The 115,343-nt window shown below is 59.3% G+C and carries 98 protein-coding genes and 2 tRNA genes (2 of these 100 only partly in view); 66 read left to right on the top strand and 34 right to left on the bottom strand.

What is annotated here, in order from left to right; translation table 11 throughout:
* The 5 genes from C1T17_RS01830 to C1T17_RS01850 form a co-directional block, all read left to right on the top strand.
* Window positions 1–7: the final stretch of a tartrate dehydrogenase gene (locus C1T17_RS01830; RefSeq protein WP_104951949.1), read on the top strand. Its footprint begins 1,070 nt before the window's first position; 7 of the gene's 1,077 nt are visible here — the last part of the coding sequence; the start codon falls outside the window, past its left edge; the stop codon is at window positions 5–7.
* A 66-nt stretch (window positions 8–73) separates the two neighbouring features.
* Window positions 74–1,258, top strand: coding sequence for an acyl-CoA dehydrogenase (locus tag C1T17_RS01835; RefSeq protein WP_104951950.1), 1,185 nt, complete (start codon window positions 74–76; stop codon window positions 1,256–1,258).
* Window positions 1,259–1,273: 15 nt separating this feature from the next.
* Window positions 1,274–2,470, top strand: coding sequence for an acetyl-CoA C-acyltransferase (locus tag C1T17_RS01840; protein ID WP_104951951.1), 1,197 nt, complete (start codon window positions 1,274–1,276; stop codon window positions 2,468–2,470).
* Between the two features lie 344 nt (window positions 2,471–2,814).
* Window positions 2,815–5,082: a TonB-dependent receptor gene (locus C1T17_RS01845; RefSeq protein ID WP_104951952.1), complete on the top strand. Its 2,268-nt coding sequence runs from the start codon at window positions 2,815–2,817 to the stop codon at window positions 5,080–5,082.
* 236 nt (window positions 5,083–5,318) lie between these two features.
* The gene (locus tag C1T17_RS01850; protein WP_104951953.1) at window positions 5,319–6,788 is read left to right on the top strand and encodes an MFS transporter; all 1,470 of its coding nucleotides are present in this window, start codon (window positions 5,319–5,321) and stop codon (window positions 6,786–6,788) included.
* Here the strand turns inward: C1T17_RS01850 and C1T17_RS01855 are convergent.
* On the bottom strand, window positions 6,775–7,974 hold the full coding sequence (locus C1T17_RS01855; RefSeq protein WP_104951954.1) for a citrate synthase: 1,200 nt from the start codon (window positions 7,972–7,974) through the stop codon (window positions 6,775–6,777). The genes C1T17_RS01850 and C1T17_RS01855 overlap by 14 nt on opposite strands.
* A gap of 20 nt (window positions 7,975–7,994) precedes the next feature.
* On the opposite strand from C1T17_RS01855, the gene C1T17_RS21140 reads away from it, so the two are divergent.
* The gene (locus C1T17_RS21140; RefSeq protein WP_189338453.1) at window positions 7,995–8,915 is read left to right on the top strand and encodes an alpha/beta fold hydrolase; all 921 of its coding nucleotides are present in this window, start codon (window positions 7,995–7,997) and stop codon (window positions 8,913–8,915) included.
* A gap of 16 nt (window positions 8,916–8,931) precedes the next feature.
* Window positions 8,932–9,597, top strand: coding sequence for a Crp/Fnr family transcriptional regulator (locus tag C1T17_RS01860; RefSeq protein WP_189338454.1), 666 nt, complete (start codon window positions 8,932–8,934; stop codon window positions 9,595–9,597).
* 11 nt (window positions 9,598–9,608) lie between these two features.
* Here C1T17_RS01860 and C1T17_RS01865 read toward each other — a convergent pair whose 3' ends face one another.
* Window positions 9,609–10,280 carry a Crp/Fnr family transcriptional regulator gene (locus C1T17_RS01865; protein WP_104951956.1) on the bottom strand — a complete coding sequence of 224 codons (672 nt, stop codon included), beginning with the start codon at window positions 10,278–10,280 and terminating at the stop codon, window positions 9,609–9,611.
* A gap of 352 nt (window positions 10,281–10,632) precedes the next feature.
* Between C1T17_RS01865 and C1T17_RS01870 the strand changes: the two genes are divergently transcribed.
* Both C1T17_RS01870 and C1T17_RS01875 read left to right on the top strand, forming a co-directional pair.
* A complete protein-coding gene (locus tag C1T17_RS01870; RefSeq protein ID WP_189338455.1) occupies window positions 10,633–11,880 on the top strand; it encodes an MFS transporter in 1,248 nt (415 codons plus the stop codon).
* A 125-nt stretch (window positions 11,881–12,005) separates the two neighbouring features.
* The gene (locus C1T17_RS01875; RefSeq protein ID WP_104951958.1) at window positions 12,006–14,951 is read left to right on the top strand and encodes a TonB-dependent receptor domain-containing protein; all 2,946 of its coding nucleotides are present in this window, start codon (window positions 12,006–12,008) and stop codon (window positions 14,949–14,951) included.
* A 1-nt stretch (window position 14,952) separates the two neighbouring features.
* Here C1T17_RS01875 and C1T17_RS01880 read toward each other — a convergent pair whose 3' ends face one another.
* A complete protein-coding gene (locus tag C1T17_RS01880) occupies window positions 14,953–15,849 on the bottom strand; it encodes a LysR family transcriptional regulator (RefSeq protein WP_104951959.1) in 897 nt (298 codons plus the stop codon).
* Between the two features lie 172 nt (window positions 15,850–16,021).
* Here C1T17_RS01880 and C1T17_RS01885 point away from each other — a divergent pair, with 172 nt between their 5' ends.
* Window positions 16,022–17,662 carry a hydantoinase B/oxoprolinase family protein gene (locus C1T17_RS01885; protein ID WP_104951960.1) on the top strand — a complete coding sequence of 547 codons (1,641 nt, stop codon included), beginning with the start codon at window positions 16,022–16,024 and terminating at the stop codon, window positions 17,660–17,662.
* Window positions 17,659–19,746, top strand: a complete 2,088-nt coding sequence (locus tag C1T17_RS01890) for a hydantoinase/oxoprolinase family protein (protein WP_104951961.1) — start codon at window positions 17,659–17,661, stop codon at window positions 19,744–19,746. Before C1T17_RS01885 ends, C1T17_RS01890 begins: the two co-directional genes overlap by 4 nt.
* A gap of 118 nt (window positions 19,747–19,864) precedes the next feature.
* Here the strand turns inward: C1T17_RS01890 and C1T17_RS01895 are convergent, their stop codons facing one another.
* Both C1T17_RS01895 and C1T17_RS01900 read right to left on the bottom strand, forming a co-directional pair.
* Window positions 19,865–21,301 (bottom strand): MmgE/PrpD family protein, encoded by a 1,437-nt coding sequence (locus C1T17_RS01895; RefSeq protein ID WP_189338456.1) that lies wholly within the window; start codon window positions 21,299–21,301, stop codon window positions 19,865–19,867.
* Window positions 21,302–21,334: 33 nt separating this feature from the next.
* A complete protein-coding gene (locus C1T17_RS01900; RefSeq protein WP_223262745.1) occupies window positions 21,335–22,687 on the bottom strand; it encodes a CitMHS family transporter in 1,353 nt (450 codons plus the stop codon).
* A gap of 56 nt (window positions 22,688–22,743) precedes the next feature.
* Between C1T17_RS01900 and C1T17_RS01905 the strand changes: the two genes are divergently transcribed.
* The 8 genes from C1T17_RS01905 to polA all read left to right on the top strand — a co-directional run bounded on the left by C1T17_RS01905 (window position 22,744) and on the right by polA (window position 35,234).
* Window positions 22,744–23,502, top strand: a complete 759-nt coding sequence (locus C1T17_RS01905; RefSeq protein ID WP_104951963.1) for a GntR family transcriptional regulator — start codon at window positions 22,744–22,746, stop codon at window positions 23,500–23,502.
* 253 nt (window positions 23,503–23,755) lie between these two features.
* Window positions 23,756–25,981, top strand: a complete 2,226-nt coding sequence (locus C1T17_RS01910) for a TonB-dependent receptor (RefSeq protein WP_104954941.1) — start codon at window positions 23,756–23,758, stop codon at window positions 25,979–25,981.
* A 62-nt stretch (window positions 25,982–26,043) separates the two neighbouring features.
* On the top strand, window positions 26,044–27,462 hold the full coding sequence (locus C1T17_RS01915) for an acyclic terpene utilization AtuA family protein (protein ID WP_104951964.1): 1,419 nt from the start codon (window positions 26,044–26,046) through the stop codon (window positions 27,460–27,462).
* Entirely contained in the window at window positions 27,455–27,763 is a 309-nt protein-coding gene (locus C1T17_RS01920) for a DUF4387 domain-containing protein (protein ID WP_104951965.1), read from the top strand. The genes C1T17_RS01915 and C1T17_RS01920 overlap by 8 nt, the downstream gene beginning before the upstream one ends.
* Window positions 27,764–27,794: 31 nt before the next feature.
* Entirely contained in the window at window positions 27,795–29,357 is a 1,563-nt protein-coding gene (locus tag C1T17_RS01925) for a long-chain-fatty-acid--CoA ligase (RefSeq protein WP_223262746.1), read from the top strand.
* 153 nt (window positions 29,358–29,510) lie between these two features.
* Window positions 29,511–30,404 (top strand): SMP-30/gluconolactonase/LRE family protein, encoded by an 894-nt coding sequence (locus C1T17_RS01930; protein WP_104951967.1) that lies wholly within the window; start codon window positions 29,511–29,513, stop codon window positions 30,402–30,404.
* 497 nt (window positions 30,405–30,901) lie between these two features.
* Complete coding sequence (locus C1T17_RS01935; protein ID WP_189338458.1) at window positions 30,902–32,215, top strand: dipeptidase; 1,314 nt, start codon at window positions 30,902–30,904, stop codon at window positions 32,213–32,215.
* Window positions 32,216–32,435: 220 nt separating this feature from the next.
* Window positions 32,436–35,234 carry a DNA polymerase I gene (polA, locus tag C1T17_RS01940; RefSeq protein WP_104951968.1) on the top strand — a complete coding sequence of 933 codons (2,799 nt, stop codon included), beginning with the start codon at window positions 32,436–32,438 and terminating at the stop codon, window positions 35,232–35,234.
* 510 nt (window positions 35,235–35,744) lie between these two features.
* Here the strand turns inward: polA and rmuC are convergent.
* From rmuC to recR, 3 genes are all read right to left on the bottom strand, one after another.
* Window positions 35,745–37,160: a DNA recombination protein RmuC gene (gene rmuC / locus C1T17_RS01945; protein ID WP_104951969.1), complete on the bottom strand. Its 1,416-nt coding sequence runs from the start codon at window positions 37,158–37,160 to the stop codon at window positions 35,745–35,747.
* A gap of 72 nt (window positions 37,161–37,232) precedes the next feature.
* Window positions 37,233–37,769 (bottom strand): peptide deformylase, encoded by a 537-nt coding sequence (def, locus tag C1T17_RS01950; protein ID WP_104951970.1) that lies wholly within the window; start codon window positions 37,767–37,769, stop codon window positions 37,233–37,235.
* A gap of 80 nt (window positions 37,770–37,849) precedes the next feature.
* Window positions 37,850–38,446: a recombination mediator RecR gene (recR, locus tag C1T17_RS01955; protein WP_104954943.1), complete on the bottom strand. Its 597-nt coding sequence runs from the start codon at window positions 38,444–38,446 to the stop codon at window positions 37,850–37,852.
* A gap of 54 nt (window positions 38,447–38,500) precedes the next feature.
* On the opposite strand from recR, the gene fmt reads away from it, so the two are divergent.
* The 5 genes from fmt to purQ all read left to right on the top strand — a co-directional run bounded on the left by fmt (window position 38,501) and on the right by purQ (window position 42,292).
* Entirely contained in the window at window positions 38,501–39,409 is a 909-nt protein-coding gene (fmt, locus tag C1T17_RS01960; RefSeq protein ID WP_104951971.1) for a methionyl-tRNA formyltransferase, read from the top strand.
* 114 nt (window positions 39,410–39,523) lie between these two features.
* Window positions 39,524–40,264 carry a tRNA pseudouridine(38-40) synthase TruA gene (truA, locus tag C1T17_RS01965; RefSeq protein ID WP_104951972.1) on the top strand — a complete coding sequence of 247 codons (741 nt, stop codon included), beginning with the start codon at window positions 39,524–39,526 and terminating at the stop codon, window positions 40,262–40,264.
* A gap of 136 nt (window positions 40,265–40,400) precedes the next feature.
* Complete coding sequence (gene purC / locus C1T17_RS01970; protein ID WP_104951973.1) at window positions 40,401–41,180, top strand: phosphoribosylaminoimidazolesuccinocarboxamide synthase; 780 nt, start codon at window positions 40,401–40,403, stop codon at window positions 41,178–41,180.
* A gap of 202 nt (window positions 41,181–41,382) precedes the next feature.
* On the top strand, window positions 41,383–41,616 hold the full coding sequence (purS, locus tag C1T17_RS01975; protein ID WP_104951974.1) for a phosphoribosylformylglycinamidine synthase subunit PurS: 234 nt from the start codon (window positions 41,383–41,385) through the stop codon (window positions 41,614–41,616).
* A gap of 1 nt (window position 41,617) precedes the next feature.
* Window positions 41,618–42,292: a phosphoribosylformylglycinamidine synthase subunit PurQ gene (gene purQ, locus C1T17_RS01980; protein ID WP_104951975.1), complete on the top strand. Its 675-nt coding sequence runs from the start codon at window positions 41,618–41,620 to the stop codon at window positions 42,290–42,292.
* Between the two features lie 18 nt (window positions 42,293–42,310).
* On the opposite strand, the gene C1T17_RS01985 is transcribed toward purQ, so the two are convergent.
* Window positions 42,311–43,513, bottom strand: a complete 1,203-nt coding sequence (locus C1T17_RS01985; protein WP_223262747.1) for a glycoside hydrolase family 5 protein — start codon at window positions 43,511–43,513, stop codon at window positions 42,311–42,313.
* Window positions 43,514–43,981: 468 nt separating this feature from the next.
* Here C1T17_RS01985 and C1T17_RS01990 point away from each other — a divergent pair, with 468 nt between their 5' ends.
* The 3 genes from C1T17_RS01990 (at window position 43,982) to treF (ending at window position 48,091) form a co-directional block, all read left to right on the top strand.
* Complete coding sequence (locus C1T17_RS01990) at window positions 43,982–46,042, top strand: carbon starvation CstA family protein (protein WP_104954945.1); 2,061 nt, start codon at window positions 43,982–43,984, stop codon at window positions 46,040–46,042.
* Window positions 46,039–46,236: a YbdD/YjiX family protein gene (locus C1T17_RS01995; protein WP_104951976.1), complete on the top strand. Its 198-nt coding sequence runs from the start codon at window positions 46,039–46,041 to the stop codon at window positions 46,234–46,236. The genes C1T17_RS01990 and C1T17_RS01995 overlap by 4 nt, the downstream gene beginning before the upstream one ends.
* 271 nt (window positions 46,237–46,507) lie before the next feature.
* On the top strand, window positions 46,508–48,091 hold the full coding sequence (gene treF, locus C1T17_RS02000; protein ID WP_223262748.1) for an alpha,alpha-trehalase TreF: 1,584 nt from the start codon (window positions 46,508–46,510) through the stop codon (window positions 48,089–48,091).
* Between the two features lie 22 nt (window positions 48,092–48,113).
* On the opposite strand, the gene C1T17_RS02005 is transcribed toward treF, so the two are convergent.
* Window positions 48,114–50,519 carry a TonB-dependent receptor gene (locus tag C1T17_RS02005; RefSeq protein ID WP_104951977.1) on the bottom strand — a complete coding sequence of 802 codons (2,406 nt, stop codon included), beginning with the start codon at window positions 50,517–50,519 and terminating at the stop codon, window positions 48,114–48,116.
* Window positions 50,520–50,789: 270 nt separating this feature from the next.
* Here C1T17_RS02005 and C1T17_RS02010 point away from each other — a divergent pair, with 270 nt between their 5' ends.
* From C1T17_RS02010 to C1T17_RS02065, 13 genes are all read left to right on the top strand, one after another.
* Entirely contained in the window at window positions 50,790–51,614 is an 825-nt protein-coding gene (locus C1T17_RS02010; RefSeq protein ID WP_104954947.1) for an SAM-dependent methyltransferase, read from the top strand.
* A gap of 196 nt (window positions 51,615–51,810) precedes the next feature.
* Window positions 51,811–52,920 (top strand): S-(hydroxymethyl)glutathione dehydrogenase/class III alcohol dehydrogenase, encoded by a 1,110-nt coding sequence (locus tag C1T17_RS02015; RefSeq protein ID WP_104951978.1) that lies wholly within the window; start codon window positions 51,811–51,813, stop codon window positions 52,918–52,920.
* An 8-nt stretch (window positions 52,921–52,928) separates the two neighbouring features.
* Window positions 52,929–53,771, top strand: coding sequence for an S-formylglutathione hydrolase (fghA, locus tag C1T17_RS02020; RefSeq protein WP_104954948.1), 843 nt, complete (start codon window positions 52,929–52,931; stop codon window positions 53,769–53,771).
* Between the two features lie 313 nt (window positions 53,772–54,084).
* Window positions 54,085–55,986 (top strand): PQQ-dependent dehydrogenase, methanol/ethanol family, encoded by a 1,902-nt coding sequence (locus C1T17_RS02025; protein ID WP_104951979.1) that lies wholly within the window; start codon window positions 54,085–54,087, stop codon window positions 55,984–55,986.
* A 7-nt stretch (window positions 55,987–55,993) separates the two neighbouring features.
* Window positions 55,994–56,530 carry a c-type cytochrome gene (locus C1T17_RS02030; protein ID WP_189338459.1) on the top strand — a complete coding sequence of 179 codons (537 nt, stop codon included), beginning with the start codon at window positions 55,994–55,996 and terminating at the stop codon, window positions 56,528–56,530.
* 10 nt (window positions 56,531–56,540) lie between these two features.
* A complete protein-coding gene (locus C1T17_RS02035; RefSeq protein WP_104951981.1) occupies window positions 56,541–57,488 on the top strand; it encodes a c-type cytochrome in 948 nt (315 codons plus the stop codon).
* Complete coding sequence (gene ctaD / locus C1T17_RS02040) at window positions 57,485–59,392, top strand: cytochrome c oxidase subunit I (protein ID WP_104951982.1); 1,908 nt, start codon at window positions 57,485–57,487, stop codon at window positions 59,390–59,392. The genes C1T17_RS02035 and ctaD overlap by 4 nt, the downstream gene beginning before the upstream one ends.
* Window positions 59,389–60,006, top strand: a complete 618-nt coding sequence (locus C1T17_RS02045) for a cytochrome c oxidase subunit 3 (protein ID WP_104951983.1) — start codon at window positions 59,389–59,391, stop codon at window positions 60,004–60,006. Before ctaD ends, C1T17_RS02045 begins: the two co-directional genes overlap by 4 nt.
* Window positions 59,994–60,323: a hypothetical protein gene (locus C1T17_RS21145; RefSeq protein WP_189338460.1), complete on the top strand. Its 330-nt coding sequence runs from the start codon at window positions 59,994–59,996 to the stop codon at window positions 60,321–60,323. Before C1T17_RS02045 ends, C1T17_RS21145 begins: the two co-directional genes overlap by 13 nt.
* Entirely contained in the window at window positions 60,320–61,213 is an 894-nt protein-coding gene (locus C1T17_RS02050) for a cytochrome c oxidase assembly protein (RefSeq protein ID WP_189338461.1), read from the top strand. The genes C1T17_RS21145 and C1T17_RS02050 overlap by 4 nt, the downstream gene beginning before the upstream one ends.
* The gene (locus C1T17_RS02055) at window positions 61,194–61,607 is read left to right on the top strand and encodes a c-type cytochrome (RefSeq protein ID WP_104951985.1); all 414 of its coding nucleotides are present in this window, start codon (window positions 61,194–61,196) and stop codon (window positions 61,605–61,607) included. Before C1T17_RS02050 ends, C1T17_RS02055 begins: the two co-directional genes overlap by 20 nt.
* Before the next feature lie 8 nt (window positions 61,608–61,615).
* On the top strand, window positions 61,616–62,578 hold the full coding sequence (locus C1T17_RS02060; RefSeq protein ID WP_189338462.1) for a PQQ-dependent catabolism-associated beta-propeller protein: 963 nt from the start codon (window positions 61,616–61,618) through the stop codon (window positions 62,576–62,578).
* Entirely contained in the window at window positions 62,575–63,369 is a 795-nt protein-coding gene (locus C1T17_RS02065; RefSeq protein ID WP_104951987.1) for a quinoprotein dehydrogenase-associated putative ABC transporter substrate-binding protein, read from the top strand. The genes C1T17_RS02060 and C1T17_RS02065 overlap by 4 nt, the downstream gene beginning before the upstream one ends.
* Before the next feature lie 65 nt (window positions 63,370–63,434).
* On the opposite strand, the gene mmsB is transcribed toward C1T17_RS02065, so the two are convergent.
* The 5 genes from mmsB to C1T17_RS02090 all read right to left on the bottom strand — a co-directional run bounded on the left by mmsB (window position 63,435) and on the right by C1T17_RS02090 (window position 68,854).
* Window positions 63,435–64,352 (bottom strand): 3-hydroxyisobutyrate dehydrogenase, encoded by a 918-nt coding sequence (mmsB, locus tag C1T17_RS02070; protein WP_223262749.1) that lies wholly within the window; start codon window positions 64,350–64,352, stop codon window positions 63,435–63,437.
* Window positions 64,315–65,094 carry an enoyl-CoA hydratase-related protein gene (locus C1T17_RS02075; protein ID WP_104951989.1) on the bottom strand — a complete coding sequence of 260 codons (780 nt, stop codon included), beginning with the start codon at window positions 65,092–65,094 and terminating at the stop codon, window positions 64,315–64,317. The genes mmsB and C1T17_RS02075 overlap by 38 nt, the downstream gene beginning before the upstream one ends.
* On the bottom strand, window positions 65,084–66,157 hold the full coding sequence (locus C1T17_RS02080; RefSeq protein ID WP_104951990.1) for an enoyl-CoA hydratase/isomerase family protein: 1,074 nt from the start codon (window positions 66,155–66,157) through the stop codon (window positions 65,084–65,086). The genes C1T17_RS02075 and C1T17_RS02080 overlap by 11 nt, the downstream gene beginning before the upstream one ends.
* On the bottom strand, window positions 66,154–67,296 hold the full coding sequence (locus C1T17_RS02085) for an acyl-CoA dehydrogenase family protein (RefSeq protein ID WP_189338463.1): 1,143 nt from the start codon (window positions 67,294–67,296) through the stop codon (window positions 66,154–66,156). Before C1T17_RS02085 ends, C1T17_RS02080 begins: the two co-directional genes overlap by 4 nt.
* 61 nt (window positions 67,297–67,357) lie before the next feature.
* The gene (locus tag C1T17_RS02090) at window positions 67,358–68,854 is read right to left on the bottom strand and encodes a CoA-acylating methylmalonate-semialdehyde dehydrogenase (RefSeq protein WP_104954949.1); all 1,497 of its coding nucleotides are present in this window, start codon (window positions 68,852–68,854) and stop codon (window positions 67,358–67,360) included.
* Between the two features lie 116 nt (window positions 68,855–68,970).
* On the opposite strand from C1T17_RS02090, the gene C1T17_RS02095 reads away from it, so the two are divergent.
* The 5 genes from C1T17_RS02095 (at window position 68,971) to bktB (ending at window position 73,061) form a co-directional block, all read left to right on the top strand.
* The gene (locus C1T17_RS02095; protein ID WP_104951992.1) at window positions 68,971–69,849 is read left to right on the top strand and encodes a LysR family transcriptional regulator; all 879 of its coding nucleotides are present in this window, start codon (window positions 68,971–68,973) and stop codon (window positions 69,847–69,849) included.
* A 73-nt stretch (window positions 69,850–69,922) separates the two neighbouring features.
* Window positions 69,923–70,516 (top strand): DUF2243 domain-containing protein, encoded by a 594-nt coding sequence (locus C1T17_RS02100; RefSeq protein ID WP_145958933.1) that lies wholly within the window; start codon window positions 69,923–69,925, stop codon window positions 70,514–70,516.
* 314 nt (window positions 70,517–70,830) lie between these two features.
* The gene (locus C1T17_RS02105; RefSeq protein ID WP_104951994.1) at window positions 70,831–71,235 is read left to right on the top strand and encodes a hypothetical protein; all 405 of its coding nucleotides are present in this window, start codon (window positions 70,831–70,833) and stop codon (window positions 71,233–71,235) included.
* Between the two features lie 2 nt (window positions 71,236–71,237).
* Window positions 71,238–71,738 (top strand): hypothetical protein, encoded by a 501-nt coding sequence (locus C1T17_RS02110; RefSeq protein ID WP_104951995.1) that lies wholly within the window; start codon window positions 71,238–71,240, stop codon window positions 71,736–71,738.
* 123 nt (window positions 71,739–71,861) lie between these two features.
* Window positions 71,862–73,061, top strand: a complete 1,200-nt coding sequence (bktB, locus tag C1T17_RS02115; RefSeq protein WP_104951996.1) for a beta-ketothiolase BktB — start codon at window positions 71,862–71,864, stop codon at window positions 73,059–73,061.
* Between the two features lie 42 nt (window positions 73,062–73,103).
* On the opposite strand, the gene C1T17_RS02120 is transcribed toward bktB, so the two are convergent.
* From C1T17_RS02120 to C1T17_RS02130, 3 genes are all read right to left on the bottom strand, one after another.
* Window positions 73,104–74,708: a family 43 glycosylhydrolase gene (locus tag C1T17_RS02120; protein ID WP_104951997.1), complete on the bottom strand. Its 1,605-nt coding sequence runs from the start codon at window positions 74,706–74,708 to the stop codon at window positions 73,104–73,106.
* A 14-nt stretch (window positions 74,709–74,722) separates the two neighbouring features.
* Window positions 74,723–75,736: an alpha/beta hydrolase gene (locus C1T17_RS02125; protein WP_104951998.1), complete on the bottom strand. Its 1,014-nt coding sequence runs from the start codon at window positions 75,734–75,736 to the stop codon at window positions 74,723–74,725.
* A gap of 85 nt (window positions 75,737–75,821) precedes the next feature.
* Window positions 75,822–78,782, bottom strand: a complete 2,961-nt coding sequence (locus C1T17_RS02130) for a TonB-dependent receptor (RefSeq protein WP_223262750.1) — start codon at window positions 78,780–78,782, stop codon at window positions 75,822–75,824.
* 208 nt (window positions 78,783–78,990) lie between these two features.
* Here C1T17_RS02130 and C1T17_RS02135 point away from each other — a divergent pair, with 208 nt between their 5' ends.
* Window positions 78,991–80,334 carry a polysaccharide lyase family 1 protein gene (locus tag C1T17_RS02135; protein WP_104954951.1) on the top strand — a complete coding sequence of 448 codons (1,344 nt, stop codon included), beginning with the start codon at window positions 78,991–78,993 and terminating at the stop codon, window positions 80,332–80,334.
* Window positions 80,334–80,723, top strand: a complete 390-nt coding sequence (locus tag C1T17_RS02140) for a cupin domain-containing protein (RefSeq protein WP_104951999.1) — start codon at window positions 80,334–80,336, stop codon at window positions 80,721–80,723. The genes C1T17_RS02135 and C1T17_RS02140 overlap by 1 nt, the downstream gene beginning before the upstream one ends.
* Before the next feature lies 1 nt (window position 80,724).
* Here C1T17_RS02140 and C1T17_RS02145 read toward each other — a convergent pair whose 3' ends face one another.
* Genes C1T17_RS02145 through C1T17_RS02165 form a run of 5 tightly spaced genes read right to left on the bottom strand, consistent with a single transcriptional unit; the run spans window position 80,725 to window position 86,025 of the window.
* Window positions 80,725–82,293: a carboxylesterase/lipase family protein gene (locus C1T17_RS02145; RefSeq protein WP_104952000.1), complete on the bottom strand. Its 1,569-nt coding sequence runs from the start codon at window positions 82,291–82,293 to the stop codon at window positions 80,725–80,727.
* A complete protein-coding gene (locus C1T17_RS02150; protein WP_104952001.1) occupies window positions 82,280–83,311 on the bottom strand; it encodes a sugar kinase in 1,032 nt (343 codons plus the stop codon). Before C1T17_RS02150 ends, C1T17_RS02145 begins: the two co-directional genes overlap by 14 nt.
* A gap of 12 nt (window positions 83,312–83,323) precedes the next feature.
* Window positions 83,324–84,079: a 2-dehydro-3-deoxy-D-gluconate 5-dehydrogenase KduD gene (gene kduD, locus C1T17_RS02155; RefSeq protein WP_104952002.1), complete on the bottom strand. Its 756-nt coding sequence runs from the start codon at window positions 84,077–84,079 to the stop codon at window positions 83,324–83,326.
* A gap of 8 nt (window positions 84,080–84,087) precedes the next feature.
* Window positions 84,088–84,921, bottom strand: a complete 834-nt coding sequence (gene kduI / locus C1T17_RS02160; RefSeq protein ID WP_104952003.1) for a 5-dehydro-4-deoxy-D-glucuronate isomerase — start codon at window positions 84,919–84,921, stop codon at window positions 84,088–84,090.
* A 51-nt stretch (window positions 84,922–84,972) separates the two neighbouring features.
* A complete protein-coding gene (locus C1T17_RS02165; protein WP_104952004.1) occupies window positions 84,973–86,025 on the bottom strand; it encodes a LacI family DNA-binding transcriptional regulator in 1,053 nt (350 codons plus the stop codon).
* A gap of 120 nt (window positions 86,026–86,145) precedes the next feature.
* Here C1T17_RS02165 and C1T17_RS02170 point away from each other — a divergent pair, with 120 nt between their 5' ends.
* Genes C1T17_RS02170 through C1T17_RS02180 form a run of 3 tightly spaced genes read left to right on the top strand, consistent with a single transcriptional unit; the run spans window position 86,146 to window position 89,783 of the window.
* A complete protein-coding gene (locus C1T17_RS02170; protein WP_104952005.1) occupies window positions 86,146–86,964 on the top strand; it encodes a 2-keto-4-pentenoate hydratase in 819 nt (272 codons plus the stop codon).
* 44 nt (window positions 86,965–87,008) lie between these two features.
* A complete protein-coding gene (locus tag C1T17_RS02175; protein WP_104952006.1) occupies window positions 87,009–88,280 on the top strand; it encodes an MFS transporter in 1,272 nt (423 codons plus the stop codon).
* Window positions 88,281–88,295: 15 nt separating this feature from the next.
* Complete coding sequence (locus C1T17_RS02180) at window positions 88,296–89,783, top strand: UxaA family hydrolase (protein WP_104952007.1); 1,488 nt, start codon at window positions 88,296–88,298, stop codon at window positions 89,781–89,783.
* A gap of 2 nt (window positions 89,784–89,785) precedes the next feature.
* On the opposite strand, the gene C1T17_RS02185 is transcribed toward C1T17_RS02180, so the two are convergent.
* The gene (locus C1T17_RS02185) at window positions 89,786–91,273 is read right to left on the bottom strand and encodes a mannitol dehydrogenase family protein (RefSeq protein WP_104952008.1); all 1,488 of its coding nucleotides are present in this window, start codon (window positions 91,271–91,273) and stop codon (window positions 89,786–89,788) included.
* Window positions 91,270–92,685 (bottom strand): glucuronate isomerase, encoded by a 1,416-nt coding sequence (gene uxaC / locus C1T17_RS02190; RefSeq protein ID WP_104952009.1) that lies wholly within the window; start codon window positions 92,683–92,685, stop codon window positions 91,270–91,272. Before uxaC ends, C1T17_RS02185 begins: the two co-directional genes overlap by 4 nt.
* Window positions 92,686–92,823: 138 nt before the next feature.
* Here uxaC and C1T17_RS02195 point away from each other — a divergent pair, with 138 nt between their 5' ends.
* The 8 genes from C1T17_RS02195 (at window position 92,824) to C1T17_RS02230 (ending at window position 98,050) form a co-directional block, all read left to right on the top strand.
* The gene (locus tag C1T17_RS02195; RefSeq protein WP_104952010.1) at window positions 92,824–93,951 is read left to right on the top strand and encodes an 8-amino-7-oxononanoate synthase; all 1,128 of its coding nucleotides are present in this window, start codon (window positions 92,824–92,826) and stop codon (window positions 93,949–93,951) included.
* The gene (gene bioD, locus C1T17_RS02200) at window positions 93,948–94,571 is read left to right on the top strand and encodes a dethiobiotin synthase (protein ID WP_104952011.1); all 624 of its coding nucleotides are present in this window, start codon (window positions 93,948–93,950) and stop codon (window positions 94,569–94,571) included. The genes C1T17_RS02195 and bioD overlap by 4 nt, the downstream gene beginning before the upstream one ends.
* Window positions 94,568–95,815, top strand: a complete 1,248-nt coding sequence (locus C1T17_RS02205; RefSeq protein WP_104952012.1) for an adenosylmethionine--8-amino-7-oxononanoate transaminase — start codon at window positions 94,568–94,570, stop codon at window positions 95,813–95,815. The genes bioD and C1T17_RS02205 overlap by 4 nt, the downstream gene beginning before the upstream one ends.
* Before the next feature lie 91 nt (window positions 95,816–95,906).
* Window positions 95,907–96,125, top strand: coding sequence for a translation initiation factor IF-1 (infA, locus tag C1T17_RS02210; RefSeq protein ID WP_037524582.1), 219 nt, complete (start codon window positions 95,907–95,909; stop codon window positions 96,123–96,125).
* Entirely contained in the window at window positions 96,122–96,748 is a 627-nt protein-coding gene (locus C1T17_RS02215) for a Maf family protein (RefSeq protein WP_104952013.1), read from the top strand. The genes infA and C1T17_RS02215 overlap by 4 nt, the downstream gene beginning before the upstream one ends.
* Window positions 96,741–97,730: a ribonuclease gene (locus C1T17_RS02220; protein WP_104952014.1), complete on the top strand. Its 990-nt coding sequence runs from the start codon at window positions 96,741–96,743 to the stop codon at window positions 97,728–97,730. The genes C1T17_RS02215 and C1T17_RS02220 overlap by 8 nt, the downstream gene beginning before the upstream one ends.
* 2 nt (window positions 97,731–97,732) lie before the next feature.
* Entirely contained in the window at window positions 97,733–97,900 is a 168-nt protein-coding gene (locus C1T17_RS02225; RefSeq protein ID WP_104952015.1) for a DNA gyrase inhibitor YacG, read from the top strand.
* Window positions 97,901–97,974: 74 nt separating this feature from the next.
* A tRNA-Phe gene (locus C1T17_RS02230) sits at window positions 97,975–98,050 on the top strand.
* 314 nt (window positions 98,051–98,364) lie between these two features.
* On the opposite strand, the gene C1T17_RS02235 is transcribed toward C1T17_RS02230, so the two are convergent.
* Window positions 98,365–100,689 (bottom strand): putative bifunctional diguanylate cyclase/phosphodiesterase, encoded by a 2,325-nt coding sequence (locus C1T17_RS02235; RefSeq protein ID WP_104952016.1) that lies wholly within the window; start codon window positions 100,687–100,689, stop codon window positions 98,365–98,367.
* Window positions 100,690–100,760: 71 nt separating this feature from the next.
* On the bottom strand, window positions 100,761–102,422 hold the full coding sequence (locus C1T17_RS02240; RefSeq protein ID WP_104952017.1) for a ShlB/FhaC/HecB family hemolysin secretion/activation protein: 1,662 nt from the start codon (window positions 102,420–102,422) through the stop codon (window positions 100,761–100,763).
* Between the two features lie 181 nt (window positions 102,423–102,603).
* Here C1T17_RS02240 and C1T17_RS02245 point away from each other — a divergent pair, with 181 nt between their 5' ends.
* Window positions 102,604–104,316: a FecR family protein gene (locus C1T17_RS02245; protein ID WP_104952018.1), complete on the top strand. Its 1,713-nt coding sequence runs from the start codon at window positions 102,604–102,606 to the stop codon at window positions 104,314–104,316.
* A 243-nt stretch (window positions 104,317–104,559) separates the two neighbouring features.
* Complete coding sequence (gene dinB, locus C1T17_RS02250; RefSeq protein ID WP_104952019.1) at window positions 104,560–105,648, top strand: DNA polymerase IV; 1,089 nt, start codon at window positions 104,560–104,562, stop codon at window positions 105,646–105,648.
* 10 nt (window positions 105,649–105,658) lie between these two features.
* Here dinB and C1T17_RS02255 read toward each other — a convergent pair whose 3' ends face one another.
* A complete protein-coding gene (locus C1T17_RS02255; RefSeq protein WP_411269228.1) occupies window positions 105,659–106,510 on the bottom strand; it encodes an EipA family protein in 852 nt (283 codons plus the stop codon).
* 216 nt (window positions 106,511–106,726) lie between these two features.
* Here C1T17_RS02255 and C1T17_RS02260 point away from each other — a divergent pair.
* The 3 genes from C1T17_RS02260 (at window position 106,727) to C1T17_RS02270 (ending at window position 109,003) form a co-directional block, all read left to right on the top strand.
* Window positions 106,727–106,819: transfer RNA gene (locus C1T17_RS02260), tRNA-Ser, on the top strand.
* A gap of 292 nt (window positions 106,820–107,111) precedes the next feature.
* Window positions 107,112–108,026: a macro domain-containing protein gene (locus C1T17_RS02265; RefSeq protein ID WP_104952021.1), complete on the top strand. Its 915-nt coding sequence runs from the start codon at window positions 107,112–107,114 to the stop codon at window positions 108,024–108,026.
* Window positions 108,017–109,003: a DarT ssDNA thymidine ADP-ribosyltransferase family protein gene (locus tag C1T17_RS02270; RefSeq protein WP_104952022.1), complete on the top strand. Its 987-nt coding sequence runs from the start codon at window positions 108,017–108,019 to the stop codon at window positions 109,001–109,003. The genes C1T17_RS02265 and C1T17_RS02270 overlap by 10 nt, the downstream gene beginning before the upstream one ends.
* A 154-nt stretch (window positions 109,004–109,157) precedes the next feature.
* Here C1T17_RS02270 and C1T17_RS21510 read toward each other — a convergent pair whose 3' ends face one another.
* The gene (locus C1T17_RS21510; protein ID WP_262982739.1) at window positions 109,158–109,232 is read right to left on the bottom strand and encodes a helix-turn-helix domain-containing protein; all 75 of its coding nucleotides are present in this window, start codon (window positions 109,230–109,232) and stop codon (window positions 109,158–109,160) included.
* A 385-nt stretch (window positions 109,233–109,617) separates the two neighbouring features.
* Here C1T17_RS21510 and C1T17_RS02280 point away from each other — a divergent pair, with 385 nt between their 5' ends.
* Window positions 109,618–110,259 carry a hypothetical protein gene (locus C1T17_RS02280; RefSeq protein ID WP_145958934.1) on the top strand — a complete coding sequence of 214 codons (642 nt, stop codon included), beginning with the start codon at window positions 109,618–109,620 and terminating at the stop codon, window positions 110,257–110,259.
* 33 nt (window positions 110,260–110,292) lie between these two features.
* Here C1T17_RS02280 and C1T17_RS02285 read toward each other — a convergent pair whose 3' ends face one another.
* Window positions 110,293–110,871, bottom strand: a complete 579-nt coding sequence (locus C1T17_RS02285) for a recombinase family protein (RefSeq protein ID WP_104952024.1) — start codon at window positions 110,869–110,871, stop codon at window positions 110,293–110,295.
* A 222-nt stretch (window positions 110,872–111,093) separates the two neighbouring features.
* On the bottom strand, window positions 111,094–111,684 hold the full coding sequence (locus C1T17_RS20920) for a hypothetical protein (RefSeq protein WP_145958935.1): 591 nt from the start codon (window positions 111,682–111,684) through the stop codon (window positions 111,094–111,096).
* A gap of 971 nt (window positions 111,685–112,655) precedes the next feature.
* Between C1T17_RS20920 and C1T17_RS02295 the strand changes: the two genes are divergently transcribed.
* Window positions 112,656–113,141, top strand: a complete 486-nt coding sequence (locus C1T17_RS02295; protein WP_104952026.1) for a MucR family transcriptional regulator — start codon at window positions 112,656–112,658, stop codon at window positions 113,139–113,141.
* 70 nt (window positions 113,142–113,211) lie between these two features.
* Here C1T17_RS02295 and C1T17_RS02300 read toward each other — a convergent pair whose 3' ends face one another.
* Window positions 113,212–113,994: a toll/interleukin-1 receptor domain-containing protein gene (locus C1T17_RS02300; protein WP_104952027.1), complete on the bottom strand. Its 783-nt coding sequence runs from the start codon at window positions 113,992–113,994 to the stop codon at window positions 113,212–113,214.
* Between the two features lie 89 nt (window positions 113,995–114,083).
* A complete protein-coding gene (locus C1T17_RS02305) occupies window positions 114,084–114,275 on the bottom strand; it encodes a DUF6771 family protein (protein ID WP_104952028.1) in 192 nt (63 codons plus the stop codon).
* 311 nt (window positions 114,276–114,586) lie between these two features.
* Between C1T17_RS02305 and C1T17_RS02310 the strand changes: the two genes are divergently transcribed.
* Complete coding sequence (locus C1T17_RS02310; protein ID WP_104952029.1) at window positions 114,587–114,850, top strand: hypothetical protein; 264 nt, start codon at window positions 114,587–114,589, stop codon at window positions 114,848–114,850.
* 216 nt (window positions 114,851–115,066) lie between these two features.
* Here the strand turns inward: C1T17_RS02310 and C1T17_RS02315 are convergent, their stop codons facing one another.
* Window positions 115,067–115,343: the 3' end of a hypothetical protein gene (locus tag C1T17_RS02315; protein ID WP_104952030.1), read on the bottom strand. 1,055 nt of this gene lie beyond the right edge of the window; the window shows 277 of its 1,332 coding nt (coding positions 1,056–1,332); its start codon lies off the right edge, out of view; the stop codon is at window positions 115,067–115,069.

The raw sequence follows: 115,343 nt of genomic DNA on the forward strand, positions 1-115,343 counted from the left end.
CTCCTGAACGTCTCCGCGGTGGCTTTTGATCGGCAGTCGACTACATGTGCCGAAGTGGGGAGTTTCCGCTGCTATGAATGACGTGATTAAATTTGACTGGTCTGACCCATTTTTGCTGGAAGCCCAGCTGACTGAAGAAGAACGACTGGTCCGTGATGTGGCACGCGGTTATTCGCAAGATCATCTGGCTCCGCGGATTATTGAAGCCTTTTCGAAAGAGCATACTGATCCCAAAATTTTTCGCGAAATGGGTAAGCTGGGGCTTTTGGGTCCAACTGTTCCGGAGGAATATGGCGGGGCGGGAGCATCCTACGTCGCTTATGGCCTGATCGCCCGCGAGGTGGAGCGTATCGATTCCGGCTACCGTTCGATGATGTCGGTACAATCGAGCCTCGTCATGTTCCCCATCTACGCTTATGGTTCGGAGACCCAAAAGCGGCAGTATCTGCCGCGACTGGCTGCGGGCGATGCTATCGGTTGTTTCGGTCTGACCGAGCCTGATGCTGGCTCTGATCCTGGCGGCATGAAGACGCGTGCGGTGAAGACCGCAAACGGATATCGATTGATCGGTAGCAAGACCTGGATCTCCAATGCGCCGATCGCTGACGTCTTCGTGATCTGGGCGAAGTCCGAGGCACATGGCGGAGCGATCCGCGGCTTTGTGCTAGACCGGGGCACACCAGGCATCAGCACTCCTAAGATCGAAGGCAAGTTGTCCCTGCGCGCGTCGATCACGGGCATGATCGTGCTGGACGACGTTGAGGTGGGAGAAGACGCACTGCTGCCGGGTGTCGAGGGGCTTAAAGGTCCATTCGGTTGCCTCAACCGCGCTCGTTATGGCATCTCATGGGGTGCATTGGGCGCGGCGGAGTTCTGCTTTCATGCCGCGCGTCAGTACGGACTCGACCGTCATCAGTTCGGCCGACCGCTTGCCGCAACGCAACTCTTCCAAAAGAAGCTTGCGGATATGGAGACGGAGATCGCGCTGGGCCTCCAGGCGAGCCTGCGTGTTGGGCGCTTGATGGATGAAGGGCGGTTTGCGCCGGAAATGGTGTCAATCGTCAAGCGCAACAATGTAGGGAAGGCGCTCGACATCGCACGTGTCTCACGCGACATGCACGGCGGCAATGGCATATCGGGTGAGTTCGGGGTGATGCGTCACCTCATGAACCTAGAAACGGTGAACACCTATGAGGGAGCGCATGATGTACATGCTCTCATCCTTGGCCGTGCCATCACCGGAATTGCCGCATTCTAGCACTGGAGAATAATCATGCGCGAGGCAGCGATTGTTTCAACGGCGCGGACAGGTATTGGCCGCGCCTACCGTGGCGCGTTCAACATGACAGAAGCGCCTGTCCTGGCTGGGCATGTAATGAACGCTGCTATCGAGCGGGCGGGGATAGACCCGGCACGAATTGACGACATATTCTGGGGCGTCGGCAATCAGTGGGGAACGCAAGGCGGCAATGCGGGCAGGATGGCCACGTTCGCTGGCGGTCTGCCACAAAGCGTTCCGGCGTTTACGCTTGATCGAAAGTGCGGCTCGGGCCTGACCGCGCTGGCGCTTGCGGCGCGATCCATCATTGCCGGAGATATCGATATCGCGTTGTCAGGAGGCATGGAGTCAATCAGCCTCACCATAAATAAGGACGCGCCGCGCTACGTTAATCAATCTGTATCGGACCGTGAGCCGCACGCGTACATGGCTATGATCGAGACCGCCGAGATCGTCGCGGAGCGCTACGGCATAAGCCGCGAACGTCAGGACGAGTATGGCGCGATGAGTCAGCAACGCGCCGCCGCCGGTCTGGCGAGTGGTGCGTTTGCCAAAGAAATTGTGCCGATCACGGTTGAGAAAGCGCTCTATGACAAAGAGGGCAATCGCACCGGTAGTGAGAGTGCGACCGTCACGCAGGACGAGGGCATTCGGCCGGATACTACAATAGACGCCCTACGCAATTTGAAGACAGTTTGGAAAGACGGCCAGGTGGTCCAGGAAGGGCGGCATATCACCGCAGGCAATGCCAGCCAGCTCTCCGATGGTGCAGCGGCGCAGATCGTGATGGACCGTGCCACCGCCCAAGCGGAGGGGCGAGAAATCCTGGGGATTTATCGTGGGTTTCAGGCAGCAGGATGCGCGCCGGAAGAGATGGGCATAGGCCCGATTTTCGCCATCCCCAAATTGCTTAACCGGGCCGGGCTTTCCGTTGCCGATATTGGGCTTTGGGAACTGAACGAAGCCTTCGCCAGCCAATGCCTATACTGCCGCGATCACCTTGGCATTGACCCGGAAATCTATAACGTCAATGGAGGCGCCATCGCGGTCGGCCATCCATTCGGCATGACTGGCGCGCGGCTGATCGGCCACGCCCTTATCGAAGGCCGCAGACGGGGCGTCCGCTATATCGTCGTTTCCATGTGTACCGCAGACGGCATGGGCGCTGCAGGGTTGTTCGAGATCGTCTGAACTGTAAACACGGAACATCTGCGTAATTTCTCCAACATAATCTTCAACTGCGATAAGTGCAGGCTCTGGCACTACCTCGAGTGCAGAGTTAAAGCCCATGCGCTGCACGCGCATTGGCATCGCCAGCCGTTCAGCCCGCGCCAAATTACTGTGCAGTCGAGCATCAGCATTCTTCGTTGCCTCATCCGTGTGCAGGCGCGAAAGTCTTGCCAATAAAAAGGCTAAATGGAACAAATGCGTCATGCTAATCAGGGAAGGATCGTTCATTCCATAGATAGCTGAGCATGGGCTTTGAGCACCGGCATGGGGCGGCAAGATACGACCGCTGAAGAAGGGGAGGATTGATGAAATTGAAACCGTTAAATGCTGCACTTTTGGCGACTACTGCCTTGTGGATGGCAACAACCTGTACGGCCTCGGCGCAGGCTACGGCAGATCCCGCAGGTTCCTCGCTCGCTCAACCAAATCAAGCGCAAGAGGCTCAGCCCATAGGTGGTATCAGCGACATCGTGGTTACCGCACGACGCCGCGAGGAATCCTTGCAAAATGCTCCGGTAACTGTGACGGCCTTCTCGGGTGCGGAACTTCAAAGCAAGGGCGTGACTGATGTCACGCGACTCCTACAGATATCTCCTGGCGTGAATTTCGACGCATTCCCTCGGGCCGCGCCTCGCCCATTCTTCCGCGGGATCGGCAGTTCCAATCAGGGTGCCGGTGGCGACCCGTCCTCTGTGGGATTTCTGGACGGCGTGTACCTCGGTCGGGCCGCGATGCTGGGTATCGATTTCTACGATTTGGCTCGTGTCGAGGTACTTAAGGGCCCGCAGGGCACACTGTTTGGGAAGAATGTGGTGGGAGGGGCCATCAACTTCATAACTGCAAAGCCAAAGCTCGATGCGGAAGGCAGCGCTGAACTCACACTGGGTGAATATGGTCAGCGCGACGCGCATATGATGCTGAACGTCCCAGTGACCGACTCCATAGCAAGCCGGATCGTTCTGGGCGCAGTGACCAATGACGGCTACCGGCGCACGCCAACGGGTCGCCCTTTGGATGACGAAAATAAGCTTAGCGCTCGCTTTCAGACTATGTTCGGCCTCGGATCGGGGACGACTTTCTTGTTATCAGGTGACATTGCTACACAAGATCTTGCTCAATCTTCCCGCTTCAATGTCAGGGTTTTACCCGACAACGGGAGTACCAAGCCGCGAGGTTTTGACGATTACGATAAGCCGCGTGTTGCCAATCCCGATCGCTATGGCAAGATCAAGGCACAAACTGGAGGTGTGCGTGGCGAATTCGTCACCGACATGCTGGGTTTTGCAGCGCTAACGGCCACTGCGGCGTGGCGTTATGTCGACTATGATTCATCTGATGATCTTGATGGCGAGTCCGCCTCCGTCAATCTGGCGCGGGGGCTCCAAGTGCCTGCGATTCAAGCGGTTCAGGTGGAGCATGCGGATTCTTACTCCGTCGAAACCCGGTTGAACTCAATAGGGTCTGGCCCGCTCACCTGGGTGGTGGGCCTTTACTATAACAATGATGAGATCGATCGAGATCGCGAAACGCAAACGCAAGTCATTCCCACGACGATCAACCTCTTCCGGGCGCACGCTTCGACGCACAGTTATGCCGCCTACGGCGAGGCGCAGTATAAGTTCGATTTTGGCCTCGGCCTGTTCGGCGGAGCTCGTTACACCGACGAGCGGAAAACCTATGAGTTGATGCGTCTGACTGGAAGCCGCGCAGCACCTACGGTTGGCTTCTCAACATTCGGTACGCCCGGCGAAGCGCATTCGAAACTGGCAACCTGGCGGGTCGGCGCTGATTTCAGAGCGAATAACAACATCTATCTTTTTGGCAGTGTTTCGACCGGGTTCAAGGCTGGCGCCTTCCCTGAACAACCGTCATCGGCGGCGCTGGCACGGCTACCCACTGCCCCGGAAAAAGTGACCAATTATGAGATTGGTTTTAAGACTGACTGGCTAAATCGCCGCCTGCGCTTCAACGTTTCGGCATTCAACGCCGTGTATGACGGCCTTCAAACAATCAACGTTATTCCCGACGCGAGCGCCGGTCCTGGCCAAACGCGCGTGAATGTGAATAGCGCCGACGCGACGATAAAGGGAATTGAGACAGAAGTCATCTTCGCTCCCGTGAAGCTCATCGACCTTACTGTCCGATATAGTTATATCGATGCTACCTTTGATCGATTTGTACAAACGACGGCGATACTTGCAAATGGTTCAGCGGTGCAGGCTGATCTCGCAGGCAATCGGCTGACGCGAACGCCGGAACATGCGGTTACAGCCACCTTGGGCCTCAACACGCCGGAAATGGATTGGGGATGGCTCCGTTTTGAAGGAAGTCTGGATTACCAGTCCGAGATTTTTGACGATGCGGTCAACGACCTTCAGGAATATCGGCGGCCCCGTACATTATTTGACGCCAGTGTGACCTACAATGTCAACGACCGGTTCTATTCGCGCCTTTGGGTAAGAAACTTGACGGATAAGGAATATCGGACTTGGCAAGTCGATCAGGCAGGCGGCCTCTTCGTCCAATATGGTCCACCGCGCCAGTTCGGCGTCACGCTTGGCGCGAAATTCTGATGTCAGGCGGCAGAAAGGCGCCGGAAGTACGATCTGCTCTGTCATCGTGCCCGCAAATGGCTGAGGAGCAACAGCAGGAAAGATTACTGGCATCAGCACGTGCCGTAAATACTCGATGCGCCGCTAATGAAGCCAGCATGTTTGAGTCAGATTTCCGGCGCAGGACGTTAAACATTGTCGACCGCCGGACCTGTGCCTAAGTTTGACGCGCGAAGGATTCTGACGGTGGAGCAACCATGAATAGTTCCAAGGCCCGCCCCGCCGCAGAGCGCCCGCATGTCGGATGGGCCACCTTGCTTTTTTATGGTGTCGGAGCGTGCTCGTCAGGAATAAAAATGCGGGCGCTCAGCAGTTTCTTGCTGATCTTTTATAATCAGGCGGTTGGAATGAGTCCGGCATCCGTTGCCTTGGCCATTACCATTATAACCATATTCGATGCGATCGTTGATCCACTTGTCGGGTACTTGTCAGATAACTTCAAATCGCGGTGGGGCAGGCGACATCCATTCATGTACGTTTCTGCCTTACCACTGGCGCTTTCCTTCTTCTGCCTGTGGAATCCCCCAGCCGGGATTTCGAGCGAGTTGCTCTTTTACTATCTCCTGGCATGCCTCATGGTTCTCAGGCTGTTCGACACCTTTTTTGAGCTGCCCTCGATTGCACTCGCGCCTGAATTGATCCACGATTATCACAGGCGTACGCTTATCGTCAGTATTCGGATATTCTTCCGAACTGTTGCCGGCGTGCTGTTCACAATCGCCGCGTTTCAGATTTTCCTTTCGGACGATCAAGGGGGTGTCACCAACAGATCGGGCTATTTCTCGTTCGCCGTGGCCGGTTCTGTCGTTATGGCTATCTCAATCCTCGCATCGACAATGGCCACACATCGCTTTATCCCTTGGCTACGTAAACCGGAGGCCACTACTTCGGGGCAACGGCAATTCTTCGCTGACATCATCCGATTGCTGAGAGATCCCGCAGCACGGATCATGCTTGTCACAGGTATGCTAGTTGCCATCGTAAGCGGGGCGCGTAACGGCCTGGACCTCTATTTTGGGCTATATTTCTGGCAGCTAACTCAGACGCAACTGGCGCTTGTAGCAACGTTGACCGCAGTCGCGACATTGCTGGGCACCGCGATTTTGCCGCCCCTCGCTGTCAGATTGGGTAAGCGCAGCACGTTGATTGCGGTTTATATCATCGGCTTCTTAAATATGGCTGTTCCTGTCGTTCTCAGGCTCTTTGATGTTTTGCCAGAGAACGGTACAAATACCATCTTCGCAATTATTGCAGTGGAGTCCTTTTTGCAGGGAATGCTCTATGTAATGAGCGCTGCCATGATGAATTCGATGCTATCGGACGTGGTTGAGGAGCTTGAAGTAAAAACCGGAAGACGATCCGAAGGGTTATTGTTTTCCGCCGACGCCTTCTTCAGCAAAGCCGTGTCGGGGGTGGGCATCTTAATTTCCGGCGCGATCCTATCGCTGATCCAATTCCCCACTAAAGCGAAGCCTGGTACGTTGCCAGCAGAAACATTATGGAATCTTGGAGCGGTTTACGTGCCGGCAGTTGCCGTATTTACTATTCTCGTTATCTTCGTAGTGAAGAATTTCCCGATTAATCAGGCACGTCATGAACGTAACCTGGCAATTTTACGGGAGCGGGAAGGTGGAGAGGCGTCGTTACCGACGGTTACCGTGGTCTAGCATCGGCTTCCCCGTTATTATCATGGGGCAGTGGCCCGGTATATAATGCCGGCGGGCGGGATTGCTCGCCGGCGCAATAGCGTTCAATGGCATGGGCGATCCACCCCGCCGAACGCCCCAGCACAAATAATGTGTCGCGTTGATGGGGCATGACACGTTTGCTGATGAAATGCGCGAACAATGCCAGATTGGGTTTGACCCCGAGTTCACTGGTAACGAACGTCACCGCTTCCAACAACGGCCGGAACGCCGGGTCGGCCCGAAAACGCTGGGATATTACCGCCAGCAGAGCAGCTCCGCGAGGGTCGCCCTGCGGATACAGAGTTGAACTGAAACCGGGAATACGGCCGTCATGACGCAGGCGACGAAGTATGACATCTTTGACATTTTGCTTGTCAATATCGTCGATGAACCGTCGAATTTCTTCGCTCCTGGTCGCAGCGCTCTGACGTCCGCCCATGACGATCAATCCGCCCGTTATGCAACGATAAGGTGAGATGCCCAGAGCCGCCATGGATCGGACGGCAAGGGTGCCTGGTTCCAGCCCATTATCGGCTGAGAGGATCAGCAGGCGGCGTATCAGGTCCGCCCAGCCATCGGCCAACCCCATCGATTGTGCCACAATTTCGTGCAGAGGCCCTTTGCCTAAGCTGTCCTGCCGCAAAAGTATTGCGGCGAAGGTTCTTATGGCTTCCGCGCCGCTGGTAGCCATGCCCGACGCGGACAGATCAAACGCTCTGGGATTATCCGCTTCGATCAGAGTAAGCGTTGCTATTGCGCGTTCCAGTCCACTGGAACTGCCCATCGTTCCAATGATGGCCTGAGCCATTGGCGGCAACTTAATCGGGCGGTAGCTTGCAGCATGCCCTACGGGCATTTTGCATAGCAAGTCGATAACGTCTTCGAACGTTGCCTTTTCCGCAAGGTCAACGGCCAGCTCCCCACGATAATAAAGGGCTCCGGCATCGACTAACGAGACGCTGGACTCGGGTAGCTGAAATTCAGTTGATCGTTGCGGTCGCCCTTTCGGTCGCCGAGCGTTCAATACATCGCTCTCCCAATAAAGACGCTGGCGCGTTCCTTCCACAGGAATCGATCTGATCCCGCGACGGCTGACATATGCATAAAGCGTCGCACGTGAGACACCAAGCAGGTTCGCGGCTCGTTCGGCTGTGATGTAAGACATGAGCGGGTATGTAGACTAAAATGATCAATGTTGACAGCCTTCACTTGGGTCGCTTTGTTCATGTGAGTATTAAGTTGCCGGTGGCTCCACACTGGCTTTGCATCACGAGAGAAGGTCAGGGCATGAACATTGTTAAAAGGGGGCGAGCGATGTGGCCCAAAGCGCAGTTCGCATACCGGGGTGATCCACGCTTTTCCTACTGCATGCATTTGCCAGCCTCGGCACACAGCGTCGGAAGCAAGCCCCGCTTGCTGGTTGCGATGCACGGGTCGGGCCGCGGTTGCATGGCATATCGCGATGCCCTTATTCCTTTTGCCGAAGCCAATAATGTAGTCGTGCTGGCGCCTTTGTTTCCAGTCGGCGTGCTTGGCGACGACAATGCTGACGGATACAAGTATATCGCTGAGGGCGAGCTTCGTTACGATCATATCTTGTTGGGAATGGTAGATGAGATCAGCGAAATCGTAGGTTGCCCGTTTGACCTCTTCCATCTGTTCGGGTTCTCAGGGGGGGGGCATTTTGCTCACCGCTTTTATTATCTTCATCCTGATCGCCTGGCGTCAGTGACGGTGGGCGCCCCTGGAGGCGTGACTTTGCTGGACAATACGCGCGACTTTTGGATTGGAACCCGTGATTTCGCAGCTCGCTTCGGCACTTCGCCGAATCTTGATGCGATGCGGCGGGTGCCGTCCCAATTGCTAGTGGGTGCCGAGGATACTCAGGAATTTGTTTATCCTCCGGCGGTGGCTCACCATGCGGCGGATATGGAGTCACTCGGTAAAAATCGCCTTCAGCGTAACGAGACGCTTTTTCGTAACTGGCTGGATCATGGGCTGCCTTCCGAGCGATCGGTGCTGCCCGGTATCGCTCACGAGGGCTTGCGGGTCATCCCTGCCGTCGAGGATTTTCTCGCACGGACGATATCAACCACGGGGTCGTGACATGCTCCAAGGAATATTGAGTGATGAAAACTGGATCGCGGCGCTCCCGTCTGCGCTTCAATCAATCATTGAGACCCGCAGCATCGATCGGTCCTACGCAGTGGGCGAAACAATCGGTAAGGCCGGATCGCCGCCACCGGGAGTGATGCAGGTGCGATCTGGATATGTTCGGCTTCATGGACTGCAGGAAGACGGGAGGCAAACTCTCATTGCCATCTATTCACAAGGCAACTGCTTTGCAGAAACCGCAGTTCTAGGACGCAGGTGCCTGAACCATACGACAACGGCGCTATCGCCTACCGAAATTCGCATTTTGCCGGCGAAGGACTTCTGGGAGTTGTGTAGCGCCTATCCGGAAATTCCGGAAGCTCTATGTAGAAAACTTGCTGCCGCACTTGGCCGTCAAATAGCAAATCGTGAGTTGAAAGCCTCCAAGCGGCTGGGTCAGTGCATTGGAGTAATCTTGCAAAACGCTTCCAATGCCTTCGGTCGGTCCTATGTTGATGGCGTAGAGATTACTTGCCCGATTTCTCAGCAGGATCTCGCCGACCATCTCGATGTCACCCGGCAAAGCGTGCAACGCGAAGTCTCGCAATTGAAGCGGTCGGGTATGATTGCGCGCAGCGGCCGTAGGTGGATGATACGGGATGGAGAACGACTTCGGGATTTTTGCTCGGCCTGATGGGTGAAAGGTTAAGATAGACTGGGCAGTTTGGTTAGATCGACGACCCAACCGCATGATTGTTTGATGATTGATCGATTGGACTTGAAGGAGGATAGTTCGCGCTGAACGCTTTGCCGAGTTACGCCAAAATGGGCAGCCAAGTCGAATTGAGTGAAGGGGATGCTGATGCGGAGTCGGCCATCAGCCTCGACCGAGCCCGTCCGCGTGCCAAGATCGGCAAAGAGCGACGCTATCTTCGCGTTTAATCGTGCTGAAGCGAACTGTTCCCGCTCAGCTACCTGACGCCGCAGTGACTGTGCGAATTTGCGACAGAGCGCGTCAGATACCTCGGGACAATTGCGGTACAACCTCCAAAAGGCCTGGGCGGGAAGGCATTCGACTGTGGCATCCGTCAAGGCGATGGTTGTGTGGTTCAAGGGTTGTCCCACAATAACAGCGGTTTCGGCGAAGCATGCTCCCGCGGCATAGATTGTCAGCAGCGTTCGCTCACCATCTTCCTGAAGGCCCGTTTGTTTGAGATAGCCTGATTTAACACGATAAATGGCTTCCGCAGGATTGCCTACGCGGGCCAATTCCGCACCTGCTGCAATCTGGCGCACTGACATTTGGGCCATGGCTTCCTGGCAGACCAGTTCCGGCAGAGAGCTTATCCAATCTTCCGCCACGACAAAGCCGCTCATACCTTCGTTTCCTGCAAGATTCTATGCGCACAATAATGCAACATTTGTGGCATCCGTGAGACGGCTATGCAGCTTAAATCCTGTCGTCAATAACCGAAGAGTTCGATAGTAATGAGAGGACACTTGTGGTGACACTTTCCAATGAAAACGTGGCGAATGTCGTGTCGCCTGGTTCATCCTTCGAATGCGGCTTGAGGCGTACTGGCTATGCAAGTGCGCGCATCAGGCGTATGTTCGCGTGAATCTACCAGCATCCGTGACTGGCTCGCATAGGCCGGTGGGATCACCCGATCCTGCCCCTGATAGCGTCACGAGAGAACGCGCAGGACGTGATGCTTGGTGGACCGTGATAGTGCTCACCGTCCTCTATGTATTTTCGTATCTTGATCGTTTCATCCTGACGATGCTTGTTCCCAGCGTTAAGGCCAGCCTTAAACTGAGTGACTTCGAAATGGGCATTATACTTGGCCCCGCTTTCGCTATTGTATTTGCTATAGCGGGTGTGCCGCTCGGGTGGGCTGCAGACCGCTATTCACGTCGCTGGGTTATTCTGATCGGTGCGCTGATATTCGGCATCGCGACGGGCGTTTCCGGACTTGCCACATCGTTTGCGGCCCTTTTCTTGATGCGAATTTTCGTCGGAATAGGGGAGGCGTCGCTTACGCCTGCCGCCATGTCGCTGATTGCCGACAAGATGCCGCGTGCACGATTGACGACTGCAATCTCTGTTTTTTCAATGGGGCCTAAAATAGGTTCTTCCGCCGCCTATGCCATCGGCGGGCTTGCTCTAATCGCGGCTGGCGCTATCGAGCGGTCGTTTCCAGCAATGAACCTTAGCGAGCCTTGGCGCTTGACGTTGGGGGTCGCTGCCTTCCCTTCTATTCTGTTTGCTTTCCTCGTCTTCACTTTTTCCGAACCGCGCCGTGCTAAACGCGCTGTTGAGGCATCGGAAAGTGGAGCGGTGGCCTTCATGGTGGCCAAGCGTGGATTGATGATCCCGCTCACGCTTGGTTTTTGCTGCATCATCATTTGTGGACAAAGTTTGATCGCCTGGGTGCCTACTTTCATCGATCGCCAGTTTCATTGGTCGCCTGCTATTTATGGCCCCACCTTGGGGGCCATCAGTTTGGCGGGCGCGGCAACGCTCGTTCCCAAGGGCATGATTATCGACTGGTTGTTCAAGCGCGGCGTTCGGGACGCTCCAATCCGGTTTTATACATGGTTGTTGATGGGCACCTTGCCCTTAGCCATGGTCGTATTCCTGTTACGGAACGGCACCTTGTTTCTGCTGTTCTATTCAATCGTTGCCGTGGTGACGATCCCGCTGATAGCCTATTTCACCACCGCGGTGCAGATGGTAACGCCAAAGAACCTGCGTGGCCGCGTTACGGCACTCACCTCAATACCACTCGCGTTGTTCGGAAGCCTGGGTCCGTTGATCGTAGGAGCCTTAACCGACTTCGTGTTCCGGGATGAAGCACGTCTTGGATGGTCGCTTACGGCAGTAATGTCGACGATGATTCCGGCAGCTCTTATATGCATGCGATACTGCCTTCCTGCCTTGCGTGAAGCAGTGGATGCTAATGAAGATAATAATTAACCTGGACCTCATCTATCTAGCATCAATGATATTAATTTAATGAAGTAATTGTTGGTCATCAACCAATTCATTTTCAGTATATTTTTATTTAATGACAAAAAACAAATTTATTTGGGGATAGGATCATGAGAAGCAAAACTTCGTGCGCAGTTTGCGCGCTGATGATCGGTGCTGCAACTTTGCCTGCGTCAGCGCAGACGGTGGAGGGCCAAGCCACTTCCACCAGTGAAAAGGTAGCCTCGACATCTGACATCATTGTGACCGGGTCGCGTATCGCCAGACGCGATTTCACATCGACTAGTCCGATTACGACGATCGGAAAAGAATTTATCAGTAAAAGCGATTCCCCGACGCTCGAAAGCAGCCTTAACCAGTTACCGCAGATAGCGGCGTCTGCCAGCTCATCGACAAACACCCAGGCGCGGGGCGGCCAGGCAAGCATAAACCTGCGCGGATTGGGGCAACAACGTACGCTCGTGCTTTTAGATGGTCGACGGATTCAACCCTCTTCGCCTGATGGCGCGGTTGATCTCAATATCATTCCGGCGGCATTGGTCGGCAGTGTGGAGGTCATTACCGGGGGCGCCTCGGCAATTTACGGTTCAGATGCCGTTACAGGCGTGGTGAACCTGAAGCTGCGCCGTAATTTGGATGGCTTGGAGGCGAGTGCAAAGTTTGGCATCAGCGACATGGGAGATGCGGCTACACGCGACTTTAACATCATCGGGGGGACGAAATTTGCCGAAGGTCGCGGATCGATCATCGCTTCGATCAACTATTCGCAACGCGACGATGCGCCGTTTACAAACCGGCCGCATCTGCGCGGACAAGTTCTCGCCCCGGCAATACCAAATACTCTGGTCAACGTTGCCGCTTCAAATTTGCCGAGCCAAGCTGCGGTCAACACGATATTTTCTCGTTATGGTGCCGGGCCAGGCGCTGTCTCGCGAACTACACAGCTGTCCTTCAATCTTGATGGCACGCTCTTTTCACCGATCGGCGTAGTCAACTATCGTGGTAGTAGGGAACTGCCCTATCGCATCTTCAATAACAGCCTGAATTATGCCTTGTCGGAAACCTATACGGCGCAAACGCCGCTGGAGCGGGTCAGCGCCTTTGGACATGCGGAATTCGAGCTAGCCGATTCTTTGAGCATATTTGCCGAAGGGCTGTACACGAACTATTCCGTGACGACTGGCGGCGCCTATGCAAATGCCGGCTCGACATCAGGTCGATCCTTGTCCGTTCCCGTAACTAATCCGTTTATCCCCACCGATCTTCGCACTTACCTTGGGTCACGGCCCAATCCCAACGCGCCATTTACAGTCTCACGTTTCACCGTTGAGGCCGGTCAGCGCCAAGAACGAAATGAATATGACGTTTATCAGTTCACGGGTGGAGTGAATGGGAAGCTCGCCAGCGACAGCATAAGTTGGAGCTTGGTTGGAAGTTATGGGAAAACCATTCAGGCCACCACGTATCGCGGCTATCCCAGCGCGGCGGCTATCCAGACGCTGCTGAGTGCACCGGATGGTGGTCGCAGCATTTGCGAAGGGGGCTATAATTTGTTCGGCCCGCAGCCGGTGTCGGCATCCTGCTCAGACTATATTTCGCGCGTGGCTCGGAACCGTACCAAACTCACCCAGATGACAGTGGAGGGCAATCTTTTCGGTGACTTGTTTGATCTGCCTGCCGGCAAGCTCAAGTTCGCCGCTGGCGCTTCTTATCGCAAGAATACTTATGCTTTCGCCGCTGACCCGTTAATTTCCAGTGGCGAACTCGCTAATTTTCTTCCGGTATTTGGTTCCAGCGGTAACACCAAAGCAGTGGAGGGGTACGTTGAATTGCTTATCCCGGTACTTCGTGACGTTACCCTCATCAAGGAATTCAATCTCGCACCCTCCTATCGCTATTCGGATTATAATACAGTCGGGGGTATCTCGACTTACAAAATCGATGCCGATTGGCTCGTCATAGAGGGCATGCGCTTGCGGGGGGGCTATTCCCGAGCCATTCGGGCACCAAGTGCCGGCGAGTTGTTCGCCGCGACCAATTTGGGCCAATCGCCCATCGGTTCTCCGGGCCTTATCGGGCTTGGAGATCCGTGTGACATTCGCGGCGCATACCGCGCTGCAGGATCAGCCACCAGCGCCCAAGTTCGCGGACTCTGTTTGGCTCAAGGTGTTCCGGCAAATCTGATCGACAGTTTTACCAACACCAACCCGCGCATTCCTTTCCAAGGAGGAGGCAATACGGGCCTCGCATCGGAAAAAGCCGACACCTATTCGGTCGGCGTGGTGCTAAACCCCAAATTTGCATCACCTTGGCTGTCTCGCGTCAACCTGTCGGTCGACTACTACAATATTGCGATTACCCAAGCCATCGGGCAAATCACCAACAACGTTGCACTCTCCCAATGCTTTGATCCGGTGGGCAATCCCAATTTCTCGAACAATAATTATTATTGTGGATTGCTGACCCGCGACCTGAACAATGGCCAGATTTCATTAATAGGAAACCCGCTGCTTAATCTCGCCAGTTATTCGTCGTCAGGGATTGATACTCAGATCGACTGGCGCGTTAACTTCGATGATATTGGTCTGGGTGGCAACGGCAGCTTCGCCCTGAATTCAATTGTCAGTTATCTGGGCAGCTTCAGAATACAGAATCTGACGGGCGCGCCAAAGCTGGAATATGCGGGGACAATTGGTAACCAGCAGATCGACCTGTTCGCCACGGCGCATCCAAAATGGAAGGCGACTACGAGTGGAACCCTGACGTTCGGGGACATGTCAGCATCCATTCGCTGGCGTTTCCTCGACAAGATGGAAAATGCGGCAAATGTCGGTACGGGTGGAACGGCAAGAGGGGTAAAGGCCGTAAGCTATTTCGATCTGGACGTCGGCACCAAGGTTGCCGATCGTATCGAACTACGTGCAGGAGCCGTCAACTTCTTGGACAAGAAACCTCCCATCCTGTTTGAAAACCCCACGGGCGTCCTCATGACCGAGCCTTACACTTATGATCTGATCGGACGCCGCTTCTACGTATCGGTAAATACCAAGTTTTAGATCATGTGCCTTGACCCGCCTCTATTTTGAGGAGGCGGGTCCAGAGCGCCTCCGCTGCGGGTGATTGACGTGCTTTGGGGCGCCAAAGCCGGATTTCGATAGGCACTTCATCTTCTGGTGATCCTGCGCGCGCCAGTCGCCCAGAAGAAAGGTCGGCTTCAACCAAGCTAAGCGCTGACCATGCGACACCGCGGCCGTCGCGCGCCATTGCCGTCAAAACGCTGGCGAGATGAGAAGCGAAGCTGGGTTGCGGTGGAGGAGGTAACCCTTTTGCCGACCAGGCTGCCGCTAAAATGCGGCCCATTCCAGAATCGCTGGTAAAGGCAAGTTGCGGAGTTTCCGCCGTCGGACCGGACGCGATCACCTCGGGTGCTGCGACCGGCAATAATATGTCGCTGCCAAGACGAATGGACTTGAAGTCAGATCCCAAACGGACATTGGCGGCTTCATGATGGTGACAGAGGAGGAATTGACCGCGACCTTCGATCATCAGGCGCTCACACGCCACCATATTATCGGCGATCAGCTCAATCGTAGCATTGGTCTGCGCGTCGATCTCAAGTGTACGGAGCCAGTTCGGGAAAAAGGTAAGGGAGAGCACATGCGTAGATGCGAAGCGCAGTGTTTCTGACGCAGCCTTGGCCGTTGCCCGCGCTTCCTCCCGCCCTAGCTGCAAGCGACGTAGCGTTTCCTCGGCAGTATTGCGGAAGCGATCTCCCGCGGCAGTCAGACGGATGGTATGTGTACTGCGGTCGATCAGCGTAGCGCCAACCCACTCTTCCAGGGACTTGATGCGACGACTGAAGCTGGGCTGGCTCACTGCGCGCTTCTCGGCGGCTCGGGAAAAGTTTCCGCAGTCTATCAGGGCAAGGAAATCTTCAAGCCAGTCAGAATCCATCGATTTACTTCCCATATGCCAATGTCGGTCAAGATACCTGCATCTTGCTCCCTAGACGCAAGATGCTCAAGCCGCATGGATGAAATGATGCGGACTGTGAACTGGAACCATAAGGCCTTGCCCGCTAGGAAATCGTCAAGCTCGCCGAAACTGAAGCATAGATGAGGATAGGATGGCGGAACGTTTTGACTCGATTACACTTGAAATTCTGTGGAGCAGGCTTGTGGCCGTGGCCGATGAGGCTGCAACGACATTATTGCGAACCGCTTTCTCCCCGATCATCCGGGAGTCAAACGATTTCGCCACGTGCCTGATGAATGTCGATGGTGAAACGTTGGCAGAATGCAGTGGCGGCATCCCGACTTTCGCAGGCTTGCTAGGCCGCACCGCGCGTGCCTGTCTTGCCAAATTCCCGCTCGAAAGCTGGCGGGAAGGCGACGTCATTCTGACTAACGATCCATGGATCGGTACAGGTCATCTTCCCGACGTGGCCATGATTGTACCGGTATTCTATCGTGGCAAGCTTGTCGCCTTCTCCGGTACTGCGGCGCACACGCCTGATATCGGCGGCAACGTCAGCCCGGAAAATCAAGAGATATTTGGTGAGGGCGTTTTTATCCCGCCTATCCATCTTTATCGTGCGGGCGAGCGTAGCGAAACTATGCTCGAACTTTTCCTTGCCAATGTGCGATATCCCGACTTGCTGCTCGGAGACTTGGAAGCACAGGTTACGGCCAACGAGGTTTGCTGCCGTCGAACCGCTGATTTCCTGTCCGATACTGGATTGGAAGACCTCGTCGATCTTTCGCGCGAGATACAGGCCTTGTCCGAGCGTTCAATGCGGGAAGCAATCGCCGAAATTCCGGATGGCATCTATCGCTCCGCCATCGACTTGGATGGATGGGATGATCACCCCACGCACATCGAATGCAAGATCACCGTTTCCGGTGATGAGATGACCATCGATTACACTGGCAGTTCTCCGCAGAATAATCGCGGTACGAACTGTACGATGAACTATACGCAGGCTTACTCGATATATCCTCTCAAGTGCGTGCTGGATCCGCGGACGAGGCGCAACGAAGGATCTTACCGCCCAATCACTGTTACGGCGCCTTCCGGATCGATTGTGAACGCAGCGTTCCCGGCTGCGGTTTCGGCGCGGCATCTTACCGGGCATGTACTCAGTTGTGCGATCTATCAGGCTTTGGCGACCGTAATGCCCGACCGGATCATGGCCGACAGCGGCGGCGCACCGGCCTTGCGCGCCAGGATTTCCGGTATGCAGGACGATGGTGCCCGGTTTGGCACGATTCTATTCGCCAGCGCCGGAATGGGCGCATCATCGCAAGGCGATGGATTGGCTACCACTGCATTTCCCACCAATTCCGGCGCAGGTAGCCTTGAGGTATTAGAGGCAGTCGCGCCTATTCTCTTCGTCCGTAAGGAGTTTCGATTGGATTCCGGCGGGGTGGGGCGACATCGCGGTGGACTCGGGCAGACCTGTGAAATCGAAAATGTGTCCAAGAAGCCGATGCAGGTTCTTGCTCTAGGTGACCGTGAAAAAAATCCGGCGCAAGGGATCGCGGGTGGCCGTCCCGGTGCGCCTGCGTCGGCAACAATCGGAGACCAGCCTTTGAGACTTAAATCCCGTGGCCAATTGACGCCAGGATCAACGGTGACCTTCAATTTCGCCGGCGGCGGCGGGTTTGGTGACCCCGCAGAACGTGATCCGGCAATGGTCGAGCGAGACGTGAAATTGGGCTTTGTCTCCGCCGAATTAGCGGCGCGCGAATATGGAGCGGGTAAATGACGGAGAAGACGGCACGCATCGGTGTCGACATCGGCGGAACCTTCACTGACTTTGTCTTTCATGACGAGGCGCGTGGCATCACCCGGACCGGCAAGCGCCTGACGACACCCGACGATCCGGGCAGAGCCATAGTCGAAGGCGTCAAGCGCTTGCTTGAGGAAACGAATTCACAGGCCGCCCAGATTCATAGCATCGTTCATGGAACGACCCTGATTACCAACACCGTATTGGAGCGCACGGGAGCCAGAGTCGGACTGATCGCGACCAAGGGTTTCGCGGACACGCTCGAAATGGGGCATGAGACCCGTTACGATGTCGACGATCTATTTCAGCCTGCTGTTCCCGTAATCGTGCCACGCAATCTACGGCGTGGGGTGGCTGGCCGCTTGTACGCTGACGGACGGGAGCGTGAACCGCTTGATGTCTCTGGACTTGAGCGTGAAGTGCGGAGTTTAGTTGAAGACGAGAAGATTGAAGCTCTCGCAATCGCCTTTATGAATTCCTATCGCAATCCCATGCATGAACTTCAGGCGAGGGAGGTCGTGAAGGACCTTTATCCTGATCTGCATCTGACCCTTTCATCGGCGGTAGCGCCCGAGATACGCGAGTATGAGCGGACCAACACGGCATGCGTTAACGCCTACGTGCAGCCGCGTGTTCATGGTTATCTCGATAAGCTGGTTGATGAACTGGCTGATCTCGGTTTCGACGGAGATTTGTCAATCATGCTGTCCAGCGGCGGCCTCACCACCATTGAGGATGCCAAGGCGTTTCCCGTTCGTCTTATAGAATCTGGCCCCGCAGCTGGCGCCATGGCGGCCGCCTACATCGCTCGTCAGATCGGGGAAGATCACCTTATTTCGTTCGACATGGGTGGGACAACCGCCAAGATGTGCCTGATCGAAGAAGGCGAGCCGCACGTAAAGCACGACTTTGAAGCGGGCCGCTTGGAACGCTTCAAGAAGGGATCAGGTCTCCCGCTGAAAGTGACGGTCGTTGATATGATCGAAATCAGCGGCGGTGGCGGATCGATCGCGTCAATCGACAGGTTGGGGCTGATGAAGGTCGGACCGCGCAGCGCATCGTCAGTGCCTGGGCCCGTTGCCTACGGACGTGGCGGCACCGAACCTACGGTGACCGATGCCGACTTGATGTTGGGCTACCTTAACCCCCAGTTCTTCCTCGGCGGAGAAATGGAACTGGCTTTAGGCGCGGTGCAGGAGGCGATCACAACGAAGTTGAGCACTCCGCTCAAGATCGATGACGAAGCTTCCGCACGGGGCATTCAAGAGATCGTCAACGAAAGCATGGCTGCGGCGACACGCATGCATATGGCCGAAAAGGGTAAGGATCCACGTCGATATTCGATGCTAGCGTTTGGCGGTGCCGGGCCTGTTCACGCTTATGGCCTGGCAAAACTGCTAAAGGTGGAAAAGCTGATCGTGCCTATGGGCGCGGGCGTGATTTCCGCTTTCGGCTTCCTTGTCGCGGCGCCCGCCGTTGATGATGCACGCGGTTATCTCGCCCGGATCGATCGGATTGATTGGCAGCAAGTCAACGACCTGTTTGCGGACATGGAAAAGCAGGCGAGGGCGCAACTCGCCGGGGTCGGCGCCGGTACGGGAGAGGTGACGTTCGGATGGCAGGCAGATATGCGCTACTTTGGGCAGGGCTTTGAAGTCACGGTCCCATTGCCCACCGGTCCATTGGGTCCGGAGCATGTCGGGCAGGTTCGCGACGCTTTTGAAGCGACATACCGGGAGATGTTCGATCGCGTTGTCAAGAACCACCCCATCGAGGCAGTCAACTGGAGGCTTACCGCGTCGCTCCCAGCGCAATCGATCAGCTTGGCCCACGTACCGATTGATGCGCCTGCAGAGCGGCCTTCGCGGGATGTAAGCTTCCCCGGATTCGGACGGGTCACAACACGCGTATTCGACCGTTATGCATTGAAGTCCGGTGATGAGATACCCGGTCCTGCCGTTTTCGAGGAGCGCGAAACGTCATTCGCAGTGGGTCCGGATGCCACCGTCCACGTTGACGAGCACGCCAATCTGATTGTGGCAATTAAGTACGCATCGTAGATCGATGCGTACTTAATCTGACTTCTTATCCTGTGGCGCGAGGAAGTTGGGTGGGGTTGGCCGCTCTATTTGACCGGCTGGCCTGCCAGGCGCAACGCGACGGCAGGCCGCGCTTGGATTATTGTGATGCCTGTTCGGAAGAACGGGACATGGCTGCGAAGAGCAGCGCATAATCCTTCTGTTCTTCCAGCTTTGCTGTGAACTGCAATATGCTTCGTTGCGCCCTATCGGAAATATGCGCAGCCGCCATACGCCTGAACTTGCGTTCGAAATCGTTGTCGGTCATCGGGTTTTCAAGCGAACCCGGCCCACTTATCACTTCGTCGATCAGCGACGCTCCTGACGCTAGCTTAACTGTTACCCGGTTCGCCAAGTGCCTCGGGAATAGCGCGGTCAGGGCCGGATCTTCGGACACGGTAGTGACGGCCATAAGCGCAGCGATTTTTGGGTCAGCAATCCTTTCAGGAGTGTATGTATCGAGTGAAACGTCGCCATCGATGAGTGCACAGGCGACATTGTAAGGGAGGCTGTGGTCCGCGGTTTCACGCGTCTTCGGCTTGAACTTGTCTTCATCGGCCAGGACGCGGCGGTTGAACTCGGACGTCTCGATGTGGATGGCGGTGATATCATCGCCTGGTGCAATCTGTGACTTCAGGTTGATCCCAGCCCAGACTGCGGTGTGCAGTTCGCCATTCGTCGGGAAGGTCTTTGTAAGGGAACGCAGGATACTATAATCCCCGTTATCCGGGTTGCCGAAGGCCTCTACATCGAGTTCGAAGGCCCCCGACAATTGTGCGAAGAATCCCATTTTCCCTTCGAAAATGGGGGAGGGACCAGTCATTCCGTGCCCAGCGAGTTGGGCCGCAAAAACGGCATTGCGCGCAGCATTTGCCGCCGAACAGCCTTTCCAATCCGACAAGGTGCCTGACCTCACCTGACGCATCGCGATGTGGCCATTAAGCGCCAGATTGATGGCCTGTTCGGTTTGCCCAACATTTAATTTCAGTAAACGAGAGGCCGCAGCCGCTACGGCGATGTTCACGTAATTCACATGATCCCAGCCGTGTTTGTTGAGGCTTGCCGCATCCTGCAGGCGCATCTGAATTTCATATGCTACTACGATTGCCGCCATCAATTCCCTGCCGGGAATATTGCCCATTTCGGCAAGCGCGAGGCAGGCGAAGATGCTGTCGCTGGGATGCCCTGGTTCACGGCCCATGTATCCGTCATTATAGTCGAGAAACCTTACCATCGCACCATTAGCGAAGGCGGCAAGATCTGGGGTGGTGCGAAGTGCCGTGCCGAATATTCCGGATGCCGAAACTGGCACCGTGCTGGCAAGGGCTATAGCGGCCTTGATCGGTGGAGCGTCATACGCGCCAAGCACACAAGCTAGGCTGTCCAAAAAACGTTGGCGGACACAAGCCAATACCCCCTCAGGCAGGGCCGTAGCATCCAAATTGCAAGCATAACGCGCCAGGCGCGCGGCAAGCGGTTCTTGGGCCGTCATATGTTTCTCCGGAAAAGAGCAGAATGAACAAGAGTGGGCGGTCATCGCCGCTCCGGCATTGCTTCCAGTAGGTCGATCTCAGGCGACGATCGGTATTGCGCCGGTGAGGACTGCCGCGATCAGCAGAATGAGGCAGATCAATATCGCATACTTGAGCGCAAACCGCTGAACCTCGCCTACCTCCACTCCTAACAAGCCGCACGCCAAATAAACTGGCGCGAGTAGCGGGCTAAGCTGATGAACTGCCTGACCCATCAGGGAAGCGCGCGCGATCACTTCCGGTGGAATGCCGTGTACGGCCGCAGCTTGTGCCACCACGGGAACTATGCCGAAATAATAAGCGTCATTCGACATCACGAATGTCAACGGCATGCTGACGATTGCCATGACTGGGGCCAGATAAGGCCCCATCTCGTCTGGAATCCCGGCAAGCAAGGCGCGGGCCATTGCATCAAGCATGCCCGTCCCCTCGAAGATACCGGTGAAAGAGCCTGCCGCGAAGATAAGCGCCACGATCATCACGACGTTGCTGGCATGGGCTTCGATACGTTTGCGCTGGTCGTTCAGACGCGGGTAGTTTATGGTTGCAGCGATAGCGAAGCCGCCCATCATCAAGATCGGAAGCGGTGCGATTCCCAAGGATAAACCCACCATTAGTCCGAGAGTGAGCAACAGATTCGCCACGAACATATGCGGACGGCGTTCCGGCGGACTCGCTATCTCGACCATGGCACCCTGCCGCATGGTATCGTGAGTCCAGCCTAATCTCTTTCTTTCTCTACGGCCAAAAAGCCAAGCCAAACCGAACGTCGCCGCTAGCGTGATGAGGAGGGCGGGCAGGAGCGGCAAGAACACCTGGGAGACGAGATCGACCTTCAGTGCGGCAGCTACTCGAGCGCTTGGGCCTCCCCAGGGGACAAAGTTCAGCAGAGAATTAGTCAGGCTCAGTAGGGTTGCGAGGATTAAGGGATTCATGCCCAACGAACGATATACTGGTAGAAGGGCGGTAATGACGATCAGGGCGGTCGTGGTACCGTCGCCATCTATCGAAACCAAAGCCGACAGAGCGGCCGTGCCGATGGATATCCGCATCGGGTCGTTGCCAACGGAATGGATAATCCGTCGAACCAGTGGATCGAACAGGCCGGCGTCCATCATCAGGCCAAAATAAAGCACCGCAAAGGCAAGCAGCAGGGCAATCGGTGCGACGGCTATGATGCCCTTGATCATCATAGGTCCCAAATTGGACCCCGCACCGGCCAGGAGCCCAAACAGAATCGGGATCGCAATCAGCGCCACCAATGCTGAAAGACGCTTGGTCATGATAAGTGAGATAAAGGTCGCGACAGTGGCGAAACCCAGCAATGCAAGCGGCATGATCAGATTTCCATAAGTGCGTTTGGAGGAAAGGTAGAAAGCGATTGTCGCCACCAAGGCACATTGTGCCATTCGCATAGTTGTTCGGAGATGCTAACGGTTCGTCCATTATGCAAAAAAACAACCCAAGAGATCATTATGGCAGGGATTCTGGCCAGCGTGCCGAACCCGCTACACTTACGGTCCTCACGTCGGTACGTGAGTTGATTGTCACGGGCCGCGTTCCGGCTGGTACGCGGCTTGCGGCGGAAGCCATTGCCAAAGAGCTGGGCGTGTCGCGGACGCCGGTCCGCAGTGCGCTTGCCGTGCTGACAGCGGAAGGCCTCGTTTCCTACCATATCAATCGAGGTTACGCCGTGCGCGATATCACGCTGCGTGATATTCTGGATGCAATTGAAGCCCGCGCTGTGTTGGAGAGCCGTGCTTGTGGATTGTCTATAGATTATGGTTGGACAATCGGAGAACTTGAAAGTCTTCGCAACATGGTCTGGCAGGGGCGCGCGATCGTCGACCGCGGCGAATGGTCTGAAGAAATCGAAGGAGTGTGGTACAAACTTAACCGCGATTTTCACTCGATGGTAGTTCGCGTTTCGCGGAATCTTGCCATTCGCAATGCGATCCGCGTATGTCTGATCTATCCTGTTTTCGGGGACATAGCGCGGCTGTGCCCCGCCGTTGCCCCTTATGTGCCGCAGAGGTATCGAATCGTCCCGACAGCGCCTCCTGAGCACATTTGCAATTCCCAAGCAGATCACGAGGCAATCCTTGCGGCGATTGACGCGGAGGAAGCAGCAGTCGCTGAGCAATCCATGTTAGTCCATGTTATGAAATCAAAAAATAGGCTCGCTACTGTAACAACGCGCCGTTAATACTCCACTGCCCTATGCATCCACAACTGTCAATATTGCATTCAATTGCTGTCAGGTGCACCGCAACAGGGGGCAGTTTTTGCTCAACGCGATAATTCTATATAGATTTTATTACTGCTCTAATGCGGGTGGCCCATATGCATCACTCCTTGCAAATGAAATGATAGGATTGCATCCAGTTATTGACTTTTTGAATCCCTAAACATAAATCCGGCCTCGAAACCTAAAAAGTGGCGGGAATAGAGGGATGAGGATGGCATTGAAATCAAAGGCGGGTTTGTTCGGAGTGGCGGTGATCGCTCTTGCTTGGACCCAGGTCGCTTCGGCGCAAGAGATAAATTCCGGGACGGTAAATCCTCAGGGTCCGAGCAATGGCGCGGAGGGTAGCGTCAGCTCGTCAGCGCCGCAGGACATCATCGTAACTGCGCAACGGCGCAGCCAGAGCCTGCAAGATGTGCCGGTCACCGTTACTGTGTTTGGCGCGGAGCAAATCCAGAGTGCGCGGATACAGCGCGTGGAAGACGTGGTAACGCGTACCGTCGGCCTAAACTTCGATGCCTTTCCGGCCTCGCAACCTCGCTTGGTGGTGCGCGGTATCGGTTCTTCCGATCGGGGTGCTGCAGGCGATCCGAGTTCAGCCGTTTTCTTGGATGACATCTATTTGGGCAGGCCTGCTGCAATTGCTTTCGACGCATTCGACATTGAGCGCATCGAAGTTCTCAAGGGGCCGCAGGGCACACTTTTCGGGCGCAATGTGGTTGGTGGCGCCATCAACGTCATCACGCGCAAGCCGGACGTATCGGCTGTCGATGCGTCTTTTGAAACGACCTACGGCAATTATGATCGCTTCGATGCTGCTGGCTTCGTCAACATGCCGTTCGCGAACAATAGCGGTGCCATTCGGGCTAGCGCCTCTTATCGCAGCCATGATGGATATGTGCGTAATGCATTCCTGAATAGGGATGTAGACGATCAGGAAACGCTCAGTGGCCGGTTCCAATTTTTAGCCGAACCAATCGAGGATCTGAGGGTTCTCTTTACGGTCGATGGCACGCGAGATCGCGCGACTGGACCGGCCAACCACGTTCTGGAGCGTGATACGAGCGATCCGCGTTCGGGGCTTTACAGCGTCTATCAGGATCCCGATTTCACCTACGGATCGGATGTAGGCTATCAGAACCGCGATACGGTCGGTGTCCGTGGTGAGGTCAGTTATGACACGTCCCTTGCAACTGTAACTCTGCTCGGTTCTTACCGCGATCTGTCCTACGGATTGCGTTATGATTTCGACGGCGGGAATGCGGTGTCGACGTCGCCTGGGTTCAACAGGCTCAATATCGGCGGCGGCAATGACGAGCAGGCCGAGCTGAGCAGTCAGGAAATCCGTATATCCTCCCTGCCCACAAGCCCAGTGGAGTGGGTGGCTGGTTTTTACCACTATAATCAGCAGGTAGACCGGTCGGACATATTCATACTTGACTCCCGTGCGGTTGCGCCAATCGCGCTGACTGAAATCTACAACCAGGACTCGTCGCTCGACAGCATCGCGTTCTTTGGCGACGTAACGGTGCCGCTTACCGATCAGTTCTCGGTCATAGGCGGCGCGCGTTATACGAAGGATGACAAGACCTATCGCGTCCGCAACACTGGCAGTCGCGTGCCTTTGCGTGGAAGTGAATTGTTCGATGTGACCACTTCTGCGTCATTTGATGCGGTTACCTGGCGCGCAGGTCTGAACTTCAAGCCTAATGCGGATCATCTGTTTTACGGCATGGTATCACGCGGATTTAAGAGCGGCGGTTTTCAGGAGACGCCGACTTCTGCACTCGATGCAGCGGCCGCCTATAATCCAGAGACGGCAACGCAGTACGAGATCGGCCAGAAAAGCAGCTTTTTCAACGGTCGGCTGATCTGGAACAACACCTTGTTCTATCTTGACTACAAGGATCTTCAGACCCGCCAGGCTGACCCAACGACAGGGGGCATCTTCACAACCAATGCGGGTGCGGCAACGATCAAGGGCTTTGAGACCCAACTGCAAGCGCGATTGTTTACCGGATTCAATTTGTCGGCTGCCTATGCCTATACCGATGGAACGTTCGACGTATATGTCGAGGATGGCGTTGATTTTGCGGGCAATCGCATCTCCCGTACGCCAAGGCACAAAGTATCGTTATCGCCGTCCTACACCTACGAATTGGGAGGTCGGACCAATCTTACGATCGCGGCAGACTATCGTTACGAAAGCAAGATTTTCGACGACAATAGCAACCAGCCGCCCGAAATTCGCCCCGCGACGCACTTTATCGATGCGCGAGTAATATTGAACGGCATCGCAGATCATTTCTCTATGTCCCTCTGGGGTAAGAATTTGACTGATGAGCGCACGCGGACATTTCAGTCAGTGTTCCTGGGCGCCAACTTTGGCGCTTACAATGAGCCACGTACTTACGGGGCAACGCTCCGGTGGGAATACTGAGCAATTTACGGGCATCGCAGGCATGTGCCTGTCGCCTGTGCGCTAACATCTAGGGAGCTGCCATGAATGATCGTTTTGCCGAGGGTATAAAGGTTATTGTACCCTGCGGATCGCTCGGAGCGGGTGTTCGCGAAGAGGAGATTGCTTATGGCCTGGCGCGCGGTGCCCATGCCATTGCGTCCGATGCTGGATCGACTGACAGCGGCGCCGCTTATCTGGCTCTCGGCAAATCGAAGAATAATCGTGGTGCGGTCAAGCGAGATCTAACGATCTTGATGAAGGCCCATGCAAAAACCGGCATTCCGATCCTCATCGGCACTTCTGGCCAAGCCGGCGGCGACCTCAACCTCGAATGGACGCGCGACATTGTGGTTGAAGTTGCCGCTGAATTGGGAATCTCGCCCAAAGTGGCGTTGCTTCACAGCGAACAAGATAAGGAAACGGTCAAGCGTCTGAACGCGGCGGGGCGGATTCGGCCCCTCCCGCCCCTTGGCGCGCTAGACGAAGCCACGATCGATGAATGCGATCACATCGTAGCTGTCATGGGCGTTGAGCCTTTCGTCGCTGCTTTGGAAGCGGGGGCTGATATTGTGTTGGGGGGACGGACCACTGATCCGGCGGTCCTTGCATCGTATCCGATTTGGAAAGGGGCACCTTGGGGTCCAGCCTGGCATGCCGGAAAGACTGGGGAATGCGGTGCGCAATGTGCTGAAGGCCGTGATGGTGCAGGCGTGCTGCTGACCGTCAGGTCTGATGGATTTGAAGTCGAACCGCTGAGCGATCATAATCGTTGCAGCCCGCACAGCGTATCGGCGCATATGCTGTATGAAAACACCGACCCATATCGTCTTACGGAACCAGGCGGCATAGTTAATGTAACGCAGGCGAGTTACGTTCAGTCGGATCAACGCACCGTGAAGGTTACGGGATCGCAGTGGGAGCCGAAGCCCTATACGATGAAGCTTGAAGGAGCCGGTGGCGGGCGGTTTCAGACGCTTATGCTCGTCGGCGTTCAAGATCCCGACGTGTTGGCCGATGTCGATGGTTTTCACGATAAACTGCTTGCCGCGCTTTACGAGCGCACTCGTAGCACGATCCCTGCCGACGAGCTTGGCGACTTCCATATTTCCCTTCGAATGTATGGGTGGAACGCAGTATCAGGGAGGCCCCTGCCGGAAGGAACGCCTCCGCCCCCGGAAATCGGGATGCTGTTCGTCTCTACCGCGGCGACGCAGGAAGTCGCCAACGCAATTGCGCACGCCTGCAATCCGTACTTCTTCCATTATCCCGCGGATATGGAGAAGGAACTACCCAGTTACGGCTTTGCTTTCACGCCCGCCGACGTACCACGCGGACGCATCTACGAATTCAAACTGAACCATGTTGTTGAGGTGGACGATCCACTTGAACTGGTCAGGATCGAATGGGTCGATCTTGGAGAGGCGCGCAAGTCGGAAACTCGGGAGGTGGCCCATGGTTAAAGTTAGGGACGTCTGCCGTCATATAAGGTCCAAGCAGGCTGGACCGTATTGGGTTACTTTCGACATCTTTTTCGACGGGCCTGAAAGTTATCGGAAATATCACGCCAGCACTGCGCTTTCGTCGGATTTGTTCGCCCGCTTATACGGTACGAACGCCGACATGGTGAAGACAATTCCAGTAGAAGACCTTTGCATGGTGAAGATCTCCTACCCGCGCGCGACGCCACAAGGCGGAATGGAGGAACGCGATATGCATTCCGGCCAGCAATATGTGCGTCTACTCGACGTAGAACTGATCTGATATGGAGCGAAATCCGCAAGTTCTCACTGAGTTGCTGGACTATGCGGCGCATGATTATGGGGCCAGCGCCGCGCTTGATTTCATGGGGCGGCGCTGGACATATTCGCAGCTTGAGGATCTTTCGGCTCGCTGCGCATTTGCCCTGCAAGCAATGGGTGTTCGTCCGGGCGATCGCGTTTGCCTTTGCCTGCCGAACACGCCTTATTTTGTAATTGCCTATTTTGCTGTCCTGCGTGTGGGCGGCATCGTCGTTAGTATGAACCCGCTTTACACTGAGCGGGAGATGAATCATCTCGTCACGGATTCAGGCTCGAAACTGGCATTTGTTCCGGATCTGCCCGGGGTCGTCAGTAAAATTGCTGCAATCAATACATTAGAGCATATTATTATTTGCCCCGTCGACCAGATTTTGCCAGCTGCAAAGGGTCTCGCCTACAGAGTATTCAAGCGCTCGCTTCGGATGCCGAAGCCTTATTCAGCCCCGCGTATGACGGCGTTCGCAAAACTGGCCTCCAATCCACGAGATTTTGCGCCACACGACAATCGCCAGGAGGATGTGGCGGTACTTCAGTATACAGGCGGAACGACTGGGCTGCCAAAGGGCGCCATGCTGACTCATGGCAGCCTTATCGCTAACTGCCTACAGATGGCAGAACATGATCGCGGTCGGCCAGCCACGCAGGAAACGGTAATGGCCGTTTTACCGATGTTCCACGTGTTCTCTCTTACCAGCGTCCTTAATTACGCAATTCACACCGCCGCCTGCATCATATTAATGCCCCGTTTTGAAATGAAGCCGTTCCTCCAGGCGATGCGTCGCACGCGGCCCGAAAGGTTCTTTGCGGTCCCCACTATCCTCACGGCGTTGAACGAATTGCCAGCGGAGTCGCTTCCACAGATGAGTCAACTTCGTTTGTGCGTGTCGGGGGGAGCGCCGCTACCGTCGGAAGTGCGTCTTCGTTTCGAGCAGCGCACAGGCTGCAGGGTCGTTGAGGGATATGGCTTATCGGAAGCATCGCCGACGATTGCGTGCAACCCCATCGTCGGCGTGGTGAAGGATGGAAGCGCAGGCGTTGCATTCCCCCGCACATCAATAGAAATTCGTTCATTGGAAACCGGCGAAGTCGTGGGGACAGGAGTGAATGGAGAAGTTTGCATTCGCGGTCCCCAAGTGATGAAAGGATATTGGAACCGCCCTGAAGAAACGGCTGAGGTGCTTTCCGATGGCCTATTGCGGACCGGCGATGTTGGCCATCTGGACGACGAGGGTTATTTATTCCTTGTCGATCGTATCAAAGATCTTATCCTTTGCGGCGGATATAATGTTTATCCCCGAGTTATCGAAGACGCACTGTATGAACATCCCGATGTGGTGGAAGCCGTGGTGATTGGCGTCCCCGATGCGTATCGCGGTGAAGCGCCCAAAGCTTTCGTAAAGCTGCGTCCGGGAGCGGCCATCGACTCTGCTGCGCTGTCCAATTTTCTCAAGGACAAGATCAGCAAGATCGAAATGCCAAAAGAGATTGAGTTACGGGATGAGCTTCCGAAAACGCTGATAGGAAAGCTTTCGAAAAAGGAACTCCGCGCTGGCTAGGCGCGGTCGTCTCAATATCTGACATTCAGATCGTACGAAGTTGCGTCGCTCACTCGCGCCAAGATCTAATTCATCCCTCTATCAGACAGTCCGTCACTCTAGAGTGGATGCTGCGTATCGGGCAATGCAGCAATAATAAAGGTCATTGATCCAATGTTAACAGAAGATCCACATTGGAAATTGGTGACCTTTACGAATGCCGTCGTAAGTGAAGTGCCGATTTGGTCTCCTTCAGATCGATCTGTGTATTGGGCAGATCTTTATTCGCCAGCATTGCAACGAACGAATATCGACACGGGAACGACTTCGACTTTCCCCGTGCCTGACCGGCTCGGCTCCTTCGGGTTACGTGAAGGCGGCGCTCTGCTCGCGATGAAGAGCGGGATTTATGACCTCGACTTCGCCTCGGGCAGTATCATCAAGCGACTGGAGCCGCCCTATGACAAGAATGAAATGCATTTCAACGATGGGCGGACCGACTCCGCGGGGCGCTTCATAGTCGGCGCAAATCAGGACCCAACAGATACTGTGCGCGGGCGCGGCCATTATTACCGTATAGACGGCACGGGTTTAACGCCCATCATCTCCGGAATTACGACTGCCAATGGTACGGCATTTAGCCCCGATGGCCGGACTATGTACACGGCCGAGACCCGCGATTTCGTGATTTACGCCTATGACTATGATCCTGAGACGGGTACGCCCACCCGCCAACGGGTATTCGCACGCCTTCCCGCTGGACATTTTCCTGACGGCGCAGCGGTGGACAGCGAAGGAGGCTACTGGATTGCTCTGATCGGCGCCGGGGTCATCTGGCGGTTCGCGCCGGACGGCGTACTCGACCGGGTAGTCAACACGCCCACTCTTTTTCCAGCCATGGTTTCCTTTGGCGGAGACGATCTCTCTACAATGTTCCTGACCACCTCCCGCAAATATGTGGCGCAATTAGGAGAGCAAGAACAGGCAAAGGAACTTGGCGTCGCCGGCGGCATCTTTAGCTGGCAGTCGGACGTTCGCGGCTTTGCCGAACCGACATTGAGTTTCTGAAAGTTCCCTAACGGCTACATTCGCGCGGCGTCGACAGCCGCTTAACCATAGTAATGGATCGTTCTACCCCCTTCTTCAGTCGCCAAGCTTAGCCGGCTAATGCATCAATGTGCACCGCTTCGACGGCGCTGCCATAAGGCACGGTCCATCTTGTATAACGTCACACGCGAATTCGCCTACTCTGCGTGATCGATAAAGTTTTCCATATGCAGAGCCTCGACGCATATTCGCGGGCACGAGGCTCTATAGTTCATTCAGTGTTCAAGATACCTGCGCGGGTCTGTGATCATCATCGAGCGCGCGAGGCGACCATGAGCGCACGAACGGGATGGCGGGTTGATCCTGCTCCACCGTTCGTTGAGACTGATGTGGACGAGCCTTGAGCAACAACATCGTGGGGCAGATCAAAGTGTGCGATCCACTCGCATGATTTGGAGGACAATGGGTATAGGCTTGCGGATGCAGGTGTGGACGCGGATGATGAAGAGGAAATGCGAATGGAAGCGCTTTTGACCTTACGCGGGACGCAGGCATTGAGACGTACCGCCCTGCTGTTTGCCGCAGCATCCTCGCTCATGGCGCCTCCCGCACCTTCCGCTACTCCCGATTACGCGACCCGTTTAGCCAAGGTGCTGCGAACCACCCCGTTGATCGATGGTCACAACGACTGGCCTGAAGCCTTGCGGGAGCGGGAAGGCGATGCGCGCTGGACGATGGACCTCACTGATCTGTCGCAACGGCCGCAACGTTATAACACCGATATTCAGCGACTCCGCAAGGGCCAGGTAGGTGCGCAATTCTGGTCGGTGTGGGTATCGGCGGATTTGCCGGGCAAGGACCAGGTTGAGCAGACGCTGGAACAGATCGATCTCGTGAAATCGATCGCCGCGCGTTATCCGCAGGCATTCGCCATGGTGCGCACGGCGGAGGATGTCGAGCGCGCATACGCATCCGGTCGAATCGGCTGTTTGATTGGAGTCGAGGGCGGAGGACAGATTGACGGTAATCTGTCGGTGTTGCGCACTTACGCGGCGCTGGGTGCGGGTTATCTCACCCTTACGCATTCGCGCACGATCGAGTGGGCGGACTCAGCGACCGACAATCCAAAGCATCAGGGGCTTACTGACTTTGGGCGAGAAGTGGTGCTTGAACTCAACCGGCTGGGTATGCTCGTCGACCTTAGTCATGTGAGTGAAGCGACCATGCGCGATGCACTCGCTGTTTCGAAAGCGCCGGTGATCTTTTCGCATTCCAGCGCGCGGGCGCTCGTCGATCATCCCCGCAATGTTTCGGATATCGTCTTGAAACTGGTTCATGAAAACGGCGGCGTGGTTATGGTGAACTATGCGCCCGCCTATGTTTCGAACGCCTATCGCTTGTGGTCGGCGGATTTGTCGGCGGAGAAAACCCGCCTCAATGCCCCGCCCTTTGGCGGTATCGATATCGGACAGCCGGAAAAGGCCGCTGCCGATTTGGCGTTATGGCTAAAGGCGCATCCAGCGCCGCGCGTGACATTGTCCGAAGTTGCGGATCATATCGAGCATATCGCCAAGGTTGCGGGCGTGGATCATGTCGGCCTGGGTTCCGATTTCGACGGCGTTGGCGAAACGCTCCCTAGCGGCCTTAAGGACGTGGCGACCTATCCCGCGCTGCTGACTGAGTTGATGCGGCGGGGATGGAGCGATGCCGATATCGCGAAACTGGCGGGAGGAAACGTTCTGCGAGTGATGAAAGCGGCCGAACAAGCGAAAGCGCGCCTAACCCTATCGAACCCGGCATTTTCTCCGATGAACAAGAGCATCAAGCGGTAGCCGATTAGTAGCTAGGTAGATCCAGCTCTCTGATTGAAGTCGCGATCAGATCAGCAGTTCTAGCGTCGACCGGCCGCGCTTTGCCGCGTCATACCCGCGCGCCTAAATCCGTCTCCGCGCCGCCCGCAGTAGGCAAGATGCTCATGCTGCCTTAGACCGAGCTTCTTGCGCGATCAGGGAGGAGGTTTGCAGGGTGCGCGCCTTCCGCTATCCCCCCTGCATGACCGAACAACCGACCCAGAATCACCTCTACCTCGTCGACGGCAGCGGCTACATCTTCCGCGCCTATCATCAGCTTCCTCCGCTCACGAACCGGCACGGGCAGCCGGTGGGGGCGGTGTATGGCTATACGGCGATGCTATGGAAGCTGGCGGCGGAGCTGGGTGCGGCGGAAGGGCCGACGCACATGGCGGTGATCCTGGACAAGGGATCGCACACGTTCCGCAACGACATGTACGATCAGTATAAGGCGCACCGCCCGCCGCCGCCTGAAGATCTGGTGCCGCAATTCCCGCTGATCCGTGACGCCACTCGCGCCTTTTCGCTCCCTTGTATCGAGGAAGCGGGGTTCGAGGCGGATGACATCATCGCGACCTATACGAAGCAGGCCGTCGCGGCGGGCTGGCACGTCACTATCGTGTCGTCGGACAAGGACTTGATGCAGCTTATCCAGCCCGGCGTCGACATGTACGACACGATGAAGAACGAGCGGCGCGGACCGGAATATGTGATGGGGAAGTTCGGCGTTAGACCTGAGCAGTTGGGGGACGTCCTCGCATTGATGGGTGACAGCGTCGACAATGTACCGGGGGTGCCGGGCATCGGGCCGAAGACCGCGTCGAAGCTGATTACCGAGTTTGGCAACCTGGAGAGCGTGCTTGCCGCCGCGCCGTCGATGAAGCCGTCAAAGATGCGAGACAATCTGGTCGAGCATAGCGAGATGGCGCGGCTGTCGCGGCGGCTGGTCGAGTTGCACAGCACGATGGACTTGCCCGAGCCGCTCGAAGACCTGACGCTGAAAGGTATTCCCGAAGACCCTTTGCGCGACTTCCTGGAACATCATGGCTTCAAGGCGCTGCTCAATCGTCTGACCCCCGCGGCAGCGGCAGTGGCGGTAGCGTCCGTGTCGGCCGCCGTGAGCGCGACCACTGCTCCGGCGCCACCGGTGGTGGAAGCGCCGCCGCCGATCGATTGCTCGTTGTACGAGACAGTCGTGACGGAGGAGGCACTGGACCGCTGGATCGCCGATGCTCATGCGGAAGGCGTCATCGCCATCGATACCGAAACGGACAGCCTCAACAGCATCAGCGCGCGCTTGGTCGGTGTCAGCCTCGCAACCGGCCCCAATCGCGCCTGCTACATCCCTCTCGGCCATGGCGGCACCGACATGTTCGCGGAAAAGCCCGAGCAACTGCCGCTCGATCTCGCTCTAGCCAAGCTAAAGTCGCTGCTGGAAGACGACAGCGTGCTGAAGGTCGGGCAGAACCTGAAATACGATATGACCGTCCTCGCGCGGCACGGGATCGCCATCACGCCGTTCGACGACACCATCGTCATGAGCTTCGACCTCGACGCCGGGCAGAGCCTTGCCGGGCACGGCATGGATGAAGGCGCGAAGACGCATCTTGGCCATACGTGCATCACGTTCAAGGATGTGGTCGGCAGCGGGAAGTCGCAGATCAGCTTCGCCGAAGCGCCGCTGGACAAGGCCACCGCCTATGCCGGCGAGGACGCTGATGTCACGCTGCGCCTCTGGAATGTGTTCAAGCCGCGCCTGCATCAGGAAGGCGCGACGCGTGTCTATGAATTGGTCGATCGCCCGCTGGTGCCGGTGATCGCGGGCATGGAGCGCGCCGGGATCAAGGTGGATCGCGAGCATCTCTCGCGCCTGTCCTCTGAATTTTCAGACAGCATCTCGATCCTGGAGACCGAGATCCATGGTCTCGCCGGACAACCCTTCGCCATCGGGAGTACGCAGCAACTTGGCGCGATCCTGTTCGACAAGCTTGGCCTGAAGGGCGGCAAAAAGGGCAAGTCCGGGGCCTATTCGACCGACGTCACGATCCTTGAAAAGCTGAAAGCCGAAGGGTCGGAGATTTGCGGCAAGGTGCTCGACTGGCGGCAATTGTCGAAGCTCAAATCCACTTACACCGACGCGTTACAGGCGCAGATCAACCCGGAGACGGGCCGCGTCCACACCAGCTACAGCCTCACCGGCGCGCAGACGGGGCGTCTGTCCTCGACCGATCCTAACCTGCAGAATATCCCGATCCGTACTGAGACCGGGCGGCAGATCCGCCATGCCTTTATCGCGGAACCGGGCAATGTCATCCTCGCCGCCGACTACAGCCAGATCGAGTTGCGTCTGGCCGCGCACATGGCCGACGTGCCCGCATTGAAAGAAGCGTTTGCGGGGGAGGAGGACATCCACAATCGCACGGCGCAGGAACTGTTCGGCGAAGTTAATCGCGACACGCGCGGGCGGGCGAAGACCATCAACTTCGCCATCCTTTACGGCATCAGCCGCTGGGGCCTCGCCGGGCGGCTGGAAATCACCGCCGACGAAGCGCAGGACATGATCAGTCGCTATTATGAGCGCTTCCCCGGCATCAGCGTCTATATCAACGAGACGCTGGAGAAGGTGCGGGCAACGGGTTACACCGAAACGCTGTTCGGGCGGAAAACATGGTTTCCCCGCATCAAGGCGCCAATCCAGCACGAACGGCAGGGCGCCGAACGCGCCGCGATCAACGCGCCAATTCAGGGTACCAGCGCCGACATCATCAAGCGCGCCATGGTCCGCATGGGACCGGCTCTGACGGCAGCGGGTCTCGACCAGGTCCGCATGCTGCTACAGGTCCACGACGAACTGGTCTTCGAACTTCCGCAAGGCGATGTGGCCGCCGCCAGCGCTGTGATCCGCCAAGTGATGGCAGGTGCGGCAGAACCAATGATGAAGCTATCCGTGCCGCTGGGCGTCGAGATCGGCACCGGCCCAAGCTGGGGCGCGGCGCATTAGGGCGAGGGCTATGACTGGGACCGGTGAGTCGCGGAATGGTTGCTTACGCGAAGGCTTAGGCCGACACCGGACATTTGATGGTGACGAAAAGCCTGGCTCCGAGAAGTTGTCGCACTTTAGCAACTCGATAGTGTTTTTTCGAACAGTCGAGTAAGCACGATGGCTGCCTAAACGCCGGGAGCAAGGCGATTATTAGGGATCTACGCGACTTCCGCACGCCTGTCATTTGAAAGCCCTTTGCAGAGCAGTGGTGATTTTCTCTTCAGTTTTGAAATGGATGCTGCCAGCAGAAATCGCTAACGCGATCGCGATTATAGCGACGGGAGCCACCAAAGTGACGAGCATGATCTTGAGCGGGGTCTTACAGTCGCCCTTTTAGATGATTTCCCTACGAACAGGAAACAGGTGTTTTCCCGCCACTGTCAGCTTTAGCGTATGAAGCAAGATCGGATGATGGTTAAGATGGGCGTTAGCGGACGAATTGCTCTGAATGCTCTCACAGGCTGAGCATCACGCCTGCACCGCACCCCCCACCGGCTCCGGCAGGAGGCGCAGGCTCTCCTCCGCCGTCGGCTCCCGCGCAAGTACATCCAGCGCGTCCAGCGCCTCGAGTTCCTTGCCGCCGGTCTCGATATCCAGATCGCGGAAGCGTCGCCCGGAGGATAGCACGCGCGTTTCGAAGCTGCCGATGAAGCTGTTGTAATTGGCCACGGCGCTGTTGAGGCCGGATCCCAGCCGCTTCAAATGCGTCGCCGCGACCGACAGCCGCTCGTACAGTTCCTTGCCCAGCGCGCCGACCTGCTTGGCCTGATCCTGCATCTTCGCCTGTCGCCAATGCCCCGCCAGCGTCCGCGCCAGCGGCAGGAACGTCGCGGGGCCGCAGATGATGACGCGGTTCTTGGCGGCGCGCTCCCACAGGTCCATGTCCGCTTCCAGCGCGGCGGTGACGAAGTTATCGCCCGGTACATACATGATGACGAAATCGGGCGCCTGCGCAAATTGCTCCCAATAGGCCTTGCGTCCCAGCGCGTCGGCATGGGTCCGCACGGCCCGCGCATGGTCCAGCAGATAGCGCTCGCGCAGCAATTGCTCGGTCTGCTCGACCGCGTTCAGATAGGCCTCAAGCGAACATTTGACGTCCACCACCAATTGCTGTCCGCCGGGTAACCGGATCACGAAGTCCGGGCGCAGCTTGCCGTCATCGGTATTCACCGACACTTCCTCACGGAAATCGACAAAGGCCGAAAGCCCCGCCGTCTCTATCAAATTCTTGAACTGCTGCTCGCCCCAGCGCCCGCGCGTCTTGGGCGCGGCCCGCAGGGCATTGACCAGCTTCGCGGTCTCGTCGCGCACCTGACCCTGGCCCAGCTTCACTTGTTCGACCGCTTCGCGCAATTCGTGATAGCTGCCGACGCGATCCTTCTCGACGCGCTGCAACCCTTCCTCATAGCGTTTCAGCGTCGTTTCGACCGGCTGCAACAGCGCTTTCAACTGCGCCTCGCCCTTCTGGTTCGCCTGATCGAATCGCTGGTCGGCGCGCTCCAGAAATGTCTTCTGTGCCTGCTCCAGCAGCTTGCCGCCGATCTCACTGAACTGCGCGGAGAGTTGCTCCTTCGCCTGCACCAACCCGCGTATCTGCTCCTGAAACGCCTCGGTGCGCGCTGCCTGCTCTGACCGGAACGCCGCCAGATCGCGCAACGCCGCCTCGCGCTCCGCCTGTGCCGTATCCAGCCGCCCGGAGAGCAGCGCCGCCTGCTCAGCCCGCTCGCGCGCCACTGCCAGATCACGCTCGGCACTGTCGCGCTGCGCCGTCGCCGCCTCGACTCGTGCGGCCAGCGCCGCCATGCCCTGTCCACGCAGGAGCCACCCTGCAATCAGCCCAGCGACCAGTGCGACAATGATAAGAACGACGGCAATCAGATCCATGAGCACTTTCCGCAACAAAGAACGAAAAGTGAACCTACCGGACTAGCCATGGAGTGGCAAGCGCAACGGGCTTCAAGCCGCCTTGGCGGTTTCCTTGCGCAGCTTCGCCAGCTTCTTCAACACCATGTCGCGCTTCAGGCGCGAGAGATGGTCGATGAACAATACCCCTTCGAGGTGATCCATCTCATGCTGCAGGCACGTCGCCATCAGGCCGTCCAGCTGCTCTTCGCGAATTCGTCCGTCGCGATCCATCCAGCTTGCGCGAATGGCCGCGGGACGCTCGACTTCGGCATACTGCTCCGGGATCGAGAGGCAGCCCTCCTGATAGACCGACAGGTCGGGCGATCCGTCAAGGATCTGCGGATTGATGAACACCATCGGGCGTTTGACGGGAGGGCCGTCCTCGACCTCCGGCTCCTGCAAATCCATCACCAGCACGCGCTTGGGTACGCCCACCTGGATCGCGGCAAGGCCGATACCCGGCGCATCGTACATCGTTTCGAACATATCGTCGATCAGCCGGTTGAGATCGGCGTCGATCGTCTCGACGGGCGTGGAGATGGTGCGCAGCCGGGGATCGGGCGCTTCGATGATCGGAAGAATGGCCATGCCCCTAAAATATGGGCGGATCGCAATAAGATCAAGTCGCCGCGCGATCGGTTCATCCCGCCGGACCTATTCCCCCGGCATCAACCCACGGGCCGCCGCGCGCGCAAAGCCTGCGCCAACGTCCCCTCGTCCAGATAATCCAGCTCGCCACCCACCGGCAGCCCATGCGCCAGTTGCGTCAGCCGGATCGGAAAACTCTCCAGCCGCTCGGCGATATAATGCGCGGTCGTCTGCCCCTCCAGCGTCGCGTTCATCGCCAGCACGACCTCGTCGATTCCACCCGCTGCCACTCGCCCGATCAGCGTGTCGATCGAGAGATCCTCGGGCCGCACCCCCTCCAGCGCGGACAGCCGCCCGCCCAGCACATGAAAGCGTCCCGGAAACAACCGCGACTTGTCGAGCGCCCACAGGTCCGACACATCCTCCACCACGCACAGCGCCCGCGCGTCGCGGCGCGGATCGGTGCAGATGCCGCACGGATCGACGGTATCCACATTGCCACAGAGCGCACAGGTCGAAAGCCGCTCCTCCACTGCCTCCAGCGCCCGGCGCAACGGTGCCAGCGCCAGCTCGCGCTTCTTCAGCAAATGCAGCACCGCCCGCCGCGCCGATCGCGGGCCAAGGCCGGGAAGGCGGGAGAGCGCCTGCGTCAACGCGTCTATTTCGGGAGAGGCCATGAACGACAACATAGGGGCTTGCGTTGCATGGCGACAAGGGCTTGAGAGGACGCCATGCGCATCATCTACATGGGAACGCCGCAATTCGCGGTGCCGGGACTGGAACGACTGGTCGAGGCAGGGCATGAAATCGTCGCCGTCTACAGCCAGCCGCCGCGTCCGGCAGGGCGGGGGAAGGGGCTGCGCGCCTCTCCGGTACAGGCGCGGGCAGAGGCGCTGGGCCTGCCCGTCCACACGCCGACGGGCCTGAAAGACGCCGCCGCGCAGGCCGCGTTCGTCATGCACGAAGCCGATGTCGCGGTGGTCGCCGCCTATGGTCTCATCCTGCCGCGCGCGATCCTAGATGCGCCGAAACGCGGCTGCTTCAACATCCACGCGTCGTTGTTGCCCCGCTGGCGCGGTGCCGCGCCGATCCAGCGCGCCATCCTGGCGGGCGATCACGTTACCGGGGTCACGATCATGGACATGGAGGCAGGCCTCGACACCGGTCCGATGCGCGCCAAGCATGTGACGCCACTCGAAGCCAAGACGGCAGGCGAACTCACCGACGAACTGGCCGAAGCCGGCGCGACTCTGATGCGCCAAGTGCTCGAAGACCTCGACGCCTTTCCGCCCGTGCCGCAACCGGAGGAAGGCATCACCTACGCCGCCAAGATCGACAAGGCGGAATCGCGGCTGGACTTCACCGCCGACGCGCATGTCGTGGAGCGGCAGGTCCGCGCCTTCAATCCCGCCCCCGGCGCATTCTTCAGCTATCGCGGCGAGCGTTTCCGCGTCCACGCCGCGCACTGCGAGACGCGCGACGGTCCACCGGGCGAATTGCTCGACGATACGTTACTGATCGGCTGCGGCACGGGCAGCCTTCGCCCCACTCTGATCCAGCGCGCGGGCAAGGCGGCGATGCTGCCTGGCGAGCTGCTGAACGGCTTTGACATGCCCGCCGGATCACGCGTGGATGATTGAAGCCCGCCCACACCATACCTTATCCTCCGTTCGGTTCGAGCTTGTCGAGAACGCGTCTCGCGCCAATTTCTCGACAAGCTCGATCCGAACGGGGCAGGAGCAACAGCCTAATTCATGACCCGCTATGCTTTCACCGTGGAGTATGACGGCCGCCCCTTCATGGGCTGGCAACGTCAACCCCACGGCCCCACCGTGCAGCAGGCGATTGAACTGGCGATCACGCAGATCACCGGCGAAACCGCCACCGTCAACGCCGCCGGACGCACCGACGCAGGCGTCCACGGCATCGCCATGCGCGCTCATGTCGACATCGCGAAACCGTTCGCCCCCTTCCGCCTGCTGGAAGCGCTCAACGCCATGATGCGCGATGTGCCGGTCGCAATCACCGACTGCGACATCGTACCCGACGATTGGCACGCGCGCTTTTCATGCACCGGGCGCTCTTACGTGTACCGCATCGTCAACCGACGCCCGCCGCTGACATGGGAAAAAGGCCTCGCCTGGCGCATCGGCCAGCCGCTCGATGCGCAGGCGATGCAGGACGCTGCCGATCTCCTCATCGGCCTTCACGATTTCACCACCTTCCGCTCTGCGCACTGTCAATCCGCCAGCCCCGTCAAGACACTCGACCGGCTGGACGTGATCCGCACCGGCGACCGCATCGACATTCACGCCGCCGCGCGCTCCTTCCTCCATCATCAGGTCCGCTCGATGGTCGGTTGCCTCTCGCTCGTGGGCCTCGGCAAATGGTCGGTGCCGGACATGCGCACAGCGCTCGAGGCTGCGGACCGCACCGCGCTCGGCCTCAATGCGCCGCCCGACGGGCTATATTTCGTGGACGCGACATACCCCTGACGATGGGATGCGCCACACCCATTTGCACCCCACCGCACTTTCGTCTATTGGCCGCGCTTACAGCCCCGGCAACCGCTGATCCTTTTCGATTCGCGTCTGCCGGGGCGCATTGTTTTTGCAAAGCAGGGATATGCCCATGGCCCGTCGCCGCCAGATCTACGAAGGCAAAGCCAAGATCCTGTATGAGGGTCCGGAACCCGGCACGCTGATCCAATATTTCAAGGATGATGCGACAGCGTTCAACGCCCAGAAAAAGGGTACGATCAGCGGCAAGGGCGTCCTCAACAACCGCATTTCGGAGCATATCTTCACGCTCCTTGCGCAGATCGGCGTACCCACGCACTTCATCCGCCGCCTCAACATGCGCGAGCAGTTGATCCGGCAGGTCGAGATCATTCCGATCGAAGTGATCGTCCGCAACGTCGCGGCAGGCTCGCTCAGCAAGAAGCTCGGCATCGAGGAAGGCACACAGCTTCCCCGCACGCTGATCGAATATTGCTACAAGGACGATGCGCTCGGCGACCCGATGATTTCGGACGAGCATATCGCCTGCTTCGGCTGGGCCAGCCAGGAAGAGATGCACGACATCGCCGACATGGCGATCCGGGTGAACGACTTCATGTGCGGGCTCTTCGCCGCGATTGGCATCCGCCTGATCGACTTCAAGCTGGAATTTGGCCGCCTGTGGGACGGTGAGTTCAGTCGCGTTATCCTCGCCGACGAAATCAGCCCCGATGGCTGCCGCCTGTGGGACGCGGTCACCAACGAAAAGCTCGACAAGGACCGTTTCCGCCGTGACCTCGGCGGCGAAGTCGAAGCCTATCAGGAAGTCGCCCGCCGCCTGGGGCTGCTGCCGGAGGGTGCCGAAAACGCGATCCTCGACATGGAAACCCACCGCAAAAAGCGCGGGATCTAACGACCAGACCCGTTCGGTTCGAGCGTGTCCAGAACGCTCTCCGCACCCCGTTCTCGACAAGCCCGAACCGAACGGACGGAGGGTGTTGCCTAACCGGACGCGCAGTTGCGAACAGATCGCCAAACCCCACCGAACCCCTTCATCTCCGCGCCAAATTGGTCTAGGGGCTTGGCCAACGCGCAAGCCCCAAGGAGTCTCGCCCATGAAAGCCCGTATTTTCGTCACTCTGAAGGGCGGCGTGCTCGATCCGCAGGGCCGGGCGATCCATCACGCGCTAAGCGGTCTCGGCTTCTCAGGCGTCAATGATGTCCGCGCCGGAAAGCTCATCGAGATTGACCTCGCGGACGACACCAGCGACGCGGATATCGACGCGATGTGCCAAAAGCTGCTCGCCAACACCGTCATTGAAAACTACCGCATCGAAAAGGTCGCCTAGGATGAAGAGCGCCGTCATCGTCTTCCCCGGCAGCAATTGCGACCGTGACCTCGCCGTCGCCTTCGCGCAGGTGACTGGCCACGCGCCGACGATGGTCTGGCACGGCGACAGCGAATTGCCCGAAGGCATCGACCTGTTCGGCGTCCCCGGCGGCTTCTCCTATGGCGATTATCTCCGCTCCGGCGCGATGGCCGCGCGCTCGCCGGTGATGCAGGCGGTGGCGAAGGCGGCGGAGCGCGGCGCCTACGTCTTCGGCGTATGCAACGGCTTTCAGGTGCTGACCGAGACCGGCCTTCTCCCCGGCGCGCTGATGCGCAACGCAGGCATCCACTTCGTCTGCCGCGACGTAGCGCTGACGGTGGAGAACACCCAGTCCGCCTTCACTGCCAAATATGACGCCGGCGAGACGATCACGATCCCCGTCGCCCACCATGACGGCAACTACTTCGCCGACGACGCCACGCTAGACCGGCTCGAAGGCGAAGGCCGCGTCGCCTTCCGCTACGCCGAACCCGTCAACGGCTCCGCCCGCAACATCGCAGGCATCCTGAACGACGCAGGCAATGTCCTGGGCATGATGCCCCACCCCGAACGCATGATCGAACCCGCCCACGGCGGCACCGACGGCCGCCGCCTGTTCGAAGGACTGGTCGAGGGCCTGCTGACGCGCGCCTGAACGCCTATCCGCGGCACCTCATGACGGCATCAGCGTCGTCGTGGTCTGCACCGCATCCAGCATTCCCGGAACCCACCCCGTCTTGGTGTAGAGCGAGAAGCCGTTGGTGAATGACCAGGCGCAGCTTTGCACCCCGATCGAGGCGAAGGCGGAACTGACCATACCGTAATATTTCACGCGATCCGCGACGTTGACTCCGTCGATGTCATAGGCGCCATATTCGCCCAAAAACGGCACGCGCCCGGTGCGGTTCATATAGTCCTTCACCCGCGACACGGCCAAGTCGATGCTGGTGCGATCGCTATCCTGTAACGGCCGACCCATGGGATAGTTTATCGTTGTCCAGCCCGCGCCCTGATGCGTGAATTCCTTGGGATCATAGAAATGGAAGGTCGGGATCAGGTTCGGATCGTCCATGGCGATGTCGAACGTGGCCAGCGACTGGACGGAACTGCCGTAATTGCCCGCAACGATGATCGGCCGAGTGGGATTGGTACGCCGGATTTCGCGGATCGCGGGCGTGAAGATGTCCCAGGTGCTCGCCTTGTTCCAGAACTCGTAACCCGGTTCGTTCAGCAACTCGAACCACAGCTTCGGCCCGTCATTGCGATGCGCCTCCGCGATCTGCCGCCAGATCGCAACGAACCGCTCGCGCTCGGCGGCGGGCGATTGCTGGACATCCACATAATGATGCAAGTCGATGATGATGTTGAGATCAGCTGCGACCGCTGCGTCGACGACCTGCCGGACGCGCGCCATCAATGCCGGATCGACGGCATAGGGGGACGTTGTGGCGGTATGTACCGAATATTTGACTGGCAACCGCACCGTATCGAACCCCGCGGCGCGGATGGTCGCGAAATCGTCATCCCTGATTGGTCGCCCGAACATATCGCCTTCGACATCGCGCTCCAGCATGCCACCCATGTTCACGCATTTGCCCAGCGGTAGCGGATTGCCCTTCTCCGGCTTCGCGGCAGGCGCCAGTGTATAGCCGAATGCCGTCACCGCAGGCTTGGCGGCGATATTCTCGGTGGGCGGGGGCGCTGGCACGGACACGGGGGCCGATGGCGTTGCGGAGGCAGGCGTGGCTGCCACCGGTGTAGACTCGCCGCCACCGCAGGACGCCATGAGAAGAGCATAGAGGGGCAGTGACAATGAGCGCGCGCGCATGAAGGCTGTTCCGATCGCAGACGGCCGACGTTCGCGCGAGGCGATCATCTACCTGATTTCGCATCAGAAAAGCTCTATTTGAATATAGTTAACGACCGGTTGAGCATGGCCGTTCATTTTCGACCCAGATGCCCCGTGACGCTTTCGCATCGGAAAAGAGATGAATAAGGTTAAAAGGCCGCCAGAGCCGAACCACTGTCATCCCGGTAAAGTCCAAGTCTTGCTATTTCGCTGCAAACCGACAGGAGATGCCTGCCCTCGCGGGAATAACGGAACGTAGCCATTCCGGCCCGGATACAGGCTGACATCGCACACACGTTGGGAAGGACTTCCCGCAATTTCCGCATTCGCGTGTCAGAATTGTCGTATCCACATGAAGTGACATTCGGCACGTGAAGATCGGGAGGAGTCGGTAATCACAATTGGCAGATGCACATGGTTCATTTGCGATGCGCCGCTCTTTCCTACTCCCGCGGGCTAGCCTATGTCTTTGCCTATTGTGACTTAGGATGCGGCATGACACGACACCTTCCCTGGATCGCGCTGGGCGGCATCGGCTTTTTCTGCCTCACCATGGTCGCTACCCTGCGTGGAGAGCATGTCAATGCGCTGTGGATCGTCGTCGCTGCAGTCAGCATGTTCCTCGTCGCCTATCGCTATTATGCCCTGTTCATCGGTCGGCGCGTCATGGGCCTCGATCCGGACCGGGCTACCCCCGCCGTACGCCGCGCCGACGGCCTGGACTATGTAGCGACCGAAAAATCCGTTCTTTTCGGCCATCATTTCGCGGCAATTGCGGGCGCAGGACCACTGGTAGGACCCGTGTTGGCGGCGCAAATGGGCTATCTCCCCGGCACCTTATGGATCATTTTCGGCGTAGTGCTGGCGGGCGCTGTGCAGGACTTCATGGTCCTGTTCATCTCCATGCGCCGCGACGGGCGATCGCTGGGCGAGCTTATCCGCATGGAAATGGGACAGGTTGCGGGTACGGTGGCGCTGGTCGGTGCCTTCGTCATCATGGTCATCATCCTCGCCGTGCTGTCCCTCATCGTAGTGAAAGCGCTGGCGGAGAGCCCCTGGGGCATGTTTACGGTGGCTGCCACCGTGCCGCTGGCGTTCTTCATGGGCGTCTACACACGCTGGATACGCCCGGGCCGAATTGGCGAAGTATCCGTGCTCGGTCTTATCGGCCTGCTGCTCGCCATCATCTATGGGCAGTCCATCGCCGCCTCTCCGCTTTGGGGGCCGGCTTTTACCTTCACCCCTATTCAACTTTGCTGGATATTGATCGGTTATGGCGCGGTCGCGTCCGTGCTGCCGGTCTGGCTGCTGCTCGCGCCGCGTGACTATCTCTCGACCTTCCTCAAGATCGGCGCGATCGCGGCGCTTGCGATCGGCATCGTCGTGATGGCCCCACCACTCAGGATGCCCGCGCTGACCCAGTTCATCGGCGGCGGTGGCCCAGTCTGGGCAGGCGGCCTCTTTCCGTTTCTGTTCATCACGATCGCGTGCGGCGCAGTATCGGGCTTTCACGCCCTGATTGCGAGCGGGACGACGCCCAAGCTCATCGCCAGCGAGGCGCATGCTCCCTTCATCGGCTATGGAGCGATGTTGATGGAGGCGTTCGTGGCGATCATGGCGCTGGTCGGCGCCTCGATCCTCGACCCCGGCATCTATTTCGCGATGAACAGCCCCGCCGCCCTGATAGGGACAAATCCGTCCAGCGCAGCAACCGCCGTTACCGCCATGGGCTTTCCCATCGCGCCCGACCTTCTTGTCCAGACGGCAAAGGACGTCGGCGAGCACAGCATCATTTCCCGCGCAGGGGGTGCGCCGACGCTGGCCGTCGCTATGGCAGAGATCTTCTCCCATGTCGTCGGCGGCCCGGCCATGAAAGCCTTCTGGTACCATTTCGCAATCCTGTTCGAGGCGCTCTTCATTCTCACAGCAGTCGATGCGGGCACCCGCGCAGGACGCTTTATGTTGCAGGACCTGATCGGTATGCTCGCGCCCTCCTTCCGCAACAATGAGGGGCTTGCGCCAGGCCTGATCGCCACTGGTCTGTGCGTCGCCGCCTGGGGTTTCTTCCTATATCAGGGCGTCACTGATCCCCTGGGCGGAGTGAATACTCTCTGGCCGGTGTTCGGCATCTCCAACCAGATGCTCGCCGCCATCGCGCTGATGCTCGCCACCACAGTGTTGTTCCGCATGAAGAGGGACCGCTATGCATGGGTGACAGTGGTGCCAACCGCATGGCTGCTCGTCTGCACAATCAGTGCGGGCTGGCTGAAACTATTCTCCAGCGACGTACAAGTCGGCTTCCTTTCCCATGCCTCAAAGTTCAGCGCAGCGTCGCAAAGAGGTGAAATCCTCGCCCCCGCCAAATCGATGGCGGAGATGGAGCGGATCATCTTCAATGACCGGATCGATGCCGCACTATGTGGGCTGTTCCTGGGGGTGGTGCTTTGCATATTGGTCTCCACCGTGCGCACATGCCTGCGTGCTCGCAAAGCCGCCCTTCCCACTATAACCGAAGTTACTGGTTCTTCCGGTCCCCATCTGGCGGCAGCGCAATGAGAAGTCGCGCCGCTACTCTGCTAAGCACCTTACGCCGCACTGCACGGCTGATGGTCGGCCTGCCTGACTATGACGCATATCTGGCACATATGGCGCAGCAGCACCCCGATGACGCCGTGATGAGCAGGGTGGCGTTTTTTCGCGACCGGCAGGAGGCGCGGTATGGAGGAAAGAACGGCGGGCGATGTTGCTGAACGGCTTGGTCCCTCCCGATCACTCAAGGGAGAGATTTGGATGCTTAGGTCCGGACAAGCGTCGAGAGCGACCAACGCTTCCGTTGAGGGCGCTCCTAAACTTTCCGAACGCGCATTTTTATTGGCGGGATCATGTGTATCAACATTCCTATCGCTCTACTCAGGTTAATTGACGGTCGCTCGCACCTAAATTATCTTTCTCGATCTGACACGATCAGGTGGAAGAGGCCGAAAGTCTAAGCCTGACCGATGCCCAATGTGAGGATGTTCGGTGATTGAAAAAGGCTTTTCATCCGCTTTCAAAGCCGCCCTCGCTGGTTTAGTTCTCCTGCTTGGCTCCAGTGCGGTTGGACAGCAATCACCAGCCGAGCTTTACGGGGATCTTTTTCGTCGAACCCAGACGGAGCATTTATTCCCCGACGGAAAGACCTTTGTCGATGCCGTACCCCGGCGCGCTTCGACGGCAATAATGGCCGATTATGGCCGACAGGCACCCAAAGACAAAGCCGCGCTGCGTGCCTTTGTCCTCGCGAACTTCATAGTGCCGGGCGTCAACGATCATCAAGCAAGCGACCTGCGCGAACATGTCCGTGCGCTGTGGCCGATGCTGATTCGTCAGCCAGTCGTGCCGAGCCCTGGCAGTTCCGCTTTGGCTATGCCCGAGCCGTTCGTGGTGCCCGGCGGACGCTTCCGGGAGATGTACTATTGGGATAGCTATTTCACGATGCTGGGTTTGGCCGTCGATGGCCAGCAGCCGCTGATCGAGTCGATGATCGCCGATTTCGTCGCAGTGATCGATCAATACGGCCACATTCCCAATGGTATGCGGACTTATTATCTCAGCCGTTCGCAACCGCCCTTTTTTGCATTGATGCTCGATCTGTCGAAGGATCAGGATTCAGCGCGTGCGGCACAGCGGCTGGCGGCGCTTCGCAAGGAACATGCTTACTGGATGAGAGGTGCATCTTGCGTCGATGCCGCTGGTGCCTGTGAGCGGGTGGTGCGGATGCCCGACGGAACGTTGCTCAATCGCTATTGGGACGACAAGGACACGCCGCGCGACGAATCCTATGCCGAAGACGTGGCGTCTGCCGCCAAAGCGGGAGGTTCGCCCGCACAGACATACCGCCATCTGCGCGCAGGGGCGGAGAGCGGCTGGGACTTCAGCGCGCGGTGGCTTGCCGATCCGGAGGTGCTGGCGTCGATCCGCACGACGGACGTCGTGCCTATCGATCTGAACAGCCTGATACTCGCGATGGAGGACCGTATCGCGGCCCGCTGCCGCGCGGCAAATGACCTGCCTTGCGTGAAGCAATACTCGACCCTGGCGACGCGGCGGAAAGCGGCGATCAATCGGTATCTCTGGTTGGCGCGTGAACGGCGCTACGCCGACTGGGATCGTATTGCCAAACGGCCGACTGCGGTGATTTCGGCGGCCACGCTATATCCGCTGTTCGTCCGCGCATCCTCGCCGGCCCAAGCGAAAGCGGTTGCCGCGACTGTCCACAAGACTTTGCTGGCAAGCGGAGGTTTAAGGACGACGTCCATCCGCACGGGGCAGCAGTGGGACAGTCCGAACGGGTGGGCGCCGCTGCAATGGGTCGCGATCGAGGGTCTGTCGCGCAACGGCGAGGATGCGCTCGCGCATGACATCGCGCGACGGTGGATGGGCACCGTCACCGCCGCCTATTCCGAGACAGGCAAGATGCTGGAGAAATATGACGTCGAGGAGCGGCGACCGGGCGGCGGCGGCGAATATCCGCTCCAGGACGGCTTCGGCTGGACCAACGGCGTCGCCAGCGCGATCCTTGAGCGCTATCCCGATCTGGCGAGTAGCGCCCAGGTCACACATTAGGATCGCGCGATCCGACGCGACCTCAGAAGCTGTAGGCGGCGCTGAACCGGAACGAGCGGCCCAGGATCGGCCGCGCAAGGATCGGGCCGCTGCCCTGCGATCCGATGATGCGCGGATTGCCCTCGGTCAGGCCAATTTCATTCGTGAGGTTGTTGGCTGTCGCCTGCAGCTTGATGCGCTTGTCGATGTCCACCGAAATGCCGGCATCCAGCTGATAATAGCGCGGCAGCAGTTGGTTGTTCTCAGGATCCGAGAAACGGTCGCCGGTGTATTGCAGAGTCGCAAATACAGATGGCGTGAGGCTGCCGATCTCCATCTCATATGCGGGCGTCACACGCCACATCCACTTGGGCTGGCGCTGGACGCGGTTGCCGGTGTTGTCGATCGTGCCGTTCCCGGTGAAGAAGCCTCGGTAGGTGGCGTCGAGATAAGTGCCTGCCGCCGTGATGCTTAAACCGTCGAATGGCCGGAGTGCGCCCTCCAGTTCCACGCCGGTTGCTTTCGCTCCGCCAATCGCACTGGTGGGCACGTTGTTGATGATCTGCGTGGTAGCCAGACCATCGAACTTGTTGTGGAACACGGTCGCGTAGAGGTTGACCATCGACATCGAGACCTTGAGGCCGCCCTCATAGGTGTCGACCTTCGACACCACGGTCAGACCTTCGCGGAGGTTGTCGAACTGTGGAAAGCTGTGGCCTCGGCTGTAGCGCGCGAACACTCCGATCTGATCGGTGATGTCGTAATTGGCGCCCGCGGTCCACGACCATTTGGAGTCGCGGTAGGTGAGCGCACGGCTGGGTGCAAGGATGGTGGTGGCGTTGTCGTAGAGCGTCGCGGCATTGCCATCCTGGTCAAATGTCGCGTTAGAAGTGGCGACATTTGCGTCCACTTCATGCCGCTGCCAGCGGATGCCGCCGTCTACGCGCAACTGATCGGTGATCTGGAGCTCGTCCACGCCGTAGAGTGCGTAATCTCGGCCCTTGTAGAAGGTGTCGACCTGGAAGCCGTTGCCGGACGTAAAGCCGTCACGGGTCGCGATCCGGCCATCGCCCAGCACAAGATTGAGCCGCCGCGCATTTTCTTCCGCTGCGAGCAGCACCTCATTACCAAGCGCCCAGTTGTCCCGCGTGGTGTATTCGGCGTAGTAAAAACCCCCTGTCAGCTTGTTTCCGCCGGTGGTCACTTCCAGTGCGAGGTCATTGACGAATGAGTCGATGTCCTTGCGCACTTCCCAGATTCCTGCACGCATCACTTGCTGCGTGGGCGAAACCGCACCACCGCCCGAGGCGAAAGTGAGGCTACCGACCGTCGAGCCGATACCGCCAAGCGTCACGGCCATCGCCGACGCAGATGTGGGGGCTTCGGTTGGGACCAACCCGACTGTGTCGGCACTGCCCCATAGATAGCTCATGCGCTCTCTCACGCGCAGATTATCGACCAGTTCATAATCGAAGTTGAGGCCGATGTTCCCGACATTTGCGCCGCGGCCATCAGCCAGATCAACAATGCGGCCGCTGTTGTTGGTAACACGCCGGGTGTCCCGGCCCGGCAGCGCACCCGTCCCGGCATCGAAGCCGGGATACTCGCTGATCCTGCGCCCATTCTGGATGATCGGGATCGGCAGGAGCCACTGGCCATGATCGTTCAGGTAGCGGCCGTAGAACAGGACAGACCCGCGGTTCCCGAAATCGTGGCGCAGGCTAGCTGTGATCTGCCCGCCCTTTTCGGCGCGGAACTGCGGGTCGCGAATGCCATTGCCCCGCGCATAATAGCCGCCGACCATGAAGCGCGTATCTTCGCTGATCGGGCCGGAGATCCACGCGTCGCCACGCACTTCGTCATAATCGGTGTAAGAGACTTTGCCGAGGCCGTGCAAGACGTCGCCGCCCTCGCGCGGAACCACGTTGACGGTCAGGCCGGGCTGACCGCTGGAGAACAGCGAACCCGTCCCGCCGCGAACGGCCTCGACACGCTCCACTGTCTCGTCCAGGCGGATGAGCTGTGAGTTTTCGAGGAACGACAGAGTGGATGGCGGGAAAATAGGAACGCCGCCCAGTTGGAAAGTCACGAACTGCGCGTCACCGGCTGAGGGATAGCCGCGCACGAAGATGTTCGCGCCGTTCTGCCCGCCCGAGCTTTCTGCGCTGACGCCGGGAACCGTGCGCAGGATGTCGGCAGTGCTGTTTGGCGCGGCCCGAGCGATCGCCTCGCTCCCGAGCGTGGTTACGGCAAAGGACGCGTCCTGCCTGCGCGTGCCGCCACCCGCCGTGCCAACGACGATGATGTCCTCGCCATCCTGCTCCGCCGCCGCTGCTTGCGGCGCGGCGTCAGTGGCCGTTTGAGCATATCCTGCGGAAGCGCTCAGAAGGAGGGCAACAGGTGCCGCTCCCTGAAGCAGGCGAGTTCTTTTTCCAAAAGAATTGAGCATGATACCTCCTGTCGGACCGGCGTTCTTCGGAGCCGTGTGATTAAGTGCAAACTAAAGGCGCCGCACTATACCGGCAAGGGTCGGCGGTCGTTCTTCCAGCGAACTGATGCATTCGAGTCACAGTGAGTTTGGTAACACCGTCGATGAGGTTCGGGATTTTGTTGCCCGCCTTTAGAGCCGCTTCACAGATCGAGGGCGGCATCGGAGTATTGCGCGGGCCGAAGGGGGCGCTTAGGCTGAATGCTCCCGACCCGCCAGCGCGGAGGCAGCATGATTACGCCCAGGCAATTGCAGGATAGTGCGGCGGTGGCGGATCATTATGATGAGCTTGACCCGATTTATCGACAATTGTGGGGCGAGCATGTCCATCATGGCCTGTGGCGGACGGGGCGGGAGGACAGCGGGCACGCTGTCGAGGCGCTGAGCGATCTGGTCGCCGACAAATTGCGATTCAGTGCAGGGGATCATCTGGTCGATATAGGCTGCGGCTATGGAGCGACGGCGCGGCGGTTCGCCACACGCGGTGCTAGAGTTACCGGCTTCACGCTTTCCACTGAGCAGCTTACCTATGCGCCGCCCACCCAGAATGTCACGCTGATCCGGCAGGACTGGCTTGAGAACGGGATGGAGACGGGGAGTGCTCGGGGTGCCTACTCTATCGAGAGTTCCGAGCACATGACCGACAAACCCGCCTTCTTCCGGCAGGCGCGGCGCGTGCTGGAGATGGACAGGCGGCTTGTAGTGTGCGCGTGGCTCGCCTCCGAAACGCCCAAGGCATGGGAAGTGCGGCATCTGCTGGAGCCGATTTGCTACGAAGGGCGGCTTCCTTCGATGGGCAGCGAAAGCGAATATCGCGCGATGGCGCTGGCGAGCGGCTTTGTGTGCGAGGACTTCGAGGATTTGAGCACATCGGTGCCGAGGACATGGTCGATCTGCCTCGGGAGATTGCTCCGGGGCTTGGTACGGGACGAGGCGCTCCGCCGTCAGGTGCTCCGCTCACGCAACCGGCTGTTCGCGCTCAGCGTGCCGCGATTGATGCTCGCTTACCGCACCGGCGCGATGCGCTATGGCATATTCACCTTCGTCGCGCGGTGAGCGCTTGGAGTTTGGGGTGAATCTGCCCGCGTTATGGCCTCGCTCCTTATCTGCACCTGCATTAAAGTGGATCGGTAGCGATGTAGGACAGCGCGACCTCTCAGCCGAACTGATGACAAGCGGGCAGTTCTCAGTCGCCGCCCCTTGCTCCATGTTCGATCGACGCTAAGGAAGGTCCAGTATCCGGAGGATCATCATGAAGACCCGTGCAGCCGTTGCTTTTGAAGCGAAGAAGCCGTTGGAAATTGTTGAACTCGACCTTGAGGGTCCCAAGGCCGGCGAGGTTCTGGTCGAGATCATGGCGACGGGCATCTGCCACACCGATGCCTATACGCTGGACGGGTTAGACAGCGAAGGCATCTTCCCGAGCATATTGGGCCATGAAGGCGCAGGGATTGTGCGCGAGATCGGCGCCGGCGTCACCAGTGTAAAGCCCGGCGATCATGTGATCCCGCTTTACACGCCTGAATGCCGCCAGTGTAAGTCATGCCTGTCGGGGAAGACAAACCTGTGCACCGCCATCCGCGCGACGCAGGGTAAGGGCCTGATGCCGGACGGCACCACGCGCTTTTCCTACAAGGGCGAGCCGATCTTTCACTACATGGGCTGCTCGACCTTCTCGAACTTCACGGTGCTGCCCGAGATCGCCGTCGCGAAAATTCGCGAGGACGCGCCGTTCAAGACGAGCTGCTATGTGGGCTGCGGTGTAACGACCGGCGTCGGCGCCGTGGTGAACACGGCCAAGGTGCAGGTAGGCGACAACGTCATCATCTTCGGGCTGGGCGGCATCGGCCTCAACGTGCTGCAAGGCGCGAAGATGGCGGGCGCGAACATGATAATCGGCGTCGACATCAATCCGGATCGTGAGGAGTGGGGCCGCAAATTCGGCATGACGCACTTCGTCAATCCCAAAGAGATCGAGGGTGACATCGTCGCGCATCTGGTCGCCCTGACCGATGGCGGCGCGGATTACACGTTCGACTGCACCGGCAACACGACCGTGATGCGGCAGGCGCTGGAAGCCTGCCATCGCGGCTGGGGCACCAGCATCATCATCGGCGTCGCCGAAGCGGGCAAGGAAATCAGCACGCGACCGTTTCAGCTTGTAACGGGCCGCAACTGGCGTGGAACGGCGTTCGGCGGGGCCAAGGGCCGCACCGATGTGCCCAAAATCGTCGACTGGTACATGAACGGCAAAATCCAGATCGACCCGATGATTACGCATGTCCTGACGCTCGACGACATCAACAAGGGCTTCGACTTGATGCACGCCGGCGAAAGCATCCGCTCTGTCGTGGTGTATTGATCCAGAACATGCCTATCGAGACGCTTTCCCTCAATCGCGCGCACGGCGGCGCGCAGGGTGTGTACCGGCACATCTCATCGGCAACAGGTACGGACATGGTGTTCTCCGTATTCGTGCCGGACGCCGCGAAGGAACGGCCCTTGCCGGTGGTCTGGTATTTGTCGGGTCTCACCTGCACACAGGCTAACGTGACGGAGAAAGGCGAGTTTCGCCGGGCGTGCGCCGAACTCGGCCTGATCTTCGTTGCGCCCGATACCTCGCCACGGGGCGAAGATGTACCCGATGATCCGGCGGGGGCGTATGACTTCGGGCTGGGCGCGGGATTCTATGTCGATGCGACACAGGAGCCTTTCGCCAGGCATTACCGGATGTGGACCTACATCACCGAAGAACTGCCGGAACTGATCGCGGCGGAATTTCCGGCGGACATGACGCGCCAGTCGATCATGGGTCACAGCATGGGCGGCCACGGTGCATTGACGATCGGGCTGACCTATGCGGACCGCTATAAGGCCGTGTCGGCCTTCGCCCCGATCGTCGCGCCGAGCCAGGTTCCTTGGGGGCGCAAGGCGTTAGGGGGCTATCTGGGCGCGCAGGAGAACTGGGCGGCGCATGACGCGGTGGCGCTGGTGCAAGCGGGTGCGCGCCGGACCGACCTGTTGATCGATCAGGGAGAGGCGGATCAGTTCCTTGAGGAACAGTTGAAGCCGCAACTGCTGCTTAATGCGTGCAAGCAGGCGGGCATCGAGATCACGCTGCGGATGCATCCCGGTTATGACCATAGCTACTACTTCATCTCGACGTTCATGGAAGATCACTTGCGCTGGCACGCCGTCCGGCTGGGTATCTGATAAGCCCGCAGACGCTGGCAGGAACAGAAACGGCCATGTTCCGTTTTTGATAATGCAGGAGAAGCTTGGATCAGGCGATTTTTATGAAGGATATGTCCGGGCCTCACATGAAGCGGGGCGAGAAATTCGCTGCGGTGTTCGTCCTGCTCGGCGCACTCATAACGTTGGGCTATGCCTTTGGTGAATCCTGGATCGGGTGAGCGACGCGGTAGTATCTGCCATGCGGCTGAAAATGACCAACCCTCCGAGAACATTAACATAAGTAACTGAAACACGGAAAGGTTCAGCGCATCTCTCGCCGTTGGAGCCCCGCATGAAGCCGGGGTATATAAGGGAGGCGGTGCTGGCCGCAGCGCGCAGACGGACGTGGCTTTGGGCTGGAGTGCTCCTCCTGCTCGCCCTGGGCATAGTATTCGCGATCGTGCGCCTGGCGGGGCATGACTCTCTGCCTTCAGAAAGCGTCACGACCACGCCTTATGCAGGGAGCACCGGCGCAATAACGGCGCGCTCCATAGGCGATGGCGACGACGGCCAATGGACGATGGCCGCCAAGAATTACGCCAGCACGCGCTTCTCGTCCGCGCGAGAAATCGACACCCGCAATGTGCGCCGCCTGCACGTCGCATTCACTTTCTCGACAGGTATCGTGAAAGGGCATGAGGCCGCGCCACTGGTCATCGGCGGCATGATGTATATCGTGACGCCGTTCCCGAACTATGTCTACGCGCTTGACCTCACGCAGCCGGGCGCGCCAGTGAAATGGACGTTCAAACCCAAGCCGCTGTCCGCCGCGCAGGGCGTCGCCTGTTGCGATGTGGTGAACCGGGGCGCGGCCTATGCGGACAACCGCATCTTCTTCAACACGCTCGACAACCGGACGATCGCGCTCGACGCCACGACCGGCCGGATGCTGTGGGAGACGAAGCTTGGCGACATAAACCGGGGCGAGACCATGACGATGGCGCCGCTGGTCGCAGGCGGCAAGGTGCTGGTCGGCAATGCCGGAGGCGAGATGGGCGTGCGCGGCTGGTTCGCGGCGCTTGATGCCGCAACGGGCCGAATTGCGTGGAAAGCCTTTGCGACCGGACCCGATCGTGATGTGCTGATCGGGCCTGCGTACAAGCCCTTCTACGCGATGGACCGGGGCCGTGATCTGGGCGTCACAAGCTGGCCTCCGGATGCCTGGAAAATGGGCGGCGGGGCGGCGTGGGGATGGGTCAGCTACGATCCGCAACTGCGCCTTGTCTATTATGGCACCGGCAACCCGGGGCCATGGAATCCCGAGCAGCGTCCCGGCGACAACAAGTTCGCAACCGGCGTGTTCGCGCGCAATATCGATGATGGGCAGGCGCGCTGGTTCTATCAAAGCTCGCCGCATGACTTGTTCGACCATGACGGGATAAACGAACAGATCCTCCTCGACATGCCGGTCAAGGGGCGGATGCGCGGTGTCATGGCGCGGCCTGAACGCAACGGATATTTCTACATCATGGACCGCGCGACAGGCGAAGTGCTGTCGGCCAAGGCGTTCGGACCCGTCACAGCCTACAAAGGTGTCGATCTCAAGACCGGGCGGCTTGCTCCCAATCCCGCGATGGAACCGAAGGAAGGGCGCGTGGTACGCGGCATCTGCCCCTCGGCACCGGGCATGAAGGACTGGAACCCCGCGGCGTTCAGTCCGCTGACGGGCCTCGTCTACATCCCGCACAACAATCTGTGCATGGATTGGGGCTCCTACGAAGCGAACTACATCGCTGGCACGCCCTATATCGGCGCGGACGTCAAATATTATGCCGGGCCGGGCGGCCACCGCGGCGTGCTCACGGCTTGGGACCCGGTGCACCAGCGGCCCGTCTGGCGGATCAAGGAGGACCTGCCGCTGTGGAGCGGTGCGCTGACTACGGGTGGTGGGTTGCTCTTCTACGGGACCATGGACGGCTGGTTCAAGGCGGTGGACCAACGGTCGGGCAAGCTGCTCTGGCGGTTCAAGACAGGATCGGGAATCATCGGCCAGCCGATCAGCTATCGCGGGCCGGACGGGCATCAATATATTGCGATACTCTCAGGCGTGGGCGGCTGGCCTGGCTCGATCGTCAGCAATGCGCTCGATGCGCGCGATCCGACGGCGGGGAACGGATGGGGTTCGGCTGTCGGCGACTTACCGCAGAAGACGACGGCGGGAGGGATGCTGTATGTATTCGCGCTCCCGCATTAGGGTCGTCATGATCGCGTCTCTCGTATCGCTGAGTGCATGCGACCGGGAGGAGCGTGAAAGCCGGGGGCGTCCGCTGGCAGAAGCCGCGGCGGGCGGACCGTTGGTCAGCACATTGCGGGCGGGCGAACCGCCGCATCCACGGCCCGATCCGCGCGCTGCCGAATATGAGAACAACGCCTATGCCGTCAGTCAGGGGCAGAAGCTGTTCCAGGCGATGAACTGCTCGGGATGCCATGCGCATGGCGGCGGCGGCATGGGTCCGGCGCTGATGGATGACCAGTGGCGATACGGCGGCAATATGGAGCAGATCGTCGCGACGCTCGATCAGGGCCGCCCCAACGGAATGCTCTCATGGCGCGGACGGTTGACCGCGCAGCAGATGTGGCAGCTTGCGGCCTATGTCCGCTCGCTTTCCGCGCAGCAGCGTCAGGATGTGCTGCCGGGCCGCGCCGACGAGCCAAGCAATACCGAGCCGCAAACGCTTCGGAGCCGCGAGGAGATGCACTCTTCTTCGCCCGCAGGCGTTCAGGGCACCGCCCAATGAGCGACCGGTCGTGAGCGCGTGGCTGAACGGCATCCAGTCCGCGACCAGCGGGGCGGGGCTGCACGACCAGCAATTCAATGGCCTGTTCCTGCTGTTCCTGGGCATCACCGGTTTCTTCTACCTGATCGTCATCGTGGCGTTGATCGCTGCAATCATTCTTCGCCGCCGTCGGACCGGGAGCGAACCACTGGCGCGTGCGGCGCTGTTCGGCTGGGTCGGCGCGGTGGTGGTGGGGCTGGCTGTGCTGAGCGCCGCGAGTTTCCTAGTCGACCGGCGAGTAGACGCGGCGACCATGGGGAGGCCGCCGCTGAAGATTGAGCTGGTGGCGAACCAATGGTGGTGGGACGTGCGCTATCACGGCGCCTCGCCATCCGATGAAGTGCATACCGCCAATGAATTGCATCTGCCGGTAGGCGTGCCCGCACTGGTGACGCTCAAATCCAATGATGTGATCCACAGTTTCTGGGTGCCGCCGCTTGCGGGGAAGCAGGATCTGGTGCCAGGACGCACGAACGACATCCTGCTGCTTCCCAGGCGCACAGGGCTGTTCCGCGGCCAGTGCGCGGAGTTTTGCGGTACGCAGCATGCGCGGATGGCGCTGGACGTGACGGTGGAATCCTTGCCGGATTTCAGACGATGGCAGCGCGCGCAGCGGGCGCCGGCCTTCGCGCCCCGGACGGCGCTTGCGCAAGGCGGCTATGCCTATGTAACGCAGCGCGAGTGCGCCAATTGCCACAATATCACTGGGACGCCTGCGTCCGGGCGCTTCGGGCCGGACCTGACGCATCTCGCCAGCCGCCGCTCGATCGGCGCAGGCACTTATCCGATGACGCGGGGGCATCTTTATGCCTGGGTGGCTGATCCGCAGGGTGCGAAGCCGGGCAACAACATGCCCTATATCGGCTTCGAGGCGCAGGATCTGCACGCCGTCGTCGCCTATCTCCAGAGCCTGAAATGAGCGATGTGGCCCGCGATGGCGAAGCCCTGCAAGGCGCAGAGCTTGAGGCGAGGCTGCATCGTACATGGTCGCGCGCGCCCGGATTATGGGGCTGGCTCACCACCGTCGATCACAAGGATATTGGTCGCCGGTACATCTACACCGCGATGACTCTGCTTATTCTGGGTGGAGCGCTGGCGGCCGCGATGCGCCTGCAACTCGCGACGCCCGAAAGCGGCCTCATCAGCGCAGCGCGCTACAACCAGATATTCACGATGCACGGCACGACGATGATGTTCCTGTTCGCCGTGCCGGTGATGGAGGCCGTGGCGATCTACATCATCCCCTTAATGGTCGGCACGCGTAATATCGCCTTCCCCCGGCTCAATGCATTCAGCTACTGGACCTATCTGTTCGGCGCGCTGCTGCTGTGGGTGGCATTCGCGCTCAATGTCGGTCCCGATGCCGGATGGTTCATGTACGTGCCCCTGTCCGGGCCGGAATTTACACCCGGCAAGCGCACCGACATCTGGGCGCAGATGATTACCTTCACCGAAGTCGCGGCCATTGCCGTCGCCGTCGAGTTGATCGTCACCATCCTCAAATTCCGCGCGCCGGGCATGACGATCGCGCGTATGCCGCTGTACGTGTGGTCGATCCTCGTCACGTCGATCATGGTGGTGCTCTCGCTGCCCGCCGTCGCGCTCGCGTCCGGTATGTTGCTGGCGGACCGGCTGATCGGCACGCAATTCTACAATCCGTTCGAGCATGGCGACGCGCTGCTGTGGCAGCACCTGTTCTGGTTCTTCGCGCATCCCGAAGTCTACATCATCTTCCTACCCGCCATGGGTTTCGTCAGCCAGATCGTCGAGACATTCACGCAGCGTCCGGTATTCGCTTATGCCGCACTCGTCCTCGCCACCGTCGCCATCGGGCTGCTGAGCTTCGGCGTATGGGTGCATCATATGTTCGCGACCGGCTTGCCGCGTCTGGGCTACGACTTTTACACGGCGGCGAGCATGGCGGTGGCAGTGCCGTCGGCTATCCAGATATTTTGCTGGATCGCAACGATGTGGCTCGGACGCCCGCGCTTCGCGGTGCCGTTGCTCTATGTCGTTGCGTTCATCGTCACTTTCGTGATCGGCGGGCTGACCGGCGTCATGGTCGCCAGCGTGCCGCTCGACCTGCAACTGCACGACAGCTATTTCGTGGTGGCGCATCTGCATTATGTGCTGATCGGCGGTGGTGTGTTCCCATTGCTAGGGGCGCTGACCTACTGGTTCCCTAAACTCACCGGGCGACTATTGTCGGAGGGTCTCGGCAAAGCAGCGTTCTGGTGCGTGTTCCTGGGCTTCAACGCGGCCTTCTTCCCGATGCACATAACGGGAATGCTGGGGATGCCGCGCCGCGTCTATACTTATCCCACCGGCATGGGGTGGGACGCGCTCAACATGATGTCCTCGCTGATGACCGGCGTGATCGTGATCGGCGGCATATTGTTCGTGACCAATGTCGTGCTGGCGCTCCGGCGTCCGCCCGATGCGGGTCCGAACCCGTGGAACGCGCCGGGCCTCGAATGGGCGGCGGACTCTCCGCCAGCGCCCTACAATTTCGAGCATATCCCTGTGGTGAGCAGCCATACTCCGCTTTGGGAGGAGGGGCCGCTCAACGTCATGACTGGCCTGCGTGTCGATGATCGCGAGCAAGTCGTCACGACCGCGATCGAGGCGCAGCCCGACATTCGCTACCCCTCGCCCGAACCGACGCTGTGGCCGTTGCTCTCGGCAGTCGCGCTGGCGGCGTTGTTCATCGGGTCGATCTTCACCCCTTGGGCGGTTGTGATCGGCGCGGTGCCGTTGGCCGTCGGCTTCACCGTCTGGTTCTGGCCCAAGAACGCGCCAGATGGCGAGCCGGTGATCGAATGAGCGCGCCTGTCCGCTTCGTCGGCGACCTCGCTCATTTGCCGACACATGCCTTCGGGCCGCGCAGCATCACCTGGTGGGGAATATTGGGCTTCATGGTGGTGGAGGGCATGGTCTTCGCGCTCGCCATCGCCGCCTATTTCTTCATCATGGACAAGGAGCAAAGCTGGCCGCCCATCCCGATCTCCCCGCCTGACCTGCGGGCGGGGACGCTGTTCACCGTGCTGATCCTGCTAACAGAGCTTCCTAATCGCGTCATCAAGAACGCGGCGGAGCGCTATGATATCTCCACGGTGCGCTTTGGCCTTGTGCTGATGAGCATCATAACCTTGCCGCTGCTGGTGCTGCGCGGTTTCGAGTTCGCATCGCTCGGCGTCTATTGGACCGACAACGCCTATGGTTCGGTGATCTGGATGCTCCTGTTCCTGCACGCGACGCACCTCCTCACCGACTATGGCGATACGCTGGTGCTGACAGTGCTGATGTTCACGGTGCACGGCAAGGAGAGCAATCGCTTCGTCGATGTCAGCGAGAATTCGCTCTACTGGCGGTTTGTGTGGCTCTCGTGGTTGCCGATCTACGTCCTTTTGTACTGGATACCACGATGGCTACCCTGATGCGGCAGATCATGCCATGGTCCGGCGTCATCGGCGCGGGCGCGGGATGGTATGTGAGCCAGCAGGCCGCTGCGAACCTCGTCTTTGCGGACTGCGGATCGGGGCAGTGGTGGAGTGTCACGCTGATCGGCCTCCTGGGCCTCGCGCTGGTGATCGGTGGCGGACTGCTGTCATACCGAAGCTGGCGGCGCGAGACACAGGGGAGCGATACGCAATGCTTCATCGGGCTGCTGGGCCTGATGGTGGCAGGGGTGCTGGGTTTCCCCGTCCTGATGCAGACCATTGCCGGGTTCATGGTGCCGGGGTGCCTATCATGAGGCGGCTCGCCATCGGCGCGGCAATGCTTGGATTGCCTGCCGCCGCTGCCGCGCATGAAGGACATGCACATGCGCCGATCGGCTGGACGTTCGACGCGACAATCACGGTGCCGCTGCTTCTGTCGATCGGGCTGTATGTTGTCGGTTTCGTACGACTGTGGCCACGCGCGCAGCGAGGCCATGCGCGGATGCTGCGCGAGGGGCTGGCGTTTGGATCTGGATGGCTGGTCCTTACAGCGGCGCTCGTTTCACCGCTGCATCAGGCGGGGGAGCGGTCCTTCACGATGCACATGATCGAGCATGAGGTCATCATGCTGATCGCGACATTGCTGCTGGCCGTCTCCCGCGGCGGTCCGGTGTTGCTGTGGGGCCTGCCGGTTCGTCCACGGCGCGGCGTAGCGCGGATCATCCAGGCGCCAGCGTTTTCCAAGGGGTGGCGCGCAATTTCGGGCCTCTGGCCCGCCACGATCCTTCAGGCGACGGCGCTTTGGCTGTGGCACGCGCCCTTGCTGTTCGATCTCGCGCTGCGAAGCGAGGGCTGGCACGTGGCGCAACATTTGAGTTTCATCCTGACGTCGCTGCTATTCTGGTGGGCCGTGGCCCAGGGGGAGCGGCACGGGCACGAGGGATTGGCCGCCCTGTGCCTGTTCGTCACCGCGACCGTGGGCATGGCATTGGGCGCACTGATGGCGCTCTCGCTCAGTCCCTGGTACGCGGGCTACGCAGCCATGGGTCTCACGCCTTACGGCCTGACGCCCGAACAGGACCAGCAGCTTGCCGGCCTCATCATGTGGATACCCGGCGGCGTCGTGCATATGGGCGCGACGTTGGTCTTGCTCTATCGATGGATCAATCGTGCGGAGATGAGCCATGCTCTCGCGGCGCGATAGCCGGGTGCTGCTCGGCGGAATCGCAGTGGCGCTGGTCGCCGCCGCGGGCCTTATCGGGTTCGAATATGTTTATGAGCAAGGCGATCTGCGCGATCGGGCGGAGGCGATCACCGGGGGTGACGCGGCGCGCGGCAAGCAACTGCTGTCAAGCTATGGCTGCGGCGGTTGCCACAACATTCCGGGGGTGGCGCAGGCACAAGGCATGGTCGGCCCGCCGCTCGACACGATCGGCGCGCGCGGCTTCATCGCAGGGCGACTGGAGAATACGCCCGCCAACATGGAGCGCTGGATCGAGAATCCGCAAGAGATGTCCCCTGGGACCGCGATGCCCAATCTGGGGGTGGGGCACAGGGACGCGCGCGACATGACTGCCTATCTCTACACGCGCTCATGAAATGGCCGATGCTGCTCCTCGTCCTGCTGGTGGCCTGTGACCGTGGTGCGCCCAGGACCGGCATGATCTACGTCTCGGATGAGGCGTCGAACGTCGTGCATGTGATCGATGCCGCAACGCTGGAGCAGCGCCCGCCGATCGCCGTCGGCAGGCGACCGCGCGGGCTGGCGATGTCGCCCGATCGCCGCTTGCTTTATGCCGCAACCAGCGATGACAACCGCATTGCTGTCGTCGATCTGGCGCGCAACCGCGTAGTGGGTACGCTGCCTTGCGGGCCGGACCCCGAAACCATTGCGCTCTCGCCTGATGGCAAGCGCCTGTATGTCGCCAATGAAGACGACAATCTGCTCTCCGTGGTCGATGTATCGGCCCGGAAGGTTGTGCGGCGCATTGCGGTTGGCGGCGAACCGGAAGGCACTGCCGTCAGCCCCGATGGTCGGACCGTCATACAGGCATCCGAAACTGCAAGCATGGCGCATGTCGTCGATGCGGCGCGGGGCGAAGTGATCGACAATCTGATGGTCGATACACGGCCGCGCTATATCGCCTTCACCCCCGATGGAAAGCGCTTCCTGGTATCTTCGGAGATACGGGGCACGGTGACGGCCTTCGACACCACGACGCACCGCCGCGTAGGCAGGATCGACTTTCCCGCCGCCCTGCCCGGCGATCGTCCTCCGGGTGAGCAGATTCAGGCGGTCGGCATCGCCCTTACCCGCGATGGCAAGCGGGCTTTCGTCGCACTAGGACGCGCGAAGTTGGTGGCGGAGATCGATCCTCGATCCCTGGCCCTAATCCGAACGTTTCCCGTCGGATGGCGCGCATGGAACCTCTCGCTCAGCTCCGACGAGCGGCATCTTTATACCGCAAACGGTCTCAGCGGCGACGTGTCCGTGATCGACCTCACTGCCAATCGCGTGGTTGGTCGTGTCGCGGTCGGCGGCAAGCCATGGGGCATTGCAGTCCGATGAGGCGTGCTCTCGTGCTTGCCGCTCTGTTGCTTACTGCGTGCCATACCGCCCCCGAAAAGCCGGTGCTGCGAGTCTGCGCTGACCCGAACAACATGCCCTTCTCCAACCGAAAGGGAGAGGGATATGAGAATGCGCTGGCAAGGCTTCTTGCGCGGGATATGGGGGCGGAGCTTCGCTACGTCTGGTGGGCGCAGCGGCGCGGCAATCTGCGGGAGACGCTGCGCGCGGGGCGGTGCGATCTGGTGCCGGGCGTGGCGAGTGCGCTGGAGAGCGTAGCGACCAGCACGCCTTATTACCGGGCGAGTTACATGGTCGTCACGCGTACCAGCGATCGGCTGACGATCCGTTCGCTCGACGATCCGCACCTGAAGCGGTTGCAGATCGGCGTGCAGCTCGTGGGCGACGACGGGTCTAACACCCCGCCCGCTCATGCCCTGACGCGGCGTGGCATCATAAGCAACGTACGCGGCTTCATGGTACAGGGCGACTATCGGCGCGCCTTTCCGCAAGAGGCGATCCTCGACGCGCTGGCGGCGGGGCAGATCGACATCGCCTTCGTTTGGGAGCCTGTCGCGGCCTATTATGCGATCCGCCATCCCGGCATGATCCGCCTGACACCGGTCTCGCCTGCCTTCGATGGTCCGGCGCTGCCTATGATCTACGATGTTTCGGTCGCAGTGCGAAAGGACGATCTGCCTTTAAGGCAGCGCATCGACACCATTTTGCAACGTCGCCATGGCGAGATCGTGCGCCGTCTACGGTCCTATGGCCTCCGCGCCGACGAAGTATAGCCTGCAACGGATCCCCTCGGCTATCGCCCAAGAGTGGCTTGGCGGATCGGCGTTCAAGCCGCCTTTTACGACAGCAACTGGATGATCGCGGAGAAGTCGCGTCCGCCTTCGCCCTTGTTGGCGAGCAATTGATAGAGCGCTTCGGCGGCGTGACCCATCGGAACGCTGGCGTTGACCGAGGCTGCGGCTTCCGTCGCAAGTTTCAGATCCTTGAGCATCAGCGCCGTCGCGAAGCCGCCCTTATAGTCATTGTCCGCCGGGCTTTGTGGGCCAACGCCGGGGAGCGGGCAGTAGCTCGTCATCGACCAGCTTTGACCCGACGCCACGCTGGAGATGTCGTAGAAGGTTTGTGGATCGAGGCCCAGCTTCTGCGCCATGGCGAAGCTCTCGCACGTCGCGATCATCGTTGCGCCAAGCAGCATATTGTTGCAGATCTTGGCGGCCTGTCCGTTGCCCGCGCCACCGGCATGGATCACGGCCTTGCCCATGGCGGACAGGATCGGCTTGGCCATATCGAATGCCTCATCGGTGCCGCCGACCATGAAGGTCAGCGTGCCGCCATTGGCGGCGGCAATGCCTCCGGACACTGGCGCATCGGCCATCAGGAAGCCTTTGGCGACGGCTGCTTCGATCACCCGACGCGCAGTCGCGACATCGATGGTCGAGCAGTCGAGGAGCAGGGCACCGGGCTTGGCTGCCTCGAACACTTCTCCATTATATACAGCGTCCACATGCTTGCCTGCCGGCAGCATTGTGACGACGGCGTCCGCGCCTGCCGCTGCGTCGGCGGCGCTGGTGGATCGGGTCACGCCCGCAGCCTCCGCCTTCGCAAGAGCCTCTTCCGACAGGTCGAAGGCGCGCACGGCATAGCCGTTCTTGACGAGGTTGGCCGCCATGCCGCCACCCATATTGCCAAGGCCGATGAAGCCGATCGTCTTGGTCATGTCAGCGGCCCTTCCATGTGCCGGGGCGTTTCTCGACAAAGGCGGCCATTCCTTCCTTCTTGTCCTCGGTTGCGGCGAGAATCTGGAACAAGCGGCGCTCCGTCAGCAGGCTTTGGCTGAGGGTGGTATCAAAGGCGATGTTCACCATCTCCTTGTTAATCAGCGCGGCCATGGGCGGCATCGACGCGATCGTCGCGGCAGTCTTCAAGGCATCATTCAGCAGATCGGCGGCAGGCACGATGCGCGCGACCAAGCCCGAGCTTTCGGCTTCCTTGGCGTCCATCGTCCGGCCCGTCAGGCACATTTCCATTGCCTTGGCCTTGCCCACGGCGCGCGTCAGGCGCTGCGATCCGCCCATGCCGGGCGCGACGCCCAGCTTGATCTCCGGCTGACCGAACTTCGCGGTGTCCGCTGCGATGATGAAGTCCGCCATCATCGCCAATTCGCATCCGCCGCCCAGTGCGAAACCTGCAACGGCCGCGATCCAGGGTTTGCGCGTCGCCGTGACCCGGCTGGTCCACTGCGAAAAAAAGTCTTCGAGGAAGAAATCCGCTGCGGCCTTGTCGGCCATTTCCTTGATGTCCGCGCCCGCAGCAAACGCCTTTTCGCCGCTGCCGGTCAGTACGGCGCAACGCTGCGTGGGATCTGCGTCATAGGCGGCGAAGGCGTCGATCAGGTCGGCCAGCACCTGCTGGTTCAGCGCGTTCAGCGCCTGTGGGCGATTGAGAGTGATGAGCGTGACGGCGTCGCGCTTTTCCACGAGAATGGTTTCATAGGACATGGCGGTTGGGCTCCAGTTCGGGAAGCGGCGTCCATTCCTGATCGGCCGCAAGGGGGGCAAAGAGCGAATCAATGAGCGCGTCGCTGACCACCTCGGGAGAGGACGGGTTCCATTGCGGCGCATTGTCCTTCTCGAAGATCAGTGCGCGCACGCCTTCTACGAAATCCGGACGGCGGATGACATGATGCGCGATGCGATATTCATTGCGCATATTGTCCGCGAAATCGGTGAACCGTGCGCCGTCGGACAGTTGGCGGAGCGCGACCTTGATCGTCTGCGGCGACTTGGTGGCAAGGACGGAGAGCATCTTGTCCGCCCATTCCGAACCTTCGGCCTTCAGGCTGGCCAAAATATCCTCGTAGCGGTCCGACGCGAACAAACGATCGATGTCCGTGCGCTGTGCCTCAAGCGCTGACGGTGGCGGCGTTTCATCCGCCTGATCGAGGACCGCCGAAAGCGTTTCAGGATCGGTCAGGATGTGATCCTTCACCTCCTCCAACCTCTCGGAGGACATATAGTGCGTGGCAAGGCCGATCGCCTTTGCATCCGCGCCGTTGATCCGGTTGCCAGTCGTCGCGAGATAGACGCCAATCCGTCCTGGCAGGCGCGGCAAGAACCAGCCGCCGCCCACGTCCGGGAACAGGCCGATCCCGGTTTCCGGCATCGCGAACACCGTGCGCTCCGTCGCGACCCGGTATCGCGCGGGCAGCGAAATACCCACGCCGCCGCCCATGGTGATGCCGTCCATGAAGGCGACGATCGGTTTTTCGTAGACGAACAGCAGATGGTTCATCCGATATTCGATATGGAAAAAGCGCTCCGCATCCTTGCAGTCGCTTTTCGCGCTGTTCGCGATCAGGGCGATGTCACCGCCAGCGCAAAAGCCGCGCCCTTCGGCATGGTCGATCATCACCGCGATGATGCCGTCATCCTGTCGCCAGTCGAGCAATGCCTGAACGATGGCTTCGCACATGCCGGGCGTCAGCGCGTGGATCGCCTTGGGCCGGTTGAGGCGGATGCGGCCTACTGCGCCTTCGACCGATATCAGAACCTCGTCCGTCATTGGCGCAGCATGTCCCGTGCGATAATCATGCGCATCACCTGATTGGTCCCCTCCAGAATCGAATGGACACGCAAGTCGCGCCAGAAGCGTTCGATCGGATAGTCCATCAGATAGCCATAGCCGCCGTGAAGCTGAAGCGCGCGGTCGACGACCGACGAACCGGTGTCGGTGGCAAGGCGCTTGGCCATTGCAGCAAAGGGTGTCTTGTCCGGCGCATTCTCGGTGACTTTCACTGCCGCTGCATAAAGCAGCACGCGCGCGGCCTCAAGCTCGGTCACCATGTCCGCCAGCGTGAACTGCGTCGCCTGAAAATCGGAAATGCTCTGGCCGAATTGCTTGCGGTCCTTGGTATAAGTGACGGCTTCGTCCAGGCACCGCTGCGCGCCGCCCAGCGAGCAGGCGCCGATATTCAGGCGGCCACCGTCCAGCCCCATCATCGCGATCCGGAAGCCTTCGCCTTCGCCGCCCACCCGGTTGGTGGCGGGTATCCGCACGCCGTCGAAATTGACTTGCGCGGTCGGTTGCGAATGCCAGCCAAGCTTGCGCTCCTGCGCGCCGAAGCTGACGCCGGGCATGTCCTTCTCGACGACGAAGCAGGAAATCCCCTTCGCGCCATCGTCGCTCGTGCGGGCCATGACGACATAGACTTCATTCTCGCCGCCGCCCGAAATGAACTGCTTCGATCCGGTAATGACGTAATCGTCGCCGTCCTTCACGGCCTTGGTCTTGAGGCTTGCCGCGTCCGACCCTGCGCCCGCTTCGGTCAGGCAGTAGCTCGCGAGGCGCGTCATGGACACGAGGTCGGGCAGATAACGCGACTTCACCGTATCGTTGCCGAAGCGGTCGATCATCCACGCGGCCATGTTGTGGATGGAGATAAATGCGCTGGTGGAAGGACAGCCATAAGCCATCGCCTCCATGATGATCGCCGATTCGAGCCGCCCGAGGCCGATGCCGCCCGATTCCTCTGACACATAGATACTGCCGAAGCCCAGTTCGGCGGCGGCGCGGATCGTATCGCGCGGGAAGATATGCTTCTCGTCCCACTCCGCCGCATGCGGCGTAATGGCGTCTGCCGTAAAGCGGCGCGCGAGATTCTGTATCTCGCGCTGGTCGTCGGTAAGGTCGAACTGAGTCATCAACGGTTGCCTGTTACTGGAAGAGGGCGGACCTGTGCCCACCCTCCATTCATCCGGCGGTTTACCCCATGGTCGGGATAACGAAAGCGCTATCTCCGGTGCCGCCGCCGTCCGGCCAGCGCTGCGTGATCGTCTTGACCTTGGTCCAGAACTTGACGCCTTCCATGCCGTGCTGATTGGTGTCGCCGAAGGCCGACCGCTTCCATCCGCCGAAGGTGTGGTAGGCGACGGGCACGGGGATCGGCACGTTGATCCCGACCATGCCGACATCGACGCGCGCGGCAAATTCGCGCGCGGCGTGGCCGTTGCGCGTGAAGATCGCGACGCCATTGCCATATTGATGCTTCGACGGAAGCGCGACGGCTTCCTCGAAGCTCTCGGCGCGTACGATCTGGAGCACAGGGCCGAAGATTTCTTCCTTGTACGCCGACATATCGGTCGTGACATGATCGAACAGCGTCGGGCCGACGAAGAAGCCTTCCTCATGGCCCTGCAGCTTGAAGCCGCGGCCGTCGACCACCAGCTCCGCGCCTTCATCGACACCGGTCTGGATCCAGTTCTCGATCTTCTGCTTGTGCGCGGCAGTCACGACCGGGCCGTAATGCGCTTCGGCATCGGTGGAGACGCCGACACGCAGCGCTTCGATCGCCGGGATCAGCTTTTCGCGCAGGTTGGCGGCGGTCTTCTCACCCACCGGCACGACGACCGGCAATGCCATGCAACGCTCGCCCGCCGAACCGAAGGCTGCGCCGGAGAGGTCGTTGACGACCTGGTCGAGATCGGCGTCGGGCATGACGATGCCATGGTTCTTCGCACCCCCCATCGCCTGCACGCGCTTACCCGCTGCGACGCCGCGGTTATAGACGTAGTGCGCGATGTCGGACGAGCCGACGAAGCTCACCGCCTTGATGTCGGGATGATCGAGAATCGCGTCGACCATTTCCTTGTCGCCATGCAGAACCTGAAGGATGCCATCGGGCAGGCCTGCTTCGCTGAATAATTCAGCAAGGCGTACGGGGACCGAGGGATCGCGCTCGGACGGCTTCATGATGAAGGCGTTGCCGGTGGCGATCGCCACGCCGGACATCCACAGCGGAATCATGCCGGGGAAGTTGAAGGGGGTGATGCCTGCGCCAATGCCGACCGGCTGACGAAAGGAATAGACGTCGATGCCCGGACCCGCGCCCTGCGTATATTCGCCCTTCAGCACATGCGGGATGCCGCAGCAAAATTCGATGACTTCAAGACCGCGCTGAATGTCGCCCTTTGAGTCCGCGATCACCTTGCCATGTTCGGAGGAGAGCAGATGCGCCAGCTCGTCCATGTTCTTCTCGACCAGCGCCTTGAAGTTGAACATGACGCGGGCGCGACGTTGCGGATTGACCGCGGCCCATGCTGGCTGCGCCTTCTTCGCGGCCTCGACGGCGGCATCGAGCAGTGCCCGGTCGCCCAAGGCTACGCGGGCCTGCACGCTGCCGTTGTTGGGGTCGAAGACATCGGAAAAGCGCTGTGCCGGTTCGGCATGATCGAAGGCTAGGCTGTGTGAAATCTGGCGCATGTCATGGGACTCGTGCAGTTTGAAAATATCGTGATTCGACAGTGAGCTATTGCGGCTTTGCACGCAATCGGCTAAATTTGCAGGCTGAAGCTGCAATAATGCAGCATAGGGGCCGAATGTTCGATTGGGACGACCTCAAGATATTTCTGGCCGTCGCCCGGTCGCGAAAGATTTCTCCGGCAGCGCGCTCATTGGGCGTGGAGGCGACGACCGTCTCGCGACGGCTGGCGCGTCTCAGCAGTACGATCGGCGTCGAATTGTTCGAAACGTCGGGAGGCGAACGGAGTCTGACCGAACAGGGCCGGGCGCTCATGCGGCACGCTGAACAGGTGGAGAGCGCGGCGCTGGCCGCGGCGGAGGATATGACCGGCACGCCCGGCGGCCTGTCGGGCCATGTGCGGCTGTCCGTTGCCGAAGGGTTCGGAACATGGGTGCTGGCTCCTGATCTGGCGGCGTTCCATGTCGATAATCCGGGCATCCGCCTCGACATTGTGACTGCATCCGGCTTCCTCAATCCCTCCAAGCGAGAGGCCGATATGGCAGTCATGCTGGGGCGTCCGCAGCGGGGCCGCCTGACGGTCAAACGGCTGGGCGATTATCGGCTGCATCTTTATGCGACGTCGGATTATCTCGCCAAGGCCGGTGTGCCGACGACGCGCGGCGCGTTGAAGAACCACCGCCTGATCGGCTACATCCCTGACCTGATCTTCTCGCCTGAGCTTGATTATCTCGACGACATCGAACCGGGCCTCGAACCCCATCTGCGCAGCACGAGCATCAACGTCCAATATCGTATGATCGCGAGCGGGGCAGGGATCGGTGTTCTACCGGCCTTCATCGGCAGGACCGATGCGCGGCTGGTGCCGATCCTTGAACATGACGTGGAACTGATCCGCAGCTTCTGGCTCGTCACGCATAGCGATCTCACGTCCCTCGCCCGTATCGGCGCAGTCCAGAACTGGCTCCAGCAACGCGCGGCCCTGCTGCGTTCATAGATCGGCGAGGGAATCCGGCAGACGGCACAACGCATGTGAATGCGTGATCCCTCCCTACATCGGAAGGCGCACTGTGTCCCATGACGATCGCAAAACCCGGTCAAGAGCGGGCGCACCGCGCCGCGCGGCTTCCGTGCCTGGCGCGTTCATATTGGGGATGGCGCTCAGCGGCTTCTTCGATGGCATATTGCTGCACCAGATATTGCAGTGGCATCATTTCCTGAGCCTCGTCGGGGGCGGAGGTCTGCGCGATGTCAGGATGCAAATCCTTGGCGATGGCCTGTTCCACGTCGCTGTCTACCTGCTGATGATTACCGGTCTCTATACTCTTTGGCGGCGGCGGTCGGTGTTGGCGCGGCATGGTGCGGGGCGGCGGCTGCTCGGTGGTGTGCTGATGGGCTTCGGCGTGTGGAACATGATCGATGTCGCGCTGGTGCATTGGATGCTCGGCCTGCACCGGACTCGCATCGATGTTCCCGATCCGCTGCTCTACGATCTCATCTGGTTTCTCGGCTTGGGCCTTGCGGTCGCGCTGGTCGGCTATAGGCTCTGCTGTACGAAGGCCATCGCGGGCAGGACCGGCACCGGGGCCGCTTGGCTGTTGCTGGGCGTGATTGTGGCGTCTTCCGTCGTCGCCAATATTCCCCCGCCAATGCGAGTACGCTGATCCTGTTCCGGCCGCAGACCAGAGCGGCTGACGCACTGAATGCCGTCGTCGGCGCAGGTGGGCAGGTCATTCTGCTGGACCCGGAAGGCAGCTACGTGCTGGCGGCCAACATAGGCCCGTTGCGCTACTGGTCCCTCTACCGCGAGGGTGCGTTGGCGATCACGAGCGCGCCAGCCTTAACCGGCTGCCTCGCTTTCACAAAGGCCGAGCCAAAACGCTGAATAGCGTCCCGCACGCGACGAAAACGCCAGCGTCTAACATGGGCAATGGCGCCGCGTCGCTGCAATGACAGGTTCTGGCGCAGGAGACTGGCAATGGCAGGCGAACAGCAACAGGCGTCGAAGCAGGGCCATGTGCTTGGCTGGAAACTCGACGCCGCGGAGCGCGAAGCTTTGCTCCAACGCTTTCCGCCCGAGTGGCCCAATGCAGTCGCGGATCATGTCACCCTGGACTCCAAAGCGCCGCAGGGCACGCCGCTGCCTACGAAGAGGGTTGGAGAGATCGTCGGCGGGATTAGCGATGGTGAGGGGCTTCAGGCGATGGTGGTCCGCATCGGCGGCACGACGGATCGACCGGATGGCGGCACTTACCACATAACCTGGGCGCTGGACTCGGGCCGCGATCGCCGCGCAGTGGAAAGCAACGATGTGATCGCAAAGCTGGGCTGGGTGCCGCTGGATGACCCGGTTCCAATTACTCTGATCCCGGCCTGGTTCTGACGGTGCAACTGTATCTCGATTGCGACGGCGTGCTGGCCGATTTCGATAGCGCCGCGACTCGCGTGCTGGGTTTGCCGCCGCGGGCATTTGAGCGGCGACACGGCCTTTCCGAGTTCTGGAAGCGTATTGCCCGCACACCGGATTTCTACGCAACTTTGCCGCTGATGCCGGACGCCATGCGGTTATTCGATGCGGTGCGCCATCTCGATCCGATCATCCTGACCGGATGCCCGAGCGGCGGATGGGCGGAGGCGCAAAAGGAGCGCTGGGCCGCGCAGCACTTTCCGGGCACCAGGATCATCACTTGCATGGCGGCAGAGAAGCGGCGTCATTGCCGCCCCGACGACATATTGGTCGACGACACGCTGAAGCACCGTCACTTGTGGGAAGCTGCGGGCGGCACCTTCGTGCATCATCGTGATGCGGAGAGCAGCCTGCGGGAATTGCACGGCCTGCTTCCATCCATGCTCGCCCAGGGAGCGGCATCCCCTTTGTCAGCATAGACAGCCACGTAGTACGATCCGTTGAACTTGCCGATCCCTATTGCGCTGCCAAACGAAAATGGCGTAGCGCACCGCGCATAACCGGCGTTTCGGCTCTGCCGGGTCAAGGAGTTGACGGTCACCATGACGGACATTCAGGACATCTTCATCGTGGGCGCGGCCCGCACGGCGATCGGCGACTTCGGCGGCGCTCTCAAAGACGTGCCGCCAGCAGAGTTGGGACGCACCGTAGCGGTAGCGGCGATCGAGCGTTCCGGCCTGACGCCCGCCGCTGTTCAGCACGTCATCATGGGGCAGGTGATCCCGACCGAGCCCAAGGATGCCTATCTTGCGCGCGTGGTCGGCGTGAACGCAGGGGTGCCGGTCGACGCGCCTGCCCTGACGCTCAACCGCCTGTGCGGATCGGGTGTGCAGGCCATCATCTCGGCGGCGCAGACTTTGGCACTGGGCGAGGCGGACGTGGCGCTTGCGGGCGGCGCGGAAAGCATGAGCAATTCGCCGCACATCGTGAAGACGGCGCGTTGGGGCACGAAGATGGGCACCGTCAAGATGCTCGATGCGCTGCTGGACACGCTGGCCGACCCGTTCGAGGGTATGCACATGGGCGTGACCGGTGAAAATGTCGCGGAACAGTATCAGGTTACGCGCGAAGATCAGGATGCGCTGGCATATCAGGGGCATCAGCGCGCTGCGGCGGCTATCGCGGCAGGCCGCTTCAAGGATCAGATCGTGCCGGTCGAGGTCAAGACGCGCAAGGGTGTCGTCGCCTTCGACACGGACGAGCATGTCCGCCCCGACGTCAGCCTCGAAGACCTCGGCAAGCTGAGGCCCGCGTTCAAGAAAGAGGGCGGCACCGTCACTGCGGGCAACGCCTCGGGCATCAACGACGGCGCAGCCGCGGTGGTGCTGGCGACGCAAAAGGCAGTGGACGAGCACGGATTGAAGCCACTCGCCAAAATTCTTGGCTGGGGCCATGCCGGTGTCGATCCGACCATCATGGGCATTGGTCCGATCAAGGCCGTGCCGATCGCATTGGCGCGGGCAGGGGTGACGCTGGACCAGATCGATGTGATCGAGGCCAATGAAGCCTTTGCGGCGCAGGCTTGCGCCGTGGCGAACGAACTGGGGTTCGATCCCGACAAACTCAATCCGAACGGAAGCGGCATCGCGCTTGGCCATCCCGTCGGCGCGACCGGTGCAATCCTGACGGTGAAGGCCGTTTATGAACTTCAACGCAGCGGCGGGCGCTATGGCTTGATAACCATGTGCATCGGCGGCGGTCAGGGCATCGCCATGGTCATAGAGAACCTGACGGCGAAGTAGACGGTCGTTTCCGTTTTTCGGCCTGCTAGAGTTTGCGTCGAACTACAAAGCGGTAAACCGGAAATTCCGGAATCGTGCCTCACCTTCACCGGCAACATAGAGGCCGGGGCGAAGCATCAGAAAGCCGCCCCGGACATTGTGATGGTAGCCTGAGACTTCCATGCCCCGGTCGAAGCGCTGCCAGTCCTTGCCATCGCGGCTCAGATGATAGGCGATGATGTGCTCACGGCTGGTCACACGCATGTGCAGCTTTCGGCCATAGGGATTGACCGGGCGGCCACGCTCCATGCCATATTGGTGCGTGACGAACTTCTGCGCGTCGAAGCCGAGGCCACAGTATAGATGCTCGTCGTAGAACAGCAGTAGCCCCGCGACTCCCTTCGGCGCGATTTCGATTTCACATTCGAACTGGTAGTCCTGATCTCCGGCGATCAGCAGCAGCGGCGCGCCATCTCGGGGGCTGATACCGGCTGGTTGCAAGATAAGCGTGTTGTTCACCACGCGGACGCGGCGCGCTTCGTCCGGCCGGGGTTTGAAGAAGTTCCATTTCGTGCCGAGCGCCAGATCGTGAAAGTTGTCGCTCAGGGCCAGCCCATGCGGTCCCTTGCGGCCGCCGCGCGGCTTGGCGATCGGCTGCGACAAATCGCCGCCCTTCATCGCGAACCAGCCGTCGTCGGTCCACTCGACCGGATCGAGCAGGGTCTGACGGCCCAGCGTCCAATAGCCATTCTCATAGCCGTGATAGACGGACCACCAATCCCCGGATGGCCCTTCGATCAGCGTGGCGTGCCCGCGCGACCACCATTTCTCCGCCTTGCTCGTGGTGCGCACAATCGGGTTGCCGGGATGATGTTCCCAAGGGCCGTTGATCGAGCGGGAGCGGGCGGCGATCACCATGTGCCCGGTGGGTGGCCCGGCGGTTCCGCCCACCGCCGTCACAAGATAAAAGTACGCGCCATGGCGCATCACCTTGGGGCCTTCGGGGGAGAAACCCTCGACATCCCAATCGTCGGGATAGCGCCACGGATCATAAACATGCTCGACTGCGCCGACCGTCGAAAGCCCATCGTCGGTCAGCCGGATGCGATCCCCGCCCGACAGGAAAAGCCAGCGCGACCCATCTTCGCCAACCGCATGTCCAGGATCGATATGATCGGGCAGGTGCAGGTCGATCGGCTCGCTCCACGGCCCGTCGATATGATCCGCCCAAATGACATAGCTCGTATTGGGCGACGCCTTGACGGGTATGTAGATGTAATAGCGGCCCTTGTGCTTGCACAGTTCGGGCGCCCATACCGAACCAATGTTCTTCGTCAGCGTCGCCTTGCGCGGGGTCCAGTTCACCAGGTCGCGCGAATGCCAGATGACAAGTCCCGGATAGGAATCAAACGTCGAGAAGGTCATGTAGTAATTCGCGCCGTCCTTCAGGATAGACGGATCGGGATGGTCCCCCGGCATGATCGGATTGAGGAAGCGGCCATCGCCCAGGTCGGCCATGCGCTGATTATCGAGACCGCGCCGCCAGTTCGTCTCAGACGGTGCGGTCGCATCAGGCGCGGCGGTTGCCGGAGCGGCGGCACCGCCCGCCATCCCGGCCGCAGCCGTAGCGGTGGCGGACGCCAGAAGATCGCGGCGAGTAAGCGGCATTACGGAAACTCCTTTTAAGCCTCGAACAGTTTTTGCGATGCCGCCCAGTTCAGGAACAGCTCGGGCCAGATCGCGGCGGGCTTGCCCTTGGCGCGATTCACACCGAAGCCGTGACCACCTTCAGTGAACAGATGCGTTTCGACGCGGATGCCTTTGTCCCGCAGCGCCTGACGGAACAGCAGGCTGTTTTCCACCGGCACAGTCGCATCGTCCTCCGCGTGGACGAGGAAGCAGGGCGGCGCGTTGGCGGGCACATTGCGGTGGGGCGAGTGCGCGCGTTCCTGCTCGGCGGTCGGTGTCGCGCCGAGCAGGTTCTTGCGCGACCCACCATGCGAGGCGGGAGCGGTCATTGAAATCACCGGATAGATCGGCGCTGCAAGGAATGGACGCGCGGACTGCCGGTCCGCCGCATCGACGGGATCGTAAGTGGTGGCATCGAACCGCGTCGCGACGTCCGCGCACAAATGTCCTCCGGCGGAAAATCCCATGAAGGCGACGCGCTCCGGATCGATGCCATAGGCCGCAGCCCTGCTCCGCACGATCCGCATGGCGCGTTGCGCGTCCGACAGGCACACGTCCGGCCCCGCCGCCCAGCCTTCATGCGGCAGGCGATAGAACAGCACGAATACGGTGATGCCTCTGGCCGCCAGAAGCGGGGCCACTTCATAGCCTTCCTTGTCGACCACGACCCAACTGTAGCCGCCACCGGGCGTGATGATGACCGCCGCCCCATTGGGTTTGGCGGCACGGAATACCGCCATGTGCGGGCGGGCGATCTTCATGACGGCGCGATCGTTGAAGCTTGGGTCCGTACTGCGCTCCTGCACGGCCTCCTCCAGCCCCCCTGCGGGCAGCCCCGGCGCGCCCTTTGGCCACAAATCGATGGTTTCCTGCGGCTGCGGCAGAACGGACTTGCTGCCCGGCCGATTGCCGGGCGCTGGCGTCTGTGACGCTACGCGGCCCGTGGCGATCATCGAAGCGCCCAGCAAAGCTCCACCGACAATGGTTCGCCGACTGATATCGCTCATCCTCGTCTCCTGACAAAAAATGGCCAACCGCCGTGTGCAGACAGCGGTTGGCCACATCTCTCACCTTAAAGGTGAAACTGGTGACTCACATCTTGAACCGTGCGCCGACCTGAATGGTGCGGCCGAAATGGTTGTATTCATAGTTTCGATTGGCATCGACATCCGTATAGCGGTCGCGATATTCGTCGGTCAGGTTGATCCCTTCCAGCGACAGCTCGATGGATGGCAGGATCTTGTAACGGATCGAAGCGTCCACATTGACCGTCGAATTATAGCCCTCGAATACGTTTCCGGTGCCGCTGTTCTGATCGACGAAACCGCTGCGATAGCTGGCCGACACGCGTGCGCTGAACTTCTCGTCCTCATAATACAGCGTGCCGTTCAGCGCTTTCTTGGAAAGGCCGAAAAGCGTGGAACTCCGGGTAGTGGTCACGTTGGGGCCAAAGCCACAAGGCGACGCCGGATTTGCTGCCGGCACACAGGCGTTTACTGTCGGGCCGGTCACAAGATAATCGGCGGACGACTTCACATAGGTCGCGTTCACGATGCCGCCGAAGCGGGACAGGAAGCCCGGCAGGAAGCTGAAGGGGCCTTGGACACCTATCTCGATGCCCTTCAGGCTCGCGCCCTCGCCATTGGCAGGGGTCGTGATGTTCCACAGTCTCCCTTCGGGATTGGAGGCGGCTTGAGAGCTTGGCGGGATAAGGGATAGCGGCAGACCCGTCGAAGCATAGGTGCCGCTAGTGGTCAGGCTGATTGGGAAACTTGCGACATCCTTTTTGAAAAGGGCAATCGAGAAAATAGATTGCGGAGCAAAATACCATTCAATGCCGATATCGTAAGACGCTGCACGAAAAGGTAAAAGCTCGGGATTGCCGAAGTTGATGTTGTAGTTGAAGCCATCCACTGACCCGCCCGGAGTTAGACTACCTAAGCTAGGCCGTGTGATGACCTTCGCCGCTGACGCGCGAATGATAAGGTCACGCATAGGGAACAGCGCGACGTTCATCGCGGGCAGCCAGTCATCATAAGAGCGCTTGATGGTGCGTGCGATCCCGCTCGCCAATCCGGTGGAGCTTTGATTGGTCTTTACATAACGGACGCCCGCATTCGCCGCATATTCCAGGCCGAACAAGTCGCCCTTCACGTCGAACTGGAGATAACCGCCCGTCGTCTTCTCGGTGACGCTACGCGTATTGCCCGGATCGATGGCGGCGGTGCGATCGTACAGGCCGGTGAATTCGGTTCCGGCAGGCAGGTTCGGGATCAGGAACTGCGTCGTGGTGCCGGCTGACTGGCCCGCTTTGCCCAGATCGAAAATTTCGCCGAGAGCAGAGGTCGCCTGATAGCCATATACTGCCGAAGGACCAAAGACGCTGGAACCGGTGCAGGTAATGGTGCCGAGCACTGCGTCGCGCCCGCCAGTGGCGGTTGTCGGGCAGATGACGGCATCGCGCGTGAAGCCGATCGTCGAGAAATCGAACTGACGGTGCACCGCACCGGCCTTCACCTGAAAGCCTTCGGTCATGTCCCATTCGGTACGCAGTTGCAGCGTCTTGAACTTGTTTGTGGTGGTCGATGGACGGTCGCGAATTTCCGAAAGCTGGAAATTGGCGGGATCTGTCACGCTGGTGCCGAAGCTCAGCACCGGCTTGCGCATATTGGTGTAATCGTAAGTGTAGCCCTGCGCGTCGCGATCGTCGAACACGAGCGTCGTTTCGAGCGGAATGTCGGCTTCGGACTTGGAGAAGCCACCTAGCAGCGTGAAACGGAACGTGTCGGTGACATCCTGATCCCAGGTCGCGCCCAACTGATAGAATTCTGTCGTCGATTTACGCAGATAATGTTCGGTGCGCACCCATGCGTCGTTGAGCGTCGCCTTCACCAAATTATTGTCGCCATCGATCGTGTAGTTGCTGACGTCGATGGAACGCTCATTGCCACGCAGCAGGACTTCGCCCCACTTCTCCTCGCGTGTCGCTTTGAAGCGCGAATAGAGGCCATCGATGGAAATCTTGGTGGCGTCGGTCGGCGCAAACTGCACCGAACCGGTGATGCCCAGCCGCTCGCGGTCATGCTTGACTTCGCCGTAGCGTGGAATGCGTGGATGGAAGGCGAGGGCCGCGGCATCGCAAGTTGCGGTAGGTCGATAGTAACCGCCGCTGTTTGGGCGCGGTCTGTCTGTATAAATATAGCCGGTTGGAGGCGTGCCGACGGGAGTCGCGTCGTAGAAGCAGGGTGCCCCATTCACCGAGTCGAAGCGGCCCTGCTGCCACCGGACTGTATTGTTGCCGAGTTCCAGCGTCTTCAGCTTAGAATAGGCTGCGGAGACGGCGACGCCAAGGCGGCCATCGGGAGACTTCCACGACGCAATGCCCGCAAGGCGCGGACCCCATTTCTTCGAAAGATCATTATAGCTGCCGGTGGCCGAACCGACCAGCGTCAGGCCGTATTTGCCGCCCAGCGGATTTCCGGTGTTGAGGTCCACGACCGCCCCGAGCGATCCTTCGTCGAGGCTCGCTTCGGCAGTCTTATGAACCACCAGAGAGCTGAACAACTCCGACGCGAAGACATTGAAGTCGAAAGAGCGGTCACGATTGGGGCTGGCCCCGTCGGTCGAGGTCGCCACCGTTTCGAGGCCATTAAGACGAACGCGAGTGAACTGCGAACCGAGGCCGCGTACCGTGATCGCACGGCCCTCGCCGCCGTCGCGCTGAATCGAAATGCCCGGAATACGCTGCAACGACTCGGCAAGGTTCTGATCGGGGAACTTGGCGATATCCTCCGCCACGATCGCGTCTACGGAGCTCACCGTTTCGCGCTTCAGGTTGATTGCGGCACCCAAAGACTGGCGGAAACCGGTGACAACGATATCCTGCGTTTGTTCCTCTGCCGGAGCCGCCTGATCCGCTGCCGGCGGCGACTCGGCGCCCGTGGTTTGTGCAAGAGCGGGGGCGACGGCACCCACCGCCAGCGCCGCTCCAGACACCGCGCACAGCCACTTTGCGGGCCGCGAACGGATTTGAGCATTCTCCATCGTCTTCATCTAGGCATCCCTTCCCAATTACCGGCCTTTGTCCAAACTGACGATCTCGCACGGATCTGCCGACTTTTTAGACACCGGTGTCAATCAAGACTTGCAGCGAGTTGCGCCCAATGTCAAGAATGGTTGAGAGAGGAGACTAACATTGCTGCACTGGACCCTTAAGGGATTGATAAGCCTTGGCTACGCGCTGGCCCTGCCGTCTTTGGCGATGGCCGCCGGGCCAAAGGCAACGCCTCCTGCGGCGATTGCGGCAAAGGGGCAATTTGCCTTTCCAGGTGCAGTCGGCTGGGCGGCTACGACGCCGGGCGGTCGTGGCGGGCGGATCATCCGCGTGACCACCCTCGCGGCGGGCGGGCCGGGCAGTTTCAAAGCGGCGCTGGAAGCCGAAGGGCCACGCATCATCGTATTCGAAGTCGGCGGCGTCATCGACATGGCGCGCCAGACGATCACGATCCGCAATCCTTATGTCACAATCGCGGGACAGACGGCCCCATCGCCAGGGATCACGCTGATCCGGTCGGGCATCGATATCGCCACGCATGACGTAGTGATGCGGCATATTCGCGTCCGCACCGGCGTGGATTCGCAACCTCTGCTAAGCGGCTGGGAAGCGGATGCGCTTTCGACCGTCGGCGGTCACGATATCATCATCGATCACTGCACGTTCAGCTGGGCAATCGACGAGAACATGTCCGCTTCCGGCCCACGCTTTACTGGCAAGACGGTGGAGGAATGGCGCAAGGCGACATCGCACAACATCACCTTTTCCTATAATCTGGCGGCGGAAGGATTGGCGAACGCAAGCCATCCTAAAGGCGAGCATAGCAAAGGCACGCTGCTTCACGACAATGCGACCAATATCCTGATCTACCGCAACATCTACGCGCATAATGTGGAGCGCAATCCGCTGCTGAAGGGTGGCGTGCATGCGTCGGTCGTCAACAACATCATCTACGATCCGGGCGAGCGGGCGGTCCACTACAACCTGATGGCGCTGGAATGGGGGGAGCATCCCTATCAGAACGGTAGGCTGTCTGCGGTTGGCAATGTCATGCGCGGCGGTAATTCCACAGCGGCGGGGCTGCCGTTCCTGACGCTGGGCGGCGACGGCGACCTGGAATATTATGGCAAGGACAACATTGCGGTCGACAAGTTCGGCAAGGCGCTGCCCATGTTCGGGCGCTATGGCGAAACCCGCGCCAAGCTGATCGAGAAGAACGAGCCGCTCGATTGGTGGACTGGTCTCGACGTGCTGCCGTCGCGCGATGTGGAGACTCACGTCCTGTGGCACGCGGGTGCGCGCCCGTGGGATCGCGACGCCGACGATTTGCGCGTGCTGTTCTTCGTGGCGGAAGGGCGCGGATCGATCATCGACGACGAGAAAACGGTCGGCGGCTATCCCAAGTTTACGCCCACGCGCGCGCCCTTCGTCGAAGCGCAATGGAACCTGGATACGATGGAGCCGAAGTCGGGCCGCTATCCGGGCCAGAAAGAGGACATCGCGGAACATCTGTCCGACCGCGACAAATTGATGCGGCAGGAGGCGAAATAATGGGCATGATCCTGGCGCTGATGCTGGCCTCGGCCCCGCCGATGGCGGTCATCGACGAACGGCAAGTGGCGCGCGAGGAGCCGCCGCCGCACGGCCAGATCGGGATGAGCACCGCCTATCGCATCAGCGACGCGGTGCCTCAACCGCGCACCATGGAATTCCGCAAGCGCGTGCTGCACGTGGGCGCGGCGATCGGCATCCACCCGATCGCGCATGACGAAGTGTATTATGTTCTCTCGGGAGAGGGCGAAGTGGAGTCCGATGGCATCCGGAAGGCCCTGAAGCCTGGCATGGCAGCCTATCTTTACACCGGCGCGAAGGTCGGTATCCGCCAGTTGGGGAAAGAACCGCTGTCGCTGATTATCAGCTATCCCGTTGTAAAAGAATAGATCAGCTTCCGGGTTGAATATAGGGCACGCGGGCGAACAATTCGCGTTCCCAGCCGCGCGGGTCGTTCTCTACCCGGCTTCGCGCGTCGAAGATCATCGTCGCCCTTTGGTCCAGACGATATTGCGGCCACGGCATTGATGCGTCCACTTCAGGGTCACCTTTGCGCGCGAAGGCGATGAAACGGTCCATCATCGCATCCGATGCAGCTTTGGCGTACGATCCTGTGCCGGTCAGCGATCCGGATGCGTCGAGCGTTCCGAACGAGAGCGGAATGTCCATGGTGTGCGGCGCGCCGCGTTCGGGTTTGACGGGAGACGCGAAGTCGACCTGATATACCCAGGTCGGCGCGCCGGCGCGGGCGCGGGCTTCCGCCTCGATCACTTGTCCCGGCCAGCTACGCCCTGCCGTCGTTGCCGCGTAGAAGACGCGTTCGGGCGACCAGTCGGGATACTGCGCGCGATACTGCGCCACGATCCATTCGGGCAGCAGGTCCATGCGCAGGTCGGACGCCATGCGCTGCGCGAGATTGTCCCAGTTCAGCCCAGTTAGCTTGGGGCCATGCGGGTCGATGAACGCGCGCGTCTCGTCATGGGTGTTGCCCAGCATCATCGGGATGCCGTTCCCCTGCGGATTGGCGTCCGGCCAGAAGGGGTGGCGGAGCAGCCACTTCATGTCCAGCACCGGCCCCATGTAGACGCCACCGCCCAAGATAGGGTCTTCGGCTGACAGCGCATCGATCAGCCGCTCGGTGGGCAGGGAGAGGAGGGGAGCCAAGTTGGTCTCCGTGACCCCCAGCTTCCCCAGATAAGCGGCGGTACGGCGTGAGGCATTCATCGGGCCGGACGCCGTCACCTGCTGCCCGCTCATCGTAATGGCGCGATGAAACAGGCCGGCGGCGGCGGGCATGCCCATCATCGTCGCGATCTTCGCGCCGCCGCCCGATTGTCCGAAGACGAGCACATTGCCGGGATCGCCCCCGAAGGTCGCGATATTCTGCTGCACCCATTTCAGCGCCAGTATCAGGTCGAGCTGACCCACATTCCCGCTATCGGCGAAGCGCGGGTCTAGGCGGGCGAGATACAGATAGCCAAGCGCGTTGAGCCTATGGTTCACCGTCACGACCACGACATCGCCGCGCGCCGCGAGTTTGTCGCCATAGTTCAGCGGATCGACGACGCTGCCGTTCGAATAGGCACCGCCATGGATGTAGAGCATGACGGGGCGCTTTGCCTTCGGCTCCAGGCCGGGCGTCCAGATGTTGAGGAACAGGCAATCCTCGTTTTCGGGGTCTTGCTTGCCGAGTTGGGGGCAGGAAGGGCCGAATTGTGTGGCATCCGCGGTCCCGCTCCAAGGCACGGGCGCTAGCGGTGCCTGAAAGCGTCGTTCGCGGGTGTTTTGACCATAGCGAAGGCCGCGAAAGACATGCAGGCCACCTTCTCGTGTGCCGCGCACCCGTCCGGCGCTGGTACGGACGACAGTGGAGGCGGTAGCTGCGAAGGACGGCATGACCATTGTCACCGCCAATGCGCCAGCGCCTGCCAGCACCTTGCGACGATCAGCGGCGAACATCTCGATCCCCGTCGAGGAAGGCCGCGATATCGGCTTGCGAAAAGAGCGAGGCGTCGCCAGGAAGCGAATGTTTGAGCGCCGTCAGCGCAAGGCCCGCTTCGGCCGCCATTTCGATGTCCTGCGGGTTCGTCAGCAAGCCATGCAGGACTCCCGCGGCGAAAGCGTCGCCCGCGCCGATCCGATCGACAATGCCGGAGACCGCTATTTCGTCCGTCTGGTGCGAGCCGGTCGGCGTGTCGATGCGGGCCGCGATCTTGTGCCGGTCGCTGTCCTCGACATGCCGGGATGTAGAAGCAATATAATGCAAGTTCGGGAAGGCGGCGAAACCCGCTTCGGCGGCTTCCCGGCGGCGGTCGGGACCATCGCCATGGAAGCTCTTGTCGAGCAGCAGCGACATGTCCCGGTAGTTGCCGAACAATATATCGGCCATGCCGATAAGCTCGCTGAGGATCGCGCGCGGATCGCTGTCCCACGCTTCCCAAAGGCGGGCGCGATAATTGCCGTCGAAGATCAGCGTCATGCCGCGCGCCTTGGCCGCCCTTGCAGCGGCAATAGCGGTGGCGGCGGATCGCGGACCTAGCGCAGGCGTGATGCCCGACAGGTGCAGGTGGGTGCCCCCCGCCAGCACCACATCCCAATCGAAGTCGTCCACGCCTGCGAGCGCAAACGCGCTATCGGCCCGGTCATACACGATGTCGGATGCACGCACGCCCGCGCCAGGTGTAAGGAAGTACAGCCCCATGCGGCCCGCCGAGCGCGCCACATCTCCGCAATCGACGCCCGCGCCGCTCAATGCAGAGACAGCCATCTGACCGAGAGCGTTGTCGGGAACCAAGCTGACCATCGCCGTCGCGTGGCCAAGGCTTGCAAGCCCGATTGCCACGTTCGCCTCGGCGCCGCCGACATGCACGTCAAGACTACGGGCGGAGCGTAGCAGCAGCTTGTCGGGTGCGGAAAGGCGAACCAGCAACTCGCCAAAAGCGATGAAGCGGGTAGGTTGCGTGGCGGTCGTGGTCATGGCCTTACTCTACTAGCGTGCGAGCCAACCGCCATCCACGGCCAGGATGTGACCGTGGATATAGTTTGCGGCACTGGACGACAAGAATACGGCCGCCCCGCCGATATCCGCCGGAGTGCCCCAGCTTCCTGCGGGGATACGCTCCTGTATCTGGCGATTGCGAGTCTCGTCCGCCTGCAACGCAGCAGTGTTGTTGGTCGCGATATAGCCTGGCGCAATTGCGTTCACGTTGACGCCCTTTGCCGCCCATTCATTAGCGAGCAGCTTGGTGAGGCCTGCGACGCCGCTCTTCGACGCTGTGTAGCTGGGCACCCTGATGCCGCCCTGGAATGACAGCAGTGACGCGATGTTGACGATCTTGCCGCTGCCCTGGGCAATCATGTGCCGCCCCGCCGCCTGACACAGGAAGAACAGGGATTTGAGATTGGTGTCGATCACCGCGTCCCAATCTTCCTCTGTGAAATCCACGCTGTCTGCACGCCGGATAATGCCTGCGTTGTTGACCAGGATATCGAGTCCGCCGAGCTTCTCCAGCGCCTCATCGACGATCCGCTGGATCGGTTCGATGCTGGACAGGTCTGCGGATATGATTTCCGCTTTCCGGCCCAATGCACGGACCTTCTCGACAGTCTCCTGTGCGGGTGTGCGGCCCACCGCCGCGATGTCGGCTCCGGCGCTGGCGAGCGCGACCGCAATCGCCTGCCCGATGCCGGTGTTCGCGCCGGTCACGATTGCGACTTTGCCCGTCAGGCCGAAGGGATTGTTCATCGCGCCGCTCACTTCAACTGGCAGATATCGAGCACATTCATGTCGGTATAATCGAGATTCTCGCCACCCATCGCCCAAATAAAAGCATAGCTCTTCGTGCCCGATCCCATGTGGATCGACCACGGCGGGGAGATGACCGCCTCTTCATTGCCGATGACGATGTGACGCATCGCTTCCGGCTCGCCCATGTAGTGGAAGACCTTGTCGTTACCGTGCAGGTCGAAATAGAGATAAATCTCGCTGCGGCGGTCGTGAAGGTGCGGCGGCATGGTGTTCCAGACGCTGCCGGTTTCCAGGACCGTAAGGCCCAGCAGCAATTGCGCGCTCTCGCAAACGCCGGGGATCACGAGCTGATAGATTGTGCGATGGTTGGAATTGTCGAGATCGCCGCGTTCCAGCGGATTGGCTTCCGCCAGCGTGATCTTCTTGATCGGGCACACCTTATGCGCGGGCAGGGAGGCGATGTAGAAGCGTGCTTCGGCCCCTTCAAAGGTCACGTCAGTCGATCCCATGGGGACGTAGAGACATTCCTTGTTTCCCAGGTCGAATCGCTGGCCGTCCACCGTTACCGCGCCTTCGCCGCCGATGTTCACGACAGCCATTTCGCGCCGTTCAAGAAACGGCTTGCCCGCTGCCGAAGCCGGGACAGTTTGCACAGGGAGCGGCAGCACACTGCCTGCCGGAACCGCGCCACCGATCACGAAACGTTCATTGTGGGAATAGTTTAGGCGGACTTCACCGCTCACGAACATGTCGGTGACGAGATAACGATCTCGCAACTGCCCATTATCCACGCCGTCCATCATATCCGGATGCGTCGCGTGGTAGGTCTTCTCAAACATGGTAGATCCTCAACTGATTATTTGGAAACCGGTGTCATAGCTAACCGAATATCAGGGTTGGGCAAGTGGCGCAACCGATCCACGACGAATGAGCGTCGAACTAAAGGTGGACGGTTCGGCGACTTCGGCCTTTTCTCCAATTGCTGTTCCAATCAGCTTGAGCGCGGCGGCTCGGCCCATCGCCACGATCGGCCAGCGCACTGTGGTCAGCGGCGGCCATACGCGCATCGTTAAAGGGGTGTCGTCGAAGCCGATGATCGACAGTTGCTCGGGCACCTCTATGCCGCGCAGTCGTGCGGCATAGAGCACGCCCGCCGCCATTTCATCGTTGCTGGCGAAGATCGCGGTTGGGCGGGATGACAGATCGAACAGGCTTTCCGACGCCGAAACGCCCGATTCGAAGGTATAATGTCCATCCGCGATCAGGCTACGCGGCAGGCTTATACCCGCTTCGGCCAAGGCAAGTTCAAATCCTTCGCGTCTCTCTTTCGCCGAACGGAAACCATGCGGCCCCGCAATCAGCCCGATCCGCCTATGCCCTTGCGCGATCAGATAGCGCACGGCGTCCGCCACGGCATCGCGATCATTGGACGCCACCATATGCTCAGGATCGTCCAATATGGCCGAGCCCATGCGGACGTAGCGGCATCCTTCCTCATCGAGCATCCGCGCAAGCTGATCGTTTTCGGAAATTGGCGGCAACACGACGACGCCGAACAGCCGCTGACGCGTTACAAAGCTTTTGATGTCGTCCATCAGACCGTTCGAACCCCGATCCACTGGCCTGATGACGAGTTCGAATTCAGTGCCGTGCAGCGCCTCCAATATACCCTGCTGCATATTGAGGATCATCTGCTGATTGGGGTTGTCGTAGATAAGGCCGATCAGGAAGTTGCGCCCCAATGCCAGAGCCCGCGCCTGCGGATTGGGAACATAGCCCGTGTCACGTATGATTTCCTCAACACGGTCGCGGGTCTCTTGGTTCAGAAGTGGCGATCGATTGATGACACGGCTCACCGTTTTCTTGGACACGCCCGCCATGCGGGCAATATCGTTGATTGTCAGCTTCGGACTGGCCCCGTCATCGTTCAGTTGTTTTGCCATGCGGCTTTATAGCCCAGCTTTGTAGAAGCGCCAGCGTTCCTGCAAACGCGAAAGAAGGAAGATTATGGGGCGGATGCCAACGTATTGACACCGGTTTCCTTTAATAGCAGATATGAACCTATGAGCGAGACGAAAACCGTAAACACACCCCCGCACGCGGTAGAGACCGCAAGTCGTTTTTTGGAGGCGCGTCGTTCGGCTGCTTCTTTGCCGGATTATCCCGGATCTCCACCCGTTTCGCTGGACGAAGCCTATGTCATTCAGGATGCCGCGCTGAGTCAAAGTGCAGAGACCGTAGGCGGCTGGAAGGTGGGGCGGATCAATCCGCCGCTTTCCAATCAATATGGTGCGGATCGGCTGGCGGGGCCGATCTTCGCCTCCACGATCAGCAGGGTAGAACCAGGATCAACGGGCCGCATTTTTTCTAAAGGATTCGGGGCAGCGGAGGCGGAGTTCCTGTTCAGGATCGGCAACGCCCCGGACCTTGGCAAAACCAGTTTTACGCTTGAAGAAGCGGCTGCGCATATCGACGCTGTCCATATCGGAATCGAGATTGCAAGCTCGCCTTTTCCGGGCATCAACGAACTGGGACCGGCGGTGACGGTCTCGGACTTCGGCAATAACAATGGCCTCATCATCGGCGTGCCGGTAAATGATTGGAAGTCAGAAGCTTTTGCCGATGTCGACGTCCACGTGAAAATCAATGGTGTGGTGGTGGGAACGGGCCGCGCTAGCGGCTTTACGGACGGGGCTGTAGGATCGGTGCGGTTCCTGCTCGAACATCTCGCACGACGCGGCATAGCCATCAAGGCGGGGGACTGGATATCGACTGGCGCAGTGTCGGGTGTGCATCCTGTCAAGGAAGGCGACCGAGTGGAAGCGAACTTCGGCTCTTTAGGCATGATGGAATGCACCATCGTGGCGCAGCAGGCACAATAAACAGCCGACGGTACATATAAGGCCGCGGCAGGAAAGAGGACAGAATGGCAGAGGCGGTACAAAGGGCGAGCGAGCGCGTGGGCCGCTATCGGTGGGTGGTCGTAGGATTGCTGTTCGCAGCCACTGCGATCAACTATGTCGACCGGCAGATGATCGGCGTGCTGAAGCCGACGCTCGCGGCCGAAATGAAATGGTCGGAAACCGACTATGCCAACGTCGTTTTCTGGTTCCAGGCCGCTTATGCCATCGGCTATATCGGGTTCGGTCGGATCGTTGATCTGATCGGTGCGCGGCTTGGATATACGATCGCCGTCGCTGTGTGGACCGTCGCCCATGTCGCGCATGGCGGCGTGAACAGCCTGATGCAATTTGCTGCAGTGCGCTTTGGCCTTGGCCTTGGCGAGGCGGGCAATTTCCCTGCCGGCATCAAGGCTGTAACGGAATGGTTTCCGCAGAAGGAGCGCGCCTTCGCCATTGGCCTGTTTAATGCGGGCGCGAACGTGGGTGCGATCATCACGCCGTTGCTCGTACCCTGGATTACCGTGCATTATGGCTGGCGCATGGCCTTCATCATCACCGGCATATTCGGTGTGCTATGGCTGGCCGCATGGCTCATCGTCTATCGCCGCCCGCAGGATCACAAGCGCGTCACGCCTGCGGAAATCGCCTATATTCAGCAAGATCCCGCTGACCCCATCGTGCCCATCGGCTGGCGCAAGATCATCACGGTCCGCGAAAATTGGGCCTATGCGATCGGCAAGTTCTGCATCGATCCGATCTGGTGGTTCTTCCTGTTCTGGCTGCCGGGTTATCTCGGCACGCGCTACGGCCTCGATCTTGTCAGCTTTGGCCCGCCGCTCGTCGCGATCTACATTTTGTCGGACTTCGGCAGCATCGCGGGCGGATGGCTGTCGAGCCGATTGATGCGCGCAGGCATGACGGTGAACGCAGCGCGCAAGATCACGATGTTGATCTGCGCCTTTGCTGTCCTGCCGATATTCTTTGCCCAGTCCATCGACAATCTCTGGGTGGCCGTATTGATTATCGGACTCGCAACTGCTGCACACCAAGCGTTTTCCGCCAATCTCTACACACTGCCCTCCGACCTGTTTCCGCGGGCCGCTGTGGGGTCTGTCGTGGGTATCGGCGGTACGGCAGGCGCGATCGGCGGCATGTTGATGGCCAAATATGCAGGTTACGTATTGGACAGCATCGGAAGCTACGCACCTCTTTTCGCGGTGGCGGCGAGTGCCTATTTTGTAGCCTTGCTGGCGATCCATCTGCTCTCGCCCCGGCTTGAGCGCGTCAATGTGTAAGGTTTACCCGAAGCCGTGAAAAAAGCCCTGCAGATTCATTCCCGCGATAGCGTAGCTGTTGCCCTGGCGCCTCTGCTTGCAGGGGAAGTCCTGGAAATCGCTGGCAAGCAGGTCATGCTGCGGCAGGATGTCCCCTCGGGCCATAAGTTTGCCATCGTCCCTGTCGCCGAGGGCGAAGAGGTTCTGCGCTACGGCTTTCCCTTCGGACGGGCCACAGCTTCGATCGCTCCTGGCGATCATGTGCACAGCCATAACGTGCGTACGGCGCTTGGCTTGGGCGGGGAGTACCGGTTCGAAACAGAACACGTCGCGCCGCCAACCTCACCGCAGGCGGCCACACGTCATTTCGACGGCTATGGTCGTGAAGATGGGACGGTGGGGACGCGGAACGAGATTTGGATCATCCCGACGGTCGGCTGCGTCGGTCGGACGGCGGAGCGGCTTGCTGCGATGGCGTCGGCGGAATTGCCCTCCGGCATCGACGGCATCCTCGCGCTGCCGCATCCCTATGGATGTTCGCAGCTAGGCGACGATCTTGACGGGACGCGGCAAATCCTGGCGGCGCTGGCGTGTCATCCCAATGCGGGAGGCGTATTGCTGATCGGTCTGGGATGCGAATCCAATCAGCTTTCCGCTTTGATGGAGCTCATTCCTGCCAGACGCCGGCATCGCATCCGGACGCTCGGCGCGCAGATGTCTGAGGACGAGATCGAGGAGGGGCTTAAAGCTATCTCCGAATTGTCTGCGATAGCGAGTCAGGACAGGCGGGAGCAGTTTCCGTTGTCCAAATTGCGGCTGGGCGTAAAGTGCGGCGGTTCGGATGGGTTGAGCGGCGTCACCGCTAATCCCCTGATCGGTCGGATGGCCGATGCCGTGGGTGACGCGGGCGGCAGTGTGATCCTGACCGAGATACCGGAGATTTTTGGCGCTGAGCAGTTGCTAATGGATCGTTGTACGGAGCGCGAGACCTTCGATGCGCTGGTCGGCCTCGTCCATCGCTTCAAGCAGTACTTTGCCGACCATGGCGAGCCGGTTTCCGAAAATCCCAGCCCCGGCAACATCAAGGGCGGGATCACCACTCTGGAAGAAAAGTCTTTAGGCGCGGTGCAGAAGGGCGGTCATGTCGAAGTGACGGACGTGATACCCTATGCCGGACGTGCGTCGCGGACCGGGCTGACTATATTGGAAGCGCCTGGCAATGATGCCGTGTCGATCACGGCATTGACGGCGGCGGGCGCGACCCTCACGCTCTTTTCGACAGGACGCGGCACGCCACTCGGTAGCCCGATCCCGACGCTGAAGATTGCTTCGAACAGCGCGCTGGCGCAAGCGAAACCGCGCTGGATCGACTTCGATGCAGGGGCGGTGCTGGAGCAAGGGCTGGACGAAACCTCCGACGCACTGCTCGATCTCGTCATCACCACGGCGTCGGGGAAACTGAGCCGTAACGAGACCAACGCCGAACGCTCGATCGCGATCTGGAAGAAGGGCGTGACCCTGTAGCTCTAGGTTCCGGCTTCCAGTCTCTGCGCTTCCAGTCTTTGCAGGGCGCCGCGTGCCCCCCGGCGCTCCAGTATGTCGAGCCACCCTGTCAGCGTTTCGCGCAGCGCGTCGTTCTGCCGCAGCGTTGCCGGGAAGATCGCATCGACGTCCATGATCCGTGAAACGCGGTCGGCGGCATAATCCTGCCCGGCGATGCGCGAGGCGAGTACATCCGCCAAGGGATCGTCCACGACGTAGGACTTGCCAAGATCGTCGCGCCCGCTTTGCCATCTGATCCACGCGGCGACGGCGAGCGCCAGCGCATCGATGCTCCCGCCCGTCCGCAGCCTTGCCTCGATCGGAGCGAGTAAGCGTTGTGGCAGCTTCTGTGAGCCGTCCATAGCGATCTGCCGCGTTCGATGCAGCAGCGTGGGGTTGTCGAAACGTGCCATCAGGGCGTTGCGGTAGGCGGCAACGTCCAACTCGGGAGGCGGGGAGAGCGTTGCCTGCGCTTCATCCCACAGCCGTTCGACGAAATGGCGGGCGGCAGGAATGGCCAGCACTTCATGGACATGATCGATCCCGGCCAGCCCGCCAAGATAGGCGATACCGCTATGTGCGCCGTTCAGCAGGCGCAACTTCGCCTCTTCCCAAGGCGCGACGGCCGATGTGAGCTGGACGGAATCGCCGAAGTCGGGGCGTTCTCCGCAAAACTTGTCCTCGATCACCCACTGGCAAAATGGCTCGGTCTTGACCATGGCACGGTCCTCGACGCCCAACATTTCGCGCGTGGAGGCTATGTCCGCCTCTGTCGTAGCGGGTACGATCCGGTCGACCATGGTCTCCGGGAACGCGCCTTCGGCACCGATCCAGTCGGCAAGAGCTGCGTCATGCCGGTGCGCCAGCGCGATAACGGCGGCGCGCAGGCGGGAGCCGTTATGCGGCAGGTTGTCGCAGGAGATTGCAGTGAATGGTCGAAGACCCGCCGCCCGCCGCATCGCCAGCGCGGCGACCAGAAATCCGGGAGCGGTCTGCGGGGTAGCCAGGCTTGCGAGATCCGCGGACATCTGCGGATCGCTTTCGATCAGGGCACCCGTCGCGGGATCGAGCTTATACCCTTTTTCGGTGATCGTCAGCGTGACGATATGCGTGTCGGGATGGGCAAGCGCCGCGAGCACGTCCTGCCGCTGCTCCGGCGCGACTAGCACGTCGTGCACTGCGCCGATGATGCGAACGCTTTCGCTGTGCCCGTCGCGGATGAGAACGGAGTATAGCCCCTCCTGGGGGGCCATCTGTTCACGGACCGTTGGCGAGCGGAGCGAAACCCCGGTAATCCCCCACCGCAGGTCGCCCCGGTTCAGCACGTCCTCGAAGATTACCGCCTGATGCGCCCGATGAAACGCGCCGATCCCCAGATGCACGACGCCGCGCCGGACGGCGTTACGGTCATATGTGGGGCGCTCGATCTTGGCTGGAAGGCTGTCGAGCGTGGCAGCGGATAACCGCGTCACAGCTTATACGCCTGCTTGGCCAGATCGTAGGCAAGGGCACGGGCGACTTCGAACGCTTCGTCCTCTTCCAGCCGGTGCTCGGCGACGAGCCTTGCAAGAAAGGCGCAGTCCATCCGCCGCGCAACGTCGTGCCGGGCCGGTATCGACAGGAACGCGCGAGTGTCGTCGTTGAAACCGACGGTGTTGTAGAAGCCCGCCGTTTCCGTCACGCGCTCGCGGAACCGGCGCATTCCCTCCGGGCTGTCATGGAACCACCAGGGCGGCCCCAGCCGGAGCGCGGGGTAATGCCCCGCCAACGGGGCGAGTTCGCGCGAATAGACATCCTCGTCCAGCGTGAAGAGGATCAGCGTCAGGCGCGGATCGTTGCCGTAGCGGTCAAGCAGGGGCTTGAGGCACGACACAAATTCACCGGCGGTCGGAATGTCGCCACCCTTGTCACGGCCGAAACGGGACAGCACCGCGTCATTGTGGCTGCGATGAACGCCCGGGTGCAACTGCATGACCATGCCGTCCTCGATCGACATGCGGGCCATTTCCACCAGCATGTGACCACGAAACAGTTCTGCGTCTTCGGCGCTGGCGGGTGCCGTTAGCAGCTTCTGATACAGCGCTTCGATCTCGCCCGGTTCCAGCCAGGTCGTAAATGCCGAAGGATGTCCGTGATCGGTCGATGTCGCCCCGGCTTCCCGGAAATCGGCGCGGCGCTTGACATGGGCACGCAGGTAGCCTGCGAATGTGGAAACGTCTTCGCCCGCGACTTCCCCAAATCGCCGGATGTTGTCGGTGAAGTTGACGGCTTGCGGGTCCAATACGGGGTCCGGACGATAGGCCGTGACGACGCGCCCCGGCCATCCGCTCTCCCTGATGGCGCGATGATGCATCAGCGGATCGAGCGGTCCCTCGGTCGTCGCAAGCAGCTCTATGTTGAAACGCTCGTACAGCGCGCGCGGCCGGAACTCGGGCGTTTTCAGGGCAGCGTCGATGGTGTCGTAGTACAGGTCGGCCGTTTCCGGCTCCAACCGCGCGTCCAGGCCAAAGGCTTCGGCGAAGACCCAGTCCAGCCACATGCGTGAAGGCGTCCCGCGCAACAGATGATAATGGGCGGCGAACAGATGCCATATCTTGCGCGGATCCTGTTCGGTGGCGCTTCCGTCGACCGTCGGGATGCCCAGTTGGTCAAGCGTTATGCCCTGGCTCATCAGCATCCGGAACACATAATGATCTGGAATGATGAGCAACTCGGTCGGATTGGCGAACGCCTCATTATTGGCGAACCACGCCGGATCTGTATGCCCATGCGGACTGAGGATCGGCAAGTCCTTTACAGTGGCATAAAGCGCACGGGCGACGTCGCGTGTATGCGGATCGGCAGGGAAGAGGCGGTCAGGGTGTAGATATAGGGGGCGGGGCATGATCTAATCCGTTGATACCGGTGTCATGGTGGATATTACGCGATGTTTGCGAAGGACACTAGGGTAAAGTGGAGGAGGCGTTGAAGTCGACGCTAGACGCGATGTTGCGAAAATCCTTGACGCTCCTATAGCGGCGCGATGTCCGCACCCGCTATTTTTGCATCATCGCTTGCTGCTCTTGGAGCACGCGGACGGCTACGTCAGTTGATGCCCAATGCCGGGCGGGACTTTGCATCGAACGATTTCCTAGGACTTTCGAGTGATCCGGAGATCGCGCGAGCCGTTGCCGAAGCGGCGCTGGCGGGCGTACCGGTTGGCTCTGGCGGCTCCCGGCTGTTGCGGGGCAATGCGCCGGAGCATGAGGCGCTGGAGGCGCAGGCGGCGGCATTCTTCGGAAGCGAGGCGGCGCTATATTTCGCCAACGGGTTTGTCGCGAACATGGCGCTGCTCTCGTGCCTGCCGCAGCGGGGTGACCTGATAGTCGCGGACGAACTGGTGCATGCCAGCGCGCATGATGGTATCCGGCAATCGAAGGCCGCACATCTCTTCGCGCGCCATAATGATCCGCAATCCTTTGCTGATCTCATCGCGGGATGGCGGCAGGAGGGCGGCACCGGGCGCGTATGGATTGCTGTTGAAACGCTCTACAGCATGGATGGCGATATCGCACCGCTTGATGCTCTGAATGAGATTGCCGCGCAGCATGACGCGATGCTCCTGATTGATGAGGCCCATGCAACCGGAGTTTTTGGTCCCAGCGGGCGGGGTATTGGTGCATCACTGGAGGGGCAGGCGAATGTCGTCTCGCTGCATACCTGCGGCAAGGGTCTGGGCGTTGAGGGTGCGCTGGTGTGCGGCACCCGGAATGTGATCGACTGGCTCATCAACCGCGCGCGGCCTTTCATCTTCTCGACCGCGCCTTCGCCGCTAATGGCGGTGGCAGTTAGTGCGGCATTGCGGCGGGTCGAGGCAGCGGACGATTTGCGCGCGCAAGTGACGGGGCTGCGGGACCGGGCTGCGCAGGCGATCTGTGCGCCCCTCGGGCTGCCGATGCCACAGAGCCAGATCCTGCCGGTGATACTGGGCGACGACAAGCGCACCATGGCGGTTGCCGCGACGTTGCAGGACGCGGGGTTCGACGTGCGGGGGATCAGGCCGCCGACGGTTGCGCCGGGCACGTCTCGGCTGCGCATCTCGCTGACGTTGAATGTTGGTCCCGACGATGTGGATGCGCTGGGCATGGCGTTGCAGGAGGCTTTGGCATGACACGCGCAGTGGTCGTCACGGGCACGGACACTGGCGTCGGTAAAACGGTGTTCGCGGCCGGATTAGCGGCTGCGCTGGGCGGGCTTTACTGGAAGCCAGTGCAGGCAGGGATCGATCCGGTGAGCGATACCGATACGGCGGCATTCCTTGGCGCGAGGGTGTTGCCCGAAGTCTATTCGCTTACCACACCCGCTTCGCCGCATCTCGCCGCGCGGATCGACGGCGTGACGATCAATCCCATGCGTCTGGCCTTGCCGCAAGTGGATGACTATCTGGTAGCGGAGGGGGCAGGGGGCGTTCTGGTGCCGTTGTCCGAAACATTGCTCTATGCCGACGTCTTTGCGACGTGGGGCACCCCGGTCATTCTCTGTGCGCGGACGGGCCTAGGCACGATCAACCACAGCCTGCTCAGCATCGATGCTTTGCGGGCGCGGGGGGTGCCGGTGCTGGGCATCGTATTCATCGGTGAGGCGCATGAGGAGAATGAGCGGATCGTGCCTTCGCTCGGCAAAGTCCTGTCGCTAGGGCGGCTGCCGATGCTTGACCCGCTCACACCCGAAGCGCTCGCGGAGGTATTTGCGGACACTATCGATATGGCGGCGATAAGGGCGGCGTTGTGACGTCCCCGGTTTGGCACCCGTTCACGCAGCACGGGTTGAACGAGCCGATCCCGCAGGTGGTCCGGGCGGAGGGTTCGCTGCTCCATTGTGCGGACGGCAGTACGCTGATCGACTGCATCTCAAGCTGGTGGGTGACGACGCACGGGCATTGCCACCCGCGCATCGTTGCCGCAATTGCGGAACAGGCGGCGGCGCTCGATCAGGTGATCTTTGCGGGCTATACGCATGAACCGGCGGAGACGGTCGCGCGGGAGTTGGTGAAGCTGGCTCCGCCGGGGCTGGATCATGTGTTCTTTTCCGACAGCGGATCGACGGCGGTCGAAGTCGCACTTAAGATGGCGCTCGGCTACTGGAATGTCGTGGACAGGCGGCGGACCGCGATCCTCGTCATGGAGCATAGCTACCATGGCGACACGATCGGCACGATGTCGGTGGGCGAGCGCGGCGCATTCAATCGGGCTTACGAACCGCTCCTGTTCGACGTAGTGACGATCCCGTTCCCCGCCGCCGGGTGCGAACAGGCGACACTGGATGCGCTGGACGCCGCCTGCGCCGCCAAGCCTGCGGCGTTCATCGTCGAACCGCTGATCCTGGGGGCGGGGGGGATGCTGGTGTATCCGGCATGGGTATTGCGCGAAATGGCGGCGATCTGCGCGCGGCATGACGTGCTGTTCATTGCGGACGAAGTGATGACGGGGTGGGGGCGGACGGGCACGCTCTTCGCCTGCGAACAGGCGGGCATCGCGCCCGACATAATATGCCTCGCCAAGGGGATTACGGGCGGTGCGATCCCGCTCGCCCTGACGCTGGCCAGCACGCGGATATTCGAGGCGCACCGATCCACCGACAGGGCGCGGATGTTCTTCCATTCCAGCAGCTATACCGCCAACCCGATCGCCTGTGCTGCCGCCGCCGCGAACCTTGTCATATGGTCGGAGGAGGATGTGCTTGGGCGGATTGCGACTTTGGTGCAAGGTGTGGCGGACGGTCTCGCTTCCCTCGATGGCGCGATGTTTGCAAACCCCCGCCAGTGCGGCACCATCGGCGCGGTCGGTCTGGTGACGGAGGACAGCGGCTATCTCTCTTCGCTCGCCCCTGAACTGCGCGGCTTTTTCCTGGAGCGTGGGCTATTGTTGCGACCGCTGGGGAATACTATCTACGTCATGCCGCCTTATTGCACCGATGCTGGCCAGTTAACCCGCATCTTCGACGCCATAGCCGAGGCCGGCGCGCATTTCGCCTGAACCCGCGCAAATAGCGTCGGGAACGGCATAGCTTTTCATTTGCACTCTTTGGCGCTATGGCGGCGCGAATTTTTAGGTCTATCGGGATATTATGGCGAAAGAAGAACTGCTTGAAATGCGCGGGTCCGTTGTGGAATTGCTTCCCAACGCGATGTTCCGCGTAAAGCTTGAAAATGACCATGAGATATTGGGCCACACCGCGGGCAAGATGCGCAAGAACCGTATCCGCGTGCTGGTCGGCGATGAAGTGCTTGTCGAATTGACGCCCTATGATCTGACCAAGGGTCGGATTACCTACCGCTTCAAATGACCGGAGCCGCCACGGCGGGTTCATCGGGCGATGAAAAGGCGCGGCCACAGGGGAAACTCGTGCTGGCGTCCGCTTCGCCGCGTCGGCTGGAGTTGCTGGCGCAGATCGGCGTTGTGCCGGATATTGTCGATCCCGCAGACATAGACGAAACCCCGCACAAGGCCGAGCAGCCGCATCTTTATGCCGCGAGAATGGCGTTGGAGAAGGCGCAGGCCGTGGCGGTGCGTCACCCCGGTTGCCTGATCCTTTCGGGCGATACGGTGGTTGCCGCCGGACGGCGCATCTTGCCGAAAGCGGAAACAGAAGCGGAGGCGCGCGCGTGTCTCGATACTGTGTCGGGCCGCCGCCATCGTGTGTTGAGTGCCGTGACGCTGATCGACGCGCGAGGGACGGCGCGACAGAAGCTGTCCACCAGCATCGTGACCTTCAAGCGGCTGCATGCCGATGAGATCGCCGCCTATCTCGCGTCCGACGAATGGCAGGGAAAGGCGGGCGGCTACGCTATCCAGGGCATCGCGGCCGGATTGATCCGCGCGTTGCAGGGCAGCCATTCCGGCGTCGTCGGCCTGCCGCTCTATGAGACACGCGCGTTGCTGAGCGCTGCGGGGTATTTCTGTGGCTGAGTGGCTGTACGAAGAGGGCATTGGCGAGTGCCGCGCGGCGCTGATCGAGAAGGGCAGGATCGTCGAGGCGCAGATCGAGCGGGATGACCACAAGGTGCTCGCCGGGGCAGCGGTACAGGGCAAACTCGTCCGCACGCTGATCCCCAAGAAGCGCGGCATCGTGCGGCTCGATACTGGCGAGGAAGTGCTACTGGAGCCGATCCCGCCCAAAGTGGCCGAGGGCAGCATGGTCATGGTGGACATCATGCGCGCCGCTATCCCAGAGGAAGGCCGCGCCAAGAACGCCAAGGGCCGCATCGCCGCGCCCGGCACGAAACCGCATCCCGGCCCCAGCCTGCTGCAACGGCTGCGCGATACCGGCGTGCCGATTGTGCCGTGCCCGGCGCACGAAGAGGACCGGCTGGAAGCGCATGGCTGGAGCGAATTGCTGGAGGAAGCGGTTAGCGGCGAAGTGGGCAGCGAAGATGCGGCGCTGCGGATTTTCCCGACGCCCGCTATGGTGCTGATCGATGTGGACGGCAGCCTGCCGCCGGCGCAGTTGGGACCGAAGGGCGCGAAACTGGCGGCGATGGCGATCCGGCGGATGGGGCTCACTGGCTCCATCGGCATCGACTTACCGACGATGAACAATAAGGACGAGCGGCTGATCGCGGCGGCGCAGGTGGACAAATATCTGCCGCTGCCGTTCGAGCGGACCGCCGTGAACGGCTTCGGCTTCATCCAGATCATCCGCAAACGCGAGCGGGCGTCACTGATGGAGTTGCTGCGGCAGGATCCGGTGATGAATGCGGCCATGGCGCTGCTCCGCCGCGCCGAGCGGCACGGGACGGGCGGGCCAGTCACGATCGTGGGAGCTGCTGCCGTGATCGACTTGCTGCACAAGCACCCCGAGTGGCTGGAGCAATTGGGCACGCGGCGCGGTGGCCTTGTCACGCTCCGCGCCGATCCCACATTGGCGTTTTCCGCCGGATATATGGAATAACGATGCCCCGCGCCCCATCCTGCCCCGTATGCAAGGCACCTGCCGCGGCTGAATACAAGCCTTTCTGCAGCCGCGGCTGCCGCGACCGCGACCTGCTCAAATGGCTGGGCGAAGACTACCGCGTGCCTGGCCCACCAGCCGACCTGCCTACTGAAAAAGACGACGATTAGGGGCTAGACAGCCCCGCCAATGGACGCTTATAGGCATCGCTCCCAACCGCCGGAGCAATATGCTCCTGCAAGATGCCTGGATAGCTCAGTTGGTAGAGCAAGCGATTGAAAATCGCTGTGTCGGCGGTTCGAATCCGTCTCCGGGCACCATTACCCCCTCCGCGGACATCCGCCAGTGCCCATAAAAGTCCACGTTTTCGGTGGTTTTAGGCCTCCTCCCGTCCACTGCCGATCATTTGCCTGCTTTTCACATTTAAGGTGTCAATGCGGTATCTGATCCGATCTGTGGAGGAGATAACGTAAATGCTTACCGACAAAGCAGTGCACGACATTTCCACGCGATCGAGCGCCAGCTTGCGCATGTTGAATGTCAAATGCGCATTAATGGACTTAAAGCCACTGGAATAGCGGAGCCGGGTGCAAGGACCGCGAGGGCGGGGAAGTGTGCCGCTGATTATATATCATCAGCCGATTGCACGATCGATGCTGGCACTTTGAGGCATTTCCCGCTCCGCGTCCAGCAGTGCCGTAATTTGTCCGACGGGAACGGGCCTGCTGATCAGATATCCTTGCGCTATGTCACAACCCACGGAGCGCAAAAATGCAAGGCACGCTGGTTCCTCGATTCCCTCAGCCACCACTTTGAGGCCAAGATTATGGGCAAGATCGATGGTGGAGCGCACCATGAGTGCATCGTTCCTGTTATGATGTGCGTTCTCGACGAAACTGCGGTCGATCTTCAACTCTGATAGTGGCAGCGTGCGCAGATAGGACAGAGTAGATTGTCCGGTGCCATAATCGTCCATTGATATAGCGACACCAAGATCGCGGAACTTCTCAAGCGCGGCGATGGCCTCAAGCGGGTTCTCAAGCGTGGCGGACTCCGTGACTTCGAATACCAGCGCAGCGGGGGGCACATCGGCCTCTTCAAGCAGGCTTAGCACATCGACGGTGAAGGCGGCGGACCCTATCAGTACGGCAGAGATATTGACGGCCGCCGTGACATCATACCCTTTGCCCCGCCAGCGCGCCAAATCCTCTATCGTCCGGCCAAGCACATAGAGCGTCAGCGGCGCGATGCGACCTGCTTGCTCGGCCAAGGGAATGAAACGGTCGGGGCGGATGTTGCCGCGCGTCGGGTGGGGCCACCGGACCAGAGCCTCCACGCTCGTTATCCGGTCGCTGGCAAGCGCGAGCTTTGGCTGATAATGGACCTCGATCTGACCGGCTGTGATCGCCTGATCCAGTTCACCCATCAGGCTGATCGACTGCTCCAGATCGTCCAGATCGGCATTGTCCTGCACCCAGAACCTGCCTTGCGTATGCGCTTGTTCAGCGGCGAGTATTGCTTTCGTGAGGGCCGCATCGACACCGGACCGGTCGGATGTGGCAAGACCAAGCGTGACGGCCACATCGATCTTGCGGCCCGCCACTTCCACTGGCTGCAACAGGATCGACCGCAGGCCGTCCAGCATCTCCTCGCGCTCGTCCGAAGCAGGGAGCACAAATGCCAGCAACTTGTCCCCCAGCCGATAAATCTCCGCATCTTCCGCCGAGAGCCGCGCGCGATCCGCGATCCGAAGCACGACGTCGCGGATGGCGGACTGGCCCAGCACAGCGGTTACGCTGTCGAGATTGGAGAGGTTGGCAACCGCGACGCATCTTGCCGTCCCGCCAATGTTGGCGGTCATCGCTCGGCGGTTTGGCAAGCCGGTTTCCTCGTCAACCAGCCGCTGCTCCCGCAGACGGTAAACGACGCGCCGGATGGCGGAGGCCATCGAGACAAGCCCCAGAAGCATGAAGGCGCCGCCCAAAGGATATATCCGCTGAACCCATGATTGCATGAGCAGGCTCAGAACAAAGACGAGAGAGAACGCTGCCAAGGCCGCAAGGGCCATCGTCGCCATGCGCCGCCTCGTCGCGATGACCAGCGCCAGCAACGCTGCCACTGCCAGCGCGGTCACCGGCCAACCACTGACCGGCACTCCGGCGATCAGCGTCTCTGCCGCAAGCGCCTGGACGATGACGCCGGGGATCACACCCCACGCCGGGGTCGCGTAACGGTCGCCCATCTCCACCGCCGTTGCGCCGATCAGGACGGATCGCCCGCGTATGGCGGCCGGATTGAACGCGCCATCGCGTACGGCGACGAAACTCAGCCTTGGGATGGTTGCGGGTCGAATGGAATAATTGATCGGGAAGAAGGTGTCGGCGCGCGCCGCAACGCCTGCGATATAGGATGACAGCGATGGCCGGGGCACGCCTGCAGTCACGGTGCCGAAAGGCGCCTGCCGCACCATTCCGTCTGCATCCGGCGCGATGCTGACCGATGCCAGCGCTACGTGTGAGCGAAAGAGCGGCAGTGGCAGCGCGTCGATTGATCGGGAATCGCCTGACCGTGCCTGCTGCCCGAACGTCGGAAGGGCCACTAGGCCGCCCGAACGTGCGAGTGCCCGCGAAAATTCAATGTCGCCGTCGTGCGTGGAAGGTGAGGAGAAATCGACATCGAACACGATGCTCGCCGCGCCAGCCTGTCGAAGATGATCGATCACCGCCGCATAATGATCGCGTGGCCAGGGCCAGCGCTTGATCGCCGCCGCACTCGCCGCGTCCATCTCGACGACCACCACGCGGCCCGGTGCATCATGGCGAAGCGCGGCGAAACGCGCCGGCTCCACTATGCGGTCCAACATCTGGTCGAAACCGAGCGCCATGGCAGCAAGTGTCACCAGAGCGGCAAGCGCGACCAGGACAAGGCTGGACGTCCAGCGGGATAGGCTTGCCTTCATGTCACCTCAAAATGCAGGACTGGTACAACCATGGCGCCCTTGGGGTTAATTTTTCGGGTTCGACGACCCGGCTAGAACAAGCGGGCAAGGCGCAGCGCGACACGCGGATCGCGGTCGCGCGTGTTGAACCGGTCGGCATTAAGCGGCAGTGAAACCTCGAGCGCGCCACTCAGCTTGCCCGTCATCACCCGCACTCCTCCTGAGGTCGAAAGCAGCGATCCGCCGCCTGCTCCCTCGCGCCGATTGTCGACATAACCGCCATCGACGCTGGAGAAGATCTGGAAATTGTCGATCACGCCGGGAACCAGCTTGCCGCCATCGAAGCGCAGTTCGACCAATCCCAATATGCCCTGATCGCCCGTTCGCTCGGCATAGTCATAAGCGCGCCCATATGCCGGACCGCCTGCGCCGATCTCCATCGTCGCGAGCAGCGGACGGCTGGCGACTTGCCCCGTCGATGCCGCAGCAAGACTTAGCTTGCGCCACAGCTTGCCCGTCCATTCCACCGAATAGCTGGCCGTAACGAAGCGCGCATCGCCGTCCACGCGCGAGAGCATCTTGTCGCCCTCATGGCTGACGCCGGATAGCGGTAGTCCCCCGACGATCAGCACCTGGCTCCGCAGCTTGCCGCCGGCCATAGCGGTCACGCCGTCGAGCGATCCCGAGAGTGTCGTCAGCCGATCATCCCGTAACTGTCGGCCGAAAAGAGTCTGCTTGGTTCGCAGCGTGCGCAGTTCAAAGTTCAGCGCATAGCTTTGCGCGCGGCTGCGCCGGAGCGAGCGGCTGTAGGATATTGCGGCATCAACGCTTTTGCCGATTACATCCAGATCGCGGAGCGACGCCCCTGGATTGGAGCGGCCGAAAGAACCCGAAATCCCCAGTACCGAACCTGCGTGATCGATGGGCAAGCTATAGCGGGCACGCACGAACACGAATTCGCGGGGCTGCAACGGCGTCTGCGCCACCAGCAAGCCGACTTCATCTCCGGCCGTCGCGACATTGTTCACGTTGGCCAGCAGCGTCGAGCGGATCGGCCCTATTTCCTTGCTGCCCCTGTTGTCGATCTGAAGATAGGCGCTCTGCTTTTCTTGAGCGATGGTGACGAGCAAAACGCCAAAGCCATCGTGTCGCAGGAACTGGCTCTGCGTCACAGTGACGCCAGGCAGGTCACCCACAAGCAGGATTGCCCGTTCCAGATCGGCCTGTCGTGTGGGCTTGCCAGTGGCAAGCGCCGCCATCAATATCCGGTCGGCCGCTGCGTTGCTTGCGCCAATCACACGCACGGCATCGACTTTCCCTTCGTCCAGAGTGACGCTGAGCACGCCGTTGGCCATCGACTGGGGTGGGATCACCGCTGTTGCGAAGGGGAAGCCGCGCTCGTGCGCCACCTTGGCGACATCGCTCGCCAACCGTGCGAGATCGGCGTGTTCCAGTGGTCGCCCGGAATAGCTTACGATGTTCTCGCTGAAGACAAAGGGTGGAATATCCGGTGCCCCGCTGATGACAATGCCCACGGGTGTTACCGTTCCAGAAAGCGCGACCGGAACCTCGGCAATTGCCGAACTGGCTGGAGGCGCGGCCTGTGATCTGGCCGCATCCGTATCGGTGGCGGGCAATGCGCGCTGGTTGATAGCAGGGTCGGCGCGATCGAGCGGCACCTGCGCCGCAGCGAGGACGGGCATGACAAGCAGCGCACATCCTGCAACGGAAAGATTTGTCTTAAGCGCAGGCATAGATTCTCCGGAGAAGTCATCCGGCAACTAGCCCGCATTTGTCTCCAAAAGGTTAGCGTTTCAAAAGCTTAACCTGCGGGTTACGATCGCATTAACCTTTCTCCGCAAGGCTTCGTAAGAGATAAGCTGCAAGATAGCTGCGCTGGCTTTTGACGGCTTGTACAGGGTTTTGGAGAGTTGCATGCGCAAGCGCATTTTTGGCCTTTTGGGGGTCACTTGTTCTTCCGTAGCACTGGCGGGTACGCCTGGTTGGAAGATCAGTGAGACATCCGGGCCGGTGCAAGTCTCCCACAACGGGATGGTGCGCGTGGCGACGCGCAGTGCTGCCGTGGAAGCAGGCGACACGGTGACGACTGGCCGGGGAGGCCGCGCCGTCCTCGTGCGGGGAAGCGAGTTCGTGATGGTTGCGCCCGCGTCGCAATTGCGCCTGCCCGCTGACGACCAAGCTACCGGATTCACCCGAGTGCTCCAGGATTTCGGCAGCGTCGTCTTCATGATCAAGAAGAAGATGACGCCGCATTTCGAGGTGAAGACGCCCTATCTGGCCGCCGTCGTGAAGGGCACGACCTTCACCGTTGCTGTCACGCCCAAGGGTGCCTCCGTGCAGGTGCTCGAAGGCGCAGTCGACGTGGCGACGGTGGATGGCGGCGCTCATGATCTGATCACGCCCGGCGCCGTCGCGCTGGTGGGGGCGAATAATCGCTTTCAGCTTCAGGTTGCCGGTGAGACCGGGAAGCGTGTCATTGACTCACCCGCCGGCCCAGGTCCAGCGGAGCAAGGTGCAGGCCAAGCGACAGCGGCTGCTCCTGCCGAAGAGGCGGTCGTTTCCGATCAGGTGGCGCCTGTTCAGGACGTGGTGTCCGTAACAACCGCCGTATATGCTGAGCCAGTAAGTCTGTCGGATCTGACGGGTGGGCTGGTGTCAGGCATGGCAGGGAGCGATGGAAGCCGCGATATGGCTAACGTCGCCGTTGCGACGAAGATGGCAAACGAGGCCTCGACGTCGGTAGTAAAAGCACTGGAAGTTGCTCAGGTCACTGGCGTGGCGATTGAATCACAGGTTGCTGCGAATGTAATTGCTGCGAAGGAAGAGCAGACGATCAAGGATACTGTCGCCGCGCAAGCCGCGACGAACCAGGCGGAATTGGATGCGCAAGCGGCGGCGCAGGCTGCCGAACAAGCGGCGATGGAAAAAGTGCGCATCGATGCAGCAAATGCTGCGGCCAATGTCGCCGCCGATGAAGCGGCGCGATCAGCCGTAGCCGCTGCGGCGGAAGCTGCGCAGGCGCAGGCCGATGCCAGCGCGAAGATAGCGGCCAGAGCCGATGCGGAAGCCGCTGCGGTGGTGGCGGCGCAGACAGCGGAAGCGATTATAGCTGCGGCGGCCGAAGCAGCGGCCCGAGCGGAGCACGAAGCTGAGGGCCCTGCAAGAGACGCGGCAGTGCAGGCCGCGGCCCAGGCAGCAAGGGACGCGGAGAAAGCCTTAAGGGATGCGGCGAAGGCGGCAGAGCAGGCCACTAGGGCAAGGGACGACGCCGCCAGATCGGCATCCGACAAGGCTGCCAAGGACGCCGCCAAGGCAGCGCAAGATGCTGCGGCGGACAAGGCGATCAAGGAGGCTGCCAAGACGGCCGAGGATGCCCGTAAAGCGGGTAATGACAAGGCAGCCAGGGACGCCGAAAAGGCTGCGAAGGGTGCGGAGAAAGACGCCGCCAAACAGGCAGCCGACGCTGCTAAGGCCAACGAAATTGCTGCGAAGGATGCGAAGAAGGCGGCGGATGAACTCGCCAAAGCCTCAGCCAAGGCAGCGGAAGACGCCCTGAAGAGCAGAGGCAAGGAAGCGGAAGAGGCCGCCAAGGCCATCCAGAATGCACAGGACGGAAAAAAAGATTGAAGGTAGGGCTTGAATAGCGAGTACCGGTTGGGCGCCTAACGAAGATCAGCGGATCAAGCGCAGGTATAAATCACAATATGGAGACAGGCAGGTCCATCTTCTTGCGATACCCACGATCGGATAGATAGAATCATCGTACAGAATCAGGGTGACACAAAAACGCTGGACGCCGCAACTCGAGTAATCTTGCCAGCATCTTCGTATCGCTTTTGTTCCCCGTCAACCTATGGCATTGTCGCCCGAATGGAAGAAAGCGCGCCCCAGCTCCGCAAGATCATCCATATCGACATGGACGCGTTCTACGCGTCGGTGGAACAACGCGACAATCCCGAATTGCGTGGTAGGCCAGTGGCCGTAGGCGGAAGCGGTGCGCGCGGCGTAGTGGCAGCGGCAAGCTATGAGGCGCGGACCTTCGGGGTACGCTCTGCCATGCCAGGATCGCGTGCGCGGCGGCTGTGTCCCGGTCTTATCTTCGCACCTCCGCGCTTTGATGTGTATCGCGCCGTATCGCGCCAGATCCGGGCGATCTTTGCTCAGTTCACTGACGTGATCCAGCCTCTCTCGCTGGACGAGGCATATTTGGATGTCACCGAAAACAAGTGCGGCCTTTCGACGGCGACGGAGATCGCGCAGGAAATACGCCGCCTGATCCGCGCCGAGACGGGGCTGACTGCTTCGGCGGGGGTTTCCTACAACAAACTCATAGCAAAGCTCGCCTCGGACCAGAATAAGCCCGATGGCCTTTGCGTCATTCGGCCCGATCAGGGCGCTGCCTTCGTGGCGACGCTGCCAGTCCGGCGGTTCCATGGCATCGGCCCCGTCACGGCCGCCAAGATGGAGAAGCTGGGGATAGATACCGGGGCTGATCTGCGCGCACTGCCCCTGACCTTCCTAAGGCAGCATTTCGGCAGCATGGCAGATTATTATCATGCCGCCGCGCGTGGTGTTGACGACCGTCCGGTGCGCGCGCGCGAAGTGGCGAAGTCGATCAGCGTCGAGGACACGTTCGGCACGGATTTAACGGGCCGCGAGGCGCTACAGAATGAACTGGATCAAATTGTAGAGCGGCTATGGCCCCGAATTGAGGCGTCGGGCATGCGGGGGCGAACCGTGACGCTGAAGGTGAAATTCGCAAATTTTACCATTATCACGCGATCCCGATCGCTGCCTCAAGCCGCCGATCGTGTTTTGTTGGCAGAGACAGGACGCAATCTACTCGAGGGCGAATTGCCCTTACGCATGGGCGTGCGGCTGCTGGGGCTTGGGATACACAATCTGGAGCCTGTGAACACGAGCTTAGGTGAACAAAAGCAATTGATGTTGTCGATTTAACGAAGGCGAATCAGAACGGGAGCCAGTTCCGCTTTTCGGTGAACTTCATGTAACCAGCATTGACACCCAAGCGATATCCCACACCTAGTCGAATGGGGATCAGCACCACTTTCCCCCATCGTAGATAGCTGGCCGTGAAACCGCCTACAAAATAAGCACCGCCTTCTCCGGCTGGAAAGCGATGATAGAGATCCTGGGTGTCGTACAGATTGTAGACCAGTACGAAGGTATTGCCCGCATTGCCTCCGACATCGAACCCAACGGATGGGCCGGTCCAGTACACGTCGCGCGTACCTTCGACTTTATGGTTGAGTGTGCCCGATCCATAGCGCAGCCCGACAACGAATGCTCCGGAAGCCTCCCGTCCAGCGATGTACGCATTGGGCTGGCCCTGATCCTTAAGGATCTTCTCGATGATCCCGGCAAGCCCAGCCGCACCTTTCCCGAAAACGCCCTCGGCCGCGCCGATAAGATCGTCTTTCTGATAGGATGCGGTTGGCAACGGTGCTGCGGGCGGAGAGTTTGGTGTAACCGGTGCGCCCGTGGCAGTCGCGGGCGCTCCATTTTCCGTGATAACGGGCGGAGGAGGCGGGGCACGGTTTGCGGGTGTCTGGTCTTGCGGTGGATCGTTGACGTCTAGCGGAGGCGTGTCGCTATTCTGCGTCGAGGGCGCGGGCGCCAGATCGGCATCAATCGACGTATTGGGATCGACATTGCGAATCTGCGCATTTGCTGCGGGCGACAAAACCATGCTGGCGACCCCAGCCCCGATCGCGATAAGACGCCACAGGCTGCCCACCTTTGTCCCCGCCCGCAAGTACCGTCTGCCGTACATAATTGTCCTCCCCGATTCCGCAATAATCCCGCACATCGTCTATCCGGCGCGCTACATGAAACGGCAATGAACGAACGGCGACATGAGTCGATTACGCGCCAGAACGAATCTTTAGGAAGCTGATGGCCGGTCCAGAAGCTGAAAGGAAAATTCCCTTGATGCCGTTGCCATGGCCGAACGCGCTCGCTATAGGCCGAAACTCGATAGCCCGGAGGTGCCCCAAACATCTCTTTCGAGCCATGCGGAGACGTGGGTGAGTGGCTGAAACCAACGGTTTGCTAAACCGTCGTAGGGGTAAATCCCTTACCGAGGGTTCGAATCCCTCCGTCTCCGCCAATTTTCTCATTATGTCACTGATATCATTGACAAATGTGAGCAGAAAACTGTTTAGGCCATCATTGCAACCAACATTCTGTTGCCGCTTGGCTCGGGCGTGGGCGATCATGGGAACGCCCGGTGATTAGGTCCTAACTGTCAACGATAAAAAATGGACTTAACCCACAAAAAAAGATAACAGGAGATATGTTCTTTATTTGTTCTTGTTATGAGTGTTTCCTATGCGGATAGAGGGTGACCGAGGCAAAGTTGGATGTTACTCGAGTCGCATTAGTGAGGGTGGCCAAAGCATATGCTAATTTACCGCCGTACCAGTATCCTTGAGTCACCAGCTCAAACTCTTGTTAACACGGTTAATTGTGTAGGAGTGATGGGCAAAGGCTTGGCGCACGCGTTCAAGGACCGCGAGCCAGCGATGTTCAATGCTTATAAACGTATATGCGACCAGAAGGCTCTTGTCCCCGGGAAGCTGTGGCTTTGGCGTGGTCAGGAAAGTTGGGTTCTAAATTTTCCAACTAAGTTGCACTGGCGCAATCCGTCCAAATTGGAATGGATCGAGCAGGGGCTTGAGAAATTTGTCTCAGCTTACGTAGAGCAGGGGATTACTGAGATTTCATTCCCGCAACTGGGCTGCGGTAATGGAACGTTGAATTGGGAAGATGTACGGCCTTTGATGGAGCATTATCTCTCAGCGGTGAATATTCCTGTTTACGTTCACGACTATACTGTCGAGGTGGGTCTACCGGAACATTTAGAGCCAGTAGCCGCTGCCCTCCGCAAAGATGCTCCCGGTGGCAGTAATTCATTTGATGGCTTCATTGAATCTATTGGGCATGCCCTTGCTGTGTCTGGCGGCAAGCTAAGTACTCTAGGCTCGGATGATCCTTTTGCAGCCCATGTTCACGAAGGCAGGGGGCTTGCTATCGAAACGAGTTCGGCAACTTGTTTTTTTGAGGAGGATGATTTGCGGGGGGTTTGGCTAGACCTGCAAAGCGGACTTGTGACGAAACGGAAAGCTGGCTGGTCAGTAAGGGGCGGTGGCGAACCGTTGTTATCGCTGCTTAGCGTTTTGCCTCACGTTCGCCCTGTGCAAATCCAAAGGCCCGGAGAGAAGGAGCCAGAATTTGCGATTGAGCCACGTCCGGAAACCAGGGGGCTGGCGTCTACTGGCCAGACTAAAGAGCAACACGAACTGGCATGGCACTAAGACCGGAATTCGTCGATGCCCATATAGCGGCTTGGCAGCAAAGCCTCACAAGTCCGTATTATCCGCATCGCAAAAGTTGGCCCAATTTATTATTCCATCACGCCCCTCTTGAAAACGCACTAGCCATTCTGCGGGACGGCAACCTACGTTCCAGAAATGACACGAATAATCTGCGTCTTCGAGATGTTGCTGCGCCCGGAGTGATAGATGCTCGCGATCACGCTCATGACCGCGTACGTCTTTATTTTCGACCTAAAACCCCGACGCAATGGCATATAGAAGGCATTCGTAAAGCAGGAGAATGCAACTACGGCGACGGCACGCATGCATCCGTTCTCGTCATGTTTCTTCTGGACGCCAAGGCGGTACTAACGCTGCCAGATGTAATGTTTTCAGATAGGAACATGCAGCTTGGAAATGCAGAGCCGGGCTGTGACGAGGCATATTTTGCGAACATTCCATTTTTGAAAGTCTTTTCAGAGGGAGGAACGGGAGGCGACCGTTCGTATACGGATGCTAGATGCGCCGAGGTCCTGCCAAGCTCACCACTTATGCTGGACGGTTATCTGAAAGGTATATGTTTTAGATCAGAACCAGAGCGAGACACTTTGCTCCATTTGCTCGGCAATGAGCGGGAAAGATGGGAGAGGTTTTGCTACGTTTCAGATGCGCTAAAGGTATTCCAAAAAGAATATACTTTTGTCCAAGAGCTAAGACTCACAAATGAAGGCGTTATTTTCCGTCTAAATCCCAGAAGAGATCAAAGAAATATACACATTGCTATTAACGTATGGAATTCAGTAGGGCGACAAGTAATTAACTTTACTAATACTGATCACGCAGCTCAACCCGCACCGCCTGCTATAAATTGGATTTGGAAACAAAAGCTCTCTGATGATATTTATACGGTTGAGGTCAAATTGGAAAACTGTTTAGCATACCAAGCAAGCGTTATGCTGGGTGACACCTTATTTTGATGGTTTTGTAATCTATTTGAATTGGTCTGCTCCACAAATTCCTTTGTGGGGCAGCTTCATTCGGAGCAGCCCAATCCATTTATGTGTAACCGGACCTTTTTTGGTTCGCGGTCTAGACCGATGCTAGAGGCTAGGTTGCAAATACATCTGCCCTCTAAGCTGCATCCAACGCTCGATAAACGCTAGCGCGGCCTATGCCCAGCTGCTTAGCAATCGCAGTGGGGCTCACGCCCTGTTCCCTCAACGAACGAACCGCAACAGCATCTACAGACGCCTTACGGCTTTATAAACGCCATTCGCCTTAGCCTTGTTACTCCCTCGCGCTCCCTGCGGATATGCGTTTCAAAGGCTAAACACCAAGGATTTCTAGTCCTAGTATCCCCATGTCTATATTAATATCGCCCGCCGCACACATCAGCCGCGTGGGAGCTCGGACTCTTGGCTTCGGGAAAAGTCGGGCGGATAGTAGGATTGGTGGTAGATCAACCCGTTTTACCTAGATGCATAAAGTATTCGGGTTGCGACCAATATTACCGAGGATTTGCCAACGTCACGGCAATTGCAACGGAAGACCCGTATGTTACAGAAGCGAGTTGAAGGCAGAGGGCAGAAAATTGGAACTTATTATTGGCGCAGCTATTCCGATTATCTTAACAGGCATAGTTTCCTACTTAATATGGTCGTACCGCAGCATCGTGACGTATGAAGTGACAAGTGTTACGTTGAAGGTTGGCATAAGCGGTAACAAGATAAGTACCGGCGAAGATATAGATAAGAATTCGGAGAAGCGTCTTACCTCAGTACAACTGATCATCCACAATCGAGGTGTGAAATCGATAAAAAACTTCAAGATGCATTGCGACGGTAACGTTGGTCTATTCGACATTAAAAAAGTTAGTACGAACGTTGCTAAATCAGACATTGGCCTATCGTCGGTTGACAACGGAATACAGGTTGAAATTGCTTACTTGCCTTCCAAATCCAAGGTGCAATTAGAATTCGGTTATCTGGACTGGAACATACATTTTTACAATTTTAAAGGTGATGGTGAGAACTATAACGTAAAACCCATTCACTTTTGGAATGGCTATCAGGAAGTTAGGTTAGCGGCGTTAAAATTATTTGCTTTCTTCTCCTTCCTCTATTTTTCTATATTAATTGTTTCGGCCATTGCGGACGGCCGGAAGAAACCTGACGTTCCATCTAAAGCGAGCGTACAGAGCAACATTCAGGGCGTTCCCAAACCATCTAACTGAATTCGCCAGCCCACTTGCTTGCGCTTGCATAAGCTACTTGCCCGCACAATAACGCTTAACCGTAGCTTCCGATAATCCGAACTGTGCGGCCGTCTTGCTGATGCTGCTAGCGTTTTCTTTTCTCCATAACGCCACTGTAGAAGCATCAGCAGCCTTGGGCCGCCCCATGCTAACCTTACCCCTATGAGTGCGACCTGTGGCCTCTATAGAGGCTCTAGCGGCACTCCTGCCAGCATCGCAGCGTTCCTTGATCCTGCCCCGTTCCATATCCGCTATTTGGGCTAGAACAGCTATGATCAACTCCCCAACGCCTTTACCGATAGGACCAAGGCCAAGCACATCGACGGTAACGCCACGGTCGATCAGCTTCCTAACGGTAGCCTGCACATCGAGGGCGTCCCTGCCTAAGCGATCAATCGCGTATATGTGCAGCGTGTCGCCTTCGCGGATATAATTGAGCAGGGAAGAAAAGCCGGGACGATCAGCGGCCATAGTTGCACCTGAAATGCCCTCATCAGCAAATTCCTTATCAAAAGGACCGGCTAAGGACTGGCGCTGTCCCTCGATGCTCTGCCCACCTGTTGATACCCGGTAATATGCAATACGGCTCATACCTGCCCTCGACTCGCTCAGAAGTTATGTGAACACTTATGATCTAGATCATATGTAAGTCAATGTATCTTTTGAACCGATCGAGAGGATCGATTAGAAGATGGACAGAAAGCTACAACTTTTGCGCCATCCTGTGAAAGCGTCGGCTCATGGGTAAGATGTTAAAGGTGAACTAGAGCTTCTCAGTTCGTTGATCACTAACGAAGGATACTATTGCCCTTTTCAAATCACGCGGGGGTTTGTCCCATTCCCGACGCGAAGCAGATACATGCTCGCCGACATGATCACCGCAACCACATCGCCTCGATCAACGAAATCATAAAGAGGACTACCATGAAGTGATGGAGTGATCTCAAAATCGGTAGAAGTCGGAAGGTATTGTGTAACCAGCTTCGCGGGATGTCGAACAAGCTTAGCAGGATCACGGATTTCAAAGCGGTCGCCATGTGCAACAGCATTTCTTAAATGGCGTATTAGTTCAAGCTCTGGTGCCCTGTCAAAGTAACGATACTCTTGAAGCAAATCGCCCGCAATTAACAGTAACTGAGAAGACCAGAAGCGCAATATTCGGGTTCGAGATGGCTCAAGCGAAGCTTGTTCAACAAAATGGGCAAAATGATATTGGTGATCCCCGTCAAATTTTGTCGGAATCCTTCCAATCGGAACATTCTGTCCTTGTTCTACTATTGGAAAAAGATCGCGTGCACGCGGATCAGCAGCTAACTGCATCGCTGCCTCAAGAGCAAATATCCCGTCTAAAGCCCGTTGCAATCTATTACCAGCATCTAAAGCGTTCTGGTCAGTCTGTGGCATGAATTAGTTATCTCCGAATGGAAGGTCAGCGGGTGACCCATTCATGCTTGCCAATGAGAGTCAATTTCGCGGGCGAGGCTTATCACGGCAAATTATCGAAGCCGCACCGCTCTGAGCAGGTGAAATAGTCAACCTCATCATCTTCACCAGCAGGAACAGGTACAGGCGATAGCGGGATTTCCCGACCGATCCATATCAAGCATCTAGGGCATATATCCGTTCGCGCTGGCATATTCTTGGCTCTAGAAAGCGCCTCCTCCAACAGCCTCTGTTCCGCGTCTAACTGCTGATTTTGCTGGCGCAGTTTGTCTTGCTCTGCCCTGCTAAAGGCAAGCTTTTGGCGGATAGAGCCTGCTTGGGCGTCTCGATAAAGCGCTATGTGTCCGCTTGCGATCATATCGTATTCCCTCAACGGCTAATATGCACGGGGATATGACACATTCCCAGCCTAGGGAACTCCGGTTCTGCATTAAAGGCTGTAAATTATAAGCCAAGGCGCTTCCGCTTGACCGACCTAAGCCAATAATCTGATACCGCAGGTGCTTTCTGTCTTGCCGACTTAGCGGAAAGGCCTTCTTAGGCGTCAAGTGGCGGTGAAGGAAGCCCGCGACTGGCATCTTATCCGCAGATATACCCTACAAGCCCCGTAGATGTGCCTTGCAGAGCAAAGAACAGATTTTGGCAAAATGTATGCCTTAAACAATAAACGCGCTGCACAAGGCTTAAAACGCCCTTAAATATATTTCCGGCAAGCGACAAGCTATGTCGATATTATAATTCACGAATATTTGTCTGATTACATCAGGTTGATCAGGCGACATCTACTATAGAGATGCCGAAGTCCTAGAAATATACCCAAAATGCGACTCCTAGCCGCTTCTAATTTTGAGTAGATATTTTAGATGACCTCACATGTGAGAAGTGGAAAGGTTGTGCTATCAGGCTAGAATTATAAAGATGGGATTGCAACAATGATAGACGCAGCGAACAACAGTCCAAACGAAATGCTGGCCACCCTAACTGCCGATATTGTTTCAGCCCACGTCAGCAATAACAGTGTTGCCGTGTCTGACATAGCCAGCTTGATCGCCAATGTGCATGGAGCGTTGTCTGGCTTGAGCACGCCCGTTGCTCCTGTTGAAGGACCCCTTCAACCGGCTGTATCTGTACGATCCTCTATCAAGCCGGATTATATCATCTGCCTTGAAGACGGTAAGAAGTTGAAGATGCTGAAACGCCATCTGATGACGCATTACCAGATGACGCCTGCTGACTACCGGGCCAAGTGGGGATTGGATGCCAGCTACCCGATGGTGGCTCCCAATTATGCCCAACAACGCAAGGATTTGGCCGTTAAGATCGGCTTGGGCAGGAAGCGGGCTGCTGAACCAGTGTTAGCGGAAAAGCCGAAACGTAAGGTTCGGGCGAAGAAGGTGGAAACGGAGCCTGCTGTTTGATCATCACAGGTTCCATCGTAATCTCTAGCACAACTCTGATCTAAAGTTCGTGGTGGTCAAAGCCGGTCGTCTAGAGACCCGTTGTCGGAAGTGGCTTGAACTGAGTAGGCTCAATCTGTTGAACGACCGCAACCAATTCAAGCGGCTTTGAAGAGGATCGCAGCTCATAGATTCTTGGAAATTTGGGTTTGATTACATCGCCAGCGATTGGCCCAGCCGTAAACCCATTTAACGTCTTGCCCAGCGTTGATGGAAAAATGTAATTACTAGATGTTACGCCTCCGCAACCTTTTATCCACAGTCGCCCCTCATCTGTTGTATTGTTCGTTACCATGACGATGGTGGGAGCGTGTTCACTGAGATGAGATGCTATCACCGTTATTTCAAAGTGATGGGCCGAAATCTTAGATACAGCTGCGGTGAGGTTCGAGAACTCGGCATGCTTCGGTCGGAAATCATCAGAACCTGTCACTATCTGCAATATCTGCTGCTGTGCCGCAGGGATGCCAATGTTGTGCAAATCGATGTATACGCTTTGCATCAGGAGGGCTGGCATTGCTACACCATCGACCCTAACCGGGATTAGCTGCGTTTGCCCGTTCGCAGCTTGATATAAAGCGTTGTGCCATTCCAGTTTGACCATCCCACTGGCTAGGCTCTTGGCAGAGACGAAGAAGAAGACAAAGTCGGGGGCCGTCATACCCTCGTTCATCTTTTCTATAATTCCTTCGCCCGGTTTGATGCTCCAAGCATCATAGAACACGTTTGTTGCACCCAGCTTATCCCTCAAGGCGATAGCAATCGGCTCTACCACTGGCTTATCATCAAACTGATGACTAAGAAAAACCCTCATATTAATATCCCCTAAAGCCGTTTAGAATACAAATCCCATACCGTTGTTATGCAGTAGGTCGCACTCTCATCGGCACGGCCCACGATACATCAGATCGGCAACACAAGTTGCGCCGGGTCATGTTCAGGAACAGGCTTATTCAACGTTTCTACGATGGTTTCAGCCAAAGTTTCCGCAGACGCTTCGCGCATCTGATCATCCTGCATAGTTAGTCCGACGATGGCCCATGCTGGCGCGGTTAGAATCGCTGAGGCGATGACGGGAGCACTGATTCTTTCCATGCCTTATATAGAACAAACAAAGAACATTGAGGCAAGAGGGATTACGGCGGCTCTGGCAGATGGTCAGCCTGATAAAATGCGTTGCCCACTTCAATTCATTTTGCGAAGGACAAAGAGCAGTCCGGTGAGTCCCGGATTGTGGGGCGTCAGAACCCCAACAGCACACAGGCCGGTCAAGACATTCTTGGCCGGGTGGTCGTCACGCATGTCCAAGGTTCGTCTAAAGGTGGCGACGCCTTGTGCTGTGTGCAAGGTTCTGAACACCCGGCTTGGGCCGGGCAACGCCTCCAACCTGATCTTGGGGGCTTTGAATGACCAATCAGAAGATTATAGTTGGGTTCGCGTCTGTGGTGACAGTGTTGCTAACAGTGATCGCCCTGTTCATATTCCGTGGATATTATGATGCCTTGTCTCCATGCGATAAGCTGGAATGGCATTTTTGGGACACCGGTGCTGAGCACAAGTGCATTATCGATGCCATGAAACGCGCCAATGAAAGAGGCGGCGTATTGAGCGTTCAGGATGAATATGCTCCTCTTGAAGATGTCGAGGAAATTCCGTTGAACGGCATTTAGACGATTTGCACTAAGTTGCTCCAAATGCTCTAAGATGAGAAATCGGGGACTAAATCTGGGATGAGCAGCGCGAATGCCTCTAAAATGCCCTCAGAGGCTCATACGGAGTGATTATAGCTTATCCGCTAGTCAACCTGCCAAAATCTATAAAATCTCTGTATAGGGCTTAGAACGAATTTAAATAATACATAGTAAAATCGCTGATGGTTATTCCGGCTAACTGGTCTTTACGCTTGGCTTTGCTTTCAATCGATGGACGAATTCTGTGGTCATAAGTTTTACGGCGAGATCTGATTTTGATATCGGAATGATTATTGAGTCATGCATGGGCAACACTGGAACATCATATTCCATAGCCAGCCGACTTACACATTCAACGATAACGCAGCTTTCCAGATATTGTAGAATTCCCCATCGGATTTCACTGTTAGGCCAGTCGTTCAAAAGCGGGTGCCTGTCCAAGACAGCCTTTTCAACAGACTTAATCGGGTAC

Source organism: Sphingobium sp. SCG-1, assembly GCF_002953135.1.
Lineage (GTDB): Bacteria > Pseudomonadota > Alphaproteobacteria > Sphingomonadales > Sphingomonadaceae > Sphingobium.

Excerpts from the sequence above, each read along its gene's own strand:
- C1T17_RS01835 (WP_104951950.1), top strand. The coding sequence starts at position 74 with ATGAATGACGTGATTAAATTTGACTGGTCTGACCCATTTTTGCTGGAA.
- C1T17_RS01840 (WP_104951951.1), top strand. The coding sequence starts at position 1,274 with ATGCGCGAGGCAGCGATTGTTTCAACGGCGCGGACAGGTATTGGCCGC.
- C1T17_RS01845 (WP_104951952.1), top strand. The coding sequence starts at position 2,815 with ATGAAATTGAAACCGTTAAATGCTGCACTTTTGGCGACTACTGCCTTG.
- C1T17_RS01850 (WP_104951953.1), top strand. The coding sequence starts at position 5,319 with ATGAATAGTTCCAAGGCCCGCCCCGCCGCAGAGCGCCCGCATGTCGGA.
- C1T17_RS01855 (WP_104951954.1), bottom strand. The coding sequence starts at position 7,974 with ATGTCTTACATCACAGCCGAACGAGCCGCGAACCTGCTTGGTGTCTCA.
- C1T17_RS21140 (WP_189338453.1), top strand. The coding sequence starts at position 7,995 with ATGATCAATGTTGACAGCCTTCACTTGGGTCGCTTTGTTCATGTGAGT.
- C1T17_RS01865 (WP_104951956.1), bottom strand. The coding sequence starts at position 10,280 with ATGAGCGGCTTTGTCGTGGCGGAAGATTGGATAAGCTCTCTGCCGGAA.
- C1T17_RS01875 (WP_104951958.1), top strand. The coding sequence starts at position 12,006 with ATGAGAAGCAAAACTTCGTGCGCAGTTTGCGCGCTGATGATCGGTGCT.
- C1T17_RS01880 (WP_104951959.1), bottom strand. The coding sequence starts at position 15,849 with ATGGATTCTGACTGGCTTGAAGATTTCCTTGCCCTGATAGACTGCGGA.
- C1T17_RS01885 (WP_104951960.1), top strand. The coding sequence starts at position 16,022 with ATGGCGGAACGTTTTGACTCGATTACACTTGAAATTCTGTGGAGCAGG.
- C1T17_RS01890 (WP_104951961.1), top strand. The coding sequence starts at position 17,659 with ATGACGGAGAAGACGGCACGCATCGGTGTCGACATCGGCGGAACCTTC.
- C1T17_RS01895 (WP_189338456.1), bottom strand. The coding sequence starts at position 21,301 with ATGACCGCCCACTCTTGTTCATTCTGCTCTTTTCCGGAGAAACATATG.
- C1T17_RS01905 (WP_104951963.1), top strand. The coding sequence starts at position 22,744 with ATGCAAAAAAACAACCCAAGAGATCATTATGGCAGGGATTCTGGCCAG.
- C1T17_RS01910 (WP_104954941.1), top strand. The coding sequence starts at position 23,756 with ATGGCATTGAAATCAAAGGCGGGTTTGTTCGGAGTGGCGGTGATCGCT.
- C1T17_RS01915 (WP_104951964.1), top strand. The coding sequence starts at position 26,044 with ATGAATGATCGTTTTGCCGAGGGTATAAAGGTTATTGTACCCTGCGGA.
- C1T17_RS01920 (WP_104951965.1), top strand. The coding sequence starts at position 27,455 with ATGGTTAAAGTTAGGGACGTCTGCCGTCATATAAGGTCCAAGCAGGCT.
- C1T17_RS01930 (WP_104951967.1), top strand. The coding sequence starts at position 29,511 with ATGTTAACAGAAGATCCACATTGGAAATTGGTGACCTTTACGAATGCC.
- C1T17_RS01935 (WP_189338458.1), top strand. The coding sequence starts at position 30,902 with ATGGAAGCGCTTTTGACCTTACGCGGGACGCAGGCATTGAGACGTACC.
- polA (WP_104951968.1), top strand. The coding sequence starts at position 32,436 with ATGACCGAACAACCGACCCAGAATCACCTCTACCTCGTCGACGGCAGC.
- rmuC (WP_104951969.1), bottom strand. The coding sequence starts at position 37,160 with ATGGATCTGATTGCCGTCGTTCTTATCATTGTCGCACTGGTCGCTGGG.
- def (WP_104951970.1), bottom strand. The coding sequence starts at position 37,769 with ATGGCCATTCTTCCGATCATCGAAGCGCCCGATCCCCGGCTGCGCACC.
- recR (WP_104954943.1), bottom strand. The coding sequence starts at position 38,446 with ATGGCCTCTCCCGAAATAGACGCGTTGACGCAGGCGCTCTCCCGCCTT.
- fmt (WP_104951971.1), top strand. The coding sequence starts at position 38,501 with ATGCGCATCATCTACATGGGAACGCCGCAATTCGCGGTGCCGGGACTG.
- truA (WP_104951972.1), top strand. The coding sequence starts at position 39,524 with ATGACCCGCTATGCTTTCACCGTGGAGTATGACGGCCGCCCCTTCATG.
- purC (WP_104951973.1), top strand. The coding sequence starts at position 40,401 with ATGGCCCGTCGCCGCCAGATCTACGAAGGCAAAGCCAAGATCCTGTAT.
- purS (WP_104951974.1), top strand. The coding sequence starts at position 41,383 with ATGAAAGCCCGTATTTTCGTCACTCTGAAGGGCGGCGTGCTCGATCCG.
- purQ (WP_104951975.1), top strand. The coding sequence starts at position 41,618 with ATGAAGAGCGCCGTCATCGTCTTCCCCGGCAGCAATTGCGACCGTGAC.
- C1T17_RS01985 (WP_223262747.1), bottom strand. The coding sequence starts at position 43,513 with ATGATCGCCTCGCGCGAACGTCGGCCGTCTGCGATCGGAACAGCCTTC.
- C1T17_RS01990 (WP_104954945.1), top strand. The coding sequence starts at position 43,982 with ATGACACGACACCTTCCCTGGATCGCGCTGGGCGGCATCGGCTTTTTC.
- C1T17_RS01995 (WP_104951976.1), top strand. The coding sequence starts at position 46,039 with ATGAGAAGTCGCGCCGCTACTCTGCTAAGCACCTTACGCCGCACTGCA.
- C1T17_RS02005 (WP_104951977.1), bottom strand. The coding sequence starts at position 50,519 with ATGCTCAATTCTTTTGGAAAAAGAACTCGCCTGCTTCAGGGAGCGGCA.
- C1T17_RS02010 (WP_104954947.1), top strand. The coding sequence starts at position 50,790 with ATGATTACGCCCAGGCAATTGCAGGATAGTGCGGCGGTGGCGGATCAT.
- C1T17_RS02015 (WP_104951978.1), top strand. The coding sequence starts at position 51,811 with ATGAAGACCCGTGCAGCCGTTGCTTTTGAAGCGAAGAAGCCGTTGGAA.
- fghA (WP_104954948.1), top strand. The coding sequence starts at position 52,929 with ATGCCTATCGAGACGCTTTCCCTCAATCGCGCGCACGGCGGCGCGCAG.
- C1T17_RS02025 (WP_104951979.1), top strand. The coding sequence starts at position 54,085 with ATGAAGCCGGGGTATATAAGGGAGGCGGTGCTGGCCGCAGCGCGCAGA.
- C1T17_RS02030 (WP_189338459.1), top strand. The coding sequence starts at position 55,994 with ATGATCGCGTCTCTCGTATCGCTGAGTGCATGCGACCGGGAGGAGCGT.
- ctaD (WP_104951982.1), top strand. The coding sequence starts at position 57,485 with ATGAGCGATGTGGCCCGCGATGGCGAAGCCCTGCAAGGCGCAGAGCTT.
- C1T17_RS02045 (WP_104951983.1), top strand. The coding sequence starts at position 59,389 with ATGAGCGCGCCTGTCCGCTTCGTCGGCGACCTCGCTCATTTGCCGACA.
- C1T17_RS21145 (WP_189338460.1), top strand. The coding sequence starts at position 59,994 with ATGGCTACCCTGATGCGGCAGATCATGCCATGGTCCGGCGTCATCGGC.
- C1T17_RS02050 (WP_189338461.1), top strand. The coding sequence starts at position 60,320 with ATGAGGCGGCTCGCCATCGGCGCGGCAATGCTTGGATTGCCTGCCGCC.
- C1T17_RS02055 (WP_104951985.1), top strand. The coding sequence starts at position 61,194 with ATGCTCTCGCGGCGCGATAGCCGGGTGCTGCTCGGCGGAATCGCAGTG.
- C1T17_RS02060 (WP_189338462.1), top strand. The coding sequence starts at position 61,616 with ATGCTGCTCCTCGTCCTGCTGGTGGCCTGTGACCGTGGTGCGCCCAGG.
- C1T17_RS02065 (WP_104951987.1), top strand. The coding sequence starts at position 62,575 with ATGAGGCGTGCTCTCGTGCTTGCCGCTCTGTTGCTTACTGCGTGCCAT.
- C1T17_RS02075 (WP_104951989.1), bottom strand. The coding sequence starts at position 65,094 with ATGTCCTATGAAACCATTCTCGTGGAAAAGCGCGACGCCGTCACGCTC.
- C1T17_RS02080 (WP_104951990.1), bottom strand. The coding sequence starts at position 66,157 with ATGACGGACGAGGTTCTGATATCGGTCGAAGGCGCAGTAGGCCGCATC.
- C1T17_RS02085 (WP_189338463.1), bottom strand. The coding sequence starts at position 67,296 with ATGACTCAGTTCGACCTTACCGACGACCAGCGCGAGATACAGAATCTC.
- C1T17_RS02090 (WP_104954949.1), bottom strand. The coding sequence starts at position 68,854 with ATGCGCCAGATTTCACACAGCCTAGCCTTCGATCATGCCGAACCGGCA.
- C1T17_RS02095 (WP_104951992.1), top strand. The coding sequence starts at position 68,971 with ATGTTCGATTGGGACGACCTCAAGATATTTCTGGCCGTCGCCCGGTCG.
- C1T17_RS02105 (WP_104951994.1), top strand. The coding sequence starts at position 70,831 with ATGGCAGGCGAACAGCAACAGGCGTCGAAGCAGGGCCATGTGCTTGGC.
- bktB (WP_104951996.1), top strand. The coding sequence starts at position 71,862 with ATGACGGACATTCAGGACATCTTCATCGTGGGCGCGGCCCGCACGGCG.
- C1T17_RS02120 (WP_104951997.1), bottom strand. The coding sequence starts at position 74,708 with ATGCCGCTTACTCGCCGCGATCTTCTGGCGTCCGCCACCGCTACGGCT.
- C1T17_RS02125 (WP_104951998.1), bottom strand. The coding sequence starts at position 75,736 with ATGAGCGATATCAGTCGGCGAACCATTGTCGGTGGAGCTTTGCTGGGC.
- C1T17_RS02130 (WP_223262750.1), bottom strand. The coding sequence starts at position 78,782 with ATGAAGACGATGGAGAATGCTCAAATCCGTTCGCGGCCCGCAAAGTGG.
- C1T17_RS02135 (WP_104954951.1), top strand. The coding sequence starts at position 78,991 with ATGGCCGCCGGGCCAAAGGCAACGCCTCCTGCGGCGATTGCGGCAAAG.
- C1T17_RS02140 (WP_104951999.1), top strand. The coding sequence starts at position 80,334 with ATGGGCATGATCCTGGCGCTGATGCTGGCCTCGGCCCCGCCGATGGCG.
- C1T17_RS02145 (WP_104952000.1), bottom strand. The coding sequence starts at position 82,293 with ATGTTCGCCGCTGATCGTCGCAAGGTGCTGGCAGGCGCTGGCGCATTG.
- C1T17_RS02150 (WP_104952001.1), bottom strand. The coding sequence starts at position 83,311 with ATGACCACGACCGCCACGCAACCTACCCGCTTCATCGCTTTTGGCGAG.
- kduD (WP_104952002.1), bottom strand. The coding sequence starts at position 84,079 with ATGAACAATCCCTTCGGCCTGACGGGCAAAGTCGCAATCGTGACCGGC.
- kduI (WP_104952003.1), bottom strand. The coding sequence starts at position 84,921 with ATGTTTGAGAAGACCTACCACGCGACGCATCCGGATATGATGGACGGC.
- C1T17_RS02165 (WP_104952004.1), bottom strand. The coding sequence starts at position 86,025 with ATGGCAAAACAACTGAACGATGACGGGGCCAGTCCGAAGCTGACAATC.
- C1T17_RS02170 (WP_104952005.1), top strand. The coding sequence starts at position 86,146 with ATGAGCGAGACGAAAACCGTAAACACACCCCCGCACGCGGTAGAGACC.
- C1T17_RS02175 (WP_104952006.1), top strand. The coding sequence starts at position 87,009 with ATGGCAGAGGCGGTACAAAGGGCGAGCGAGCGCGTGGGCCGCTATCGG.
- uxaC (WP_104952009.1), bottom strand. The coding sequence starts at position 92,685 with ATGCCCCGCCCCCTATATCTACACCCTGACCGCCTCTTCCCTGCCGAT.
- C1T17_RS02195 (WP_104952010.1), top strand. The coding sequence starts at position 92,824 with ATGTCCGCACCCGCTATTTTTGCATCATCGCTTGCTGCTCTTGGAGCA.
- bioD (WP_104952011.1), top strand. The coding sequence starts at position 93,948 with ATGACACGCGCAGTGGTCGTCACGGGCACGGACACTGGCGTCGGTAAA.
- infA (WP_037524582.1), top strand. The coding sequence starts at position 95,907 with ATGGCGAAAGAAGAACTGCTTGAAATGCGCGGGTCCGTTGTGGAATTG.
- C1T17_RS02215 (WP_104952013.1), top strand. The coding sequence starts at position 96,122 with ATGACCGGAGCCGCCACGGCGGGTTCATCGGGCGATGAAAAGGCGCGG.
- C1T17_RS02225 (WP_104952015.1), top strand. The coding sequence starts at position 97,733 with ATGCCCCGCGCCCCATCCTGCCCCGTATGCAAGGCACCTGCCGCGGCT.
- C1T17_RS02235 (WP_104952016.1), bottom strand. The coding sequence starts at position 100,689 with ATGAAGGCAAGCCTATCCCGCTGGACGTCCAGCCTTGTCCTGGTCGCG.
- C1T17_RS02240 (WP_104952017.1), bottom strand. The coding sequence starts at position 102,422 with ATGCCTGCGCTTAAGACAAATCTTTCCGTTGCAGGATGTGCGCTGCTT.
- C1T17_RS02245 (WP_104952018.1), top strand. The coding sequence starts at position 102,604 with ATGCGCAAGCGCATTTTTGGCCTTTTGGGGGTCACTTGTTCTTCCGTA.
- dinB (WP_104952019.1), top strand. The coding sequence starts at position 104,560 with ATGGAAGAAAGCGCGCCCCAGCTCCGCAAGATCATCCATATCGACATG.
- C1T17_RS02265 (WP_104952021.1), top strand. The coding sequence starts at position 107,112 with ATGCTAATTTACCGCCGTACCAGTATCCTTGAGTCACCAGCTCAAACT.
- C1T17_RS02270 (WP_104952022.1), top strand. The coding sequence starts at position 108,017 with ATGGCACTAAGACCGGAATTCGTCGATGCCCATATAGCGGCTTGGCAG.
- C1T17_RS02285 (WP_104952024.1), bottom strand. The coding sequence starts at position 110,871 with ATGAGCCGTATTGCATATTACCGGGTATCAACAGGTGGGCAGAGCATC.
- C1T17_RS20920 (WP_145958935.1), bottom strand. The coding sequence starts at position 111,684 with ATGCCACAGACTGACCAGAACGCTTTAGATGCTGGTAATAGATTGCAA.
- C1T17_RS02295 (WP_104952026.1), top strand. The coding sequence starts at position 112,656 with ATGATAGACGCAGCGAACAACAGTCCAAACGAAATGCTGGCCACCCTA.
- C1T17_RS02300 (WP_104952027.1), bottom strand. The coding sequence starts at position 113,994 with ATGAGGGTTTTTCTTAGTCATCAGTTTGATGATAAGCCAGTGGTAGAG.
- C1T17_RS02305 (WP_104952028.1), bottom strand. The coding sequence starts at position 114,275 with ATGGAAAGAATCAGTGCTCCCGTCATCGCCTCAGCGATTCTAACCGCG.
- C1T17_RS02310 (WP_104952029.1), top strand. The coding sequence starts at position 114,587 with ATGACCAATCAGAAGATTATAGTTGGGTTCGCGTCTGTGGTGACAGTG.